104 protein-coding genes are annotated in these 114,211 nt (G+C 69.8%); 62 read left to right on the top strand and 42 right to left on the bottom strand.

The annotated features are described in order from the left end of the window. Positions 1-157: 157 nt before the first annotated feature. The 4 genes from ACGFNP_RS38375 to ACGFNP_RS38390 are packed head-to-tail and all read left to right on the top strand — an operon-like array spanning position 158 to position 3,518. Complete coding sequence (locus ACGFNP_RS38375) at positions 158-1,078, top strand: sugar ABC transporter permease (RefSeq protein WP_358336588.1); 921 nt, start codon at positions 158-160, stop codon at positions 1,076-1,078. Further along, positions 1,075-1,971: a carbohydrate ABC transporter permease gene (locus ACGFNP_RS38380; RefSeq protein ID WP_358336585.1), complete on the top strand. Its 897-nt coding sequence runs from the start codon at positions 1,075-1,077 to the stop codon at positions 1,969-1,971. The genes ACGFNP_RS38375 and ACGFNP_RS38380 overlap by 4 nt, the downstream gene beginning before the upstream one ends. Continuing rightward, a complete protein-coding gene (locus ACGFNP_RS38385; RefSeq protein WP_358336582.1) occupies positions 1,971-2,648 on the top strand; it encodes a hypothetical protein in 678 nt (225 codons plus the stop codon). Before ACGFNP_RS38380 ends, ACGFNP_RS38385 begins: the two co-directional genes overlap by 1 nt. A gap of 54 nt (positions 2,649-2,702) precedes the next feature. Beyond that, positions 2,703-3,518: a trypsin-like serine protease gene (locus ACGFNP_RS38390; RefSeq protein WP_358336628.1), complete on the top strand. Its 816-nt coding sequence runs from the start codon at positions 2,703-2,705 to the stop codon at positions 3,516-3,518. A 12-nt stretch (positions 3,519-3,530) separates the two neighbouring features. Here the strand turns inward: ACGFNP_RS38390 and ACGFNP_RS38395 are convergent, their stop codons facing one another. From ACGFNP_RS38395 to ACGFNP_RS38405, 3 genes are read right to left on the bottom strand one after another with little or no spacing between them, the layout of a single operon-like run. Then, positions 3,531-4,418, bottom strand: coding sequence for a Gfo/Idh/MocA family oxidoreductase (locus ACGFNP_RS38395; protein ID WP_358336579.1), 888 nt, complete (start codon positions 4,416-4,418; stop codon positions 3,531-3,533). Continuing rightward, positions 4,415-5,326 carry an NAD-dependent epimerase/dehydratase family protein gene (locus ACGFNP_RS38400; protein ID WP_393327221.1) on the bottom strand — a complete coding sequence of 304 codons (912 nt, stop codon included), beginning with the start codon at positions 5,324-5,326 and terminating at the stop codon, positions 4,415-4,417. Before ACGFNP_RS38400 ends, ACGFNP_RS38395 begins: the two co-directional genes overlap by 4 nt. A 2-nt stretch (positions 5,327-5,328) precedes the next feature. Beyond that, positions 5,329-5,682 carry a YrdB family protein gene (locus ACGFNP_RS38405; protein ID WP_358336573.1) on the bottom strand — a complete coding sequence of 118 codons (354 nt, stop codon included), beginning with the start codon at positions 5,680-5,682 and terminating at the stop codon, positions 5,329-5,331. Positions 5,683-5,797: 115 nt separating this feature from the next. On the opposite strand from ACGFNP_RS38405, the gene ACGFNP_RS38410 reads away from it, so the two are divergent. The 3 genes from ACGFNP_RS38410 to ACGFNP_RS38420 all read left to right on the top strand — a co-directional run bounded on the left by ACGFNP_RS38410 (position 5,798) and on the right by ACGFNP_RS38420 (position 9,518). Next, positions 5,798-6,499, top strand: a complete 702-nt coding sequence (locus ACGFNP_RS38410; protein WP_358336570.1) for a TetR/AcrR family transcriptional regulator — start codon at positions 5,798-5,800, stop codon at positions 6,497-6,499. An 80-nt stretch (positions 6,500-6,579) separates the two neighbouring features. Next, a complete protein-coding gene (locus tag ACGFNP_RS38415; protein ID WP_393327224.1) occupies positions 6,580-8,070 on the top strand; it encodes a serine/threonine-protein kinase in 1,491 nt (496 codons plus the stop codon). Then, positions 8,070-9,518: a serine/threonine-protein kinase gene (locus tag ACGFNP_RS38420; protein ID WP_358336564.1), complete on the top strand. Its 1,449-nt coding sequence runs from the start codon at positions 8,070-8,072 to the stop codon at positions 9,516-9,518. Before ACGFNP_RS38415 ends, ACGFNP_RS38420 begins: the two co-directional genes overlap by 1 nt. On the opposite strand, the gene ACGFNP_RS38425 is transcribed toward ACGFNP_RS38420, so the two are convergent. After that, positions 9,515-10,393: a LysR family transcriptional regulator gene (locus tag ACGFNP_RS38425; RefSeq protein WP_393327227.1), complete on the bottom strand. Its 879-nt coding sequence runs from the start codon at positions 10,391-10,393 to the stop codon at positions 9,515-9,517. The genes ACGFNP_RS38420 and ACGFNP_RS38425 overlap by 4 nt on opposite strands. 179 nt (positions 10,394-10,572) lie before the next feature. Here ACGFNP_RS38425 and ACGFNP_RS38430 point away from each other — a divergent pair, with 179 nt between their 5' ends. Continuing rightward, positions 10,573-11,433 carry an aminoglycoside phosphotransferase family protein gene (locus tag ACGFNP_RS38430; protein ID WP_393327230.1) on the top strand — a complete coding sequence of 287 codons (861 nt, stop codon included), beginning with the start codon at positions 10,573-10,575 and terminating at the stop codon, positions 11,431-11,433. A 71-nt stretch (positions 11,434-11,504) separates the two neighbouring features. Here the strand turns inward: ACGFNP_RS38430 and ACGFNP_RS38435 are convergent, their stop codons facing one another. The 4 genes from ACGFNP_RS38435 to ACGFNP_RS38450 all read right to left on the bottom strand — a co-directional run bounded on the left by ACGFNP_RS38435 (position 11,505) and on the right by ACGFNP_RS38450 (position 14,486). Next, on the bottom strand, positions 11,505-12,227 hold the full coding sequence (locus tag ACGFNP_RS38435; RefSeq protein WP_393327233.1) for a hypothetical protein: 723 nt from the start codon (positions 12,225-12,227) through the stop codon (positions 11,505-11,507). A gap of 121 nt (positions 12,228-12,348) precedes the next feature. Then, positions 12,349-12,729 (bottom strand): GntR family transcriptional regulator, encoded by a 381-nt coding sequence (locus ACGFNP_RS38440; RefSeq protein WP_358336552.1) that lies wholly within the window; start codon positions 12,727-12,729, stop codon positions 12,349-12,351. Continuing rightward, entirely contained in the window at positions 12,726-13,553 is an 828-nt protein-coding gene (locus ACGFNP_RS38445; RefSeq protein WP_393327236.1) for a hypothetical protein, read from the bottom strand. The genes ACGFNP_RS38440 and ACGFNP_RS38445 overlap by 4 nt, the downstream gene beginning before the upstream one ends. Positions 13,554-13,994: 441 nt before the next feature. After that, entirely contained in the window at positions 13,995-14,486 is a 492-nt protein-coding gene (locus ACGFNP_RS38450) for an ATP-binding protein (protein ID WP_393327238.1), read from the bottom strand. Positions 14,487-14,635: 149 nt separating this feature from the next. Between ACGFNP_RS38450 and ACGFNP_RS38455 the strand changes: the two genes are divergently transcribed. From ACGFNP_RS38455 to ACGFNP_RS38485, 7 genes are all read left to right on the top strand, one after another. After that, positions 14,636-15,463: a Scr1 family TA system antitoxin-like transcriptional regulator gene (locus tag ACGFNP_RS38455; RefSeq protein ID WP_393327241.1), complete on the top strand. Its 828-nt coding sequence runs from the start codon at positions 14,636-14,638 to the stop codon at positions 15,461-15,463. After that, on the top strand, positions 15,451-15,663 hold the full coding sequence (locus ACGFNP_RS38460) for a DUF397 domain-containing protein (RefSeq protein ID WP_393327243.1): 213 nt from the start codon (positions 15,451-15,453) through the stop codon (positions 15,661-15,663). The genes ACGFNP_RS38455 and ACGFNP_RS38460 overlap by 13 nt, the downstream gene beginning before the upstream one ends. A 284-nt stretch (positions 15,664-15,947) precedes the next feature. Continuing rightward, positions 15,948-16,160 (top strand): DUF397 domain-containing protein, encoded by a 213-nt coding sequence (locus ACGFNP_RS38465; RefSeq protein ID WP_393327245.1) that lies wholly within the window; start codon positions 15,948-15,950, stop codon positions 16,158-16,160. A 704-nt stretch (positions 16,161-16,864) separates the two neighbouring features. Beyond that, complete coding sequence (locus ACGFNP_RS38470; protein ID WP_393327248.1) at positions 16,865-17,107, top strand: hypothetical protein; 243 nt, start codon at positions 16,865-16,867, stop codon at positions 17,105-17,107. Continuing rightward, the gene (locus tag ACGFNP_RS38475; RefSeq protein ID WP_393327251.1) at positions 17,104-19,314 is read left to right on the top strand and encodes a hypothetical protein; all 2,211 of its coding nucleotides are present in this window, start codon (positions 17,104-17,106) and stop codon (positions 19,312-19,314) included. Before ACGFNP_RS38470 ends, ACGFNP_RS38475 begins: the two co-directional genes overlap by 4 nt. A gap of 257 nt (positions 19,315-19,571) precedes the next feature. After that, complete coding sequence (locus tag ACGFNP_RS38480) at positions 19,572-19,901, top strand: hypothetical protein (RefSeq protein WP_393327253.1); 330 nt, start codon at positions 19,572-19,574, stop codon at positions 19,899-19,901. A gap of 444 nt (positions 19,902-20,345) precedes the next feature. Next, the gene (locus ACGFNP_RS38485) at positions 20,346-20,552 is read left to right on the top strand and encodes a hypothetical protein (RefSeq protein ID WP_358336521.1); all 207 of its coding nucleotides are present in this window, start codon (positions 20,346-20,348) and stop codon (positions 20,550-20,552) included. Between the two features lie 57 nt (positions 20,553-20,609). On the opposite strand, the gene leuA is transcribed toward ACGFNP_RS38485, so the two are convergent. Then, a complete protein-coding gene (leuA, locus tag ACGFNP_RS38490) occupies positions 20,610-22,316 on the bottom strand; it encodes a 2-isopropylmalate synthase (RefSeq protein WP_358336518.1) in 1,707 nt (568 codons plus the stop codon). A gap of 161 nt (positions 22,317-22,477) precedes the next feature. Next, positions 22,478-23,221 (bottom strand): dimethylargininase, encoded by a 744-nt coding sequence (gene ddaH / locus ACGFNP_RS38495; protein WP_358336516.1) that lies wholly within the window; start codon positions 23,219-23,221, stop codon positions 22,478-22,480. A gap of 38 nt (positions 23,222-23,259) precedes the next feature. Here ddaH and ACGFNP_RS38500 point away from each other — a divergent pair, with 38 nt between their 5' ends. The 4 genes from ACGFNP_RS38500 to ACGFNP_RS38515 all read left to right on the top strand — a co-directional run bounded on the left by ACGFNP_RS38500 (position 23,260) and on the right by ACGFNP_RS38515 (position 26,973). Further along, a complete protein-coding gene (locus tag ACGFNP_RS38500) occupies positions 23,260-23,505 on the top strand; it encodes a DUF2630 family protein (RefSeq protein ID WP_358336514.1) in 246 nt (81 codons plus the stop codon). A gap of 136 nt (positions 23,506-23,641) precedes the next feature. After that, a complete protein-coding gene (locus ACGFNP_RS38505) occupies positions 23,642-24,964 on the top strand; it encodes an MFS transporter (RefSeq protein WP_358336511.1) in 1,323 nt (440 codons plus the stop codon). 9 nt (positions 24,965-24,973) lie between these two features. After that, positions 24,974-25,639 carry a response regulator transcription factor gene (locus ACGFNP_RS38510; RefSeq protein WP_214638399.1) on the top strand — a complete coding sequence of 222 codons (666 nt, stop codon included), beginning with the start codon at positions 24,974-24,976 and terminating at the stop codon, positions 25,637-25,639. Beyond that, complete coding sequence (locus tag ACGFNP_RS38515) at positions 25,636-26,973, top strand: HAMP domain-containing sensor histidine kinase (protein WP_358336508.1); 1,338 nt, start codon at positions 25,636-25,638, stop codon at positions 26,971-26,973. The genes ACGFNP_RS38510 and ACGFNP_RS38515 overlap by 4 nt, the downstream gene beginning before the upstream one ends. Here the strand turns inward: ACGFNP_RS38515 and ACGFNP_RS38520 are convergent. Then, on the bottom strand, positions 26,952-27,851 hold the full coding sequence (locus ACGFNP_RS38520) for a TAXI family TRAP transporter solute-binding subunit (protein WP_358336505.1): 900 nt from the start codon (positions 27,849-27,851) through the stop codon (positions 26,952-26,954). The two genes, ACGFNP_RS38515 and ACGFNP_RS38520, sit on opposite strands and share 22 nt — an antisense overlap. A gap of 32 nt (positions 27,852-27,883) precedes the next feature. Here ACGFNP_RS38520 and ACGFNP_RS38525 point away from each other — a divergent pair, with 32 nt between their 5' ends. Further along, entirely contained in the window at positions 27,884-28,615 is a 732-nt protein-coding gene (locus tag ACGFNP_RS38525) for a Mut7-C RNAse domain-containing protein (RefSeq protein WP_393327259.1), read from the top strand. Between the two features lie 440 nt (positions 28,616-29,055). Here ACGFNP_RS38525 and ACGFNP_RS38530 read toward each other — a convergent pair whose 3' ends face one another. Beyond that, positions 29,056-32,493 (bottom strand): serine/threonine-protein kinase, encoded by a 3,438-nt coding sequence (locus ACGFNP_RS38530; RefSeq protein WP_358336625.1) that lies wholly within the window; start codon positions 32,491-32,493, stop codon positions 29,056-29,058. Between the two features lie 46 nt (positions 32,494-32,539). On the opposite strand from ACGFNP_RS38530, the gene ACGFNP_RS38535 reads away from it, so the two are divergent. The 8 genes from ACGFNP_RS38535 to ACGFNP_RS38570 all read left to right on the top strand — a co-directional run bounded on the left by ACGFNP_RS38535 (position 32,540) and on the right by ACGFNP_RS38570 (position 40,732). Continuing rightward, positions 32,540-35,101, top strand: a complete 2,562-nt coding sequence (locus ACGFNP_RS38535) for a BTAD domain-containing putative transcriptional regulator (protein WP_393327260.1) — start codon at positions 32,540-32,542, stop codon at positions 35,099-35,101. Positions 35,102-35,182: 81 nt separating this feature from the next. Next, positions 35,183-35,485, top strand: coding sequence for an urease subunit gamma (locus ACGFNP_RS38540; protein ID WP_219527543.1), 303 nt, complete (start codon positions 35,183-35,185; stop codon positions 35,483-35,485). A 29-nt stretch (positions 35,486-35,514) separates the two neighbouring features. After that, complete coding sequence (locus tag ACGFNP_RS38545) at positions 35,515-35,826, top strand: urease subunit beta (protein WP_358336622.1); 312 nt, start codon at positions 35,515-35,517, stop codon at positions 35,824-35,826. Then, the gene (locus ACGFNP_RS38550) at positions 35,819-37,525 is read left to right on the top strand and encodes an urease subunit alpha (protein ID WP_358336497.1); all 1,707 of its coding nucleotides are present in this window, start codon (positions 35,819-35,821) and stop codon (positions 37,523-37,525) included. The genes ACGFNP_RS38545 and ACGFNP_RS38550 overlap by 8 nt, the downstream gene beginning before the upstream one ends. A 2-nt stretch (positions 37,526-37,527) precedes the next feature. Further along, the gene (locus ACGFNP_RS38555; RefSeq protein WP_393327264.1) at positions 37,528-38,511 is read left to right on the top strand and encodes an urease accessory protein UreF; all 984 of its coding nucleotides are present in this window, start codon (positions 37,528-37,530) and stop codon (positions 38,509-38,511) included. Between the two features lie 12 nt (positions 38,512-38,523). Beyond that, a complete protein-coding gene (gene ureG / locus ACGFNP_RS38560) occupies positions 38,524-39,195 on the top strand; it encodes an urease accessory protein UreG (RefSeq protein ID WP_393327267.1) in 672 nt (223 codons plus the stop codon). Positions 39,196-39,208: 13 nt separating this feature from the next. Continuing rightward, positions 39,209-40,252 carry an urease accessory protein UreD gene (locus ACGFNP_RS38565; RefSeq protein WP_393327270.1) on the top strand — a complete coding sequence of 348 codons (1,044 nt, stop codon included), beginning with the start codon at positions 39,209-39,211 and terminating at the stop codon, positions 40,250-40,252. A 9-nt stretch (positions 40,253-40,261) separates the two neighbouring features. After that, positions 40,262-40,732 carry a hypothetical protein gene (locus ACGFNP_RS38570; protein ID WP_358336486.1) on the top strand — a complete coding sequence of 157 codons (471 nt, stop codon included), beginning with the start codon at positions 40,262-40,264 and terminating at the stop codon, positions 40,730-40,732. Positions 40,733-40,736: 4 nt separating this feature from the next. Here the strand turns inward: ACGFNP_RS38570 and era are convergent, their stop codons facing one another. The 10 genes from era to ACGFNP_RS38620 all read right to left on the bottom strand — a co-directional run bounded on the left by era (position 40,737) and on the right by ACGFNP_RS38620 (position 50,000). Beyond that, the gene (era, locus tag ACGFNP_RS38575) at positions 40,737-41,645 is read right to left on the bottom strand and encodes a GTPase Era (protein ID WP_358336483.1); all 909 of its coding nucleotides are present in this window, start codon (positions 41,643-41,645) and stop codon (positions 40,737-40,739) included. Between the two features lie 18 nt (positions 41,646-41,663). Further along, positions 41,664-42,140, bottom strand: coding sequence for an NUDIX domain-containing protein (locus tag ACGFNP_RS38580; RefSeq protein ID WP_393327272.1), 477 nt, complete (start codon positions 42,138-42,140; stop codon positions 41,664-41,666). A 1-nt stretch (position 42,141) separates the two neighbouring features. Then, a complete protein-coding gene (locus ACGFNP_RS38585; RefSeq protein WP_393327274.1) occupies positions 42,142-42,462 on the bottom strand; it encodes a cytidine deaminase in 321 nt (106 codons plus the stop codon). Positions 42,463-42,472: 10 nt separating this feature from the next. Continuing rightward, the gene (locus ACGFNP_RS38590) at positions 42,473-43,096 is read right to left on the bottom strand and encodes a hypothetical protein (protein ID WP_358336474.1); all 624 of its coding nucleotides are present in this window, start codon (positions 43,094-43,096) and stop codon (positions 42,473-42,475) included. Positions 43,097-43,415: 319 nt separating this feature from the next. After that, positions 43,416-44,711, bottom strand: coding sequence for a hemolysin family protein (locus ACGFNP_RS38595; RefSeq protein ID WP_393327277.1), 1,296 nt, complete (start codon positions 44,709-44,711; stop codon positions 43,416-43,418). Then, a complete protein-coding gene (ybeY, locus tag ACGFNP_RS38600; RefSeq protein WP_358336468.1) occupies positions 44,708-45,184 on the bottom strand; it encodes an rRNA maturation RNase YbeY in 477 nt (158 codons plus the stop codon). Before ybeY ends, ACGFNP_RS38595 begins: the two co-directional genes overlap by 4 nt. Then, positions 45,181-46,128 (bottom strand): PhoH family protein, encoded by a 948-nt coding sequence (locus ACGFNP_RS38605; protein ID WP_393327280.1) that lies wholly within the window; start codon positions 46,126-46,128, stop codon positions 45,181-45,183. Before ACGFNP_RS38605 ends, ybeY begins: the two co-directional genes overlap by 4 nt. A 185-nt stretch (positions 46,129-46,313) precedes the next feature. Continuing rightward, positions 46,314-46,664, bottom strand: a complete 351-nt coding sequence (locus ACGFNP_RS38610) for a histidine triad nucleotide-binding protein (protein WP_393327523.1) — start codon at positions 46,662-46,664, stop codon at positions 46,314-46,316. Between the two features lie 4 nt (positions 46,665-46,668). Beyond that, positions 46,669-47,967 carry an extracellular solute-binding protein gene (locus tag ACGFNP_RS38615; protein ID WP_393327282.1) on the bottom strand — a complete coding sequence of 433 codons (1,299 nt, stop codon included), beginning with the start codon at positions 47,965-47,967 and terminating at the stop codon, positions 46,669-46,671. Then, complete coding sequence (locus ACGFNP_RS38620; RefSeq protein WP_393327285.1) at positions 47,964-50,000, bottom strand: VWA domain-containing protein; 2,037 nt, start codon at positions 49,998-50,000, stop codon at positions 47,964-47,966. The genes ACGFNP_RS38615 and ACGFNP_RS38620 overlap by 4 nt, the downstream gene beginning before the upstream one ends. Before the next feature lie 294 nt (positions 50,001-50,294). Here ACGFNP_RS38620 and ACGFNP_RS38625 point away from each other — a divergent pair, with 294 nt between their 5' ends. Together ACGFNP_RS38625 and ACGFNP_RS38630 are read left to right on the top strand one after the other, a co-directional pair. Further along, on the top strand, positions 50,295-50,774 hold the full coding sequence (locus ACGFNP_RS38625) for a SigE family RNA polymerase sigma factor (protein WP_214638568.1): 480 nt from the start codon (positions 50,295-50,297) through the stop codon (positions 50,772-50,774). Further along, on the top strand, positions 50,771-51,427 hold the full coding sequence (locus ACGFNP_RS38630) for a hypothetical protein (protein ID WP_358336461.1): 657 nt from the start codon (positions 50,771-50,773) through the stop codon (positions 51,425-51,427). Before ACGFNP_RS38625 ends, ACGFNP_RS38630 begins: the two co-directional genes overlap by 4 nt. A gap of 16 nt (positions 51,428-51,443) precedes the next feature. Here the strand turns inward: ACGFNP_RS38630 and ACGFNP_RS38635 are convergent, their stop codons facing one another. Then, positions 51,444-52,178 (bottom strand): 16S rRNA (uracil(1498)-N(3))-methyltransferase, encoded by a 735-nt coding sequence (locus tag ACGFNP_RS38635; protein WP_393327288.1) that lies wholly within the window; start codon positions 52,176-52,178, stop codon positions 51,444-51,446. A 468-nt stretch (positions 52,179-52,646) separates the two neighbouring features. Between ACGFNP_RS38635 and iscB the strand changes: the two genes are divergently transcribed. Both iscB and ACGFNP_RS38645 read left to right on the top strand, forming a co-directional pair. Next, a complete protein-coding gene (gene iscB / locus ACGFNP_RS38640; protein WP_393327291.1) occupies positions 52,647-53,234 on the top strand; it encodes an RNA-guided endonuclease IscB in 588 nt (195 codons plus the stop codon). A 96-nt stretch (positions 53,235-53,330) separates the two neighbouring features. Beyond that, positions 53,331-53,984, top strand: a complete 654-nt coding sequence (locus ACGFNP_RS38645; protein WP_358336453.1) for an ATP-binding protein — start codon at positions 53,331-53,333, stop codon at positions 53,982-53,984. On the opposite strand, the gene dnaJ is transcribed toward ACGFNP_RS38645, so the two are convergent. Next, positions 53,971-55,110 (bottom strand): molecular chaperone DnaJ, encoded by a 1,140-nt coding sequence (gene dnaJ, locus ACGFNP_RS38650; protein ID WP_358336451.1) that lies wholly within the window; start codon positions 55,108-55,110, stop codon positions 53,971-53,973. The two genes, ACGFNP_RS38645 and dnaJ, sit on opposite strands and share 14 nt — an antisense overlap. 11 nt (positions 55,111-55,121) lie before the next feature. After that, on the bottom strand, positions 55,122-56,135 hold the full coding sequence (gene hrcA, locus ACGFNP_RS38655; protein WP_214638424.1) for a heat-inducible transcriptional repressor HrcA: 1,014 nt from the start codon (positions 56,133-56,135) through the stop codon (positions 55,122-55,124). 366 nt (positions 56,136-56,501) lie between these two features. Here hrcA and ACGFNP_RS38660 point away from each other — a divergent pair, with 366 nt between their 5' ends. The 3 genes from ACGFNP_RS38660 to ACGFNP_RS38670 are packed head-to-tail and all read left to right on the top strand — an operon-like array spanning position 56,502 to position 58,608. After that, positions 56,502-57,086 carry a hypothetical protein gene (locus ACGFNP_RS38660; RefSeq protein WP_393327295.1) on the top strand — a complete coding sequence of 195 codons (585 nt, stop codon included), beginning with the start codon at positions 56,502-56,504 and terminating at the stop codon, positions 57,084-57,086. Between the two features lie 17 nt (positions 57,087-57,103). Next, entirely contained in the window at positions 57,104-57,913 is an 810-nt protein-coding gene (locus ACGFNP_RS38665; RefSeq protein WP_393327298.1) for a DUF3097 domain-containing protein, read from the top strand. Continuing rightward, positions 57,910-58,608, top strand: coding sequence for a DUF4870 domain-containing protein (locus tag ACGFNP_RS38670; RefSeq protein ID WP_358336443.1), 699 nt, complete (start codon positions 57,910-57,912; stop codon positions 58,606-58,608). Before ACGFNP_RS38665 ends, ACGFNP_RS38670 begins: the two co-directional genes overlap by 4 nt. On the opposite strand, the gene hemW is transcribed toward ACGFNP_RS38670, so the two are convergent. After that, entirely contained in the window at positions 58,601-59,821 is a 1,221-nt protein-coding gene (hemW, locus tag ACGFNP_RS38675) for a radical SAM family heme chaperone HemW (protein ID WP_393327300.1), read from the bottom strand. The genes ACGFNP_RS38670 and hemW overlap by 8 nt on opposite strands. Before the next feature lie 93 nt (positions 59,822-59,914). Here hemW and ACGFNP_RS38680 point away from each other — a divergent pair, with 93 nt between their 5' ends. The 4 genes from ACGFNP_RS38680 to ACGFNP_RS38695 all read left to right on the top strand — a co-directional run bounded on the left by ACGFNP_RS38680 (position 59,915) and on the right by ACGFNP_RS38695 (position 64,229). After that, a complete protein-coding gene (locus ACGFNP_RS38680) occupies positions 59,915-61,162 on the top strand; it encodes a glycoside hydrolase family 18 protein (RefSeq protein WP_358336437.1) in 1,248 nt (415 codons plus the stop codon). A 268-nt stretch (positions 61,163-61,430) separates the two neighbouring features. Beyond that, positions 61,431-61,919: a hypothetical protein gene (locus tag ACGFNP_RS38685; RefSeq protein ID WP_358336434.1), complete on the top strand. Its 489-nt coding sequence runs from the start codon at positions 61,431-61,433 to the stop codon at positions 61,917-61,919. Between the two features lie 254 nt (positions 61,920-62,173). Next, positions 62,174-63,274, top strand: coding sequence for a sensor histidine kinase (locus ACGFNP_RS38690; protein ID WP_393327303.1), 1,101 nt, complete (start codon positions 62,174-62,176; stop codon positions 63,272-63,274). A gap of 100 nt (positions 63,275-63,374) precedes the next feature. After that, positions 63,375-64,229 (top strand): response regulator, encoded by an 855-nt coding sequence (locus ACGFNP_RS38695; protein ID WP_393327306.1) that lies wholly within the window; start codon positions 63,375-63,377, stop codon positions 64,227-64,229. Here the strand turns inward: ACGFNP_RS38695 and ACGFNP_RS38700 are convergent. Together ACGFNP_RS38700 and ACGFNP_RS38705 are read right to left on the bottom strand one after the other, a co-directional pair. Beyond that, complete coding sequence (locus ACGFNP_RS38700) at positions 64,186-64,521, bottom strand: hypothetical protein (protein ID WP_358336425.1); 336 nt, start codon at positions 64,519-64,521, stop codon at positions 64,186-64,188. The genes ACGFNP_RS38695 and ACGFNP_RS38700 overlap by 44 nt on opposite strands. Positions 64,522-64,636: 115 nt before the next feature. After that, positions 64,637-65,722 (bottom strand): helix-turn-helix domain-containing protein, encoded by a 1,086-nt coding sequence (locus ACGFNP_RS38705; RefSeq protein WP_358336422.1) that lies wholly within the window; start codon positions 65,720-65,722, stop codon positions 64,637-64,639. Between the two features lie 99 nt (positions 65,723-65,821). Here ACGFNP_RS38705 and ACGFNP_RS38710 point away from each other — a divergent pair, with 99 nt between their 5' ends. Continuing rightward, positions 65,822-67,066, top strand: a complete 1,245-nt coding sequence (locus tag ACGFNP_RS38710; RefSeq protein WP_393327309.1) for an MFS transporter — start codon at positions 65,822-65,824, stop codon at positions 67,064-67,066. Here ACGFNP_RS38710 and ACGFNP_RS38715 read toward each other — a convergent pair. Further along, the gene (locus tag ACGFNP_RS38715; RefSeq protein WP_393327311.1) at positions 67,029-67,208 is read right to left on the bottom strand and encodes a hypothetical protein; all 180 of its coding nucleotides are present in this window, start codon (positions 67,206-67,208) and stop codon (positions 67,029-67,031) included. The genes ACGFNP_RS38710 and ACGFNP_RS38715 overlap by 38 nt on opposite strands. 197 nt (positions 67,209-67,405) lie before the next feature. Here ACGFNP_RS38715 and ACGFNP_RS38720 point away from each other — a divergent pair, with 197 nt between their 5' ends. After that, on the top strand, positions 67,406-67,606 hold the full coding sequence (locus ACGFNP_RS38720) for a hypothetical protein (RefSeq protein WP_393327314.1): 201 nt from the start codon (positions 67,406-67,408) through the stop codon (positions 67,604-67,606). On the opposite strand, the gene ACGFNP_RS38725 is transcribed toward ACGFNP_RS38720, so the two are convergent. Next, positions 67,599-68,129 (bottom strand): hypothetical protein, encoded by a 531-nt coding sequence (locus ACGFNP_RS38725; RefSeq protein WP_393327316.1) that lies wholly within the window; start codon positions 68,127-68,129, stop codon positions 67,599-67,601. The genes ACGFNP_RS38720 and ACGFNP_RS38725 overlap by 8 nt on opposite strands. Before the next feature lie 137 nt (positions 68,130-68,266). Here ACGFNP_RS38725 and ACGFNP_RS38730 point away from each other — a divergent pair, with 137 nt between their 5' ends. Beyond that, on the top strand, positions 68,267-68,560 hold the full coding sequence (locus tag ACGFNP_RS38730; protein WP_358336408.1) for a hypothetical protein: 294 nt from the start codon (positions 68,267-68,269) through the stop codon (positions 68,558-68,560). After that, positions 68,557-68,973 carry an acyl-CoA thioesterase gene (locus ACGFNP_RS38735; protein ID WP_358336406.1) on the top strand — a complete coding sequence of 139 codons (417 nt, stop codon included), beginning with the start codon at positions 68,557-68,559 and terminating at the stop codon, positions 68,971-68,973. Before ACGFNP_RS38730 ends, ACGFNP_RS38735 begins: the two co-directional genes overlap by 4 nt. A 217-nt stretch (positions 68,974-69,190) precedes the next feature. On the opposite strand, the gene ACGFNP_RS38740 is transcribed toward ACGFNP_RS38735, so the two are convergent. Then, entirely contained in the window at positions 69,191-69,421 is a 231-nt protein-coding gene (locus ACGFNP_RS38740; protein ID WP_393327526.1) for a DUF397 domain-containing protein, read from the bottom strand. Positions 69,422-69,447: 26 nt separating this feature from the next. On the opposite strand from ACGFNP_RS38740, the gene ACGFNP_RS38745 reads away from it, so the two are divergent. From ACGFNP_RS38745 to ACGFNP_RS38760, 4 genes are all read left to right on the top strand, one after another. Next, positions 69,448-70,080, top strand: a complete 633-nt coding sequence (locus ACGFNP_RS38745; RefSeq protein ID WP_393327319.1) for a hypothetical protein — start codon at positions 69,448-69,450, stop codon at positions 70,078-70,080. A 104-nt stretch (positions 70,081-70,184) separates the two neighbouring features. Next, positions 70,185-70,745 (top strand): hypothetical protein, encoded by a 561-nt coding sequence (locus tag ACGFNP_RS38750; RefSeq protein WP_393327322.1) that lies wholly within the window; start codon positions 70,185-70,187, stop codon positions 70,743-70,745. 29 nt (positions 70,746-70,774) lie between these two features. After that, positions 70,775-71,188 (top strand): DUF4259 domain-containing protein, encoded by a 414-nt coding sequence (locus ACGFNP_RS38755; RefSeq protein WP_358336401.1) that lies wholly within the window; start codon positions 70,775-70,777, stop codon positions 71,186-71,188. Between the two features lie 655 nt (positions 71,189-71,843). After that, positions 71,844-73,616 (top strand): hypothetical protein, encoded by a 1,773-nt coding sequence (locus ACGFNP_RS38760; RefSeq protein ID WP_393327325.1) that lies wholly within the window; start codon positions 71,844-71,846, stop codon positions 73,614-73,616. A gap of 364 nt (positions 73,617-73,980) precedes the next feature. Here ACGFNP_RS38760 and ACGFNP_RS38765 read toward each other — a convergent pair whose 3' ends face one another. Together ACGFNP_RS38765 and lepA are read right to left on the bottom strand one after the other, a co-directional pair. Beyond that, a complete protein-coding gene (locus tag ACGFNP_RS38765) occupies positions 73,981-74,496 on the bottom strand; it encodes a DUF3841 domain-containing protein (RefSeq protein WP_393327328.1) in 516 nt (171 codons plus the stop codon). Positions 74,497-74,946: 450 nt separating this feature from the next. Then, positions 74,947-76,776 (bottom strand): translation elongation factor 4, encoded by a 1,830-nt coding sequence (lepA, locus tag ACGFNP_RS38770; RefSeq protein WP_358336393.1) that lies wholly within the window; start codon positions 76,774-76,776, stop codon positions 74,947-74,949. 55 nt (positions 76,777-76,831) lie between these two features. Here lepA and ACGFNP_RS38775 point away from each other — a divergent pair, with 55 nt between their 5' ends. The 6 genes from ACGFNP_RS38775 (at position 76,832) to ACGFNP_RS38800 (ending at position 85,676) form a co-directional block, all read left to right on the top strand. Beyond that, positions 76,832-77,821 (top strand): hypothetical protein, encoded by a 990-nt coding sequence (locus ACGFNP_RS38775; protein ID WP_393327331.1) that lies wholly within the window; start codon positions 76,832-76,834, stop codon positions 77,819-77,821. Positions 77,822-77,970: 149 nt separating this feature from the next. Next, complete coding sequence (gene rpsT, locus ACGFNP_RS38780) at positions 77,971-78,240, top strand: 30S ribosomal protein S20 (protein ID WP_358034663.1); 270 nt, start codon at positions 77,971-77,973, stop codon at positions 78,238-78,240. Between the two features lie 171 nt (positions 78,241-78,411). Continuing rightward, positions 78,412-81,456, top strand: coding sequence for an ABC transporter permease (locus ACGFNP_RS38785; protein WP_393327334.1), 3,045 nt, complete (start codon positions 78,412-78,414; stop codon positions 81,454-81,456). Beyond that, positions 81,453-84,053 (top strand): FtsX-like permease family protein, encoded by a 2,601-nt coding sequence (locus ACGFNP_RS38790; protein WP_393327337.1) that lies wholly within the window; start codon positions 81,453-81,455, stop codon positions 84,051-84,053. Before ACGFNP_RS38785 ends, ACGFNP_RS38790 begins: the two co-directional genes overlap by 4 nt. Continuing rightward, positions 84,050-84,958 carry an ABC transporter ATP-binding protein gene (locus tag ACGFNP_RS38795; protein ID WP_358336382.1) on the top strand — a complete coding sequence of 303 codons (909 nt, stop codon included), beginning with the start codon at positions 84,050-84,052 and terminating at the stop codon, positions 84,956-84,958. The genes ACGFNP_RS38790 and ACGFNP_RS38795 overlap by 4 nt, the downstream gene beginning before the upstream one ends. Then, positions 84,948-85,676: an ABC transporter ATP-binding protein gene (locus ACGFNP_RS38800; protein ID WP_358336379.1), complete on the top strand. Its 729-nt coding sequence runs from the start codon at positions 84,948-84,950 to the stop codon at positions 85,674-85,676. The genes ACGFNP_RS38795 and ACGFNP_RS38800 overlap by 11 nt, the downstream gene beginning before the upstream one ends. Here ACGFNP_RS38800 and ACGFNP_RS38805 read toward each other — a convergent pair. Continuing rightward, complete coding sequence (locus ACGFNP_RS38805) at positions 85,603-86,802, bottom strand: MFS transporter (RefSeq protein WP_358336376.1); 1,200 nt, start codon at positions 86,800-86,802, stop codon at positions 85,603-85,605. The two genes, ACGFNP_RS38800 and ACGFNP_RS38805, sit on opposite strands and share 74 nt — an antisense overlap. A 76-nt stretch (positions 86,803-86,878) precedes the next feature. On the opposite strand from ACGFNP_RS38805, the gene ACGFNP_RS38810 reads away from it, so the two are divergent. Next, positions 86,879-87,379 carry a MarR family winged helix-turn-helix transcriptional regulator gene (locus ACGFNP_RS38810; RefSeq protein WP_393327529.1) on the top strand — a complete coding sequence of 167 codons (501 nt, stop codon included), beginning with the start codon at positions 86,879-86,881 and terminating at the stop codon, positions 87,377-87,379. Here the strand turns inward: ACGFNP_RS38810 and ACGFNP_RS38815 are convergent. Both ACGFNP_RS38815 and ACGFNP_RS38820 read right to left on the bottom strand, forming a co-directional pair. Continuing rightward, positions 87,342-90,179, bottom strand: coding sequence for a BTAD domain-containing putative transcriptional regulator (locus tag ACGFNP_RS38815; protein WP_393327341.1), 2,838 nt, complete (start codon positions 90,177-90,179; stop codon positions 87,342-87,344). The genes ACGFNP_RS38810 and ACGFNP_RS38815 overlap by 38 nt on opposite strands. 61 nt (positions 90,180-90,240) lie before the next feature. Beyond that, positions 90,241-91,026 (bottom strand): acetoacetate decarboxylase family protein, encoded by a 786-nt coding sequence (locus ACGFNP_RS38820; RefSeq protein ID WP_358336370.1) that lies wholly within the window; start codon positions 91,024-91,026, stop codon positions 90,241-90,243. 90 nt (positions 91,027-91,116) lie between these two features. Here ACGFNP_RS38820 and ACGFNP_RS38825 point away from each other — a divergent pair, with 90 nt between their 5' ends. Then, on the top strand, positions 91,117-91,704 hold the full coding sequence (locus ACGFNP_RS38825; RefSeq protein WP_393327344.1) for a TetR/AcrR family transcriptional regulator: 588 nt from the start codon (positions 91,117-91,119) through the stop codon (positions 91,702-91,704). Between the two features lie 163 nt (positions 91,705-91,867). Here the strand turns inward: ACGFNP_RS38825 and ACGFNP_RS38830 are convergent, their stop codons facing one another. From ACGFNP_RS38830 to ACGFNP_RS38850, 5 genes are all read right to left on the bottom strand, one after another. Next, positions 91,868-93,007 (bottom strand): epoxide hydrolase family protein, encoded by a 1,140-nt coding sequence (locus ACGFNP_RS38830; protein ID WP_393327347.1) that lies wholly within the window; start codon positions 93,005-93,007, stop codon positions 91,868-91,870. A 28-nt stretch (positions 93,008-93,035) separates the two neighbouring features. Beyond that, on the bottom strand, positions 93,036-94,019 hold the full coding sequence (holA, locus tag ACGFNP_RS38835) for a DNA polymerase III subunit delta (RefSeq protein WP_393327532.1): 984 nt from the start codon (positions 94,017-94,019) through the stop codon (positions 93,036-93,038). 79 nt (positions 94,020-94,098) lie between these two features. Further along, positions 94,099-94,878 (bottom strand): class I SAM-dependent methyltransferase, encoded by a 780-nt coding sequence (locus tag ACGFNP_RS38840; RefSeq protein WP_358336362.1) that lies wholly within the window; start codon positions 94,876-94,878, stop codon positions 94,099-94,101. Positions 94,879-95,068: 190 nt separating this feature from the next. Next, entirely contained in the window at positions 95,069-96,265 is a 1,197-nt protein-coding gene (locus ACGFNP_RS38845; RefSeq protein WP_393327350.1) for a cytochrome P450, read from the bottom strand. 1,074 nt (positions 96,266-97,339) lie between these two features. After that, complete coding sequence (locus tag ACGFNP_RS38850; protein ID WP_393327353.1) at positions 97,340-97,468, bottom strand: hypothetical protein; 129 nt, start codon at positions 97,466-97,468, stop codon at positions 97,340-97,342. Positions 97,469-97,507: 39 nt separating this feature from the next. Here ACGFNP_RS38850 and ACGFNP_RS38855 point away from each other — a divergent pair, with 39 nt between their 5' ends. The 6 genes from ACGFNP_RS38855 (at position 97,508) to ACGFNP_RS38880 (ending at position 111,055) form a co-directional block, all read left to right on the top strand. Then, on the top strand, positions 97,508-97,636 hold the full coding sequence (locus tag ACGFNP_RS38855; RefSeq protein ID WP_358336353.1) for a hypothetical protein: 129 nt from the start codon (positions 97,508-97,510) through the stop codon (positions 97,634-97,636). Between the two features lie 302 nt (positions 97,637-97,938). Then, the gene (locus tag ACGFNP_RS38860; protein ID WP_393327356.1) at positions 97,939-102,822 is read left to right on the top strand and encodes an amino acid adenylation domain-containing protein; all 4,884 of its coding nucleotides are present in this window, start codon (positions 97,939-97,941) and stop codon (positions 102,820-102,822) included. Beyond that, complete coding sequence (locus tag ACGFNP_RS38865; RefSeq protein WP_393327359.1) at positions 102,819-108,179, top strand: amino acid adenylation domain-containing protein; 5,361 nt, start codon at positions 102,819-102,821, stop codon at positions 108,177-108,179. Before ACGFNP_RS38860 ends, ACGFNP_RS38865 begins: the two co-directional genes overlap by 4 nt. Positions 108,180-108,471: 292 nt before the next feature. After that, complete coding sequence (locus ACGFNP_RS38870; protein WP_358336344.1) at positions 108,472-109,332, top strand: helix-turn-helix transcriptional regulator; 861 nt, start codon at positions 108,472-108,474, stop codon at positions 109,330-109,332. Between the two features lie 368 nt (positions 109,333-109,700). After that, positions 109,701-110,162 (top strand): glycine-rich domain-containing protein, encoded by a 462-nt coding sequence (locus ACGFNP_RS38875; protein ID WP_393327362.1) that lies wholly within the window; start codon positions 109,701-109,703, stop codon positions 110,160-110,162. Between the two features lie 2 nt (positions 110,163-110,164). After that, complete coding sequence (locus ACGFNP_RS38880) at positions 110,165-111,055, top strand: phosphotransferase (protein WP_358336338.1); 891 nt, start codon at positions 110,165-110,167, stop codon at positions 111,053-111,055. 469 nt (positions 111,056-111,524) lie between these two features. Here ACGFNP_RS38880 and ACGFNP_RS38885 read toward each other — a convergent pair whose 3' ends face one another. Next, positions 111,525-113,621: a ComEC/Rec2 family competence protein gene (locus tag ACGFNP_RS38885; protein WP_393327365.1), complete on the bottom strand. Its 2,097-nt coding sequence runs from the start codon at positions 113,619-113,621 to the stop codon at positions 111,525-111,527. Between ACGFNP_RS38885 and ACGFNP_RS38890 the strand changes: the two genes are divergently transcribed. Then, a complete protein-coding gene (locus ACGFNP_RS38890; RefSeq protein ID WP_393327540.1) occupies positions 113,574-113,699 on the top strand; it encodes a hypothetical protein in 126 nt (41 codons plus the stop codon). The two genes, ACGFNP_RS38885 and ACGFNP_RS38890, sit on opposite strands and share 48 nt — an antisense overlap. Positions 113,700-114,211 lie beyond the last annotated feature (512 nt).

Raw genomic sequence — 114,211 nt, forward strand, 5'->3', positions numbered from 1 at the left:
ACGTGGCGCCCTGGCCCGCGCGCCGGCGGGGGGCCACGCCTTTTACCCGGGTCCCGCCCCCCCCCCCCCCCCCCCCCGGCCCCCCCCCCCCCCCCCCCCGGGGGGCCCCCCCCCCCCCCCCCCCCACGGCGTACCGCGCAGGATCCGAAGGACGGCCATGGCTCACGTTGCAACACGACCGGCGCCCACCGCCCCGCCGCACCGGCGACGGGCCTGGCGCGACATTCTCATCGGGTGGAGCTTCATCCTCCCGAACTTCGTCGGCTTCGCCCTGTTCACGCTCATTCCGATGGTCGCGGCGTTCGCCCTGGCGTTCCTGGACTGGGACTCCTACAGCACGCCGGAATGGGTGGGGCTGAAGAACTTCCAGCGGCTGTTCTCCGACGAGAACTTCCACGTCGCCCTGCGTAACACCCTCTACTACGCGCTCGGCCACATCCCGCTGACGCTGGTCGCCGCGCTCGGCCTGGCCATCGCGCTCAACCGGAAGCTGCGCGGGGTGGCGTTCTTCCGCACCGCGGCGTTCTTCCCCTACATCACCTCGCTGGTCGCCGTGGCCATCGTGTGGAACATGCTCTTCAACCCGACGGCTGGACCGATCAACCAGCTCCTCGAAGCGCTCGGCGTGGCGCACCCGCCCAGGTGGGTGGCCAGCACGGACTGGGCGATGCCGGCCGTGATCGTCACCAGCGTGTGGCGGGACATGGGCTACTACATGGTGCTCTACCTCGCCGGGCTGCAGACGATCCCCAAGGAGTACTACGAGGCCGCGCGGGTGGACGGCGCCAACGCCTGGCAGCGGTTCTGGGGCATCACTCTGCCGTGCCTGCGGCCCACGACGTTCTTCGTCCTCGTCATGCTGACGATCCAGAGCTTCAAGGTCCTCGACCTCATCGTGGTCATGACCGACGGCGGCCCGGGCCGCAGCACGCTGGTGCTGAGCCAGCTCATCTACCGGGAAGGCATCACCGAGGGCAAGTTCGGCTACTCGTCGGCGATCGCCCTGGTGCTGTTCGTCATCGTGCTGACCGTCACCGTCGTCCAGTTCCGTATCAACGAGCGGAGGAGCGCCCGATGACCGCACTGCACGATGCTCCCCCGGCCGCCGCCCAGCGGCGCCCGCCGGCGGCCGCCGAGGACGGGGACCGTTCGGGAGGGAGCCCGCTCCGCCGGGCGCTGACCTATCTCACGCTCACCGTGCTCGCCGTGCTGGTGCTCGTGCCGTTCGCCTGGATGGTGTCGTCCGCGCTGAAGCGCGACAACGAGGTCTTCACGGTGCCCATCCAGTGGATCCCCCGGGAACTGCGCTGGTCGAACTTCGTGGAGATCTGGGAACGCATCCCGCTGCTCACCTACCTGGGCAACTCGGCGTTCCTGTCCGTGACGATCACGCTGCTGCAACTGCTCACCGGGAGCTTCGCGGCCTACGGGTTCGCCAAGGTGCGCTTTCCTGGCCGGGACGCGTTGTTCCTCGCCTACATCGCCACCATCGCCGTGCCCTGGCAGGCGTACATGGTGCCGCAGTACATCATGATGCAGAAAGCCGACCTGACGAACACCTATTGGGCGATCATCCTGCTGCAGGCGTTCGGCGCGTTCGGCGTCTTCCTCATGCGCCAGTACTACATGTCCATCCCGGACGACCTGTGCGAGGCGGCCCGGATCGACGGGCTGAGTGAGTACGGCATCTACTGGCGGATCATCCTGCCGCTGTCCAAACCGGCGCTGGCCAGCCTGGCCCTGCTCACCTTCGTCAACACGTGGAACGACTACATGGGGCCGTTCATCTACCTGACGAGCAACGAGCTGTGGACCGTGCAGCTCGGCCTGCGCTCGTTCGTCGGGCAGTACGACGCCGAGTACGCGATGATGATGACCGGCGCGGTGCTGTCGGTGCTGCCGATCCTGGTCATCTTCCTGCTGGGGCAGCGCTACTTCATCCGGGGCATCGCGACGAGCGGGCTGAAGTGATGCGGAACCTGTTCCGCCCGGCCGAGCAGGCGACATACGAGAAGGTCTTCGGCACCGTGTACGTCGGCCTCATGACGAACGTCCTGCTCGCCGTCGCCTGCGTGCCGCTCCTGGTCGCGCTCGCGGTCGTCCGGGACCCGCTGGCGTCGTGGCCGTTCTTCGTCGCGCTGTCGTCGCTGTGCGCGCCCGCTCTGACCGGGGTGTTCGGCTGCTTCGCCGCGCTGGGCGATGGCTCGACCGCCGTCTTCCGTACGTTCTGGGCCGGCTACCGCCGCGGCGGCGCCCGCGCGCTCGCCCTCTGGGCGGCCGGTGCCGTGGCCGTGAGCGTGCTGGCCCTGGACGCCGTCGTGGTCGCGCGCACCGCCTGGGGACCGGCGTTCGTGCCGTTCTTCGCCACGGCGGCGGCGCTGGTGGTGGCCGTGGTCGTGGCCTCGCTCGTGCTGCTGGCCGAGCCGCGGCCCGAGCCGCCGCGGCTGCGAGACCTCGTGCGGCCCAGCCTCTACCTGGTGGCGCGGCGGTGGTACCTGGCCGCCACCAGCCTCGCCGTGCTCGTCCTGGCCGTGGCAGTCATCCTGGTCAAGCCGGTGATCGGTGTCCTGATGCTGTGCTCACCCCTGTTGTACGTCGTGTGGTCCACGATCAGGTTCATCGTCGCCCCGGCCTTCGGTAAACCTTGATGTCGCAGGTCAGGGCAGTGATCACCGGCGGCTTAGAGTGTACGGGTGCTCAGGATGGTGCTGTCGTTGACCCTGCTCGACCCGACCGGCCTCGCGGAGGTCCCCCAGCGATCGGTGGCCCCGCGCAGGGTGCTGACACCGGACGGCGACCGCCTGGGGTACGCGCCGGTCGCCCGTCCCTACACCGGCGCGCAGCGGCTCACCGGGGTGCTGCTCGGGCATGATCCGGTCAGCAGGACGACCGTGCTGTGCGGGGGCGCGGTGATCAGGTCGCGCAGCCGCAGTCTGGTGCTGACGGCCGCGCACTGCCTCTACCACGACGGGCGGCCGCTGCCGCAGGTGGCCTTCCTGCCGGGGTTCGACCAGGGCCGGCCGCCGCTCGGAGTCTGGCCCGCCCGGCGGACCTGGGTGCCCGAACAGTGGCAGGGGCGGCCGTACTCGGCGGACATGCTGCCGTACGACGTCGGGCTGGTCGGGGTGCGGCGGCGTGGGGCCACGCTGGAGGCCACGACCGGGCGCGGGCTGCGTCCGCTGGCCACCCGCAGGGGTACGCCGCTGCGCGGGCTCGACCTGCTCGGCTACCCTGCTGGGCGGCGCTATCCCGGCACGCGGATGTACCACTGTGTGGGGGACGCCGAAGAGGCCACCGCCCAGGGGCCGGGGGTGCTGGTGACGCGGAACTGCCACGCGCCGGCCGGCGGCAGCGGCGGACCGGCCGTGTACGGGAACGAGGTGGCCGGCGTGGTGTCGTCCTCCAGCCCGATGAGTGACACGGGCGGGTTCACGGTGCTGGCCCGGCTCGGCCGGCGGTCGTTCGGCCGCCTGCTGACCACCGCCGACTCCTGGATGCGCCGCCGGCAACGCTCGTGAGCCGTCCCGTGGTCAGGAGGCGTTCGCGACGATGTCCTCGCAGATGGCGTGGCTGATCAGGGCGTCGTCCGCGCTGATCGTCCGGCCGTCGCGGACCGCGGCGAGGAACTCCAGGCAGATCCGCTCGATGCCGCGCTGCCGCCCGACCGGCACCCAGTCGGGCCGCCGGGTGAGCGTCTCGCCGCCCACGTAGTCGACCACGTCGCCCAGGTTGACCACCCGGCGCTTGACGCCGTCGCCCATGACCTCGCAGGTCTCCTCGGTGGCGCCGCTGACCCGGTTCATGAGTCCGATGGCGGTGAAGCCGTCACCGGACAGCTCCAGCACGATGTGCTCGATCAGACCGTCCCGGACGCGGGTCCTGATCCGGGTCCCGGTCACCTCACCGGGGGCGAGGAACCGCAGCGTGTCGACCACATGAATGAAGTCATCAAATATCGCCCGGCGCGGGACGTCAGGGTAATTTTCGCGGTTCTTCGCCATCAGCACGAGATGCCGGGGAAGGTCGAGCAGCCCGGCGTATCCGGGGGCGTAGCGGCGGTTGAAGCCGACCATCAGTGACCGCCGCTCCGCCTTGGCCAGTCGTACGAGAGCCTCGCAGTCGGCCAGGTTGTCGGCGATCGGCTTGTCCACGTAGACGTGCACCCCGGCGTCGAGCAGCGGCTCGACGAGCTCGCGGTGGGCCCCGGTGGCGGCGTGCACGAACGCGGCCTCGACCCCGCTCTTGATCACGTCATCCACGGAGGTGGACCGGTCGGCGATCCGGTAGGTGTCGCCGAGCCGGTCCAGGGTCTTGCTGTTGCGGGTACAGAGGTGCAGGTCGAGGCCCGGCTGGGCGGCGAGCACCGGCAGGTAGGCCTTCTCCGCGATGTCGCCCAGGCCGATCATGGCTATCTTCACGCCTTGAGCGTAGCCGCGAGCGCCTCGTCGATCGGGGTGGGCGCGACACCGAACGTCCGCTGGAAGGCCGACGAGTCCATCTCGTACGGTGCGACGAACTGGTAGCGGATGTGCTTCAGCTCCCTGAGCATCGGCGAGAACAGGCCCGCCGCCTGGATCGCCGGCCACGGCAGCGTGGCCAGCTTGGGCACCGGGCGCCCCGCGATGGCCGCCATCCGCTCGCCGATCTGGCGGAAGGTCAGCGGGTCGGTGGTGGGCACGTGCCACGGCCGCCCCCAGGCCCGCTCGTCGGTGCCCGCGACGATCAGTGCGTCGGCCACGTCGGGCAGGTACGTCCAGCTGTGCGGAATGTCGGCGGGCCAGGGGATCTGGATGGTCTTGCCGGCCCGGAACGGCACCAGGAACCGGTCACCCAGGTAGGACTGGTCGGTGGCGCCGGGGCCGAAGTAGTCGGAGCCGCGCACCTCGGTCGCCCTGATCCGGCCCGCCTTGTGCGCGGCCAGCGCGTCGTTCCAGATCTTCGCCCGCACCTGAGCCTTCGGGCTGGTCGAGGCGAGCGGCAGGTCCTCGGTCATCGGGCCCGTGACCGGGCCGTAGGGGTAGAGGTTGCCCAGGATGACCAGCGGCGCACCCGTGGCCTCGGCGGCGGCGAGGAACGACGCGGCCATCGGCGGCCAGTCGGTCAGCCAGCGGTGATACTTCGGGTTGACGCAGTTGTAGAGAGCGTCGGCGCCCTTGGCGACCTCGGTCAGCCGCGCCTTGTCGGCGACGTCGGCCGCCACCTTCTCGGCCCCGGCGGGGCCGCTGCCCGAGCGGGTCACCACGATGACCTGGTGCCCCTGTGCCAGCAGCTTGGTGGCCAGATGCGTGCCAACCTGACCGGAACCCACGACGACGTGCTTACCCATGATCAGACCTGCTTCCAGATGATGCGGAGAACCGCGTTGATGATGAAGAGCGCCGCGAAGACGGCAGCCGGTGTGACCAGGCCCGCGGCGTAGAGCGCCAGGGCGCCGCCACCGAACCAGAGGATCTCCAGGGCGGCCCTGGCCAGGCCGGTCAACGGGAAGGTGGCGTTGGCGCCGCCACCCGCACCGAACAGGGCCCACGCGGCGATGAACAAGGCGGGCCCGCCGAGCCCGGCGAGCAGCTTGATCGCCCAGTTCGGGCTCACCGTGAAGCCCCAATAGCCTACGGAGGCGAGGACCCCGAGCTCCAGGAAGAACATCAGGGCCGCGTTGGCGCCTTTGGCGATGGCCAGCATGTCGAACCTCCGTGTGACTGCCGTTCTCTTACAAGAGCAATGCTCTCTCAAAGAGTCCGCATTCGTCAAGAGCGGTGCTCTCGTTTCTTCGCAGTGCTCTGATATGGTCGGTGACATGACAGCTAGCCGTACCGCGAGAGAACGCGTCAGGGCCGAGCTCACCCGGGAGATCACCGACATCGCCCGCCGTCAGCTGGCCATCGAGGGCGCGGGCGGTCTCTCCCTGCGCGCCGTGGCCCGCGAGATGGGCATGGTGTCATCGGCCATCTACCGCTATTTCCCCAGCCGGGATGACCTGCTGACCGCGCTGATCATCGACGGCTACAACGCGCTCGGCGCGGCGGTGGAGGCCGCCGACGCGGCCGGCGCGCCCGCCGGCTTCGCGGGGCGCTGGCTGGCCGTCTGCCATGCCGTACGCGACTGGGCGCTGGCCCATCCGCACGAGTACACACTGCTGTACGGCTCGCCGGTGCCCGGCTACCAGGCGCCGGAGGAGACGATCGAGGCTCGACTGCGCGATGTGACGGTGTTCGGCCGGATCGTCTCGCAGGCGTACGAGGCGGGCGCGCTGACCCCGCCCGACCTCGCCCCGCCCGTTCCCGCCGCGCTGTCGGGCGACGCCGACAACCTGCGCCAGATCATGCCCGGGGTGCCCGATGACCTGATCTTCCGCGGCCTCACCGCGTGGACCGGCCTGTACGGCTGGGTCAACTTCGAGGTGTTCGGCCAGTTCGAGAACACGATCGAGGACAGACGCGGCGGCTTCGAGCAGTCGATGGGCACCCTGGGCGCGCTCCTGGGCCTCCGCCCCGCGTGAACACTTACCCGACTGGCTCACAAAATCTGACATTTCCCGCTATGGTGCCGAAGATCCCCTAGCTTTGGCACAGGAGCCCCATGTCGCACGTCGAACCCCTCCGGGAAGGCGATCCCACTGCCGTGGGGCCCTACCGGCTGTTCGGGCGGCTGGGCGCGGGCGGCCAAGGGGTGGTCTACCTGGGCCAGGGGCCCGACGGCAGGCAGGTCGCGGTCAAAGTGCTGCGCGAAGGGCTCGCCGACGAGCGCTTCGCCAAGGAGATCGACGCGGCGCGCCGGGTGGAGCCGTTCTGCATCGCCCAGGTGCTCGACGCCTCACTGGGCGCCCGGCCGTACATCGTGACCGAGTACGTCGAAGGCCCCTCGCTCCAGCAGGCCGGCCGCCACGTCGGCGCCGACCTGCAGCGGCTCGCGGTGGCGACCGCGACCGCGCTGGCGGCCATTCATCAGGCGGGCATCGTTCATCGCGACTTCAAGCCCGCCAACGTGCTGCTCGGACAGGGCGGACCCCGGGTGATCGACTTCGGGATCGCCCGGTCCGTCGAATCGGGGATGACGGCTACCAGCGGCATCGTGGGGACGCCCGCGTACATGGCGCCGGAGCAGCTCGCGGGCGCCTCACTCGGTCCCGCGGTGGACGTCTTCGCGTGGGCGTCGGTGATCGTGTTCGCCGCCACCGGGGTGCCCCCGTTCGGCGAGGACTCACTGCCCGCGGTGATCAATCGGATCCTGCACAACGAGCCGCAACTCGGCGACCTGCCGCAACCGTTACGCGCGATCGTGCTGGGGTGCCTGGCCAAGGATCCGGCGCGCCGGCCGGCCATGCGGGACGTGTTGCTGCAGCTCCTGGGCGGACAGTCTCCCATGCTTCCGGACGGTGGCCACGCTCCGTCCACGGTTCCCGGGCGGCGGCGGGGGAACCGGACGGCGGTCATCGCGAGTGCCTCCGGCGTGGGGGCGCTGGCGGTCGCGGGCGCCGTCGCCTGGGGCGCCACGAGCGCCTGGAGTGTCTGGGGACCGCAGCCGAGTACACAGCCACTGGCGATCGCCACTACCGGGACGCCCACCCCGACGAAGACGAAAACGGCTCAGCGCCCGAAGACCAAGAACCCGGCGACCACGAAGAAGCCGACCGTGAAGCCGACCGTGAAGCCAACTGTGAAACCGACCGTGAAACCGACCGTGAAGTCGACGCCGACCGTGAAACCGACGCGGACAACTCCCAAACCCACGACCGCGTCGTCGAAACCCGCATCGGGCAGCGGTACCTTCCGGATCGTGTGGGTGCGCGTCATCGGCCCCCGGCACGCCGACTCCCCGGACTGCGTGTTCAACCACGGCAACATCTCCGGCCTGGTCGAGGGGACCAAGCTGGCCACCGACTTCCGCTACGAATGGATCCTGGACGGGAAGGTGGTGTCGCGCTCTCAGAGCGTCATCGCCGAGAGCCACACCCAGACGGTCTTCGGCCCGCTCGTACAGACGGACGGCCCTCACCGGGTCACCCTCCGCCTCACCTCCCCCCAGTCGGTGTCGAAGCCCTTCTCGTTCACCATCTGCCCGAGCGATTGATGAACCCTCTCCTGCCAGAAGATCCCCCGGGTGTGGGCCCTTACCGGCTGCTCGGGCGGCTGGGCGCGGGCGGCCAAGGGGTGGTCTACCTGGGCCAGGGGCCCGACGGACGGCCGGTGGCGGTCAAGCTGCTGGCGGACGGGCTGGCCGACGATCACCGCTTCGCCAAGGAGATCGACGCGGCGCGCCGGGTGGAGCCGTTCTGCATCGCTCAGGTGCTCGACGCCTCGCTGGGCGGCCGGCCGTACATCGTGACCGAATACGTCGAGGGACCCACCCTCCACCAGGCCGGCCGCCACTTCGGCGCCGACCTGCAGCGGCTCGCGGTGGCGACCGCGACCGCGCTGGCGGCGATCCACCGGGCCGGGGTGGTGCATCGCGACTTCAAACCCGCCAACGTGCTGCTGGGGAGGGATGGGCCGCGGGTCATCGACTTCGGCATCGCCCGCGCGTCCGGCCATTCGCTGACAGTGACGAGCAGCATCGTCGGCACACCCGCCTACATGGCGCCGGAGCAGATCGCGGGCGCCCCGCTCGGTCCCGCGGTGGACGTCTTCGCGTGGGCGTCGGTGATCGTGTTCGCCGCGACGGGAAGTCCGCCGTTCGGCAACGACTCGCTGCCCGCGGTGATCCGCCGCATCCTCCACGACGAGCCGTACCTGGGCGACCTGCCCGGCCCGCTGCACCCGATCGTGCTGTCCTGCCTGGCCAAGGACCCGGCCGCCCGGCCCGCCATGCAGGACGTCCTGCTCCGGCTCATCGGCGCCCCGCCCACCGGTATGCCAGGCGACCTGACGGGCCCTCGAGGCGGTATGGCGACTCATGCCGTGAGCCGCCCGCGCTGGAAGGCGCTGCTGGCGGGCGCCGGGGCGCTGGCGGTGTCCGCCGCCCTGGTCACCGGGGCGATCATCTTGCTGCCCGACCCGGCGCCGACGGCCGCGCCTACTGCGCCGGCCACCGAACAAGGCCCCACCAGGACACCCGCCGCACCGGCCAAGAAGCAGGACACCGGCAAGACACCCAGCACGCGGCCCACGAAGACCCGCGCCACCAGGACCAGCGGCCCGAAGCCCACGTTCTCCCGCAGGCAGTCCACGCCCGAACCCACGACCGCCCCGTCAAAAGCCCGGACCACGACCGCGTCCGCGGGGACCGTGCGCCTGGCGTCGTTGACCCTGGAGGGGCAGCAGACCGGGAACAACTGCTATTCGCCCAGCCTCTTCCCCGTCGCCCTGCTCACGGGCCCATCGGGCAAGCAGGTGGAGTACGGCTACCGCTGGGTCGTGGACGGCCAGGACGAGGGATGGAAGACGGACTGGGTGACCGGCACGACCAAGAACCGGCGCAACCCCTTCGGCGCCTTCGATCCGGGCCGGCACACGATCGTCTTCCACCTGCTGACACCCTCGAAGGCCAGCAAAGGAGTGTCGTTCACGGTGTGCTCCTAGGTACGTTCGTTGTCCCCGGTCAACACCACCGGCCCGTGATCCGCGACGGTCTGGGCGAAGGCGCGGATGAGCGGAGTCTCCGCGGCGGCCCGCCAGGCGAGGACCCACTCCGAGGGCGGGGCATCACGGATGGGCACGAAAGCCAGGCTGGGCCAGGGGTAGAAGCGGGCCATCTCGGCGACGACCCCGGCGACGGCTTGGCCGGAAGATACGGCGCTGAGCACCTCCTGCCAGGTGGAGACCTTGGCCCCACGAGGGATGGGGCGGCCCGCCGGGGTGCGGTGCGGGACGATGGCCGCCTCCATGGACGCCGGAATCGACCGGGGCGACACCTGGGCGCAGTGGTCGCCGAGATCTTCCAGACAGATCGAGTCGCGCGTGGCGTAGGGATGGGTGGCGGCGACCATCAGCAGCACCGGTGAGGTGTGCGTCACCGGGCCGACGATCAGGTCAGGCTCACGGACCGGCATCCACAGCACCGCCACGTCGACCTCCGCTGATCGCAGCAGGTCCAGCGGAGCGGGCGGCTGGATCTCGCGATGCTGGAGGCGGGCGCCCGGATAACGGGTCTGGAACAGCTCGAGGGCGCCGCTGATGATCTGGGTGTGCGGGCCCATCGTGCCCAGCGTCAGCGTCCCCGACGGGCCGTGGACGGCCTCGGCCGCGGCCTCGATCCCGGCGGTGATCTGCCGGTATCCGGCACTGAGATCACGCTGCAGCTGTTCGCCCAACGGGGTGAGCCGCACTGTCCTGGACGTGCGGTCGAACAGCGGCGCGCCGATGCGGCGTTCCTGCTTCTTGATCGCCTGGCTGACCCGGGAAGGGGTGATGCGAAGCCGCTCGGCGGTCCGGCCGAAGTGCAGTAATTCGGCCAAGGTCAGAAAATCTCGATGTCCCGTAGTTCCATCACCCCTCCTGACCGTGAATCTACCGGTCAACGGTGTCGCCGTTGTTCAGTTGTTCAGGGGAACGGGTTCGGCCGACGGAACCGGCTTCGCCATCGCCGATCCGGTCGGTGCCAGCGGCGCTGAACAGGCAGCACTACCGTTGCGGCATGACCACCCCCGCGGCGGAAGCCGACATCGACGACGACCTCGTCGACCGCCTGATCCGCACGCAGCACCCGGACCTGGCGGGCCCGCTGACCCTCGTCGCCAACGGCTGGGACAACGTCATCTATCGCCTGGGCACGGACCTGTCCGTACGCCTGCCGCGCCGCCAGGTCGCCGTCGACCTCATCGTCAACGAGCAACGCTGGCTGCCGGTCTTGGCCGAGCACGTCGAGGTCGCGCTGCCCGTACCCGTCAGGGTCGGCGTGCCCGGCGAGGGCTACCCGTGGCCGTGGACGATCGCGCCCTGGTTCGACGGCCGTACGGTCACCGACGTGCCGCCGTCCGAGCGCTCCGGCATCGCCGTCCCACTGGCCGACTTCATGACCGCCCTCCACCGCCCCGCACCACCTGACGCGCCGCACAACCCTGTCCGCGGCGTCCCGCTCGCCGCCCGCGACGAAGCGGTACGGCACCGCCTGCGATCCATCCCCCGATCAGCCAATCTCCTCCCCCTCTGGGAGAAGCTGGCCGCCCTCCCGTCCTGGCACGGCCCCGCGCTCTGGCTCCACGGCGACCCGCACCCAGGGAACCTGCTGCTCAACGGGGAAGGCTTGGCGGCCGTCCTGGACTTCGGCGACCTCACCAGCGGTGATCCCGCCACCGACCTGGCCGCCGCGTGGCTGGTGTTCGACGAGAACGCCCGCGAGGTCTTCCGATCACGCGCGGACGTCGACGAGGTGACCTGGGAGCGAGCGCGGGGCTGGGCCCTCGTCATAGGCACTGCCCTGGCCGCTCACTCGGCCGACAACCCCAGCATGGCGGCCATCGGCGAGCACGTCCTCGACCAGGTGCGTCTCACCTAGAGGCAGGCGTGTGCAGCCCTCGTACGGCGTGTCTGCCGATGAGAGGGCTGCCCGGGGCGACCTTCGCCTGGTCATCTCGCCCATCGTGGGCAGAACTCCACATGGAACTGGTCCCAGTCGTGCTCCTCCAGATCCGGCAAGTCGTATAGGCAGCGGCAGACGTGGTAATTGCAGGCGCCGGGAACGTAATACTCCGTCGCGGCGTGGGGTGGCCCGTCCTTGGAAATGGCGAAGATCTCCTGTGCCGCCTCCCGGAACGCCGTCGTGCCACCCGTCAGGAACAGGGTCTCGGCGTAGAAGGCCTGGTGAAGCAGGTTGCCGCGCTTCGGATCGCGTCGCGCTGAGGTCTTGAGACCGAGGTCGGCCGACAGGTCTCTTGCCGGGACACGCGCGGTGTGCAGCTCTCGGAGAGAGTTCCCCCAATTGAGGCGCTCCCGCAGTTGCTTCCACCTGGAGGGCCGGAACTGCACCGCGCGATGGACCAGCACGAGGTCGATCCGCTTCTCCTCGCCCCAGCCGACCCCGTCTCCGGGAGCGGTCGGGGTGGTGCGCATCGGCAGATAGATCAGGGATCGCGGGGATCGCGCCGCGAGCAGCATCAGAGTGCCAATGCGTCGGCCGTCTGTCCGGTCCGCATACATCTCATAGCAATCCTGGGCCTTGTAGAGCGCCCCGTTCTTCAACGGGCCAGCCGGTCGGATCACCCGGAAATCCATGCCGCCGACCCGCCCACGCTGGACGGCGACTTTAAGCTTCAGGTCGTCGCGTGTGAGGGTGGCTCGTGAAGCAGCCATCCAGATGTCTCCTCTTCAGCGTTTTCACCGTTTTCATCGTTGAACTCTCATCGGGATTGTCCCGATCATGGACGCACTTGATCAAGTGGGCAACCGCAGGTCGCGAAACTAGACAGCCGCGTCAGAGTGAGGCGGGGGCCGCCGCGTCGCCGGATCTCAGGGCCGCCTCGACGATGGTGAGTGCCTCGCTCTCATCGATGCCGACGCTCGCCACGACGGCCGCATAGTCGGCGGCGGCCTGGCGGGCTCGTTCGCGGGCCTGCTCGCCGGCCGCTGACACGAACGACCCGGCCCGCCCCCGAGTCTCGATCAGCCCGGCCTCCTCAAGCTCCCGGTAAGCCCGGCCGACCGTGTTGACGGCCAGACCGAGGTCGGCCGCGAGCCGGCGGATGGTCGGCAGCCTGGAGCCCACGGCCAGCGTACGGTCGTGGATCTGCCGGGCGAGCTGGGCCCGCAACTGCTCGAACGGCGGCACCGGCGAGCCCGCGTCGATGACGATCATCCGACGCCGACCACGTGCCGCGCCGTGGCCGCGCACGACGGCGTCCTGGCCTGGACGGCGATGACGGCGGCCAGACCGAGCACCATGAAGGTGAGGGCGGCGGCGTTCCACCAGCCGGGCGCGGAGCCGAGCAGCAACACCACCGGCAGCCCCAGGAACACGGACGGCGCGTTGCTGTCGCGCGCGTCCTCGATGCGCATGATGACGTCGGCCGTCAGCGACACCTCGTCCTCGGCCACGACCGGCCGGGCCAGCAGCTCGCGCAGCTGCAGGGCCGCGCCCAGGCCGACCCCGGCCACGGCGACCAGCAGCACGACGGCCGCGTACCGCACGGTGCCCTCATCGAGGGTCAGTGCGCTCACCCCCAGTGCGAAGGCACCGGCGAAGGTGCCGATCAACAGGACGGCGTACCTCCATCCGAGGAGGGTCCGCCAGCCGAGCTGCACCGGATGGGCCACCCGCCGCGCCAGCGCCGCCCCGGCCTGCCGATCGACACGCCGCACCCAAGCGTCAAGCAGCGTCCGGGCCAGCACCAGCCCGATGATCAACGTGCTCAGGACCAGCACCAGCGTCGGCCGGTATGGCCAAAGTTCGCCGAATGCGGCGGTGGCCAGCCGATCAGTGGCCTGTGCCAGCGCGGCCGCGATATACAGCGCGGCCAGCAGGACACTGCCGAGGAGCCGCGCCCGCCGCCGCACTGCCAGTCGCGCGGTCAGTAACGGCGTCGGTGGACCGTCGCCGAGACCGTGTCGCAGCAGCCAGGCGCCCGCGCTTCGAACGTCCGCCTGCCGCGGCCCGGCGCCCGGCGTAGAGCTGTTCGTCATACCCTCCTCCTTTTGTCGCAACCTTTGTATCAATATGTTGCGTCATAGCTTGCGACAAAGTCAACAGAGCCGGCGGGGCGGGTGTGCCTGCGGCCACCGCATCCGCCCGTATCTTCAGTGGATCGACACTGACCAAGTCGCAGAACCACAGATGATCTCGAGCGCCAGATCGCACCTTGATCGCGTTCGGCGCGCGCCCGATCTTGGCCGTGAACTGCAGCCACCGCCGCGTGCACCCCTGCCGCCGACCAGGAGGCACTTGTCCCAGACGTTCTCCAGCGTGGGCGACAACATTGGTCGCCCAGCCGCATAGGGCCCCCGATGAGCGCGCTCATCGGGGGCCGGGTCCGGCTTGGAGCTACGGGGGGAGAGATCCTCGCCGGACGTTTCGTCGGCGACTCCGCCACTCCCCTTCGGCGAGAAAACGGAGCCGCCTAGCCCTCATTGGTTGCGCGTTCCGCCGGGGCCGCGTCCGCCTGCCGTTCCGGAGACCGGTTCGGGAGCGGACGAGTCAGGGGAAGATGGGACCGCCCGGATGGCGCACCAGACGGTACGGCCAAGCCCACGGCCGTGCTCCCGTATCCCCCAGTCCTGGGAGATCTCACGGACGATCAGCAGCCCACGACCGTCCTCCGCCTCCGGCTCCTGCCGGATGTGCGGGCTGGAAAAGGCGGAGCCGGGATCACGCACCTCCACATAGACCATCTCCTCCGTCGCGGTGACGGTGAGGCTGATGAAGTCGTACGGCCTGGCGTCGGAGTGCCGGAGCGCGTTGGTCACGAACTCGGACGCCGCCAGCACTGCGTCGTCGACAGAAGAGTGATCGTCTCCGAGCCATCTGCGCACTTCGGAGCGGGCGTGCGAGACGGACTCGCGAATACCCACGAGATGGATCGAACCGATGACCTTCGGCTCCGCGCTCGCAGCTTTCATGGCTTCACCCACTTGAAGAAGTCGGCCTGGATCGGCCTTCCAACCATCCCAAGCTTTGGCTACAGTAAGTAGTCAGTTGACTTCGATACGCCATCAACCGTTTCGATGAAAGCCTTGTTGAAACGGCGGCGATCCCCCCAGGAGGTCAGGTGCCGAAGGAAAGCGAGCTATGCCCCTCTGACTCACCAACCGCACTCTTCGGCTTCGAGTTGCGACGGCATCGCAAGGTCCGAGGCTGGTCCCAGATCCGTCTGTCGAAAGCGGTGTCCTACTCCGTCGGCACAATCAGCATGATCGAGACAGCCAGGCGGTCGCCGACGGAGGAGTTCGCCCGCCACTGCGACGAGGCGCTTGAGGCGGAAGGGGCGCTGATGCGGCTTTGGCCAATGGTCAGCCACGCATCGGCTCCCCCATGGTTCCGACCCTGGCTCGACGTGGAGGCAACAGCGGAGTCCATCCGAACCTGGGAACCGCTGGTCGTGCCCGGCCTACTCCAGACCGAGGACTATGCCCGAGCCGTCCTGAGCGGCGATGTCGGCGTGTCATCTGAACAGGTCGAGGAACACGTGATCGCTCGAGTGGAGCGCCAAAGCATCCTTAGGCGTCCCAAACCGCCTTTGTTGTGGATCGTGATCGACGAGGCAGTCCTACACCGCCCGATCGGTAGTCCTGCCGTGATGTCGGCCCAGCTCACTCGCCTTCTCGAAGATAGCCAGCTTCCCCGGATAACCATCCAGGTGCTTCCGCTCAAGGCTTACTCCACGACCGGTCTTGCCGGTGGATTCGCCATCGCGCAGGCACATGGCGTCTTCGACACAGCGTATGTCGAATCCGCTGGGGTCATGAGTCGAGTAACAGAGCGACCAGAGGACGTCAGCGTCCTAACATACAGATATGAGGGGATTCGCTCCGAAGCACTGTCCCAACGCGAATCCCTAGACCTGATCAAGGAGACGCTAGAGCGATGGACGAGCTAATCCGAGAACTCGACACAGCTACATGGCGCAAGTCCACCCGATCGGGACCCGACGGCGGCAACTGCGTTGAGGTTGCTGAACTCTCCCGTGGACACCGAGGCGTCCGTGACAGCAAAAACCCCACCAGCCCGCCCCTCATCTTCACCCCCGGCGAATGGAACGCCTTCATCGGCGGTGTGAAGGACGGCGAGTTCGACTAATCAATGTATTCCCAGAAAGGGAAGGCTCCCAACTCATACGGGGAGTCTTCCCTTGATCCGCAAGACGACCGAAATCCGCCGTGCGGCCTGCTCAGCGGCGTTGACGGACATACGCTTGACCTCCACCGCCGCGATGGGCAAAGCCATGTCGAAGCCGCTTCCAACGCCCAGGTAACCGACTGGACAGAGAGTGTCAAAGCCCTAGCCTTAAGGCATGAGGGCGCTTACACCGGAGCACTCTCTCAGCGCGAATCCATGAATTTGATCGAGGAGACGATGCAACGATGGACGAGCTGAGCCAACAGCTACGGGCAGCCACGTGGATCAAGTCTTCCTACTCGGGCAGCAACGGGGGCAACTGCGTTGAGGTTGCGAGACTCTCCGGGAAGCGCCGAGGCGTCCGCGACAGTAAGAACCCAGCGGGGCCAGCGCTGGTCTTCACCCCTAGCGAATGGGACGCCTTCATCGGCGGCGTAAAGAACGGCGAGTTCGGCTAATCAATCAGCCCCCAGCAAGAGAAGGCTCCCAGAGCACAAGAGAGACCCTCCCTTGATCTCCAAGACGACCGGAATCCGCCGCGAGAAATTTAGAGCTTCCGCTGAATGCAGCGTTTAGCAGCAACCCTCGCGAGGTTCCACCACGCTCGACAATCTGGTAGACCACCAGGGAATTTCCCGTACCAGTGGCGAGGACGAGCAGGATCCGATCCCCTCCTCGCCCCATGACCTCGCCCGCTTTGTCGACCGCGAGCCGCCGGACTGCTCGATGCCATCGTCGGCGTTGATGGACGTCCTCTTGACTCCACCACTGCAATGGGCAAGGCCGGACGGTATTCGAGCTCGTCATTCCCGCCCGACTGCACTCCCCGCTCCGACCTGCCTCGGGTGACCATGATCTTCTCATCGGCAATGGTGTGCGCGCCGACCACTTGGTCTTGCTCCGACCCCAACTATTTCAGTTGATGTTCAACGAGCATTCGCCGGGCTTAATTCTCGCGAAGAAAGAGGTCCATAGACCACGGTCGCCCGATGCCATACCCGAGTCAGGCGAAACACCCCATATTCGAACAAAGCTCGAACGCGCCATGCCTTTCACTGCGTTTAAGCTTGTTTGTTGATGTGATGTTGATTACCGTGTGACCACGTGAGGGACGCCGCCTCCTGATCTGTTCTGGTGCAGCGAGCCGTACAAGGGGATCATCTTGGCCAACCTCGATCGCGAGGCGGTGCGGGCCGTAGCGGAGCGGATCCAGCGGCTTTCGGACGAGCACTGGTGGGCGCTCGATCCCTCCTGTCGTCTGATGGAGAAGGACGCGTGGGTGGGTCCGACGGGTGCCCGGTTCGACGCCCAGGTCCACGCCGATCAGCGCGAGCTGCGGGACATGCTCACGGAGGCCGTACACAGCGCAAACCAGAAGCTGACCTCGCTTCAGGACAAGCCATGACGGAGTTCACCGGCGTCAAGCAGCCTGACTTCGACACGATGGCGAGCAAACACACTGAGGCTGCCAGGCGGCTGGAGGAGTTGGCGCAGGCTCTGCACAGTGAGTTGCAGAGCGCCGGGCTGGACACGTCTCCGGCGACGCGGCTGCGGCAGTTGGCCGGACGGGTGACGACGCAGGCTGAGGATCTGCGGCGGCGGCAGAAGCTGGTCCACGAGCTGCAGCGGCAGAAGGTCACCTTCGGGAAGAGTACGCCTGCCGGGAGTTTCCTGGAGATGCCTGACAGGTTGGAGGCCGCGAAAGGACTGCTGGACGGGACGCTGGCGGGTCGCGCTGCGCTGAACGCTGGGGACGGGGATGCCAAGGCGCTGGCCGAGCTGGAGAAATACGCGTCGCGGACTGGGAACGCGGAGTTCGTCAAGGCGTTCCTGGGCACGCTGGGTGCCCGAGGCATGACGCAGTTGCCCGGCTCGCTCGCCGCGCAGTTGCGCGATGCCCGGGCTCACGAGGACTCCGATCGTGTGGCCCAGCTGTCCAGCCAAGGCAAGAAGGCCCTGCGCATGCTGAGCACGGCTCTAGCCAAGGCGACCGATCCGAAGAATCCCGCGTACATGGGCGCCGGCTTCACCAAGGACCTGGCCAAGGAGGGTCGGGCTGAGCACAAGGCCGGTGACACGAAGTACTCCGGATACCAGGCTCAGGCGCTTATCTGGCGTGCTCACGACGGGAAGCCGCCGTTCTCGAAGGAGTTCATGGAGATCGTCGGGCGTGACGTGATCGTCTATGAGCATGAGCAGCGCAAGGACCAGTGGGCGGCGAGCCAGGACCTGCTGGGCCGCACTTTCGCGGGAAGCCAGATCCCCATATTCGATCTGGCCGGCTCGTTTGGCCTTGGCACCCTGTTGAGACCGGAAGCGTATGTGCGTAGTCCAGGTATGAAGGCCGAATCATCGGTGGTGGACGATCTGTTTCACGCGGTTAAGTCGAGCCGAGAGGCGTCCCAGTCGCTACTGGACCACACCCCGGCCGGGTGGAAGGAGTCTGTGCTCGACTATCTGCTGACGACTCGGTGGGACGCTTCCCGGTATCTGGGCGACTACAAGCAGATCAGAGACATGCTGGTGACCGCGACGACTGGCCAGGATGCGGCCTCCAGGAAGCTGGCTGCGGAGATGATCAAAGTCGTCGCCGATGATGTACGTGGCGCCTTCGGCAAAGGCGAGAGCGGCAATCTGGAGATCAAGAACAGAGACACATTCGATCGTCTCGCTCCCCTGCGTTATCCCCTGGGCCGCGCGATCGCCGCCAATATCGACGAGCTCTCGCGGCTGGTCCTGAACCATGCGACCTTCGGCAAGGTCGCGGCGCAGGACATGGACTACGCGCTGGCGCTGGCGACCGCTGACGACGACGCGTTTGAGGTGCTGGTGAGGGCGCAGACCGAACACATGCGGGCGGCGCTTGACACTGTGCCTCCGGTGGGTCTTGACGCCTCTAACGCCGAGCGGCTGGGTTTCACGAAGTCCGACGTCAAGGAGTACGACTTCGACGGGGATGGGCGGGTGGACAAGGCCGACATTATTCAGTTCTTGACGGACCGGACCGTGGCGGAGGCACGTCCCTTCACCCACATCGTGGAGATCCGCCGCCAGGTGCTGATCGCCCAGGGGCTGGACGAGGAGAAGGCGGACGAGGCGCTGAAGACCATGGTGGTCGACGCGCTGGGGCTGCTCCCGGTGCCGGGAGCCAGGCAGGTGGGTCAGCTGGCCACGGGAGCTTTCGGCGAGCTGATCGGCAAAGAGTACGACAAGCTTGCCGGGGCCGGGTATTACGAGATCGCCAATCAGGTCGCCCAGCAGATGTCCGAACACGGGCGGGGCTTGGACGAGACGCACCGGACTCTGGCGGACAATCGGTTGGCGGTGGAGAGACTGGCGGAGCAGATGCTCGCCACGGCCATGCTGAACAAAGGTTTGTTTGACGAGTTCCCTATAAAGGGTCAGATATTTACTACCAGCACACCGCCGGTCATCAAACCCTTCGCGAAAATGAGTGCGCAGGAATACAGCGAGTTCCTTCGTTGGGTTCGGGACAAAGGTGGAAGCAGTAGTTTGCTCGATCGTTTCGGCGGCACTTTCCGCAGGACCAGTGAGGTAGACGACTATCTCGGCCTGCAGATCCCTTCCTCCTCCGCTGGAGGCGGAAGATGAGGGATTCTCCCCTGCCTGTCACTCTGAGCGCTCTCGTGTTGCTCGTGGCAGCATGTACCCCAGGGAACGACATCGTCTCCACACCGGCTCCAGCCCCACAGCCGATCGTGGATGTCCCTCCATACCTATGCAAGCTCGTCCCTGAGCAGGGGTTTCGTTTGGTGAGCGGAATAACCGGGTCTCTCGTGGGGCAAACGGCCGGCAGCGAGGAGAGCGGTGAGTGCTGGGCTCCTGACACGACCCCTTGGCCTCTTCAAGTGAACTGGCTGCAAGCGGACAGCAAGACAAGTCGGGAGCATTTGGACCTCCTAATGGACGACAGGCGTAACGTTTACACGCGGCACGACGGAGTGAAGCTCCCTACCGACCTCGGTGACGGCATGACCGCCTACCTAACGAATAGCCCGTTGGCTGACCAGCCGTACCGGACGAGCGCGAAGTTCCTCTGCGGCGGCAAAGCACGAATGATCGACATCTTCCTAGCCAAGGTCGCCAAAGGCAGGGACGCGATCCAGGACATGACCGACCTCATGCGCATCGCCCAAAATCGCTACGGCCACCTCTACAACTGCACTCCCGGCACGTAGCAACCCGACCACCGCCCCGCCACCAACACCAAGCCAGATGCTCCGAAATGTCCCGTCAAGGCACACTCGCCCGCCCCCACCATCCAACCCCGGTCGATCTTTGCCACACCGAGACGAACAAAACCACACCCGCCTCTCGGCCCCCCACCGCCAAAACCATTGACCGCTTGCGACCATGTGCTCACACAAAGTGGGACCGGCCCTCAGGGCCGAGATCCGTTCCAGCTAACGCAAAGGTCGGGGTACATGAACGAAGAGGCGGAGACGAGCGACGTAAAACTCCGCGTGGAAGCCCTCAAAGCGACAAGGCGTCCCGCCAATGCAGTCTCCAGCGGCCCCCGGGGCAGGCGCCGACATGCGAGCCTCCCAACACACAGCTGCGACTGCTCATGCATGGAAGGCATCCACGCCGCCATCCTCTCAACGGCAATCGCCGTCGCCCAGGTGAGAGTCGAAATCGCCGGCATCCAGGCCGGGATCTCCCAGGACCTCGCAGCCTTCGGCGACGAGGTCGCAGGTCTTCGCCGGCACGCGAACGAGCACCTCACGTCCGCTCAGTCCCTGATGGTGCGCAGATTCGACTCCCTGCAGTGCTCAGTGATCGACCTGGGACTCAGGCTCGATCGGCTGCTGGAGAAGAACGGCGCCTAGGACCGGCGTGAGTCCCCGATCTGTACGGGGACTCACGTGAAAAGCCCCAACGACGGGTCAGCGGGACGCGCGGTTGACCGCCGAGATGATCGCCTTGAGCGAGGCCGTCGTGGTGTTGGCGTCGACGCCCACCCCCCACAGCACCCGCCCGTCAACGTCGCACTCCAGGTACGAGGCCGCCTTGGCGTCGGAGCCGGCGCTCATCGCGTGCTCCACGTAGTCGAGCACCCGCACCCGGATGCCCACCTTGGCGATCGCGTCGATGAAGGCCGAGATCGGGCCGTTTCCGACGCCTTCGATCTCCCGGATCTCACCGTCGAGCCGTACGTCGGCGCCGATGCGGTCCTTGTCGTCGCCCGCCGACTCGTGGCGGTGCGCCATGAGGCTGAGACGGCCCCAGCGGTTGCCCGGGTTGGGCAGGTATTCGTCGGAGAAGATGGCGTACATCGCAGCCGGGCTGATCTCGCCGCCTTCGGCGTCGGTGCGCGCCTGGACGACCTTGGAGAACTCGATCTGCAGCCGGCGCGGCAGCTCGAGCTGGTGGTCGGCCTTCATGATGTAGGCGACGCCGCCCTTGCCCGACTGGCTGTTGACCCGGATGACCGCCTCGTAGCTGCGGCCGATGTCCTTGGGGTCGATGGGCAGGTAGGGGACGGCCCACGTGAAGGAGTCGACCGGCACGCCGGCCGCGGCGGCGTCGGCCTCCAGGTGGTCGAAGCCCTTCTTGATGGCGTCCTGGTGGGATCCGGAGAAGGCGGTGTAGACCAGCTCGCCGCCCCACGGGTGGCGCGGGTGGACGGGCAGCTGGTTGCAGTATTCGACGATGCGGCGGACCTCGTCGATGTCGCCGAAGTCGATCTGCGGGTCGATGCCCTGGGAGAACAGGTTCATGCCCAGGGTGACCAGGCAGACGTTGCCGGTGCGCTCGCCGTTGCCGAACAGGCAGCCCTCGATGCGGTCGGCGCCGGCCATGTAGCCCAGCTCGGCGGCGGCGACGGCGCTGCCGCGGTCGTTGTGCGGGTGCAGCGACAGGACGATCGAGTCGCGGTACTTCAGGTGGCGGTGCATCCACTCGATCTGGTCGGCGTAGATGTTGGGCGTGGCCATCTCGACCGTGGCCGGCAGGTTGACGATGACCTTGCGGTCAGGCGTGGGCTGCCACACGTCGTTGACCGCGTCGCAGACCTCGACGGCGTAGTCGAGCTCGGTGCCGGTGAAGGACTCGGGAGAGTACTGGAAACGTACGTCCACGTCGGTCGCGTCGGCGAGCTTCTTGACCAGCTTGGCGCCCTCGACGGCGATGGCGGTGATGCCCTCGCGGTCCTGCCCGAACACCACCCGGCGCTGCAGCGTGGAGGTGGAGTTGTACAGGTGCACGATGGCCTGCTTGGCGCCCTCGATCGACTCGAAGGTGCGCTCGATCAGCTCGGGCCTGGCCTGGGTCAGGACCTGGATCACCACGTCGCCGGGGATCCGGTCCTCTTCGATGATCTGCCGGATGAAGTCGAAGTCGGTCTGGCTGGCGGCCGGGAAGCCTACCTCGATCTCCTTGTAACCCATCTTCACCAGCAGCTCGAACATCTTCAGCTTGCGGTGGGCGTCCATCGGGTCGATCAGTGCCTGGTTGCCGTCGCGCAGGTCCACGGCGCACCATCGCGGCGCTTCGGTGATGACCTGATCAGGCCAGGTGCGATCGGTCAGACGGATCGGCTCGAACGCCTGATAGCGCTGGAAAGGCATGGGGCTGGGCTGCTGAGCGGTCATGTCGGGAGCTCCTCGTCGGTCGAAAGAAAGCGGCCGACGCGCATGGCTCGCTCCGCGGCGAGGGAGCCGGCCTTAGTGGCCCCCGCCGCGGCAGCTAAGAAGGAGGCCACGCAGCATGTCTTGCACGTTACCAGAGGTCTCGCCGTTACCTGTCCCTGATCTCAGATGATGAGAACCGACAGGCAGGTGACGCAGCCCTCCAGCTTCTCGAATTCCGAGATGTCCACCAGCGTCACGTCCAGTCCGCGTTCCTGGAGCATCGCGCAGGTTCGGGGCGCGGAGGCGGCCATCAGCACGCGGTCGCCGCCCAGCAGCACCACGTGCGCCCCCGACTCCTCGGCGGGCACCAGCAGGCCCGGCAGGTCCACGCGGGCGGGGTCGCCGATGAGCGTGCCGTCGGGCAGCGCCGTGACGGCCGACTTCAGGTGCAGCACGCCGTTCAGGTTGACGGGCACTACTTGCCGCTCCGGCAGCAACGCGCTGAGCTGGGTGATCCCCTCGTCGTTGGTCCTGCCCGACCTGCCGACGTACACGGTCCTGCCGACCTGGAGGACGTCGCCGCCGTCGAGCGTGCCCGGCTGCGCGATCCTGACGGACTTGATTCCGAGCTCCCGTACGAGGGCCGCCACGGAGACCACCTCGGGCCGCCGCTCCTTGGCCCCCGGCCTGGTCAGTACGGCCAGCCGGTCGGAGACCACGACCATGTCCTCGACGAAGGGCCCGTCGGGCAGGTCGTCGGCCGGCTCCACGTGACGCGCCTCCCAGCCGGCCCCCTCCAGCGCGGCGACGTAGCGTTCGTGCTGCTCCAGGGCCCGTTGGTGATCGACCGGCTCGCGCTCCAGGTGCGTGACGATGCCCTCGGAGATCCGGGGCCCGGGCTTTCTTACCAGCGCGATACCAGGCATAGGGCGTGTTCTATCACGTAGTCACTAAAGTCTTGGACATGCGGGATAACGAGATTCTCACCAGGATCAGTGATCTGGTCACCGAAGAGCACGAGCTGCGGAGCAAGCTGTCGGCGGGCGAGGTCAGCTCGGACGAGGAGCACGCGCGGGTCAGGGAGCTGGAGGTGGCTCTCGACCAATGCTGGGACCTGCTCAGGCAGCGCAGGGCGAGGAGGGACGCGGGCGAGAACCCGGACGGAGCCCAGGCCCGCCCGGCCGGCGAGGTGGAGAACTACCGGCAGTGACCGGGAAAGGGCCGTATCTCACGCTCGAGTTTCCCTGATGTTAAGCGAACGTTAGATCTAGCCCGTCTCCTCTTGTCGGAACAACCTTCTGCGGAGAGGCTCTGGCCTGCACCTACTCCCCCCAGGAGGTAAAACCGTGAGCCAACCCCGCGTGCCGTGGAAAGCAGTCATCGGCGGTTCTGTCGGCAATCTGGTCGAGTGGTACGACTGGTTCGTCTACAGCAGTTTCGCCGTGTACTTCGCCGCCTCCTTCTTCCCTGAAGGCAACAGCACGGCCCAGTTGCTCAACACCGCGGGCATCTTCGCCGTGGGCTTCTTCATGCGCCCGATCGGCGGCTGGCTGCTCGGCAAGTACGCCGACACCAAGGGCCGCAAGGCCGCGCTGACCATGACGGTCACGCTGATGTCGCTGAGCGCCCTGCTGATCGCCATCGCCCCGACGTACGCGTCGGTCGGCTACTTCGGCGCCGTGGTGCTGCTGATCGCCCGCCTCCTGCAGGGCATCTCCGTTGGTGGTGAGTACGCGGCCAGCGCCACGTACCTGACGGAGGCCACTCCGGCGGGCAAGCGCGGCTTCGCCTCCAGCTTCCAGTACGTCTCGATGACCGCGGGCCAGCTCGTCGGCCTGGGCCTGCAGATCATCCTGCAGAACACGATGACCAAGGAGGCGCTCAACTCCTACGGCTGGCGCATCCCGTTCGTCGTCGGCGCCCTGGGCGCGGCGGTCGTGTTCTACCTGCGGCGCAACCTCCTGGAGACCGAGGCGTACGACGAGGAGGAGCAGGGCAAGGAGGTCGACAAGAGCGAGCGCGGCACCATCAAGGCTCTGCTGGCGCACAAGAAGGAAGCGATGCTGGTCATCGCCCTGACCATGGGCGGCACGGTCGCGTACTACACCTACACGACCTACCTCACCAAGTACCTGGTCAACACGGCGCACCTGCCGAAGGAGACCGCGTCGCTGGTCAGCTTCTCCGCGCTGTTCATCTTCATGTGCATCCAGCCGCTCGCCGGCGGGCTCTCCGACCGGATCGGCCGCAGGCCGCTGCTGATCACGTTCGGCATCGGGTCGATGCTCGGCACCGTGCCGCTGATGACCGGGCTGTCCAGCGTCTCCGGCTTCACCGGCGCGTTCGTCCTGTCGCTCATCGGCCTGATCATCATCACCGGCTACACCTCGATCAACGCGGTGGTCAAGGCGGAGCTGTTCCCGACGCACATCCGGGCGCTCGGCGTGGCGCTGCCGTACGCGATCGCGAACGCCCTGTTCGGCGGCACGGCGGAGTACGTCGCGCTGTGGTTCAAGTCGGCCGGCATCGAGTCGGGCTTCTACTGGTACGTCTCCGGTTGCGCGGCCGTGTCGCTTGTGGTCTACCTGACCATGCGTGAGACCCGCGACGCGGCGCTCACCCGCTCGGAGCGGGAGGGAGCGGCGGAGTCGGTCCCCGTCCGGGCCTAATCTGGCCTGATGCGAGTTCTTCTGGTCGAAGACGACGATCGGCTCGCCTCCGCGCTCACCACGGCCCTCGCGCGCCACGGCCACCAGGTCGTGCGCGCGGGGCTGGCAGTCGACGCCCTCCGCCTGGCGGGGGGCGTCGACTTCGTCCTGCTGGATCTGGGCCTGCCCGACATGGACGGGCTTGAGGTGCTGCGCCGCCTGCGCCGGGTGTCGGCCGTACCGGTCATCGTGGTGACCGCCCGCACGGAGGAGCGCGAGGTGCTCCGCGGCCTGCGGTCCGGGGCCGACGACTACCTGGTCAAGCCGTTCCGCACGGTCGAGCTGATGGCGCGCATGGAGGCCGTGATGCGCAGGGGCACCCGGCCGATGCCGACCCGCGACAACGTGGTGAGCGTCGGCGACGTGCGCATCGACCTGGAGTCCAGGCAGGTCACCGTGTCGGGTGAGCACGTGACGCTGACCAGGCGCGAGTTCGACGTGCTCGCTCTGCTGGCCCGCGAGCCGGGCGTGGTGCGCAGCCGCGAGGAGATCCTGGACGAGGTCTGGGGCGACCCGCTGCTGTCGGCCTCCCGCTCCCTCGACGTGCACGTGGCCGGGCTGCGGTCGAAGACCGGCCGCCCGCACCTGGTCGAGACGCTGCGCGGCACGGGCTACCGCCTGGGGTCCACGGCGTGAACTCCCGCCTGGTGGTCACGTTCACCACGCTGATCGTGTTCCTCATCGCGGCGCTGGCGGTGCCGCTCGGCTTCGCCTACGCCTCGCACCGCACGAACCGTCTGCTGCTCGACCGCCGCGCCGACGCCACCCGTTTCGCGGAACTGGCCGACCAGGCCGCGCGCGACGGCGACCGTACGGCGCTGACGGCCGAGGTCGTCCGCTACGCCGACCTGTACGGCGCGGCCATCCGCGTACGCGACAGGGACGGCACGATCCTCGTCACGGCCGGCCACTTCGACGGCGACGACCAGGAGGCGACCCGGCTGGCCCTGAGCGGCCGGACGACCGAGGACCTGCCCACGATCAGCCCGTTCGGCCCCTCGACGGTGCTGCTGGCCGAGCCGGCGGGCCGGGACGCGCAGCTGTCCGGCGTGGTGCTGCTCCAGGCCGGCACCGACCAGTCGCGGCTGGACGTCTCGCTCGTCTGGGGCGCGCTGGCGCTGGGCGCGCTGATCGCCCTGGGCTACTCCGTGCTGGCGGCCAGGCAGCTGGCCCGCTGGATCCTGCGCCCGGTGACCGAGCTCGACCGCACCACCCGGGCCATCGCGGAAGGCCACCTCGACGCGCGGGCCCATCCGGGCGCGGGGCCCTCGGAGCTGCAGCGGCTGGAGGAGCGCTTCAACGCGATGGCCGACGCCGTGTCGGGCGCGATGGAGCGGCAGCGGGCGTTCGTGGCCGACGCCTCGCACGAGCTGCGTACGCCGCTGACCGTGCTCGGGCTGCGGCTGGAGAACCTGGAGCCGCACCTGCGCGCGGACGGCACCACCGAGTTCGAGGAGGCCATGGCCGAGCTCGACCGGCTGGCGCTGCTGGTGGAGGACCTGCTGGCGCTGGCCAGGGTGGAGGCGGGTGTGGGCAGCGAGACGAAGGAGATCGAGCTGCGGCCCCGGCTGGCGGTGTGGCGGGAGGTCTATCCGGCCAAGGATCTCACCCTGCGGGTGGAGGTGCCGGAGATGTCACTCGTGCCGGAGGCGGCGGCCAGGGTGGCGGACATCGCGCTGGACAACGCGCAGAAGTTCGTGCCCGCGGGCGGCACGGTGACGGTCACGCTCTCCGACGGCGTGCTGCGGGTCGCCGACGACGGGCCGGGGCTGGGCGAGGAGGAGCGGGGCGACGCGCTGGGCCGGTTCTGGCGGTCGGGCGCGCACGCCAACGTGCCGGGAAGTGGGCTGGGACTGGCCATCGCCACCGAGCTGGCCAAGTCGTGCGGGGCCACGTTGAGCCTGCTGGCCGCCGTACCTCATGGGCTGGTCGTGGAGTTGCGGCTGGCTCAGCCGTACACCGATCTGTAGTAGCGGGCGGCGCCGGGGTGCAGGGGGACGACGCCGGTGCCGATGGCGTAGCGCTTGTCGAGGCGGCCTCCGGGCGCGGAGGGGGCCTGGAGGCGGTCGCGGGCGTCGAAGAGCGTCTCGGTGACCGCGAAGGCGACCTCGTCCGGCAGGGTCCTGCGGCAGACCAGGTAGCTGGGCGTGCCGACGGTGGGGATCGGTTTCGCGCCGCCGTACGCGCCCGCGGGGACGGCCGCGTTCTCGTACACCGGCCCGTAGACGCGGCGCAGCACGGGCACCAGCGGTTCGAGCGGGACCAGCTTGATGTCGTCGAGCGAGGCGAGCGCCGGGGTCGGCACGCCGCCCGACCAGAAGAACGCGTCGATCGCGCGGTCGGCGAGCGCCTTGATCGACATGTCCAGGCCCAGCCTGACGACGGTGTGACCACGCACGCCCGCGGCCTCGAGCACCCGTACGGCGGTCACGGCCGTGCCGGACCCGTCCGCTCCGATGGACACCTTCCGCCCGGCCAGGTCCTTGGCCGCCGAGATGACGGAACCCGCGCGCACGACCAGGTGCACGTAGTTCATGTACATCCTGGCCAGCGCGGCGACGGGCTGGTGGCGCATGCTCACGGCGTCGTCGGCGCTGTCGGCGAGCGAGAACCCGAGGTCGGCCCGGCCGTCGGTGAGCATGGTGAGGTTCTGGACACTGGCCGCGGTCTGGAGCACCTCCACGGTGAACCCGTCGCGCCGCAGCTCGGCCGCGAACCGGTCGCCGAGCGCCCCGTACGGCCCGCCGGCCAGCCCGGTCGCCAGCCGCAGCGACGGCTGCCCCGAAACGGTGTCCGAGCAGCCCGCAGCACCCGTCGCGACGAGCGCGATAAAGACACGGCGGGACATTGGCACAGGTTCACGTTATCGAATCAAGCAGAATGGACAATGTGACCGAACGGGACGCGCACCTTCGAATCTCCGCAGAGTTGATGATGTTCCTGCCCGTGAGCCGGCGCCGCGAGCGCCAGCGGATCGCCATCGGCGGCAGCTCGACCCTGGGACACCACGTGGAGTCGGCCGGCATCCCGCTGACCGAGGTCGGGCCGATGACCGTCGCCGGGCGCGGAGTCGGACCCTCCTACCAGCCCGCCGCGGGCGACGTCATCGAGGTGCGGCCGGTGCCCAGGCCGCAGCCGCTGCCGCGCGAGCCGCGCTTCCTGCTGGACGTGCACCTGGGCACGCTGTCGCGGCGGCTGCGGCTGCTCGGCCTCGACGCGGCCTACCACAACGACATGGACGATCCGGCCCTGGTGGTGCAGGCGAACGAGGAGCACCGGGTGCTGCTGACCCAGGACCGCGGCCTGCTGCGCCGCCGCGCGCTGTGGCTGGGCGCCTACGTCCGCGGCTCACGCCCCCAGGACCAGCTACGCGACCTGCTCGAACGATTCACCCCGCCGCTGCGCCCGTGGACCAGGTGTACGGCCTGCAACGGCGAACTGACCCCGGTGCCGAAGGGCGAGGTGCTGCCGCTGCTGGAGGCGGGCACCCGGCACGGCTACGACGCCTACGGGCAGTGCGGGGACTGCGGTCACGTCTACTGGCACGGCGCCCACAGCGGCCACCTGGAGGAGATCGTCCGATCGGCGCGGGAGTGGGCGGCTACGGGCTGATGCAGGGGTCGAGTCCTTACCTACAGAAGGGCGAAGGTAATGCGAAAGCGGTTCACGGCTATCGGAATTTTCCTCTCAGCGCTCCTGCTCGTACTGCCGACGACTTCATACGCAGCCTCTCCCACTCCAGCCGCTGAGAGCCAGCGGATAGCAAGGAGCCTGATGCCCAGCTATGGCTGGAGCCCTTCGTCGCAATTCGGTTGCCTGGTCTCGCTGTGGAATCGCGTCAGCCGCTGGAGCACCACAGCGGGAACGCCGTCAGGGCCATACGGAATACCTGGAGCGAATCCCGGGAGGCTCATGGCGTCCGCCGGCTCAAACTGGAAGACCAACGCCAGGACCCAGATTAAATGGGGATTTCGCTACATCAAGAAGCACTACAGCACGCCCTGCGCCGCATGGAGCCACTACCAAAGCTCCGGCCGATACTGATCAGGTGTTTACGGGGTGACGCAGGGGTCGAACTGCTCGATCTCGGGCAGGTACCGCCGCCAGTCGGCCACGCTCAGTGTGCCGCCCGCCCTGCGGCAGACCTCAGCCAGCGCCCGGTCGCCGTCGAGCGCGAACCGCTTGATCACCCCTTCCGGAGTGGCGGTGTAGAGCGTCCGCCCGTCCCGGCTGAAGGCGATCGACGCGTTCGCCGACTCTCCCTGCCAGTCCAGGCCGTCGTACACGACTCCCAGGTACCCGCGGCCGGCGACGTCCCAGAGCCGGATCCGCTCGTCGCCGCCGTAGGTGGCGATCGTGCTCCCGTCGGGCGACCAGATGGGGATCCCGGCGCCGCCCTGGATCGCGGGGAAAGACGCGATGGCCCTGGTGAAGGCGGAGTCCCACAGCGTCATTCGCTCGGGCCCGCTGATGACCGCATACCTGCCGTCGGGGCTGAAGGCGGTGATCCCGCCGGGCACCCCGCCCGGCCCTGCGGGAGCGCCGCCGACCGGATCGACGATCGTGAGGTAGGGATCGAACGCTGTGATCAGCGCCTTCCCGTCGGGTCTGAAGGCCATCCAGGCCGAGCCCGGCGCTGTGGTCCGGCTGACGGATCCGGTGCGGAGGTTCCACAGCTCCACCGGGGCCGCCTGTTCCGTGCGCTCGGGGGCCACGGCCAGTGTCCCGCCGTCCGGGCTGAACGCCATCCCCTTCACTCCTCCCGCGTTCTTGTCAGCGAGGGTAAAGGCCGTGCGCACGGCCCCTGTGCGCGCATCGAGCACGGTGACCCGCGTCTTGGCCGCTCCCCCCACTGCCAGGAGGGAGCCGTCGGAAGAGAAGGAGAGCACCGCTCCGTCGCCCGTCTGTCCGCCGACATCGATGGGCCGGGCAACCTCCTTGCCGCCCGCCCAGAGCCGGGCCCGGCCGGCGGAGTAGACGGCCAGCCCGCCGCCGCCCGGCGCCAGGCGCGCGAATTCACTGGGGGTTCGCCGGACCAGGGCGGTGTCCGACAGCCAGGAGACGTCGACCGTGTAGACGGTGCCCGGGTCTGTCATGATGCGCAGGGCAGCGCCGTCGAACCGCAGCTGGTCGATCGACGCGTGGAGGTGCCGGTCGGCCATCACCCACCCATCGGAGCGCCGCAGGACGACCAGCCTGGCGGCGGCCCACATCGCGATGAACCTGTCGTTGAAGGCGATGGCGCCCGCCATGGGCCCCGCATGGTCACCTGGCAGCGGCTTGCCCGAGGGCACGCTCCTGAGCAGCAAACTGATCCCCCCGCCGAGCTCGGGATGGAAGACGGCGACGGCGAGCTCTCGGCCGTCAGGATCGAATTCGGCACCCTTGATCCGCGTCTTCACCGGCAGCCATGACGCGGGGAGCTGTCGCCGCCTGCGCAGGTCCCAGAGCTCGGCCCGGCCGCCGCCGGTGGAGTAGCGGACGCCCAGGGAACCGTCCGAGCTCACGGCGTCCATTCCGAGCGATCTCCGGGTCTCCAGGTCCCACCAGGCGCCATCGCGGCCTCTGTCGATGCCTTGGGGGATGAACAGGCGCCGCCCGTCCGGAGAGAAGCGCAGCGAGTCGGTGTGGGTCGGCAGCACGCCCGCCGCGAAAGGCGTGCCCTTCATGGTTCCGCTGGACACGTCCCAGAGGCGTACGTGCCGCTCATCCTGTACGGCCAGCGTCCGGCCGTCGTAGCTGAGCGCTAGCTTCGACACCGGACCGACTCCTGAGAGCACCCTCGTCCGCCGATGCCGCGGAACGTCCCAGAACACCACCTGCTCGCCCGCCGAGGCGAGGAACGTCCGGCCATCGGGGCTCAGGGAGTATTCGGTGTCCGCGCGCGCCGCGGGGTCGGTGAAGGAGTCGAGCGTGGTCTGCGACAACGAGTCATACAGCGCGCCTCTCGACTCGGGCAGAGGGGCCAGCCGCCAGGCGGCGGCGCTCATCATCATGCTCACCCTCGGCCAGGTGTCGCGCAGATCGGCCGCGCGCAACACCAGCGATCTGGCGAGAGCGTCATCGCGCTGCCGCTCGCTCACCTCGCGCCGGTACTCGGCCAGGCCCAGCCCGCCCAGTGTGGTCGCCAGCAGCACGGCGAGCGCGGCGGCGATCATGCCGCGCCGGCGGGACTGCCGCCGGGACTGCCGGGCCGCGGCGTCGAGGAACTCGCGTTCCTTCCTGGCCAGCGTGAGGTCCTTGCGCTCGGTGGCCGCCCAGTGGAGTGTCCGGTCGAGGCTGGAGCCGTGCAGCAGGTCGCCGGGTTTCCGGCCGTGGCCGTCCCAGAGCCGGGCCGCCTCCACCAGCCGCCGGTGTACGGCCAGGCCGTCGCGGTTGTCGGCCACCCAGGTCCGCAGCCTGGGCCACGCCTGGACCAGGGCGGGTTTGGCCAGCTCGTACGTGTCGCCGGTCCGCCGCACCAGGCCCGCCGCGCCGAAGAAGGTGAGCAGCGCGTCGACGGCCTCGGTCTCGGGCAGTTCGTCGCGGGTGACCGGCCGGAGCGAGCCGTCGCCGTCGAGCATGCGCAGGAGGACCTCGGGCGCGGTCGCCCGTTCGGCCTCGGAGAGCTCGGCGTACAGCTCCTCCGCGATGGCGCCCAGGTCGGGCTCGGCGGTGCTCCTGAGCGGGCTGGCCAGCGAGCCGCCGCGGGACAGCGGGTCGCCGCCGGTTTCGCCGCTCTCGCCCAGCAGGCTCAGGAGGACGTCGCGGGCCGAAGGCCGGTCGGCGGCCTCCCGTACGAGCACGGCGGACACCAGCGGCCCGAGCGGATCGGCGAGGCCGACGAGGTCGCCGGGGTGGAAGTCCATCACGTCGGCGACCACCGCGACCGGGTCGCGTACCGCGATCGCGTCCTCACCCCGGGCGGCGAACAGCACCACCAGCCCCCACGCCCACAGATCCGCCGCGGCCGTCGCGCCCCGCCCGGTCAGGACCTCCGGCGCCATGTAGTTGGGCGTGCCCATGACCGGGCCGGTGGTCGTCGGCCCGATCTCGCGCGCCACGCCGAAGTCGATCACCCGGGGACCGTCGGGCCCGAGGATGATGTTGTCCGGCTTGAGGTCGCGGTGCACGACGCCGGCCTGGTGGATGGCCGTCAGCGCGGTCGCCACACCGATCGCCAGGCGCCGCAGCGTGTCACCCTCGTAGGGCCCGTGCTCGGCGATCACCTGCCGCAGGTTGGGGCCGGGCACGAACTCGCTGACGATGTACGGCTCGGCCACCTCGATGACCCTGGCCGTGCAGAACGAGGCCACCCGTTCGGCCGCCGCCGCCTCCTTGGCCAGCCTGGCCCGCGACTCGGGATCGTCGACCCTGGGCACCTTGACGGCGACGCGCTCCCCCGCCTCGCCGTACGCCTCGTAGACGACGCCCTGGCCACCGGCGCCCAGCCGCCCGGCGAGCCAGTACGTGCCCAACCGGTGGGGGTCTGAAGGAGTCAAAGGGATCATCAAGTGTGTAATTCTTGTCGATACTCCCCTCGTTGAGGAAGGCCGCGTGGAATTTCGCATCATGGGTCCGCTCGAGGTGCGTGACGGCGACGGCGACCGCACCCCGACCGCGCCCAAGCACCGTGACCTGCTGGCGATGTTCGTGCTCAACGCGCGCCGCCCGCTCACCGTCGGAAGGCTGCGCCACCTGCTGTGGCCGCGTGAGGGCGGCGACCGGTCCGACTCGCTGGTCCGCGGGTACGTCGGGCAGCTGCGCCAGCTCATCGGCAAGGATGTGATCACCACGGTGTCCGGCACGTACACGCTGGCCATCGGCGAGGAGCAGCTCGACGTCGACCGCTTCAGATCGCTGGTGGAGCGGGGCGCGTACGAGGAGGCCCTGGCGCTGTGGCGCGGCCCGGCGCTCGAAGACCTCGACCCCGACGGCGAACGCTGGGTGGAGACGCGGCGGCTGCGCGAGGAGCTGGAGGAGCTGCGGCTGCTCGCCCTGGAGCGCAGGGTGCAGCTCGACCTCGACGCGGGCCGCCACCGGGAGCTGCTGTCCGAGCTGCGGCGGCTGGCCGGGCAGTATCCGCTCTGGCAGCGCTTCCGGGGCCAGTACATGCTCGCGCTCTACCGGAGCGGGCGGCGGGTGGAGGCCCTCGACGCGTACGCGGCGTTACGGGAGGCGCTCGACGACGGCCACGCGATCGAGCCCGATTCCGATCTGCAGCTGCTCTATCACCGCATGCTGCACGACGACGTGTCGCTGCACGTCTCGGCGGGACCGCCGGTGCTGCTGCCACACGACGTGACCGGCTTCACCGGGCGCGCCGACCTGCTCGATCAGGTGGTGGGCGGGCAGGTCGTGGTGCACGGACAGGCGGGCGCGGGAAAGTCGGCGCTGGCCGTACACGCCGCCTGGCGGGAGCGCGAGCGCTTCCCCGACGGGATCCTCTACGCCGACCTGCGCGAGACGACGGCGCCCTCGGCGGTCCTCGAGGACTTCCTGCGCTGGCTGGGCTGCCCGGCCCAGGCCGTCCCCGCCTCGCTCGACGGGCGGGAGCGACTCTTCCGTACGTACGCGGCCAACCGCCGGCTGCTGGTACTGCTCGACAACGCGTCGTCCGAGAGCCAGGTGCGGCCGCTGCTGACCTCCTGCCCCACGGTCGTCACCAGCCGCTCCTCGCTCGGCGGGCTGGCCGACGCGACCCGCGTGTCCGTGGGCGTGCTCGGCGAGGGCGACGCGCTCGACCTGCTCGTCCACACCTCCGGCCGGGCGGCGGACGAGGCGCTGCGCAGGCTGGCCAGGTTCTGCGGCGGGCTGCCGATCGCGCTGCGCATCGCCGGGTCCCGGCTGGCCGCCCGGCCGGGCTGGACCGTCGACTACCTGGTCGGCCTGCTCGAAGACGAGCACGAGCGGCTCGACGGGCTGCGCTCCGGCGACCAGGCCGTGCGCAGCGTGCTCGCCATCGGCTACGACGGCCTGCCCGAACCCGCCAAGGCCACGCTGCGCGGGCTCGGCGCGCTGTCGGCGCCCGACTTCGCGGACTGGGTGGCCGAGTTGTTCGGCGGGCAGGCCGAGGCGCTGGTCGACGCCGGGCTGCTGGAGACGCACGTGGTCGACGTGGCGGGTCAGGTGCGCTACCGGCTGCACGACCTGACCCGGCTGTTCGCCCGCGAGCAGCCCGCGCCCGGCGGGCTCGAACGGCTGCTGGACGTGGTCCTGGCCCGGGTACGGTCCTCGCGCTTCTCGCTGGTCTCCGGCGATCCGGGCACATTCGTGGCGACCAGGGACATCAGGGAGTCGGTCGAGTGGCTCGCCGCCGAGCGGGCCTTCCTGGTCAGCCTGGTCTCCGACCTGCGTCAGGCCGGTCTCGACGACGGCTGCCGCCGGCTCGCCCACCTGCTCGGGCCGTACCTCGAACGCCACCGCTTCCTCGACGACTGGCGGCACGTCATCGAAGCGGCGCTGGCATCGGCGCGACGCGCGGGCGACGCGATGGGCGAGGCGCTGATCCTGCGCGACCAGGGCGACCTGCACCTGGCCGAGCGGGAGTGGGACCTGGCGCACGACCGGCTCAGGCTGGCGCTAGGCATGTTCCTGGGCGCCGGCCGTACCCGCGGCGTCAACCAGACCAGGCGGCGCCTCGGCCGCGTCCACCTCGAACGCGGCCGGCTGCCCGAGGCCGAGCGCGCTCTGCTCAGCTGCCTCAAGGCGGCCGAGAACGATCGCGACGCCGCTGACGTGCTCCGCGTGCTGGGCGCGGTCCTGCACCGCGCGGGCCGCCTCGACGAGGCCGCGGACCGCCTCCAGACCGCCGCCGGCCACCTCGCCGCGCTCGGCGACCGCTACCGGCAGGCCGACACGCTCCTGGACCTCTCCTCGGTACGGCTGGCGCAGCGCGCGGTCCCCGACGCCAGGACGGCCGCCGAGACGGCCAGAGGCATCGCCATACGGCTCGGCGACCGGCTCCTCGACGCGTACGCCCTGCTGGCCCTCGCCCGGGTGAACCACGCGGAGGGCGCGGCGGAGCGGGCCGGAGAGCTGGCGGGGGCGGCGCTGACGGTCTTCGAGGCGCTGGGGGACGATCTCGGCCGGTCGCAGGCGCTTCCCCTGGTGGGATAGCGCGGCCTGCAGGTATCACCAGAAACCAATTCGACATTCTCCCGCAACATCATGGAAACGGCCGGTTCCTAGGGTCCGGCCATGCGGCTAACCCCACACGAGCAGGAGCGCCTGCTCATCCACGTCGCTGCCGGGGTGGCGCGGCAGCGTCAGGCCAGGGGCCTGCGGCTCAACCATCCCGAGGCCACCGCGATCATCGCGTCGTTCCTGATGGAGGGCGCCAGGGACGGGCGGACCGTGGCCGATCTGATGGAGGCGGGACGCTCGGTGCTCGGCCGGGACGACGTCATGGAGGGGGTGCCCGAGATGCTCGACTCCGTACAGATCGAGGCGACCTTCCCCGACGGCACCAAGCTGGTCACCGTACACAGGCCGATCCCGTGACCGCGGACGCGGCCGGTGGCCGCAGGCCGCTGATCCCGGGCGAATATCTGCATCCCGCCGACGACATCCCGTTGAATCCGGGGCGGCCGCGGGTGACGGTCCGGGTGGTCAACACCGCGGACCGGCCGATACAGGTCGGGTCGCACTACCACTTCGCCGCCGCCAACCCCGGGCTGGACTTCGATCGCGACGCCGCCTGGGGGATGCGGCTCGACGTGCCCGCGGGCACCGCGATCAGGTTCGAGCCAGGGGTCGAGCGCGACGTGACCCTGGTGCCGATCGCCGGGCGCCGCGTGGTGCCCGGCCTGCGACCGGAATGGGCGGGCCCCCTCGATGGCTGACATCTCCCGTACGCGCTACGCCGCCCTGTACGGCCCCACCACGGGCGACCGCATCAGGCTGGCCGACACCGACCTGTTCATCGAGGTCACCGAGGACCTGTCCGTGGGCCCGGCTGGGGCCGGGGACGAGGCGGTGTTCGGCGGCGGCAAGGTGATCCGCGAGTCGATGGGACAGGCCAGGACGACCCGGGCCGAGGGCGCGCCGGACCTGGTCATCACGGGCGCGGTGATCCTCGACCACTGGGGAGTGGTCAAGGCCGACATCGGCGTCACCGACGGCCGGATCTCCGCCATCGGCAAGGCCGGCAACCCCGACACCATGGACGGCGTCGACATCGTCATCGGCCCGTCCACCGAGATCCTGAGCGGCAACGGCAAGATCCTCACCGCGGGCGCCGTCGACTCCCACGTACACCTCATCTGCCCGCAGATCCTCGACGAGGCGATCGGCGCGGGCGTCACCACGATCGTCGGCGGCGGCACCGGACCGGTCGAGGGCACCAAGGCCACCACGGTCACCGGCACCTGGTACCTGTCCCGGATGCTCGAGTCGCTCGACTCCTACCCGCTCAACTTCGCCCTGCTCGGCAAGGGCAACACGGTGAGCGCCGAGGGCCTGCTCGAACAGCTTGCGGCGGGCGCCTCGGGGTTCAAGCTGCACGAGGACTGGGGCACCACGCCGTCGGCGATCGACGCCTGCCTGACCGTGGCCGACGCGAACGGCGTACAGGTGACGATCCACACCGACACCCTCAACGAGGCCGGGTTCGTGGAGTCGACGCTGGCCGCCATCGGCGATCGGACGATCCACGCCTACCACACGGAAGGGGCGGGAGGCGGGCACGCGCCCGACATCATCAGGATGGCGTCGTTCGCCAACGTCCTGCCCTCCTCCACGAACCCCACCAGGCCCCACACCGTCAACACGCTCGACGAGCACCTCGACATGCTGATGGTCTGCCACCACCTGAACCCGTCGATCCCCGAGGACCTGGCCTTCGCCGAGTCCCGCATCCGGCCCACCACGATGGCGGCCGAAGACGTCCTGCACGACCTGGGGGCGATCTCGATGATCGGCTCGGACTCGCAGGCGATGGGCCGGGTCGGCGAGACGATCATCCGCACCTGGCAGACGGCGCACGTCATGAAGCGCCGCCGCGGCGCGCTGACCGGCCCCGCGGACAACCTCCGCGCCCGCCGCTACGTCGCGAAATATACGATCTGCCCGGCCGTCGCCCACGGCCTCGACGCCGAACTCGGCTCCGTCGAACCCGGCAAGCTCGCCGACCTCGTCCTCTGGGACCCGGCGTTCTTCGGCGTCAAGCCCACCCTCGTGCTCAAGGGCGGCGTGGTGGCCTGGGCCCAGATGGGCGACGCGAACGCCTCCATCCCCACGCCGCAGCCGGTGCTGCCGCGCCCGATGTTCGGCGCCGCCCCCGTCACGGCCGCCGCCACCTCGCTGCACTTCGTCTCTCCGCTCGCCCTCGACGCCGGCCTCGCCGACCGCCTCGCGGTCCGCCGCCGCCTCGTCCCCGTGGCGGACGTACGGGGGCGCGGCAAGGACACGATGCCGCTCAATGACGCGCTCCCCCGCATCGAGGTGGCCTCGGACACGTTCGAGGTCCGCGTGGACGGCGACCTGATCGAGCCCGCACCCGTCGAGACGCTCCCGATGACCCAGCGCTACTTCCTCTTCTGACGATGAACCCCGCGCTCCTGCTTCTCACCGACTCCCGGCTCCCGGCCGGCGGCCACGCCCACTCGGGCGGCACCGAACAGGCGATCGCCACCGGGGCGGTCCACGACCTGACGTCCCTTGCCGCCTTCCTGCGGGGCCGTCTGCACACGTCCGGGCACGTCGCCGCCGCCCTCGCCGCCGCAGCCTGCGCCTTGAGCGCCACCCACTCACCCGACACCGCCCCCGACCCCGTCGCCGCCCCCGACCCCACCTCCGGCCCCGTCTCCACCTGCGGCCCCGGCCCCGTCTCCACTTCCGCCCTCGTCTCCGGCATCGGCATGGCAGATGCCCGGCGAGCTCGGGAGGCGGCCGGACGGGCTCGGACGGAGGCGGCCGGGGCGTCGTGGGACTTGCTGGATGCGGAGGCCGACGCCAGGACCGCCTCCCCCGCCCAACGGGACGCCTCCAGGATCCAGGGCAGGCTGCTCCTGCGGGTGGCTCGACGCCTGTGGCCGTCGTCCGTGCTCGACGGGCTGGCGCAGGCCGTACCGAATCCCCATCACCCCATCGCGCTCGGCGCGGCGGCACAGGCGGCGGGAGCGTCGCCCGGGGACGCCGCCCTGGCGGCGGCCTACCACGCGATCACCGGTCCGGCCACGGCGGCGGTACGCCTGCTCGGCCTGGATCCGGTAGCGGTCCACGGCCTGCTGGCCGACCTGACCCCGGACCTCGCCACCACAGCCGCCACAGTCACCGCAGCCGCCACCACATTGGCCACAGCGGCCACGACCGCCACAGCAGCCACGACCGCCACGCTGGTCGCAGCGGCCACGACGGCCACAGCCGACATGGCCGACATGGCAGCCCGGGCCGCCGAGTCCCCTGGGACCCCGGGCACCTCCCTGGCCGACCGGCTATGGGCCGAGCTGCCCGCGAGGTCCGCCCCGGCCCTGGACCTGCTCGCCGAGCGGCATGCGGGCGCCAAGGTCAGATTGTTCGTCTCCTAGGAAGGATCCGCCATGGGCGCCAATCACGACGACCATCACCACGCCCCGGACCACCACGACAGGGCGCTCCGCCTCGGGGTGGGCGGGCCGGTGGGCAGCGGCAAAACGGCCCTGGTCGCCGCCCTGTGCCGGACGCTCGGCGGCTCCCTGCGGCTGGGTGTGGTGACCAACGACATCTACACCACCGAGGACGCCGACTTCCTGCGCCGGGCCGGAGTGCTCGACCAGGAACGCATCCTGGCCGTCGAGACCGGCTGCTGCCCCCACACCGCCATCCGCGACGACATCGCCGCGAACCTCGACGCCGTGGAGACCCTGGAGGACAGGTTCGGACCGCTCGACCTGGTGATCGTGGAGAGTGGCGGGGACAATCTGACGGCGACGTTCAGCCGTGGCCTGGCCGACAGGCAGATCTTCGTTCTGGACGTGTCCGGTGGCGACAAGGTGCCCCGCAAGGGCGGCCCGGGGGTGACCTCGGCCGACCTGCTGGTGATCAACAAAACGGACCTGGCGCCGCTGGTGGACGCCGACCTGGACGTGATGGCCCGGGACGCGACGGCGGTCCGCGGGGACAAGCCGGTCCTGTTCACATCGATCAGACAGGACCCCTCGGCGGCGGCTGTGGCGGCCTGGGTCTCGGAACAGGCCCGTTCCTGGCCCCACGAGCCCGTACCAGCGGCATGACCCACCCCACCCCATGACCAGCAGCGCACCCCTGCCGAACACCGCGGCAGAGACCACGTCAGCCGCCCAGACAGCCACGTCGGCAGCCCCCGGCGCGGCCGGCGCCGCAGCGGCGGGTGTTCGCGCGGCCGGTACCGGCCCGGCCGATGCCGACGTGGCGAATGCCGACGGGGCCGGTGCCGAGGGGGCCGTCCTACCCAATGGCGGCGCGGCCCGTGCCGTCGGCGTTGTCGGGCGGCGGGCGATGGTGGCTCGGGCGGCTGTCGGGACCTCGCTGGCCGGGGGTCGGACGGTGGTCAGCCGGCTCGGTTCGGCGCCGCCACTGACGTTGCGGCAGACCGGTCCGCGGACCGTGCACCTGGTCTCCACGGCGGCCGGCCCGCTCGGCGGCGACCGGCTCGAACTCGACCTCGACATAGCCCCCGGCACCAGTCTCGAGGTCGGCTCGGTGGCGAGCACGCTGGTGCTGCCCGGCGACGGCGAGTCCGTCATGGTGATCACCGCCCGCGTCGGCGCGGGGGCCACGCTCCGCTTCGCACCCCAGCCAACGGTGCTCGCCGCCGGGTGCTTCCACCGCCTGGTGGTACGGCTGACGTTGGCGGCGGGCGCGCACGTGTTCTGGCGCGAGGAGATCGTCTTCGGCCGGTACGGCGAGGCACCGGGCCGCTGCCACGCCCGCTTCGACGCCACCTACGACGGCCGCCCCCTGCTCAGACAGGAGTACACGGTCGGCGACCCGGCCTTGGACGCCTCCCCAGCCGTCTACGGCGACGCCCGCTGCATCGGCACCACCCTCATCACCCCGAAACCCACCCCCACCGCACCAGAACCGGCCACACAGGGACTCGCTTCAAGGGCCGTTGCCGCAGGCGGTGCCGCCGCATCGCGGACCGCCGCAGGGGCCGTGGTCGCGGACGGTGTCGCCGTGTTGCCGCTGGCCGGGCCCGGGGTGCTGGTGTCCGCGCTGGGCGCCGACGCCGTCGAGTTGCGGCGGCGTCTGGAGTGGGGTGAGGGTGTGGCCTTCGGTGACCTGGCAGGAGCCACGTGCCCGTCCTAAGGTGATCGTGTGGCCGACCATCTCCCGCAGAGCCCCGCGAAGCCCAAGGCGCGGCGCGGCTACGCGTTCGTCATCGCGGTCGCCGGAGCGCTGCTGGTGTTCTGCGCGTTCCTGCCGTGGACGGGGGTCGAGGCCAAGATCGGTGCCCTCGGCGGGGTGTCCGACGACATGCGGGGCATCGACGACAGCCTCGGCGTCTACACGCTCGTCGCCGGGCTCGTCACGCTGGTGTTCGGGGCCGCGGGGCTGTTCGCCCGGCCGCGGGTGGCCGCGCTGGCCGTCATTCCGGGGGTGCTGGCGACGGTCTGGCTGTTGATGTTCGTCGTCGATCCGCCCGGGGTCGGCAACGGGGTCTCCGTCGATCTCGGGTTCCTGTCGATTGAGCCGGGGATCCGCTACGGCTGGTTCGCCGCCCTGGCCTGTGCGCTGGCCGTGGTCGCCCTCGCCGTCCTGTCGCTCGTACGCGGCCGTCGAACGTAGAAACTCAGTCGTAGAAGCCCAGGCGCCGCAGCTGCTTGGGGTCGCGCTGCCAATCCTTGGCCACGCTGATCCGCAGATCGAGATAGACCCGAGTGCCCAGCAGCGCCTCGATCTGCTTGCGCGCCCGCGTCCCGACGTCCCGCAGCCGTTCGCCCTTGTGCCCGATCACGATCGCCTTCTGCGACGGCCGTTCGACGAACATGTGGGCGTAGATGTCGAGCAGATCGTCCCGTCCTTCGCGCGGCATCATCTCGTCGACCACCACCGCGATCGAGTGCGGCAGCTCGTCGCGTACCCCCTCCAGCGCCGCCTCCCGGATCAGCTCCCCGACCAGCACCTGCTCGGGTTCGTCGGTGAGCTGCCCGCCCGGGTACAGCGGCGGCGACTCCGGCAGGTATTCGGTCAGCACCTCGGCCAGCACGTCGAGCTGGTCGCCCGACTGCGCCGACACCGGGACGATCGCCGCGAACTCCGCCACCTGCGACAGCGCCAGCAACTGCTGCGCGATCTGTTCCTTGGAGGCCAGGTCACACTTGGTGAGCACGGCGACGACCGGCGTCTTCTTCACCGCCGCGAGCTTGTCGGCGATGAAGCGGTCGCCCTTGCCGATGGGCTCGTTCGCGGGAACGCAGAAGCCGATCACGTCGACCTCGGTCAGCGTGGACAGCACGAGGCTGTCGAGCCGCTCGCCGAGCAGCGTGCGCGGGCGGTGCAGGCCCGGCGTGTCGACGATGACGATCTGGGCCTCGGGGCGGTGCACGATGCCCCGGATGACGCGCCGGGTCGTCTGCGGTTTGGAGGAGGTGATCGCCACTTTGGTGCCGACCAGGGCGTTCATGAGCGTGGACTTGCCGACGTTCGGCCTCCCCACGAAGCAGGCGAATCCGGCGCGATGGTTGTCTGGCGAAGTCACATAGTGCATTGTGGCCTATCAAACTCCCTGGTGACGCCACCAGGCAAACGCCTCGGGCACCACCAGCGGTGTCCAGGCGGTCGTGGTCAGGCCGGCGATCTCCGGCTCGGTCACCCATCGGGCGTCGGTGATCTCGTCGCCGTCGGGGGTGGGCGTGCCCGACTCGATCACGCAGCCGTACACGGCGATGACGTATGCGCACTGGTGCCCGTTGGGGTAGACGGTCCGGAATTCGGGCCCGCCGTACACGCCGATCAGGCCACGTACGGCGACGTCGATGGTGAGTTCCTCCTGGAGCTCCCTGACCAGGGCCTCCTCGGGGCGCTCGTCGGGGTCGACGCCGCCACCGGGCGAGGCCCACAGGCCCACGTCGCCATGCCGCGCCATGAGCGCCCTGCCCTCGGAGTCGAACACGAAGCCACTGACCGACGGAAGCATCAGCAGATCGGACCCGACCTTCGCGCGTACCCCGGCCAGATGGGGCGAGATCGGCATGTCAGCCCCGCACCGTGCCGTCGGGGCCGGCCACCAGCAGCGCCTTGACGCCCAGCTCGGCGGCCACCGCCTCGTCCGCGGCGCTCGGCCCGTCGCCCGCCGTGACCAGCGCGACGGCCTCCAGCGACTGCGCGCCGCTCGAGACGGCCGTGGCGACCGCCACCTGCACCGCGGAGAGCGTGAGCGAGGAGAGCGCGACGTTCGTGGCCGAGTAGGTGCGCCCGGTCTCGTCGCGTACGGCGGCGCCCTCCACGGAGCCGTTGCGCGCCCTGGCCGCCCGCGCGAGCGTAATGATCTTGCTGTCTTCTGGATCGAGAGTCACGTGCTCTAGGTTAGGCGCTGGCCATCCCGACGACGGCGCTGAGCACCTGCCGCGTACGCTCCGTGTCCACCTTGGCGATGCCCGTGTGCACGACGGACACCAGCGTGTCGCCCGAGCGGGCGAGCATCACGTCCAGCGCGTACGGGTAACCGTTCAACCGCCCGCGCAGCTCCGCGCCCACGGCCTCGTCGCCCACGTCCTCGACCGGCAGCATCGTCAGCCGCAGCCGAGTGCCGCCGCCCGACCGCACGGTGCGGCACGCCTCCAGCGCGTCGGCCAGGTCGTCGATGTGCCCCGCGGCCTCCGAGCCCGCGTAGCGCGCCAGGCCCACCCCGGCCACCTCGCCCAGTTCGTCCCCCTCGAAGCTGGCCGCCGCCTGCGCCGTCAGCGCCCGCCCGGGTGCCCGGCCCGCCGCCGGATCGAGTACGGCCCGGCAGTTGCGGTCCGCCGGTGTGAACGGCACCCGCCACGGCTCCTCCGACCGGGCCGAGAAGCCGTCGGGCAGCCGCGGGTTCTTGTTGAGCACCTCACGCAGCCGGGCCGTGGCCTGGGCATCGACGTAACTCTCGACCGGTCCGCCGCATCCGGCAAGGAGCCCGCACACGATGGCCAGGACAACGATCACGCGTTCCATGATTCCCCCTGGACCGCGATGTCCCCGGGCGACGAATACGGCAATCCACCAGAGTCATCAACAAAGCCCCAAACGCAAAAGGGGGTCCTCGCCTGAACGAGAACCCCCTTTACGCCGAGCAACGTCACGATCGGCTAGCTGACCGAGACGTTGTCGTCCCCCCCAGGGGGCATCCTCACGCCGCGAACCCCACCCGGCGTTCGGATGCTTCCCCAGTGACACCCACCGCACCGGGTGTCGAGATCAAGACTGGCGCAGGCCGCTTGCAACAGACTTGTAGAACACTTGCCACATCTCTCTCAAAACGGTCAGCGCCCCGTCAGTCCTGCTCGGCGGCGGCGGGCACCACGTCACCCGCCTGTGGGACGACCCGGCGGACGACCACGGTGCTGATCCGGTTGCGCCGCCCCGCGAGGCTCTCGGCGGTCAGCCGGAGCCCGGCCACCTCCGCCTCGGAGCCCGCGATCGGCACCCGCCCGAGCGCGTGCGCGAGCAGGCCCCCGACGGTCTCGACGTCGTCCACCTCGATCTCGGTGTGGAACAGCTCGGCGAGCTCGTCGACCGGCATCCGGGCCGTGACCCTGACCCCGCCGTCGGACATCTCCTCGACGCGGGGCGCCTCGCGGTCGTACTCGTCGGCGATCTCGCCCACGATCTCCTCGAGGACGTCCTCGATCGTGACCAGGCCGGCCGTCCCGCCGTACTCGTCGATGACGATGGCCAGGTGGCTCTGCCTGGCCTGCATCTCGCGCAGGAGCTGGTCGATCGGCTTGCTCTCGGGGACGTAGGTGCCCGGGCGCATGATCGACTCGACCTTCTCCTCGCCGCCGTCCTCGCCCGACTCGTGCACCCTGCGGGTGATGTCCTTGAGATAGGCGATGCCGATGACGTCGTCCTCGTTCTCGCCCACGACGGGGATGCGGGAGAAGCCACTGCGCAGCGCCAGCGACAGCGCCTGGCTGAGCGTCTTGCCCCGCTCGATGAAGACCATGTCGGTGCGGGGCACCATGACCTCGCGTACGAGCGTGTCACCCAGCTCGAAGACCGAGTGGATCATCTCGCGCTCGTCGGGCTCGATCATCCGCCGTTCCTCGGCCAGGTCGACCAGGTCGCGCAGCTCCGCCTCGGAGGTGAACGGGCCGTCGCGGAACCCCTTGCCGGGGGTCAGCGCGTTGCCGAGCAGGATGAGCAGCTTGGGCAGCGGGCCGAAGATCCTGGTCAGGCCGTAGACGATGGGAGCTCCGGCCAGCGCGATCGGCTCGGCGTGCTGGCGGCCCAGGGTACGCGGCGAGACGCCGACGATCACGTAGCTGACCACGATCATGACGGCGGCCGCGCACACGTACGCCCAGCCCTGGTCGTGCATGAGATCGATGAACAGCAGCGTCGCGATCACCGTGGCGATCAGCTCGCAGCTCAGCCGGAGCAGGAGCAGCAGGTTGAGATAGCGCGGCGGGTCGTTGACGATGGCCCGCAGCCGCAGGGCGCCGCGGCGCCCCTCGCGTACGAACTCCTCCGCACGCACCCTGGAGATGCGCGTCAGTGCCGTTTCCGCACTGGCGATCAGGCCACCGATCACCACGAGGGCGATGGCCAGAGGCAACCAGGCGTTCACCGCGGGCTGCGCACCTCCCGCCACGACTCGAGGAGCCGGGCCTGCAGGCCGAACATCTCCTTGTGCTCCTCAGGCTCGGCATGGTCGTAGCCGAGCAGGTGGAGGATGCCGTGCGTGCACAGCAGCTCCAGCTCGTCCTGAGCGCTGTGGCCGGCCTCCTCCGCCTGCCGGACGGCCACCGGCGGGCAGAGCACCACGTCGCCGAGCAGCGCCGGATCCGTGGCGGTGTCGGCGTCGCCGCGGGCCCCGCCGCCCGGTCGCAGCTCGTCCATGGGGAAGGCGAGCACGTCGGTCGGGCCCGGCTCGCCCATCCACTTCTCGTGCAGCTCCGCCATGGTGCGCTCGTCGACCACCACGATCGACAGCTCGGCGAGCGGGTTGATGCCCATCTCGCCGAGCACGTGGGTGGCCAGCTCGACGAGATTCTGCTCGCCGACGTCCGCGCCCGACTCGTTGTTGATCTCGATGCTCATCGCCGCTTCCCCCGGTGCTGGATCTGGTTCGGCTCCTGAAGCGCGTCGTAGCGGCCGTAGGCGTCGACGATCTCGCTCACCAGCTTGTGGCGTACCACGTCGGCGCTGGTCAGCCGGGAGAAGTGGATGTCGTTGATGCCGTCGAGGATCTCCTGCACCACCCGCAGGCCGCTGACCGTGCCCGAGGGCAGGTCGACCTGCGTGACGTCACCGGTCACCACGATCTTGGAATTGAAGCCGAGCCTGGTCAGGAACATCTTCATCTGCTCGGCCGAGGAGTTCTGCGCCTCGTCGAGGATGATGAAGGCGTCGTTGAGGGTGCGACCACGCATGTACGCCAGTGGTGCCACCTCGATCGTGCCCGCCGCCATCAGCTTCGGGATCGAGTCGGGGTCGACCATGTCGTGCAGCGCGTCGTACAGGGGGCGCAGGTAGGGGTCGATCTTCTCGTAGAGCGTGCCCGGCAGGAAGCCGAGCCGCTCCCCCGCCTCGACGGCGGGCCGCGTCAGGATGATGCGGTTGACCCGCTTCTCCTGCAGCGCCCGCACGGCCTTGGCCATCGCGAGGTAGGTCTTGCCGGTGCCCGCGGGGCCGATGCCGAACACGACCGTGTGCCGGTCGATGGCGTCGACGTAACGCTTCTGGTTGACGGTCTTGGGGCGGATCGTCCGGCCGCGTGAGGACAGGATGTCGAGCGACAACACCTCGGCCGGGCGGTCCGACGTCATGCGCAGCATGGCGATGCTCCGCTCGACGGCGTCGGGGGTCAGCTCGCCGCCGTTGCGCAGCACCTCCACCAGCTCCTCGAAGAGGCGCACCACGGTGCCGCTCTCGTCGGGGCTGCCGGTGACGGTGATCTCGTTGCCACGCACGTGGATGTCAGCCCTGAACGCACCCTCGATGACGCGCAGCAACTCGTCGCGGGAGCCCAGGAGGCTGACCATTGGGTATTCGTCCGGTATCAGCACCTTGGCTTGAGTGCGCGAGGGAGGTGCCGTTCTTCGGGATTCATGTAGTTCGGACATGGGCAGGCCAGCGGCCTGATGCCTCCCGGTCTGTTCGGGTGTACTTCTCCGCCCATCGTAGCCGGGACCAGGCCGATTGCTCGCGTCAATATCACCGGGGCGGATCAGCCGGGCGGCCACGTCAGAGCGCGCCCGCCGAGCACGTGGGCGTGCACGTGGAAGACCGTCTGCCCGGCCCCCGGCCCGGTGTTGAAGACCACCCGGTAGCCGCCCTCGGCCACGCCCTCCTGCACGGCCACGGCGTGCGCGGCCTTGAGCACGTCGTCGGCCAGGCCGTCGTCCGCCGCGGCCAGCGCGGCCGCGTCGGCGTGATGCTCCTTCGGGACGACCAGCACGTGCGTGGGGGCCTGCGGGTTGATGTCGCGGAACGCCAGCGCCCTGTCGTTCTCAAGGATGATCTCGGCCGGAATCTCCTTGGCCACGATCTTGCAGAAGAGGCAGTCGGTCACAGGCAGCACCTTACCCACAGGGCTCGCCCTTCTCCGTCCTGCCCAGCTTGGCCGCCTCCAGCCGGTCAGCGATCATCTGGATGTCGTCGAGGGTCGGATCCTCCGCGGAGTGGACATACTTCGTCACGCATTGCCGGAACACCTCGCTGAACTGGGTGTAGTGCTCCAGTTTGGGCCGCGCGGCCGTCGGCAGCGAGTCCTTGATCGCGGTCGCCAGTTCTCGCAGGTCCTTCTCCGACGGTACGACCGCCGTCCCGTCCTCGGCTTCCCTGGGACAGACCCGCACGTCCTCGTAGGCGGCCTCGACGACCGGGGCGTAGCCACCACACGCGAACAGCCACCGCTGGTTCTCCGGCCGAAGCAGGTATTTCACGAACTTGAGTACGCGGTCGTACTTGTTGGATCTGGCGGTTATGGCGAGGTTCGAGCCGCCGAGCGTCGCCGGGCCCGGCAGCTTCGACACGTGGAAGGGCACCCTGCCGCCAGAGATCAACTGCAGATCCGCGTACGGCCAGTGCCGGAGGTACCCGGCGCCCCCCTCGGCGAAGGCGGCCAGGCTCTCCGCCTCCTTGTCCGACCAGGAGTCCCCCAGCGTCTGGTCGCGCTGCCCCTGCCGCATCCGTAGCAACGCGTTGAGCGCCCGCTGGTTGTTGGGCGGCCGGCCGAGCACGATCTCACCGTCGTCGTCCACCACGGCGGCGCCGTCGGCCCTCAGCAGTTCGAGCAACCCCACAGTCTGACCCTCGTAGTCGGCGAGCTGCGCCAGGTACCCGCCGTGCGGGAAATCGACCCTGGCGACGCGCGCCGCCTGCCAGAGTTCGTCCCAGCTCTCCGGCACCCGCTCGTCCCTGCGGTACAGCAGCCCCACGTCCAACGCGAACGGCAACGCGTACTGCTTGCCGTCCCACTGACCGCTCTCACTCGCCTGCCGCACCAGACCGGACGGTACGTCCTCGGGTCTGATCTCGCTGAGCAGGCCGGCGGCGGCGAACTCGGGCGTCGAGGCGCTGTCGATGATCAGCAGGTCATAGGTCTGACAGGGGTCGGACTGGGCCGCGGCCATCATCTCGTCGTGCTTGAAATCGGCCACCCTGGAGATCTCGATCAGCAGGACGGGCGTGTCCCGCCAGCCACTGATCAGCGCCCTGCGCGCGCCGCCGACGCTCACGTCGTCGCCGGTGGCGACCCTGATCACGCCATCGTCCACGCACTCCTCCGCGGGCGTCGCCCGGTCCGCGACGACCACCGCCCCCAACGTGAACAGTGCCCCCGCCATCGCGCCCGCGGCGGCCACCCGCCTCGCCGTCACGGACTCTCCCGCCACAGCTTCGTCAGCTCCTTGTCTACCTCGCTGACCTGATCCTGGTACGGCGTCGCGGGGTCGGACCCGATGCGGGCGCATCGGATGAGCTCGCCGACCGCCGCGAGCAGCCGCTTGATGTGCGGCGCGCCGCACTCCTGCTCGCCGGTGAGCAGCAGCCGGATCCTGAGCCCCTGCACCTTCTCCAGTGCGGCCACTGTCTTGCCGAGGTCGCCCGCCTGGCTGCCGCCGTCGGTCAGCATGACGATGACCGGGTTCGGGGCGTCCTCGAGTTGGGGCGCCGCCAGCGCCAGCACATCCCCGAGCGGAGCGTCACTCCCGTGTACGGCCAGCGTCCCCAGCCGCCTGTTCACCTGGTCCATGCCCGTGACCACGGTCTGGCCGGCCCCGCCAGGAGAGGAGAAAGTGGCCAGCTTGACCGTGTCGGGGCTGTCACGCAGCCGTCTGAGCAGGGTCTTGGCCCCGGAACTTGCCGTCTGCAGCGCGGTGCCGCCCGTGATCGGGTTGTCCATCGAGCCCGACTCGTCGACCAGCAGGAGCAGCGAAGTCTCCGGATGCGCCTTGCCGAGGCGGTCGATCAGGCCGGCGATCGGGTCGCCAGGCCCGTCCTTGGCCGATGCGCCGCTGTCCGCCTTCCGCGACGGCAGCGCCTTGCCGAGCGGCATGGGCTCGTTGCGGTGGAACACACCCGCCGGGTCGCGGTAGCCGTACTCGGAGAGCTTGTCCTGGGCGAGCCAGTCATGGAAGTCGATCGCCGCCTGCTCACGCCGTTCGTTCCACTGGTTGGCCCACTTCAGGCGGACGAACGGGTAGCTGAGGGCGGGCAGTTCGGTGAGCGGGGACCAGGACAGGTTCGGGCCCTGGTGACCCGGGCCGCAGGCGCCCAGGACCTGACGCTTGTTGACCGCGTAGACGAGGTGCTCGGGCACGATCATGGCGAGCGACTCCTTCTCGGTGTCGAAGCGGTCGCGAACGTCACAGAGGAGGCCGGCGGCGTCGGAGAGCGGCAGATCGGGCGGGGTATAGGCGATCTCGTCGGCGATGTCCTGCGAGGTGTCGGAACCGTAGAGCCCGCTGCTCGCGATGAGCCCGATCTCCGACAGGTCGGCGCGCGGCCTGGCCAGGGGCGCCTTGACGCTCTTCAGCCATTTGCGCAGGCCGGGCAGGCTCGTGGGCAGGGACTGCGTGCCCCGCCGCCGCTCCAGCGTGGGCGTGAACGCGACCACCAGGGCGGAGGTGGCCACCGGGGACATCCTGTCGAACCTCACCTGCCCGAGATTGGCGAAGGCCCGCTCGAGGTAGTCCGCGGTGGCCGCGCTGGAGGCGAGCCAGATGTCGGGGTGCAGCGCGATCAGCGCGCGGTAGTCCTTGCCGTTCCAGGAGACGGGGTCGTTCCAGTCCCTGTTGGCCGCCCGGGCCATGGTGGCGAGCGGCGGCTGGGGTGTCACGGACAACCGCACGCGCGGGCAGCCGCGCAGGTCGGCGCTCTCTCGGGCGTAGCGGCGGCCCGCCTCCCGCAGCCCCACCACGTTCTCGGCCGAGGTGAGCGCGCGCAGCTCCAACGGCTGGCCACAAGGGCTGGAGGTCACCCAGCCCAGCCCGAGCCGCACCGCCGACGTACCGGCCAGCACGAGCACGACCGCGAGCACCCCGGCGACGAATCCGGCCGCGCCCGCGGTCAGAGGGTCCGCCCGCTTCCTGACCCCCTTCGCGATCCACTTGACGGGGGACACGATCAGGCTCCACACCCCGCGGAAAAACGCCCTGAGCTTGGTGCCGAGCCAGACTACGGCCCTCCCGATACGGCCGAGCCGGACACCGCGCTGGACCACCACCACGAGAACGGTCAGGATCACGATCGCCACGACGGCCGCGATGAACGCCCCAAGCCCGATCTCCAGCAGCGGCGTCGCGACAGCCCCCAGGAAGGCCCAGAGCGGCGTCACTATGGCGGCAACGTCCTTGAGCCACCCCCACGGGTCTTCAGGGGCGGTCTTGTCGTGCGATGAAGAGCGCGACATTCTGCCTTGATCCTAGATCGGACGGAACCCCCTGTCTCCGTTGCGAATCGGTAATCCGCCGTGCCGTGCTTCTGAAGATCCACGCGGTTAGGGTTAGTGTGCAAGACTGCCGAAAAATAAGACGATTCAGGGTCGGGCGAGGCCACCTGGCGAGGACACGACTGGGTAATGCCCCCTAAGGAACCGCAAGAGCGTAAACCCTCTGGGAAGGCCGCGCGTCCCAATGATGTGACCACCGAAACCCTCTTGGCCGACAGGTCGCTGGGGGCGGTGCCGGTCGGGTGGGACGCCGACATGGCCGTGACCGCGCTGTACAGCGCGCATTTTCGGTCATTAGTGCGTCTCGCGGTGCTGCTTGTGCGAGACATGGCAACCGCGGAAGAAGTCGTGCAGGACACGTTCGTCGCCATCCATGGCGCATGGCGTAGACTGCGCGATCCCGACAAAGCACTTGCCTACCTGCGGCAATCCGTCGTCAACCGGTCCCGTTCCGTGCTGCGTCACCGCGCGGTCGTCGAGAAGTACGCCCCCAAAGGCCTGCCCGATGCTCCGAGCGCCGAGAACGGCGCGATCGGCGAGCTCGAACGCACCGCCGTCATCGAAGCGCTAAGGTCCCTGCCAACACGTCAGAGAGAGGCACTCGTCCTTCGCTACTACGGTGATCTGTCCGAGGCTGAGATCGCCCACGCCATGGGCATCAGCAAGGGTGCGGTCAAGAGCCACACAGCTCGTGGCATGGCCGCCTTGCGATCCGTCCTGGAGAAAATGTCATGACCCAGTCCCCCGACGAGTACGGCGACGTCCTGCGCCGTGTGCTCCGCGCGGAGGCGGATACGGTCGTGCCCTCGCCGGAAGGACTGGAGATCATCCGCGCCCGCATCGAGCGGCGCGGCGTGCGCAACCTGTTCTGGTGGCGAGCGGGCGCCGCCGCCGCCAGCGCGGTGCTGGTGGCGGGCACGATCGTGATGGTCATTCCCGACCTGCGGCACAAGGTCATGCAGCAGGACACCATCGAGCCGGTGAAGGACTTCACGTCCAAGCCGCCGGCCAACTCCTCGACCAGCCGGCCGGCCTCACCCAAGCCGACCCGGCCGCCGGACGACCCCCCGGCCGTGGTGCCCGACCCCGTCACCTCCGCGCCTTTGCCCGCCTCGGAGACCGCCAAGTCCACCAGCAAGCCGACACCCAAGGCGACCCCGACGCCTACGCCGACGCCGACCAAGTGCCCGACCCCGGTCGAGGAGCAGCCGCCGGAGGACTGCCCCACGGACGAGGCGACACCGACCCCGACGCCCAAGCCGTCCTCACCGGAGACGAGCACGCCCGCCGCGACCTGCCCGGCCGAGGAGTGCCCGCCGGATGACGTCGACACGACGCCGAACACCTTCGCCAGCCCGCTCGGCGACACCGTGATCTCCACCCCGTAAGGGGCGGTGGACGGCCTTACCAGCGACCGGTCCGGGCCAGGAGCACGGCCGCCGCCGCCACCCCCGCCGTCGAGGTACGCAGCACCGTCGGGCCGAGCAGCACCGGCACCGCCTTCGCCGCCCTGAACCCGGCCAGCTCCGCGTCCGAGACACCCCCCTCGGGCCCCACCACGACGACGATGTCGCCCCCGGCGGGCAACGCCACGCCCGACAGCGGCTCGGCGGCCTCCTCGTGCAGCACGAGCCCGAGCGCCGCCCCGCCGAGCAGCGCCTCGACCCCGGCCGTGGACACCGGCTCGGCCACCTCCGGCAGGTGGAACCTGCGCGCCTGCTTGCCCGCCTCCCGGGCCGTCGCACGCCACTTGGCCAGCGACTTGGCCGCCCTGTCGCCCTTCCACTGGGTGACGCTGCGAGCCGCCGCCCAGGGCACGATCACGTCGACGCCCGCCTCGGTCATCATCTCGACGGCCAGCTCGCCCCTGTCGCCCTTGGGCAGCCCCTGGACGACGACCAGCCGGGGCTCGGGCGGCGGCACCGCGTAGCGGCCCAGCACGTCCAGCCTGAGCGCGTCCTTCAGCGCCTCACGCACCACGCACTCGGCGACCGTACCGGCGCCGTCCGTCAGGTCGAGCCGCTCGCCCGCGCGCAGGCGCCGGACGGAGGCCGCGTGACGCCCTTCGGGGCCGTCGAGGACCAGCTCCGGCCCGCCGAGGTCGGCGAGGTCGGGGGCCAGGAAAACCGGCACGGTCACCGGCGATCACCCCAAAGTTTTTCACGTCTAGTAGTCAAGCGATCACGAAACGATTAAGGTTGGCCGAGATCGCACCTTCCTGACGTCACTCTACGAGGGGTCAGAGCGGTCAACGACCCCCTCCTGAAGGAGAAGGCTTGAGGTGCCGCCAGGTGCTTTGAAGCCCCGCGTTGACCAGCCCTAGTCATCACCGTTGGAGGTGTAATCCGGATGGCTACCTTTCACGCAGGACCGCAGACCCACCAGCGAATGCTTCCTCAGTTCGCTGCTCTGGAATCCGTGGGAGCGGACACGCCCGAGGGTGGGTACGAAACGGCTCACGGATGCGCGGCAGGCCGCGCACCCGGTGTGGAAGTTGGGCGAGGGGAGATCCGCCGTAGCGCACCGGACGGTGGGCGTCACCCCGACCCGGAGCAGTCCGGGAAGGGCGGACCCCACATTTTCGTGCTCTATCGCGACGGGAGACCGTTGCAGCCCTGCCGGCCCGGCCGGGCCCGGCAGTTCCTCACAGTGGGCCAGTACAGCGTCCGGCTCGATCACCGGGGAGCGGCGATCCGCGACAAGCTCGCCGCCCGCTCGCAGTACCGGCGCGGCAGGAGGTCGCGCAAGCTGCGCTACCGCGCTCCTCGATTCCTCAACCGCACCAGACCCAAAGGCTGGCTCGCGCCGTCCCTCCAACACCGGGTGGACACCACCCTGTCGTGGCTGGCCCGGTTGAGGCGGTGGGCACCCGTGCGCGCCGTCCACGTCGAGCGCGTCTCCTTCGACACACACGCCATGTCGGCGGGCAAGCCGCTGGAAGGCATCGAATACCAGCAGGGGACGCTGGCCGGATACGCGATCCGCCAGTACCTGCTGAAGAAATGGGGCCGGACCTGCGCGTACTGCGGCGCGGCGGGTACGCCGTTGCAGGTCGAGCACACCGGACGTCGCCGTCCGCACCAAAGGATCCTTCGACATCACCACCGCAACCGGCACCCGCCAAACATCCGCCTGCTCCAGAGAGCCGACGGCTACGGCTACACCACAAGGCAGGAGAACACCACTGAACGGTGAACCTCAGGGCACGCTCAAGCCCTCAAGGACCTTCCCGCTCCCGTTCTCTCCCCGGCGTGAACGCCCGGGTATCCACGGGTGGTTCTGATGACGTTCATGTCCAGGAACACCCGCCGCACGCGGCGCTGGCCGTGCGCGCTGAAGACCCGGCTGACCGTCCTGCTCACCGTCCCTGCCACGATCGCCCGCTCGGCGCCGCGCCGGCTCGCCGGCAAGGCCCCGGACAGGACGGATCCCGGATCCGATGAGCCTCACCGTCCCGCCACCGGCCGTCCCCGCCGCCCGCCTGATCCCGTCGCCGTACGCGACGTGCTCCGCTCGGCGGTGACCGCGGCCGGGTCGGGCCGCGCGGTGCTGGGCGAAGTCGACGACGCCATGCTAAGAGGCACGGTCGTCGCGGAGATCGCGCACCTGGTGACCGAGCTGGTCGACAACGCGCTGACCTGCTCGGCCCCCGACACAGAGGTGGAGATCCGGGCCAGCACCCGGGAGGGCGAGTGTCACATCGCGATCGTCGACCAGGGCGTGGGCATGACCGAGGGCGAGCGCGCCGCCGCCAACGCCCGGCTACGCGGCGAGCGGCGCTTCTTCGCCGCCCCCACCCGCTATCTCGGCCACTACGTGGTCGGCAGGCTGGCCGAGCGGCTCGGCGCGCGGGTGTGGCTCGACGCATCGCCGCCACACGGCATCACCGCCCGGGTGGCCCTCCCGCGCAAGCTTCTGGTGCCACGACGGGTCAGCGGCCGTTGAAGGCGTCCCTCAGCCGCGAGAAGAACCCCTGTGTCCCCGGGGCGAACTTACCGGGCGGCCGCTCCTCGCCACGCTGCTTGGCCAGCTCGCGCAGCAGCTCCTCCTGCGCCTCGTCGAGCCGCAGCGGAGTCTCCACGTTGACGTGGATGAGCAGGTCGCCGCGGCCCGTCTCGTTGAGCCGCTGCACGCCCCTGCCGTACATCGTGATGACCTGGCCCGACTGCGTGCCCGGCCGCACGTCGACCTCCTCGGAACCGTCGAGCGTCTCCACGGCGAGGTTGGTGCCGAGCGCGGCGGCCGTCATCGGGATCTGGACCGTGCAGTGCAGGTCGTCGCCACGCCGCTCGAAGATCTCGTGCGGGCGCTCGACGATCTCCAGGAAGAGGTCTCCGGGCGGGCCGCCGCCGGGGCCGACCTCGCCCTCGCCGGCGAGCTGGATGTGCGTGCCGTCCTCGACGCCCGCGGGGATGCGGACCTTGATCGTACGGCGGGTGCGCACACGGCCGTCGCCCGAGCACTCCTGGCACGGGTGCCGGATGATCGTCCCGAAGCCGCCACACTGGGGGCACGGCCTGGAGGTCATGACCTGGCCCAGGAACGACCGGGTGACCTGGGAGATCTCGCCACGCCCGTTGCACATGTCACAGGTGTCGGGGTGGGTGCCCGACGCGGCGCCCGCGCCCTGGCAGACCTCGCAGAGCACGGCCGTGTCGACGACCAGCTCGCGGGTGGTGCCGAACGCGGTCTCGCGCAGGTCGAGCTCGACGCGGATGGTCGCGTTGCGCCCTCTCCTGGCCCGCGAGCGGGGGCCTCGGGCGCCGCCGGCCGTACCGAAGAAGGCGTCCATGATGTCGCTGAACGGGAAGCCCGCGCCGAAGCCGGCCGCGCCCTGGCCCGCGGCCGCGCCGCCGAAGGGGTCGGCGCCCAGGTCGTACATCTGGCGCTTGTTCGCGTCGGACAGGACCTCGTAGGCCTGCGTGATCTCCTTGAACCGCTCCTGGGTCGCGGGGTCCGGATTGACGTCAGGGTGGAGTTCGCGGGCCAGCCTGCGGTAGGCCTTCTTGATCTCTTCCGGACTGGCGTCACGGCGCACCCCGAGGGTGGCGTAGTAGTCGCTGTTTGCCACTTATCGACCTCTTATGATGCAGCCAGGATCTGGCTGACGTAGCGTGCCACCGCGCGCACGGCGCCCATCGTCACGGGGTAGTCCATCCTCGTGGGACCCAGCACGCCGAGCCGGGCCAGTTCGTTGTCACCAGAACCGTATCCGGTTGCGACGATCGACGTGCCACGGAGGAACGGGTTCTCGGAACCGATGCGCACGGTGAGCGTGGACGGGGTGTCTGTGGAAGTCTCGCCGAGCAGCCGCATGAGCACGACCTGCTCCTCCAGTGCTTCGAGCACGTCGCGCAGCCCGGTCGAGAAGTCGGCTCCGGCGAGGTTGGCCGCACCGGCGAACACGATCTTCTCGTCGTGGCGCTCGACGAGTGTCTCGAGCAGCACCGACAGAATCGTGGCCACCACCGGACGGTCCTCGACGGGCAGCCGCTCCGGCAGGTCGGCGACCAACTCGGGCACGTTGACCAGGCCGCAGCCGTCGAGGCAGGCGTTGAGCACCGCACGCAGGTGCGCGATGCGGGTGTCCTCCACCACCTCGGGCAGCTCGACCACGCGCTGCTCGACGCGGCCCGTATTGGTGATCAGCACGAGCATGATCCGCCGGTCGTGCAGCGGCACGAGCTCGACGTGCCGGACCGTCGAACGGGTCAGCGTCGGGTATTGCACGACCGCGACCTGCCTGGTGAGCTGCGCGAGCAGCCGCACCGTGCGGGTGACCACGTCGTCGAGGTCGACCGCGCCCGCGAGGAACGTCTCGATCGCCCGGCGCTCCGCCCCGGAGAGCGGCTTGACCTGCGAGAGCCGGTCGACGAACAGGCGATAGCCCTTGTCCGTCGGCACGCGGCCCGCGCTGGTGTGCGGCTGGGTGATGTAGCCCTCCTCCTCCAGCGCGGCCATGTCGTTCCTGACCGTTGCCGGGGAGACCTTCAGGTTGTGGCGTTCGGCGAGGGCCCTGGAGCCCACCGGCTCGTTGGTGGACACGTAGTCTTCGACAATGGCGCGGAGCACCGCCAGCTTTCTATCGTCGAGCACGCGCTCACCTCCTACCTGTGCCTTTCAAGAAACGACAGGTCTAGCACTCTGTGTTCCCGAGTGCCAAGTGTACGGCTCTCGCCCACAAGGTGCGATAACGCCGGTGCTAGCGAGTGGCCGCCCATAGGGCTCACACTGGCCGATATGACCGACGATTCCCAGCCCCCTTCCTACGGTCCGCCGCCGGGCCAGGGTCCTTACCAGGGTCAGCCTCCCCAGTACGGCCCTCCGCCGCCGCCCCCATACGGTCAGCCGCAATACGGTCAACCTCAGTACGGTCAACCTCAGTACGGCCAGCCCCAGTATGGCCAGCAGCCCTACCAGACCGGCCCCTACGGGCAGCCGTACCAGCCGGGACCTTACGGGATGCCGCAGCGGTCCGGCCCGCAGGTTGACCCGAAGCAGATCAGGCCGCGGATGCGGTGGATCGCGGTCGCGTGGGGGCTGGCCCTGCTCAGCGTGGTGGCCGGGGTGGGATTGTTCGTGGGCGGCGTGTTCAACACGGTGACCGCGGCGGCTCCGTCCAAGACGTTCGCGGCGGGCGAGAGCGTCACCGTGCCGTTGGATCCGGCGGACAAGCCGGCGGTGTACCTGTCCAGCACGAGCCAGGTCCATTACACGTGCCGCATCGACGGCGGCTCCGGCCAGGCCAAGCTCGCCAAGGTCTCCGGCACCGAGACCGTCTCCGAGGGCGCCACCAAGTGGCAGCTCATCCTCGTGGTCAACGCGCCGGCCAAGGGCGACTACCAGCTCACCTGCGCGACCCAGGAGCCGGCGAGCGCGCGCTTCGGCGTCGGCCACGACCTCGTGGCCTCCGCGGGCGGCCTGGTGGGCGGCGTGGCGGCGCTGGTGGTGATCCCGGGGCTGGGCGTGCTGGCCGCCATCATCACGACGATCATGGTCGTGACCCGCCGCAGCTCTCACCGCAAGCGCCTTGCGTCGGGCGGGTGATTTGCTACGGTCCCCGTGTGTACGAGGGTGATGTTCTCGCGGGGAATTGGCGGCGGCCGGGCAAAGGCAAGATCCCCCAGGTGCCCGCCGAACTCGATCTGGTCGTGGAGGACGCCGAGAGCGGCTTCTGCGGCGCCGTGGTGGCCTGCGACAAGGAGGCCGTCACGCTGGAGGACCGCTTCGGCAAACGCCGCCTGTTCCCGCTCGCGCCGGCCGCGTTCCTGCTGGACGGCAAGGTCGTGACGCTCGTACGCCCGGCCGCCACGCCCGCCGCCGGGCCCAGGCGTACCGCGTCCGGCTCGATAGCCGTGGAGGGGCTGCGGGCCAGGGTCGCCAAGGAGAGCCGCATCTACGTGGAAGGGGTGCACGACGCCGCCCTCGTGGAGAAGATCTGGGGCCACGACCTCCGGGTGGAGGGCGTCGTGGTCGAGTACCTGGAGGGTGTCGACGACCTGCCCGCGATCGTGGCCGAGTTCGGCCCTTCGCCGGGACGTAGGCTGGGTGTGCTGGTCGACCATCTCGTCCCGGGTTCCAAGGAGAGCCGGATCGCCGCTCAGGTGACCTCGCCCCACGTGCTCGTCGTGGGGCATCCGTACGTGGACATCTGGCAGGCGGTCAAGCCCTCCGTGGTGCGGATCCCGACCTGGCCGGACGTACCGCGCGGGGTGCCATGGAAGGAAGGCGTCATCGCCGCCCTGGGCTGGCGGGTGGAACCGGCCGACGCGTGGCGGCGGATCCTCGGCGCCGTGTCGGCTTACACAGACTTGGAGCCCGAGCTGCTCGGCCGGGTCGAGGAACTGATCGACTTCGTTACGGAGGCGTCATGAGCCAGGATCCCCCGCAGCCACCGCCGGACGACGATGCCACGCGGCGCATCTCGCAGTCGGACATCAACCCCGAACCCCCACAACCGGAGTATGGCGCCCAGCCCGGCTCGCAGCCGGGGTACGGGGCTCAGCCCGGTTACGGTCCCGGGCCCGGATCTGGTCCCGCACCCGGTTACGGTCCCGGGCCTGGGTCAGGTCCCGCACCCGGTTACGGTCCTGGGCCTGGGTCAGGTCCCGGTTATGGCTCCGGGCCACAGGGCGGTTACGCCTACGGGCAGCCGCCCACGCCGCCGCCCGGTTACCAGCAGCCCGGGTACGGCTACGCGGGCCCGCAGCAGCGGCCGCCGCACGTCCCCGGCGTCTACGGCCCGCGTCCGGGCAGCGACGACACCACGATGGCCATGCTGGCCCATCTGCTCGGCCTGCTCGTCTCGTGGATCGGTCCGCTGATCATCTACCTGATGAAGCGGGACGAGTCCCCCTATGTCCGCGACCAGTCGGCCGAGGCACTGAACTTCCAGATCACGATGTTCATCGGCTACATCGTCGCGGGCGCGCTGAGCATCATCATCATCGGGATCTTCCTGTTCCCGATCATCTGGATCGTGTCGCTGATCTTCCACATCCAGGCCGCCCTCGCCGCCAACAGGGGCGAGAACTACCGCTACCCGATCTCCATCCGCATGGTCAGCTGAGCAGGTCGCGTACGAGCGCGTCGGCCAGAAGCCGCCCGCGCAGGGTGAGGACCAGCCGGCCCGCCTTGAACGGCTCCGGCTCCAGCAGTCCGCCGCCCAGCGCCGCCGCGACGGCCGTACGCGCGCCCGGAGCGACGTCGGCGACCGGATAGCCGGACGACAGCCGGAGCTCCAGCATCAGGCGCTCGGCGTCGCGGTCGTCGTCGGCGAGCACTTCGCGCGCGTGCGCGGGCGAGGTGCCCGCGGCCAGGCGCTGCGCGTAGGCGGCCGGGTGCTTGACGTTCCACCAACGGGTGCCGCCCACGTGGCTGTGCGCGCCGGGGCCGGCGGCCCACCAGTCGCCGCCGGTCCAGTAGAGCAGGTTGTGGCGGCACCGCGCGTCGTCGCCGGTGGCCCAGTTGGACACCTCGTACCAGCGGAACCCGGCCTGCGCCAGCAGCGAGTCGGCGATCTGGTAGCGGTCGGCGGCAACGTCGTCATCGGGCATCGGCAGCTCACCGCGCCTGATCCTGGCGGCCAGCCGCGTGCCGTCCTCCACGATCAGTGAGTAGGCGGAGACATGGTCGGGCTCGGCGGCGATCGCCGCCTCCAGCGACGCCCGCCAGTCGTCGTCGGACTCCCCGGGCGTGCTGTAGATCAGATCCAGGTTGACGTGCTCGAAGCCCGCCTTCTTGGCTTCCTGTACGGCCTGCGCCGCCCGGCCCGGCGTGTGCTGCCGGTCGAGCACCTTGAGCACGTGCTCCCTGGCGCTCTGCATGCCGAAGCTGACCCGGTTGAAGCCGCCGTCCAGCAGCCTGCCGAGGTAGGCAGGGTCGACCGACTCGGGGTTGGCCTCCGTGGTCACCTCGGCGCCCGCCTTGAGCCCGAACTCCGCGTCGATCGCGCCGAGGATCCGGCCGAGGTCCTCCGCGGGCAGCAGGGTGGGCGTGCCGCCACCGAAGAACACCGTCTCGACCGGGAGCTCCACGTCACCGAGGACGCGCCGTGCCAGCCGTACCTCCTCGATGGCCGTGTCGGCGTAGTCACGATGCGACGCACCGGGGCCAAGCTCGGCGGCGGTGTAGGTGTTGAAGTCGCAGTAGCCGCAGCGCGTCACGCAGAACGGGACGTGCACGTAGAAGCCGAACGGACGCTCACCGAGGCCGCGTAGCGCGCTCTCGGCTAGGTCGCCGGACGGGGGCGCGGCGTCGCCGTCGGGCAGGGTGGATGGCACGCCTCCAGTCTGCCCGTTGCCATTGACTGCCTGATCCAGCGGCTCTACGATCCGGAGAAATTATTAGGAAAGTTTCCTATCTGGAGACACCTTGTGAAAAAGAAGATCCTGATCGCACTCTCACTCCTCCTGGGCCTGTCAGCGGTAGCCGTGCCCGCTGAAGCCCATACCGGCTTCAAACGCGTCGCCTACTTCATCCAGTGGGGCATCTACGGCCGCAACTACCACGTCAAGGACGTCGAGGCCAGCGGCGCCGCCGCCAAGCTGACGCACCTCAACTACGCCTTCGGCTTCGTCAACGCCGAGGGAACCTGCTACTCGGCCGACCCCTGGGCGGACTGGCAGCGCCCGGTGCCCGCCGAGCAGAGCGTGGACGGCGTGGCCGACGCGCCCGGGCAGGCCCTGAACGGCAACCTCAACCAGCTGCGCAAGCTCAAGGCCAAGCACCCAGGGCTAAAGGTGCTGATCTCTCTGGGCGGCTGGACCGGATCCGGCCACTTCTCCGACGCCGTCCTCACTCCCGAGTCACGCGCGAAACTGGCGCAATCGTGCGTCGACCTGTGGCTGCGTGGCAACCTGCCGGGGCTGGAGCCGGGTGCCGGGGCCGGGGTGTTCGACGGCATCGACCTCGACTGGGAATGGCCCGGTTCGTCCGGCGCCGACGGGAACGTCATCAGGCCCGAGGACAAGCGGAACTACACCCTCTTCGCGACGGAACTACGGTCGCGGCTGCGGGCGTTCTCCGCGTCGTCGCAGCTGACGGCCTTCCTGCCGGCCGCGACTGCCAAGATCGACGCCGGGTTCGAGGTGCAGCAGGTGTTCAGGCAGCTCGACTTCGCCACCGTCCAGGGGTACGACCTGCGAGGCAGCTGGGAACTCCAGACCGGCCACAACGGCAACCTGCTGACGGACCGGCGCGACCCGAACCCGACCCGGTACAGCGTCGACCAGACCGTAAGCGACTACCTGTCACGCGGCGCGCCCGCGAACAAGATCGTGGTCGGCGTCCCCGCGTACGGCCAGGGCTGGACCGGGGTCACGGCCGGCGGCGACGGCCTCTACAAGCCCGCAACCGGACCGGCGCCGGGCAAGTGGGGTGCGGGGACGGAGGACTACAAGGACCTGGTGACCAAGCCCGGCAAGCGGTACCGGGACCTGCGCACGGGGACGTTGTGGCTGTACGACGGGAACGAGTTCTGGTCGTACGACGATCCGAAGGTGATGCTGCAGAAGGCGGCCTACATCCGGCTCAAGGGGCTGGGCGGGTCGATGATGTGGTCAATCGACGAGGACGACTCCCGGGCCTCACTCACGTCGGCGCTGTACTCGATACTGCGATGATCACGACGCTGCTCGCGGGCCCAGCTGACCACCGGATGCGGATCACCGGATCTCCGGACCATGGAGCCGCGTGATCGTGGTGACTCCGCTCGATTCGGACCCCGTGATCGCGGCGCTGCGGTGATCGTGGTGTGCGGGCGCGTTTCCTGCCGCGCCCGCACGCCGCCCATTCGTCGGAAGTGCCAGTGCCTCCACCCCAGGGTGGAGATCCACGGCTCAACCCCCAGTCCGATCTGCAGCCACATCCTTCCTCCCTACCGTCAAGCCCATGGAGCCCACACAGAGCGCCCTGCTCATCCTCGCCGCCGCCGTCTTCATCGTTTATCGGCAGATGATGACCCGCCCAACGGCCAGAAACGGCATCGTCTACGTTTCCGTTGCCATGATCGTCCTGGGCGTGTTCACCGGCGGCCTCATCGATGGCGACCACCTGGCCCTCAGCTTGGCCCTGGGGGTCGTGGAGGCCGTCGCCGCCGTGGTCTTCGGCGCCATCCGCGCCGCGACCGTGCGCGTCTGGATGGACGAGGCCGGAGTGACCTGGTCGAAAGCCACCCCCTTGACCCTTCTGGCCTGGCTGGCCTCGCTCGCGAGCCGCGTGGGCCTCTACTTCGCCGGCGCCGCCCTCGGTCTGCCCGTCTCGACCTCCGGCCTCCTGTTCTTCATCGGCCTGACCATCGGCACCCAGGCTCTCCTCGTCGCCCGTCGCGGCCGCGCCCTTTCCGCTACGACCGTGCGGGCGGATAACTTCGTGGAGTGATGCCCGACCCGTCAAAGATCGTCCCCTTCATCTTGCGGTGGGGGGCGATCGTGGTGTTCGTATGGGCACAGATACGGGCCAAGCCCACGCTTGGTTTGACCGGCACCAGCCTGACGGCCACCACACTGACCTCGGCCATAGTGATCATGCTCCTCGTCGTCCAACTCCCTCTGGTCCGCAAGACGCCCACACTCCGACAGGACCACAAGGCCACGCCAGGCCGAGCGCCATCCCGACAGCCTCAGGACCAAGTGATGCCCCAACCACCGCTGGACCACGTGGCGTCGCGCCCGTCCGAGCCCGTCGGTGTGTCGCGAGCCGCCTTCGGCGTACTGGCCAGAGCGATCACCTCCCGCCAGGTCAGAGCGATCACCTCCCGCGTGTCCCGCATGACGACCGCGTCCCGCCGGCCCGTCAGATGGATCGCGTCCCGAGCGCCTGTCGCGGCGGTCACGTCCCGGGCGCCGGTCATGGCGATCGCGCTCGGCTTGTCGGTCGTTTTCGCGATCATCCTCGACGCGGTGGTCGACGGCGGTCCGGCGCTCGCCGTACTGCTCTACTGCCTCGGCATTGCGGCGGTCCGGCTGCCACTGCGCCACTCGGTGCCGATCGGGGTCCTGGCCATCGGCGGGCTGCTCGTGGAGGGGGCGATCTACGGGCGGCTGGGTCGCGATCTCAGCCTCATCCTCAGCGCCTGCCTGGTATTCCTGGTGGCGTACTCGGTCAAGGAACGCCGGGCGGCCCGAGCCGCCGAAGCCCGCGAGGCCGTACTCGCCGAACGAGCGCGGATCGCCAGAGAGATCCACGACATCCTCGCCCACTCGCTGTCGGCACAACTCGTACACCTGGAGGGCGCCAAGCTGCTGCTCCGCGCAAACAAAACCGACGAAGCGCTCGACCGTGTGGTCCACGCCCGCGACCTGGCCAAATCCGGGCTGGAGGAGGCCCGGCGGGCGGTGTCGGCCCTGCGCGAAGACTCACCGGCCCTTCCACAGGCGCTGCGGACGCTGGTGGAGGACTTCCAGGCGGCCACCGACCGTCCGTGCACCCTGCACATCTCGGGCGCGGAACACCGACTGCCCCCGGAGGCAGAGCTCGCCCTGCTGCGCACGGCCCAGGAGGCTCTGACGAACGTACGGCGGCACGCGCCCGGCTCTCCGGCCACGGTCAGGCTGATGTACGAGCCCGGCTCATGCGGCCTGCGCATCACCAACCCCGCCAGCGCCGAGCCAGGCACACCTGGGGGAGGATATGGCCTCGTGGGTATGCGCGAACGAGCCGAGCTTCTCGGCGGCACCCTGTCAGCGGGCGAGACGCACGACGGCTTCCAGGTCCACTTGTGGGTCCCGGCATGAGCCGGTGTGTGGACGAGACGAACGGCGGCTTCCGCGTCCACCTGCGGAGCGCCCGCATGGCTTCCCTCATGTCCGACAGCCCCGCCACGGTGACCGGATCATGAGCGTCACGGTGATCGTCGTCGATGACCAGGCGGTCGTCCGTGAGGGGCTGGTACTGCTGCTCGGGCTCCTGCCGGGCATCGAGGTGGTCGGTTCGGCTGGAGACGGCGAGGCGGCGCTCCGCCTGGTCGCGGAGCGGCAGCCCGATGTGGCGCTGATGGACCTCCGGATGCCGCGCATGGACGGCGTCGAGGCCACCCGCCGCATCCGCGCCGAACACCCTGACACCCAGGTGGTGGTGCTCACGACGTATTCGGATGACGAGTCGGTGTTCGCCGCGCTCAGGGCGGGGGCACGCGGCTTCCTCACCAAGAGCGCGGACTCGGACGAGATCGCCAAGGCCATCACCACCGTCGTGCACGGCAACGCCCAGCTCGACCCCACCGTCCAACGCCGCCTCCTCGACGCCATGACAGCTCCCGACGACGGCCGACCCTGGGGCGAACGCCCGCACCGGACCGCGCCCGACGGCGGCCGACCGGCGGGTGAGCGACCTGATCTCGACCCGCACGAACAGCCTGATCTCGCCGATGGCCCCGCTGCTCCCCGGCAGCCTCCCGCACCTGCCCTTGGCAGGCCGGACGCGACAATCGACCGGCGCACTCCCGGCAGCGCGGACACCGCAAGGAACACCGGCGACGAAGCGCGCGACGGCCTGACGCCACGCGAGGTCGAGGTGCTGCGGCTCATCGCCGACGGCCTGTCGAACACCGAGATCGCCACCCGGCTCTTCATCAGCGAGGCCACCGTCAAGACCCACATCAACAACCTCTTCGCCAAGGCCCGCCTGAGAGACCGAGCACAGGCCGTCACATACGCGTACCGCCACGGTCTCGTCCGCCCGAACCCCTGACCTCGGCGCGGTTGAGCTGGGAGTCGTCGTCGAAGCCCGCAAGCTGTAAGACCGTCTCCAGGGCGGCCTGCCGGGTCTCCTCGACCGAGCCGCCGCGTTCGCCGAAACAGTCGGCGGCCACATCGAGCACGGCCACCACCACGGCCGCATCGGGATAGGGCACGTCGACCAGGACGGTGCCGTCACCCGCCTCCTCGGCCGGAACCGCGTGCAGTCTCAGCAACCGCCGCATCTCTTCCGCCACGGCGACCCCCAGCACAGCAGCACGCTCGAATTGCTCAGCGGCAAGCATGTCACCCTCCTATCGCACAGGTGTTCGGACAGAAAGGTAGCGGGCGGCACCGACAGAATCCCCGGCGTACACGGGGATTCTGCTTGTCGCCCGCCTTCTGGCAGACCGAAGCTGCTCAGCGCAGTACGGCCGCCAGCAGGTCGGCGCCCAGCGCCGTCAGATCGGGGAGATTGAGGGTGTGACGGACGTAACGACCGTGCCGCCGGGCCGTGAGCAGGCCCGCGCGGCGCAGGACAGCGAGGTGGCGGGAAACCTCCGGGGGTGAAAGTTCCCAAGCGTGGGCCAGCTCACCGGTGGTGTGCGGGCCGCGGGCGAGGGTGCGCAGCAGCCGCAGCCGTACCGGATGCGCGAGTGCCTCCAGCCGTAGCGTGACCGTTTCCAGCGATACCGGCTCCGATGGACTCGCCTCGGCCACGGGGTACTGCACCACCGGCTGCCACCCGGGCGCGTGGACCACCACCAGGTGCGGGCGGCCGAAGACGCTGGGGAGGAAGGTGACCCCGCTACCGTGGGCGGCGGTCGCGTTGTCCTGCAGCTTGTCCACGATGATGCGGTTGCCGTCCGGCGCCAGGGTGACGGCGCTGGAGACCGACGCGAGTGCCGCCCCGATGCCCTGGCGCTTCAGCAGGTCGTTCTTCAGGCGCAGGTCGGTGGCGAGCTGCACGGCGACGCCCGTCCAGGCGGCGTCGAAGAAGGCCTCGGCGCACTGTTCGAGGGTGTGACGCACCCGCGCCCGCACGCCGGCCGGGTCCGCGAGCAGCCGTTCCGCGAAGGCCTCCTGAAGCGCGCCGCGGGCCTGGGCCAGGTCCAGGGCCCGCTCGCGCGCCGTCGCGTCGGCGAGCGGCGACGGCGCGGCGAAGTGGACCCGGTTGCTGCCGCACGTGGTGACGAGCGCGGCGGTCACATAGGTTTCATCGTCGATCAGGTCCACATCGTCCAGCTCCTCGGCGAGGGTCGGCCGAGGACGAGCGGGGACCAGAAAGTCGGCTCGTGAGGAACGCCAGAGGAACTCCGCCTCCCGCAACCGCTCGGCCAGCTCCGGCCGCAGCCCAGTCCAGACGTCCCCGGCCCAGCCGGCGAGCTGCGGGTGATGCCCGGGTTCGGCCAGCACGTGCAGCATCGCGGTCAGCTCGGCCAGCGGGGAGGCAGCGAACCGCAGTCGCCCGGACGGCAGGCCGCTGATGTCGATCCTCAACGTCATCCCCTCATCATCGCTGGTCGGATGGCTGGCGACGGCGTCGATTGACGGTGTCCGTCAACCGACACAGTCGGCCCGGCGGCCGAACGCATCGTTGACGCCATGGCAACCACCACCACCAAGATCCAGCCGCGCGCCCTCGTCCGTGCCTCCGGAGGCCCCCGCTATGCCGTCGCCCTGGCCGTGGACGCGCTCGGCACCGGCCTGCTGCGGCCCTTTCTGTTGCTTTACGGGGTGATGGTGCTGAGGCTGTCCACGTCGGCCACCGGCATCGCCATGACGGTCGGCGTCGTCATGGGTCTGGTGTGCATGCCCGCGGTGGGCCGATGGCTGGACCGGGGCGCACGCAGCACGGTGGTGGCAGCGTCGATGCTGGTGCGGGTGCTGGGCGTGGCGCTGCTGCTGGCCGCCCCGGTGGGGCACGTCTGGCTGTTCGCGACGGCGGCACTCTTCCTCGGCATCGGCAACCAGGCATGGCCGGCCGCCCATGCGGCCCTCGTGGCCACGGTCGCCCACGGCCGCGAACGTGACGTCGCTCTCGCGGGAGGCCGCGCCCTGCGCAACGCCGGCCTGGGCGTGGGCGCCCTCCTTGCCACCGCATGCCTGGCGGGCGGCACCACCGCATTGCAGGCGCTGGCAGCCGTCACCGGGCTCGCCTATCTCGCTGCGGCGGCCTTGGCATGGTCGGTCCACCTGCGCACACATCCGGCCGCTACTCCGGCCACGGACAGGGCCGGCGGGCCCGCACCTCGAATGGGCGCGCTGCTGGCCGCCAACGTGATCTACGTCTTCTGCCTCAACGTCCCCGAAATCGCGCTCCCCTTGATCCTGGTGACACAGGTGCACGCATCCCCGGTGTGGCCGGCAGCCATCTTCGTGGCGAACACGGTGCTGGTGGTCACCCTGCAGGTTCCGGTCACCGTCCTGATGTCCCGCTTCTCCCGGCGGACCGTGCTGGCTCTCGCCGGCGTGGTACTCGCCGCGTCCTACCTCGGCTTCCTCGCGGCCACCTCACTGGGACACGGCTGGAGTGCCCCGGCCGTCGCCGCGGTGTCCGTGGTCTGCACGATCGGCGAGATCATCTATGCCGGCAGCGCCACCGCGCTCGTCACCGCCCTCACCCCGGCCCATGTCCTGGGACGCGCCCTCGCCCGCTTCCAGCTCTCCACGGGCTTCGGCCTCGCCGTCTCCCCTGCGGTCATCACCGCTCTCGCCGCCCACGGCTCGGCCGCCCTCTGGGGCAGCCTCTCCGCTGCGACACTCCTCTCCGCCTCCGCCGTTGCCACCGAGAAGGATCGAGGAACGCGGCTCAGCGGTTGCCGCCGCCGGGCGCGAGCAGGCTCGTGAGCTCGGCGATCGCCTCGGGGGACGGCTTGAAGCAGCGGCGGACGTTCTCCGGCTTCTTGTGCCGGGACTTCGCCATCAGCATCAACAGCGAGGTGCCCTGTAGCCACCAGGACAGGGCCTGCTCGGTCAGGTCGAAGGCCACACCGCCCGGACCCGATGGTCGACGACCTGCTGGCGCCCAGGGCGCGGGCCGGAAGGCCGGCCATAGCCGCGTGGAACGCCAAGGAGGACCTGCCGGCGCTGGCCACGAGCTGCTGACTGCTGCTTGAGGGTGACAGCGGACGGGGTGAACGTGCTGGTAGCGGCGACAAGCGTGTCACCATGTGCGACGCTGAACGCATGCACCTTCCTGGCCGCAAGCGGGCCCCGCAGCACGGTCACGTGTTCGTGCGGCCCGCCTACAGCACTGAGGACATCCCCCAGGCCAAACCTGAGGTTGCGGCTCATTGGGCGTTTGAGGTGGTGCCGCCGCTCGGCCGTACGGTGATCGAATGCCCGCCGTGGGGAGTGGTGAGCGGGAGCCGGCAGGCCCTCAGGTGATCGGTTCGGGGTGGTCGCAGTCTACGTGGCTGCTGGAACTCTCGTCCTGCACCTTGTAGGGCTCGCCGTTGGTGAACGTGCCGACGATGGAGGCACGCGCCCGGTAGCTGCCATCCCGGCAGGGGGCCACCAGAGTGTAAGACTTCGCCAGGCCAGGCAGCTGTTCGTAGTAGTCGTGGTCCACCTCGTACCAGTCGGCGAACAGGCCGTCTTTGTGGTCGATGGCGATCCGGGCGTGGAACGTGGTGAGGACTTCCTGGTCGCATGTGACGCGCAGGCTCGCTCTGACTCGGGGCGCGACTGATGCGAACTGGACGGCGGTGAGTGGTCCCCAGGAGTTTTCGCAGCCATGGCGGCCTTCAGGCTGGGTGGTGCTGCGGTTGCCGCAGTCTGCTGGGGTGGTGGCCAGAGTGAGAGCTGTAGCGATGACGGCGGGGTGTTTGGTCCACGCAGCGAGGGCTCCATGGGTGCGGGTGATCCATCGTCTGGAACGGTAGTCGCGCCAGACACATTGTGTACTCAATCGCTCACTTTCCGAAGGCGGGTTCGCGTTCGGAGGCGGGCGCCAACGACCCGGCGTAGGGCCGTTGTGGAGACACTCGGCGGAGCTGACGAGGTAGGATCGGTTAGCAATCGGGGTCGATTGGTAGGCGATGAGAGATGGACGTAGCACGCACGCAGGCCGCACTCCGGCTGATCGCCCGTGGGTTCGAGGAGCTCGCCGCCGCCCTGGGCGAGGAGGAGGCCGGGGAGGACGAGCGGACCGCCCGGGTCATCGAGGAGTGGGGGCGGCGGGGGCTGACGCAGAAGGAGGCGTCGGTGCTGTTCCAGCGGCACGGGTTCGCCCCGCAGACGACCGGCGGGTGGGCCAGGGGCGACTGGATCGAGATCGGCGACGACGGCCTGCGCTACCTCACCGCGAAATCGCACACCTGGCTGGAGGAGCGGACATGACCTTTTCCGTACGCATCGCCGTACGCGGCTATGAGCTCGACACGCAGGGCCACGTCAACAGCGCCGTCTACCACCAGTACGGCGACCACGCCCGCTGGGAGTGCCTACGTGCGGCGGGCATCTCGGTCGACGACATGCGAAGCTCGGGCGTCGGCCCGGTCACCCTGGAGAACACCATCCGCTACCTCGGCGAGTTGCGCGGCGGCGACGAGGTGGAGGTGACGTGCGCGTTCGTGTGGGGCAAGGGAAAGACGTTCACCATCGCACAGGAGTTCAGGCACGCCGACGGGCGGGTAGCGGCCGAGATGACCAGCGTGGGCGGGCTGCTCGATCTGGAAGCCCGCCGCCTGGTGGACGACCCGGCGGCCCGCTGGCGCTCCCTGGCCGCCACACCGGACGTCCTCGGCCTCTGAAACCACCGACACACCGGACATACTCGGCCGCCAAGAAAGGAATGATCAGACCCCACGGCACCAGTTGCGGCGCGGCCTGGGTCGTGAGGCCATCAATCCGGAGCGGCGCCCCGCCGGAGCATGATCAAATCCCTGTGGGGCCACCACCGCATGCACATGACGAACGCCCGATCACCACACAGGCGACCGGGCGTTCTTCTTCGTCCGACGCCTTTGTTCAGGCGGACGGCAAGTCGAATTCACCCGCCTTGGCTCCATCGATGAACGCAACCCACTCGGACGCGCTGAACCGGAGCTGTAGCCCTTGAGGGTCCTTGCTGTCACGCACAGCAGCTCCGCCTCTGGGCAAAGTGGTGACCTCTACGCAATCGCCGCTGGCATTGCTAAACCCCGACTTGCGCCAGACGAGGGCTATGTCGTCATTGTCGATGCTGGGGGCATTGCTCACTCTCTCCGGAAGGATCTCCAACGGCAATGCTGGCGATGCTGGTCATAATGGACGCGGTGGGGCTCGTCAGCACCGTGTGGATCGCGGCGACCGCCCGTGAACTGCCCGCTGAGGACCGCCTGGCGGACCCTCCGCCCGCGCGGCGGCGCGTGATCCGCATCGCGGTGGCGGCCGTAACCGTACTGCCGATGGTCGTCGTGTTCCCGGGTGCGTCGAAGAAGGGGCTCAAGCTGAAGATGGACGAGATCGGACCCCTTTTGGCGCTTGCGCGGGAGACACTCCGTGCGCACGTCAAGAGACGCGACCAAGAGCGTCGAACCAGGCTCATCCAGGAGTGGAAGATCGAGGGGGTCTATCCCTACTCTGAGGAGCCTGCCGAGCCCGCGCAGGCTGTCGAACGTGAGATGTTCGACGAGGTGGCCACGCGGATCTCCCGGCGACTGCCAGGCGTGACGCAGAGCAAGAAGACCACCTTGCGGCTGCTCAGAGAGATCATTTCCCGTGATCCAAGTGGGCTCTACCCGGTACTTGACGAACTGTTCCGGCTGCCTCAGTCCGAACAGGAAGAACTCAAGCGGATCCTTCAGCGGACGAGCCTGTCTGAAGTGATCAAGGCAACAGGACAGGTCAGTGACCGCTCGATTTCCTGGCCGCGCTGAAAAGGCTGGTCTTCGAGCCGGAGATCAGCCGGACGGTCAAGGAACGGAGCGAGCTGCACAAGATCCTTGAGCGCGAGACCTGGATCTTCGGCGACGCCTACGCGTTGATGGTCAGCGACCAGAGCCTGGATGCGATCCTCGTTCGCCATCTCCAAGAGCTTGGCCGGGAGTCAGAAGACGGCAAGCTCAATCCGGTCCGCCGTGAGGACGGTCGGACGGGCATCGTCGATCTCCTGCTGGGGCGTGCTCACCAGGGAAGCTCCGGGCGAGAGCACCTCATAGTCGAACTCAAGGCTCCCAGGGTCAAGATCGGCCAGGCGGAGGTCGCCCAGATCAAGAGCTATGCGGAGGCGGTCGTCAGCGATCCACAGTTCCGCGATGCCCGCGTTTCCTGGGACTTCTGGGTCGTATCCACCGAGATGGCGGAGATCGTCAGACGTGATGCCAACGCGCCGAACCGTCCGCCAGGCTGCATCGCCGAGTGGGAGGGAGGAGTTCGCATCTGGGCCCGTACGTGGAGCGAGATCATCGATGATTGCGAGGAACGGCTCCATTTCTACCGGGAACGGCTGAACCATGACCCGGCCACAGAACACGCTGTGGAATACCTTCGGCGAGTGCATGGGGAGGTCGCACCCGAAGCGGTCGTGGTGGTGGGGGGCTAAATGTCGGCGAGGTCCGATATGAATCGGCCATGGGCACATGGGATGTGGGACCGTTCGACAACGACTCGGCCGCCGACTGGTGCGGTGATCTGCACAACGCAGCCCCTAAGCGGCGTCCGGCTCTGATCCGCAAGGCGCTCAAAGGCGCTGCGGGTCGTGCGAAATATCTGGACAGCGATGAGGCAGTGGAGGCGATCGCGGCAGCGGCCATTGTCGCCTCTCAACGCAGCGGCGTGCCGATCACCTCGCCTTATGCGCCGGATTTCCTGCTGGAAGGCGGCAGGGTGGAGGTCGATGACGAACTCGTGGCGTTGGCCGCGCGGGCGCTGGACCGGGTGATGGGCGAAGGCTCGGAGTGGCTGGAACTCTGGGAGGAGAGCGGCTCCTCTTCGGAGGCCGTGGCCGTCATAGAAGGCATTCGCGGTGCCCTGAGGAGCATGTGAGCGACCTCTGAATGCCTTCCGCATGCGACGGTCGCCTGTCGCTCTGCGGTGACGGTTCCCCACAGCGGCTTTGTCGGCGGGGTGTTCCGATGAGATCGAGGCTCGCCGGCCGGAGAGCGTCGATCCCATCTCGGAAGGCGAGAGGTTCCTCGTTCCGGGTGTGAGCGTGACGTGACCGCCGATCACCCACGTGGAAGCGATCATTGCCGCGTTGCGCCGCCGCCTGGATGGCCCGGTTGGACGCACTGCTGATGTCACGCTGGCCCGACCAACCGCGGGCGCGTGGTTCCACGAACTGCGGACTGCCGCTTGAGGGTGACAGCGGACGGGTGAACGTGCTGGTAGCGGCGACCCGCCGCAGACTTGCCTCGTTGAGGACGAAGGAAAGCTTGCGGGCGTCGTCTTGGAGCATCCGCTCCTGTCCGGAAGGCGATTTTTCGATCAATCTCGTCACTGCCGAAATCGGTTGGCTGGGTCGCGAGGTATGCGCAGTAGTAATCGGCCGTCTGAAGTAGGCCAGGAATTAGCAGCTCTTCGAAGTTAAACGGGCGCCCACGGCCCTCGCGAGTGGCGGCGTAGCGGGTACATAACCTTCTGGGATCACTAGTTCTGCTGTGTCCGCCCATACGGCGGTGCCGCGCTAAGATCGCGTCCCGTGCTTTCGGATAGTTTCTGGCGGATTATAAGGATTGTATTAGTAGGTCTGGCTCTTGCGGCGGCGGGCGCAGGCCTGATGCTCGGCGACACCTGGCTTTGGGTGGCCGTCGATTGGTCGCCGCCGGCCTATGCGGAGTTCTATACGCGCGCCGGGTTTGACACCCCGACGACTGTGGCACTACTCGTGGCCGCCCTGGTGAAGGCCGCACTCCTGTGGCTGATCCTGCGTGCCCCCGCGCCGGGACCGCTGGACCGCCGGGCGAAGGCGCTGCGCCGACTGCTGTATCTGGCGGTGGCCTACACCCTCGTACTGTGGTACACGATCGAACTGCTCCCCGACGGGGTCAACGCGGCATTCCAGCTCGCGCTGTGGACCGCGATTGACGTGCTCTTCCTGCTCGTTATCCGCTGGCGGTCCCGCATGCTGCGCGCGGCGGCCGGAGCGATGTTCGCGGTCGAGCTGGCCGGGATGGCCAACGAACTGCTGGACGAACTCGACCTCCCAGACCTTGGCTCGGGCGACATCGTCGAACTGGGCTTGATGCTGAGCGGATTGGCGGCGACCATCATCACGGTCGTCGGGCAGCGGCGCGACGGCCGGTGGAGCCGCGGCACGCAGGCCGCCGGGTGGTTGTCGGTGGGCGTCTACGCGTTGGTGATCCCGCTCTACCTTCTCATTGGAAGGATCTCCAGCGGCAATCCGGCGATGACGGTCATGTTGGACGCGGTAGGGCTCGTCAGCGCCGTGTGGATAGCGGCGACCGCCCGTGAACTGCCCACTGAGGAGCACCTGGCGGACCCTCCGCCCGCGCGGCGGCGCGTGATCCGCGTCGCGGTGGCGGCCGTAACCGTACTGCCGATCATCGCACTGATCCACCCGGAGCAGACTGCGCACCTCACCTACACCAGCTGGTCGATGGGCTGCTATGACCGCCCCAGTTTCGGCGACCTGAAACCTGAGGAACGCGACGCCGCGTTCCTGTGCCGAGCGCGGAGCAGAGAGGGCGGAGTCCCGCCCATGTTCCCGGACAGCCTGTCGGACCAGGCGGTCCTCGCGTACGGGCGGGCGCTGTGCCGTACAGAGGACCGCGACGAGCAGAAGGCGATTCTGACGCAGGCCGGGAGCGCGCGGCCCGCCTGGCGCGTGGACCCGTGGGATCTCGTCTACGTGTGCCCGGAGACCGTCGGCGCAACCCATCCCGAGCTGCTGCGGTCGACCACGGAGACGGAGGCGGCGAACGCGGCCTACATCGCCGAGAAGAACGCGAAGTGCCGCGACCCGTGGCCCCGGACGAAGGGTGTCGCCCAGGCCACGGCCAAATACTTCCTGTTCGTCGACGGCGATCCCGGCTATCTGGTCCACGACCCCGAAGACGAAGCGACCGACGAGGCGGCGGAGCAGGCGATGGACAAGGTCTTCGACGACAACACCCAAATCGGGGTGGCCGGCAGCGCCGTGCTCATCGGGCACGTCGAAGACGTCAGTGATCTGTGCCTTACGGTGAAGGCCTTCCGCACCGCGCCGCCACCGCGGACGGCCGGGTGGGAGCAGGTCAACGAGGTGCCGATCGTCAGCCGCAGCGGCCGGCTCACCGTGCCGGAGATGGGCGGCGGAGAAGTGGGCGCCGGTGCCCCGATGCCGAACCTGGCGATCGCGGGGAAGGGCCGCTACCGGCTCCGTGTCTACGTGCGGGTCGGCGATGCAGGGGAGGAGCACCTGGTCGTCGTGTTCCCGGGTGCGTCGAGGAAGAGGCTCAAGCTGAAATCGTGAACGGGTCCGGGGCGCACACTCTCCTCCGTCGCCCTTCTACGGGCGGCCGGAGATAGCCACCAGGACAGGGTCTGCTCGGTCAGGTCGAAGGCCATACCGCCCGGACAGTGGGTGGTCGACTGGCTGGACGCGCGGTGCGGTGTGGAAGGAGGCGGGAACTACGCAACCGGCTGACGCGCTCGGCCCGCCCCGGATGCACGGCGATCACCCGGAGCCGATGGTCGACGACCTGCTGGTACCCAAGCTGCCGCCATCCCGGCATGGGGACACGAGGGTGTAAGACTTGGCCAGGCCAGGTAGCTGTTCGTAGTAGTCGTGGTCCACCTCGTACCAGGTCGGCGAATAGGCCGTCCGCGGCGCACGGTCAGGAGCTGATTCCGCCTTCCTCGTCCTCCTCTTCCGGCCTGAACGGCTCCAACGGACGGACGCCGAGAACCCATCCGGCTGCGACACGCGTAAGGCACGCCTGCACCCCGTTGGGCTCCTCTTGGCCGATCGCCCAATCCATGTCCGGCGATCCCTCGCCCATCATGATCGCGTTCATGAAGTCGTTCCAGCGCCCGTACGAGCTGAGCAGGACGACCTCGTCCGGCACGTCCAGGTCGAGCACCACATAGCGGGCGTACTCCTCCGGAGTCTGCGGGCAGAGGAGCATTTCCGCCGCCAGCGCCACGCTGTTGTCGCGAGTGTCCGGCCCGGCCCACGCCCACACCGGCGGCCGGCCTCCACCGTCGAGGCCACGCCGTGCCATCTCCGCCACCATCTCCTCGTAGCAGGCCCGGTAGCTTCGGACCATGATCCGGTCCCAGTCACCGACCAGGCCGCTGGCATCCTCCAGCGACCTGAGAACCGCTCGATGCTGGACCGTCCACAAACGCATCGGGCAATTGTGCCAGCGTGGGGACAGAACGATCTACGCGATTATTCGGGAGCAGCGGCGACGGTCCACCGGGGCCGGACACGGAGTTGGGGTTGGGAGCGTCGGGGGCTGGCGGCATGACCGTAGGCCACCCGAAGGGCGAACGAAGCGAGTGCGGCCCGCGCTGGCGCGAGGTGGCAGGAGTCGGTGCCGGTCTCGATGATGTTGCCGCCAAGGCCAGTCCACTCCACTCCCATCAGCCAACCCGGCGAGGCGTGCTTGGGAGGGCGGTCCGAGCGTAGCGAGGTCCTTCAGGGGGCGGGCGTCAGCCCGCCTGGAAGGACGTCCGGAGCGAAGCGGAGGGCCTTTGTGGGCGGGCGGGCATCAGACGGCCAACCACCGAATCGGGTAAGGGGTGGGCTGAAAAGGTCGTCCGGAGCGTAGCGAAGGTCCTTTGCGGCGAGCAGTCGGCTACTTCTTGGTCTTGTCGGCGCTCGAATCGGTCGACAGCGCCGCGACGAACGCCTCCTGAGGCACCTCGACCCGGCCGACCATCTTCATCCGCTTCTTGCCTTCCTTCTGCTTCTCCAGCAGCTTGCGCTTACGCGTGATGTCGCCGCCGTAGCACTTGGCCAGAACGTCCTTTCGGATCGCGCGGATGTTCTCCCGGGCGATCACACGGGCCCCGATGGCCGCCTGGATCGGCACCTCGAACTGCTGCCTCGGGATGAGCTCACGCAGCTTCTTGGCCATGTCCACGCCGTACGCATAAGCCTTGTCCTTGTGGACGATGGCGCTGAAGGCGTCGACCGGCTCGCCCTGGAGCAGGATGTCGACCTTGACCAGCTCGGACTCCAGCTCCCCGTCGGGCTCGTAGTCGAGCGAGGCGTAGCCGCGGGTGCGCGACTTGAGCTGGTCGAAGAAGTCGAAGATGATCTCGCCGAGCGGCAGTGTGTAGCGGATCTCGACCCGGTCTTCCGACAGGTAGTCCATGCCGCGGAGCTGACCGCGCCGCCCCTGGCAGATCTCCATGATCACGCCGATGAACTCGGCCGGGGCCAGGATGGTCGACTTGGTCACCGGCTCGAAGACCTGCGCGATCTTGCCACCGGTGGGGAACTCCGACGGGTTGGTGACGGTCAGTTCGCTGCCGTCCTCCATGACCACGCGGTAGACGACGTTGGGCGCGGTGGAGATCAGCGACAGGCCGAACTCGCGCTCCAGGCGTTCGCGGACGATCTCCATGTGCAGCAGGCCGAGGAAGCCGACGCGGAAGCCGAAGCCGAGCGCGGCCGAGGTCTCCGGCTCGTAGATCAGCGCGGCGTCGTTGAGCTGCAGCTTGTCGAGGGCTTCGCGCAGCTCGGGGTATTGGTCGCCGTCGATCGGATAGAGGCCGGAGAACACCATCGGCTTGGGGTGGTCGTAGCCCGCCAGCATCTCGGTGGCGCCCTTGGCGACCGAGGTGACGGTGTCACCGACGCGCGACTGGCGCACGTCCTTGACGCCGGTGATCAGGTAGCCCACCTCGCCAACGCCCAGCCCCAGCTCCGACACCTTGGGCTCGGGCGAGATGACGCCGATCTCCAGCGTCTCGTGGGCGGCCTGGGTCGACATCATCAGGATGCGCTCGCGCTTGCCCAGGTGGCCGTCGAAGACCCGGACGTACGTGACGACGCCCCGGTAGGTGTCGTAGACCGAGTCGAAGATCAGCGCGCGGGCGGGCTCGTCGGCGGCGCCCACCGGTGCGGGGACGGTCTGCACCACGTGGTCGAGCAGCTCGCGCACACCGTCGCCGGTCTTGCCGGAGACCCTGAGCACCTCGGACGGGTCGCAGCCGATCAGCCCCGCGAGCTCCTCGGCGAACTTCTCCGGCTGCGCGGCGGGCAGGTCGATCTTGTTGAGCACCGGGATGATGTGCAGGTCGTTGTTCATGGCCAGGTAGAGGTTGGCCAGCGTCTGCGCCTCGATGCCCTGGGCGGCGTCGACCAGCAGGATCGCGCCCTCGCAGGCCTGCAGCGACCGGGACACCTCGTAGGTGAAGTCGACGTGGCCCGGCGTGTCGATCATGTTGAGCACGTGGCCGTCCCACGGCAACCGGACGGCCTGCGACTTGATCGTGATGCCGCGCTCTCGCTCGATGTCCATCCGGTCGAGGTATTGGGCACGCATGGACCGGTCGTCGACCACGCCGGTGATCTGCAGCATCCGATCGGCAAGGGTCGACTTGCCGTGGTCGATATGCGCGATGATGCAGAAGTTGCGGATCAACGCGGGGTCGGTCTGGCCAGGCTGAGTGCGCACCGAAGTCCGTTTCGACAGGGTTGAGGTCAAGCGTCTTTCATGGTGACATGCCCGGGTGATTGCCCGAACCGCCATTCGCCGTGGCCTGCGCCTTGTCGCGCTGGCCCTGGCCATCGTCGTCGCGCTGATCGGCCTCCTGGCCGGCGCGCTCCGTCTTCAGTTTACCGGTGCCCCGGCGGCCTGGGCGAAGAGCACAGGTAACGACGCCCTCTGGCTCGGCCACGCGTGGGTCGACGGCCGCCGTACGGAGGCGGACGTGGAGCGGCTCGCGGTACGCCTGCGCGCCACGGGCATCAAGGATCTGTACGTCCATTCGGGACCGTTCGAGAAGGACGGCCGCCTAGATCCCGCAAAATACCCCAGCGCCCGAAATTTCGTCCAATGGGTTCGCGAGCGCCTCCCCGGCGTCCGCGTCTCCGCCTGGCTCGGCCAGAAGGTCGACGGCCTCCTCGACCTCGACGACGCCACATCCCGCGAGAACGTCCTGGCCGGAGCCGCCGCCATCATGCAGACCGGCTTCGACGGCATCCACTACGACTTCGAGCCGATCGGCGACGGCGACCGCAACTTCCTCGACCTCCTCGAGAAGACCCGCCTGCACACCAGGCTCCTGTCCATCTCGACGCCCCAGATCGAGCCGTACCCCCTGATGCGCCTGCCCGCCCGGGCCATCATCGGCCACGACAAGTACTGGTCGAGCGGCTACTTCCAGCAGGCCGCCGACCGCGTCGACCAGATCGCCATCATGACGTACGACTCCTTCACCCCCGCACAGTCCCTTTACGGGGGATATGTCGCACGGCAGGCCACGCTCGCTCTCGACCTGGTCCCCGAGACGAAGCTGGTCCTCGTGGGCGCCCCCGCCTACCACGACCATGGCGTCGGCTGGAGCGACTCCGCCGAGAGCGTCGCCATGGCCGCCCAGGGCGCCAAGCTGGCCCTGACGGACCATGGCAGGCGGGAGCGGTTCGGCCTGGCGCTGTACGTCGATTTCACGGCAACTGAGGAGGATTGGCGCGAATACACCACCGAGTGGTTCTCCTGAGCGCGTACACTAGGCCGAGACTCCAATTACCCAGGGTGTTGATTTGAGCTGCCGCCTGGGTTATTGGTAACCTGTTCAACTGCGTGTGGCGCGCCCTCTCTCGAGCCCGCGCGCCCCATCCATCACCAGACTTTCACCGAGGCTTCTTCGTGGCGAACATCAAGTCCCAGATCAAGCGCAACAAGCAGAACGAGAAGGCTCGCCTGCGCAACAAGGCCGTCAAGTCTTCGCTGAAGACGGCTGTGCGCAAGTTCCGCGAGGCTGCCGAGCAGGGCGACGCCCAGCAGGCCGCCGAGCTGCAGCGGGCTGCCGCCCGTCAGCTCGACAAGGCCGTCAGCAAGGGTGTCATCCACAAGAACCAGGCCGCCAACCGCAAGTCGGCGATCGCCAAGCAGGCCGCCGGCCTGGCTGCCAAGTAGGACGTCAGAGGCAAGGCACCACAGCGCCGCACCGCCGTCAAGGGGTGCGGCGTTTTTTGTGTCACGGTTTCGATATCACACCGGCGTTTCGGGTCCGTCACCGTTCTGAAGATCACCTTGCCTCCCCCCGCCTGAATGCCCAAAGGTTCACTAAACGGGCAAGGGGGGCGTATGCGGGGGCCGTTGGTCGTCAAACGGGCGTTCAGCGAGCCGCTGCTGTTACTGGCCGCGTTCGGGTCGATCCTGCTGGCCACCACGACGCTGGTAGCACTGACGATGTACGCCTCCACCATCGCCGAGGTAGGCGTGCGCCGCACGATGGAGACCGCGTCGCTGGGCCAGGTGGCCGCCACCATCGCCACGCCCGTCAACACCGAGACGTTCCCGGCGCTCGATCGGGCGATCCGCGCCGAGCTCGCCAGGGCCTACGCGGGCGCGCCCGCCGCCATCACGACCGCCTTCCGCTCCGACTCCTACGTCCTGCCGGGCCAGGAGCGCCGCAAGACCCCCGAACTGCTCAGGTTCGGTAGCTATGACGGCCTCGACACCCACGCCAAGCTGATCTCCGGCACCTGGCCGGGAGCCGGAAGCGACGTCGTCGAGGCCGCGATCTCGCTGTCGGCGGCCTCGGCGAGCGGCCTCAAGTCCGGTCAGGAGATCACCACCGAGGGCCGCCTCGACCACAAGGCGGTCAAGGTCCGCATCACCGGCGTCTTCCAGCTCAACGACCCGTTCGGCGACCGCTGGACCGGTGAGCAACTGCTCACCAGGGGCGTCGAGACGGGCGAGTACACCACCTACGGCCCGCTGATGGTCCCCCGCCAGACGTTCCTGAGCCGCTTCGCCACGAACGTCAACGCCACCTGGACCGCGGTCCCCGACCTGCGCACGCTGTCGCCGGAGCAGCTACGGCCGTTCGCCGGCCGGGTGAGCGAGCTCCGCGACCGGCTGCGGGCGAACGGCTGCGCGAGCTGCACCGCCACCAGCCGCCTGCCGGAGATCCTCACCCAGCTCGGCACCGCCGCCCTGGTGGCCCGCTCCACCATGCTCATCCCGGTGCTCCAGCTTCTGCTGCTGGCCGCGTACGCGCTCATGCTCACCGCCCGCCTGCTCGCCGACCACCGCCGCATGGAGGTGGCGCTGCTGCGCTCGCGCGGCGCGGGCACGCTGCGGCTGGCCGCGCTGGCGGGTGGCGAGGCGCTGCTGGTGGCCGTCCCGTGCGCGATCGTCGCGCCGTTCCTCGGCCCGCCGCTGCTGGCCCTGGTCAACGCGCTGCCCTGGATCAAGGCCTCCGGTGTACGGCTGGCGCCCTCGGCCGATCTCGGCACGTTCGCGGTCTCGATCGGCGTGGCCCTGGCCTCGGCCGTACTCCTCATGCTGCCGGCCCTCGCGGGCGCCCGACGTAGTTACGTGGAGGAGCAGTCGACGCGCGGCCGGAGCGGCGGGCGCGGGCTGATCGAGCGGGCCGGGGCGGACCTGGCGCTGCTGCTGGTCGCGGCGCTGGCCATCTGGCAGCTGCGGCGCTATGGGGCGCCCGTCACCGCGACCGCCGCCGGCGACCTCGGCATCGACCCGCTCATCGTCTCGGGCCCGGCGCTGGCGCTGCTCACCGGCGGCATGCTGGGCCTGCGCCTGGTGCCCCGCGTCTCGAAGCTGGCCGAGCGGCTCACCGCCCGGCGGCCCACGCTGGCTCCGGCGCTCGGCGTCTGGCAGGTCAGCAGGCGGCCGCTCAGGTACGCGGGGCCCGCGCTGCTGCTGACCATGGCCATCGCGATCGGCATCGTGTCCATGGCCACGGCCGCCACCTGGCGCGGCTCCCAGGAGGACCAGGCCCGTCACCAGACCGGGACCGACCTGCGCATCTCCGGGCCACCGGACGGTCCCGAACTGGGCACGCTCGGGCGGGGCACCGCGTTCGCGGCGCTGCCGGGCGTCACAACGGTCTCCCCCGCCTTCCGCGGCCAGGTGGACCTCAGCGGCGAGGACGCGGTCCTGCTCGGTCTCGACGCCGGCAAGCTCGACCGGCTCCTCCAGTTGCGGCCCGACCTGTCGGCGCGGTCGGTCGGGGAGCTGGCGCGGGAACTGCGCTCGGGCCGGGCACGAGGTGGCCCGCTGGAGCTGCCGGGCAGGCCCACCACGCTCATGGTACGGGCCCACGCCGACGCCGAGGTGCCGCTGCGGATCATGATCTCGGACGCGCTCGGCGTCTGGCGCGAGCTGTCCCTGGGCCGGCTCCATCGGGGCGACAACCAGATCGACCTGGATCTCGGGGCGTCGGCCGGGCGGACCGGGAAGATCGCCTATCCGCTGTCCGTCCGCGGCCTGGTCGCCAATCCCCCCGAGAGCGGCGACGCGCAGGTCACGGTGACCGGTCTGAGCCCTGGCGACGCGATTTCGCTGAAGGTGACCGGATCGCGGCCGGCCGTGGTCGCCTTCGGCGAGCCGACCGGTCCGCTGCCGGTGGTGCTCACCACCGACCTGGCCGCCTCGCTCAAGCTCTCGCCGGGCCAGGTGAGCCGGGTCAGCCTGGATCGGCAGGTCGTCGAGGTCAAGGTCGCCGGCCTGGTCGATCGCATGCCGACGACCGCCGCGGACCAGCCGGCCGTACTGGCCGACTGGGGCACCCTCCAGGCATACGGCCTGGCGGCGGGACAGATACCCAAACCGGCCACCGAATGGTGGCTCGCCACCGACGGCGGCGACACCGAGCCCGCGCTCGCGGCGCTGAAGAAGCGGCCGGAGTGGAACGTCACGGCCGTCGACCAGCGCGAACTCGCCGGGCGGCTGCGGGACGACCCGCTGGCCAGCGGGCTGCAGGGGGCGCTGATCCTGGGCTTCGTGGCCGCGCTGGCGTTCGCGGTGCTGGGCTTCCTGGTGAACGCCAGCGTCGCGGCCCGGGAGCGGATGGCCGAGTTCACGATCCTGCGGGCGCTCGGGGTGAGCTCACGGCAGGTGTTCGGGATGCTGGCGATCGAGCAGGCGTTCGTCATCGGGCTGTCGCTGGTGGCGGGCACGGCACTGGCGGTCGTCGTGGGCGTTCTGGTCGTGCCGCACATCGTGCTCACCGGGCAGGCCGCGGCGGTCACGCCCGACGTGCTGCTCGACATCCCATGGGCGGCGACCGCGGCCATGCTGGCGCTGGTGGCCGCGCTGCTGCTCGGCATCGTCGCGGTGCTGGCCCGCAACCTGCGCGGGCAGGGTGGGGAGGACTTGTGAGGATCCTGGTGCTCGCCCGGGTGCGGCTCGGCGTGGTCGCCGTGCTGTCCCTGCTGACGTTGAGCGCCTGCCTGCTCGTGGCGGGGCTGCCGCGGGTGCTGCAGGGCTCGTACGACGACGCGCTTCACGGGGCCCTCCAGAAAGCGTCCGCGTCGCAGGCCGACCTGACCGTACAGACCCAGACGCGCGGGCAGCAGGCGGATCTGCGCGACCCCGGCCAGTTCTCCACCAAGGACGCCAGGCTCCGCTCGCTCCTGCCGCCGCGGCTGCGGCCGCTGGTCTCGGCCACCGGCCCGATGAGCGCGAAGACGTACGACACGCCGGTCTACCAGTCGAACGGGCTCACCTACATCAACCTCGCCTGGCTGTCCGACGGCGACCGGCGGGTCGAGTGGATCGACGGCCGGGCGCCGGGCAAACCGGGTGTCCTTCGCTGGAACGGGTCGGAGATTCCGCTGTTCGAGGTGGGCATCGTCGACGAGGCCCGCACCACGATGCCGCTGGAGGTCGGCGACGTGCGGATCCTCGGCGAGAGCAACCAGATCGCCGCCAAGGTCGTCGGGGTGTTCAGGGCGAAGGATTCCGCCGCCCGTTACTGGAGCCACGACGTCGACGTCCTGCACGTCACGCAGGTCCAGCCGCCCGGCAAGCAGGAGATGGAGCGGCGCACGACCGCGCTGATCCCGGCTAGCGGCCTGGCCGTTCTGAGCGGCGCCACCCGCAACCTGGTCTACAGCTGGATCCTCCCGGTCGATCCCACCGCGCCCGCCTCTCTCGACGTGCCCGAACTGAGCGCCGCCGTCGAGGACTACGGGCGGTTGATCCCGCTGCAGCTGGCGGGCAACGGGAGCCCGTACGAGCTGGCGACGGATCTGCCGGGGGTGCTGGCCGGGTTCGGGACCGCGCTGGGCGCCGCGCAGACCGTGATGTTCCTGGTGCTCGGCGGCCTGCTGGTCGTGGCGCTCGGGGTGCTCGTGCTGGCCGTACAACTGCTGATCGAGCGGATCGACCACCCGCTGGCGCTGGCACGGGCGCGCGGCGGGTCGCTGCGGCAGGTGGCGGGGACCGGCGCGGCGCTCGTCGCGATCGCGGTGGCGCCCGCGGCGCTGGCCGGATGGGCGCTGGCCTTCCTGGTGCCGGGGCCGGTGCCGTGGATCGCCCATGCCGGGCCCGCTCTCGTGCCGCTCACGGCGGTCGGTTACGCGGCCGCGCGGCTGGCCGTGACGCACCGGACGCCGCTGCACGAGCGGCGCGACGACGTGGCCGCCGCCCGCCCATCGGCTCGGCGGATCACGCTGGAGGTGCTGGTCGTCGGCCTCGCGCTGGCCGGCGCGTACCTGCTGCGCACCCGTGGCCTGACGACCGGCGGGCAGGACCCGTTCCTAGTCCTCGTACCGGTCGCGCTGACCGTCGCCGCCGCGCTGATCACCATCCGCTGCTATCCCCTCCCCCTCAAGCTCCTCGTACGCCTGGCCGCCCGCGGCCGGCTCGCCGTGCCCTTCCTGGGCCTGACCAGGGCGGCCCGGGCGCGATCCGCCAGCGCGCTGCCGGTGCTGATCCTGCTGCCCGCGCTGGCCGTGTCGGTGTTCGGGGCGGTGATCTCCGGCGGGCTGTCGGCCACGCAGCGCCTGGCGTCCTGGCAGAGCGTCGGCGCGCCGATCAAGCTGACCTCACCCGTGGAGCTGCCTCCGGACGCCATCGAGCGGGTGCGTAAGGTACCCGGCGTGCGGCTGCTCGTGCCCGCGCAGACCGCCAGCGCGCAGCTCGGCTACAGCGGCGAGCGGGCCCAGGTCATCGCCGTCGACCTGGCCCAATGGCGGCGACTGCTGGACGGCGCGCCGATCAGCGTGCCCGCCCTCGCCTCCGGAACCTCCGGGATCCCGGTGTTGGTCTCCCACGAGCTGCGCGGGCGCGGCACGTTCGAGATCGGCTGGTACGAGCGGATGAAGGTCACCACGGCCGGCGAGATCGGCGCGCTGCCCGGCTTCTACCCGAGCGGCAAGTTCATCGTGCTGCCGTTCGAGACCAACAAGCGGCCCGGCGTCAACACCCTGCTGATCAAGGGCGACGCAGATCCGGCGGCCCTGCTGGCGGCCACCGGCCAGCCGGCGGCCGAGCTGACCTCGCAGGAGCGGGCCCTGGCCGCGATCGAGGACGACCCGCTGACCGGTACCGTCCAGGACGTCCTGCTCATCACCACCGTCGCGCTGGCGGTCTACGCGCTCATCGCCGTGGTCGTGACGCTGGTGATCGGCGCGGCCGACCGGGCCAGGGCGCTGTCGTTCCTGCGTACGCTGGGGCTGTCGGACCGGCAGGCGCGGGGCCTGACCGTGCTGGAGATCCTGCCGCTGATCCTCATCACCTCGCTCGCCGGGCTCGCGCTCGGCCTCGGCCTGCCCCCGGCGCTCGGGCCCGCGATCGACCTGTCCGCCTACACCGGTGACCTGACCGTCGGCGGCTACTCCGCCGATCCGGTCATGCCGGCCGTCCTGGCGGCCGGGCTGGCCGCCGTCGCCGTGCTCGGCGTCTACGCGCACACCGCCATCAGCCGCCGCCGCAACCTCGGCGCCGTACTCCGAGTGGGTGACCTCACATGAGTCCTACGTTGTCCGAACTGGAGGCCAGGGCCGCCGAGCAGAAGGCCGCCTTCGGCGCCGACGCGCACATCGTGTGCGACAACCTGGTCCGCATCTACAAGACCGAGGGCGTCGAGGTGGTCGCCCTGCAGGGCCTCGACCTGCTCATCCAGAAGGGCGAACTGGTCGCCGTCGTCGGGGCCTCCGGGTCGGGCAAGTCGACGCTGCTGAACGTCCTGTCCGGCCTGGACGTGCCGACGGCGGGGGTGGCCCGGGTGGCGGGCACGGACCTGCTGTCGATGACCGCGAAGGACCGGCTGCGTTACCGGCGCGACATCGTCGGGTTCGTCTGGCAGCAGACCGCGCGCAACCTGCTCCCCTACCTGACCGCGCGCGAGAACGTCGAGCTGCCGATGAAGCTGGCCGGTAAGGCCCGCCGGGGCCGCGCGGCCGAGCTGCTCGACCTGATGGGCGTCGGCTCCTGCGCCGGCCGGAAGGTGCCCGAGATGTCCGGCGGCGAGCAGCAGCGGGTGGCCATCGCCGTCGCCCTGGCCAACTCCCCGCAGCTCGTCCTGGCCGACGAACCCACCGGCGAACTGGACAGCGAGACATCGGAGGAGGTGTTCGGTTCGCTGCGCAAGGCCAACGGTGAGCTGGGCGTGACCGTGGTGATCGTGACCCACGACCCGCTGGTGTCCGAGCGCGTCGACCGGACGATCGGCATCCGCGACGGGCGTACCAGCAGCGAGACCCTCCGCCGCGAGGGCGTCGCCGAGGAGTACGCCGTGCTCGACCGTGTCGGGCGGCTGCAACTGCCCCGCGACTTCATGAACGCCCTGGACATGGAGCGCCGGGTGCGCCTCGAACTCGAATCCGACCACATCGGCGTGTGGCCGGCCCGGGAGGAGCCCTCCGATGAGCAGTGAGCCCTTGGTCGTCGTCGAAGGGGTGCGCCGGGTCTACCGGAGCGGGCCGAAGGAGGTCGTGGCGCTGCGGGAGGTGTCGTTCTCGGCGTACCCCGGCGAGTTGATCGCCGTCCGCGGTCGGTCGGGGTCCGGCAAGACGACCCTGCTGAACCAGATCGGCGGGCTCGACCGGCCCGACGCCGGGCGGGTCGTGGTGGCCGGGGCCGAGGTCACCTCGATGTCCGAGGACGACCTGCTGGCGCTCCGCCGCGACGTGGTCGGGTTCGTGTTCCAGTCGTTCGGGCTGATCCCGGTGCTGTCGGCGGCCGAGAACGTCGGCGTGCCGATGCGGCTGGCCCGCACGCCGGTCGCGGAGCGAGATGCGCGGGTGCGCCTGCTGCTCTCCCTGGTGGGGCTGGAACAGCACGCCAACCAGCGGCCGTACGAGCTGTCGGGCGGGCAACGGCAGCGCGTGGCGATCGCCAGGTCGCTGGCCAACCGGCCCCGGCTGCTGGTCGCCGACGAGCCCACCGGGCAGCTCGACTCGCAGACGGGGCGGCAGATCATGGAGCTGCTGCGGGCCCTGGTACGCAGCGAGGGCGTCACCGCGCTCGTCGCCACCCACGACCCGAGCCTCATCACGCTGGCCGACCGGGTGCTGGAGATCAGCGACGGAGTTCTCCGGGAGACTCCGCCGCTGGATGGGGCTCTTCCGGCTTCGAAGCCGGCAGGCCGGTGATCGCGGCCAGGTTCGCCCCGGCCACGGCGACCGCTCCCGCCACCAGCAGCCCGGTCATGCCCACGAGCCCCGCGAGCGGCGCCGCGACGGCCAGCCCGAACGGCCGCGACGCGAACGAGATGAGCTGATCGAAGGCCCGCACCCGCCCGATCGCGCCCTCGGGGATCTCCTCGGCGACGACCGTCTCCCACAGCGGGCTGAGCACCCCGAGCCCGAACATCGCCACGAAGTAGGCCACCGCGATCACCACCGCGTTCGCCGCCACCGCCAGCGCCACCAGCGGCAGCAGGTACAGCGCGGCGGCCACCTGGACGGCGACCAGCGGCCTGCGGATGGGCAGCCGCGGCACCACGAACACCCCCGCCACCAGGCCGACCGTGCCGCACTGCACGATCAGCACCCAACTGGCCTCACCACCGAGCTGCTTGACCGCGGTCAGCGGGCCGAGCGTGAGGAACAATCCGGCCATGAAGTGCCATACGCCGTGACCGAGCACCGACTTCAGGAACCACGGCCGCGTCCTGACTTCGCGCCAGCCCTCGGCCAGGTCCTTCGCGAACGTGGCCCGAGGTTTCGTGGGCTGCTCGGCCGTACGGACTCCGCCCAGGGTGAGTGCCGAGCAGGCGAACAACACGGCGGTGAGCAGCGCCGCCCACCCCGGGCCCGCCACCAGCACCACACCGCCCGACAAGGCCGGGGCGAGCACGCTGGACGCGCTCGTGGCCACACCGAGGCGCGCGTTCACCCGCAGCCGCTCCGGGCCCGGCACCACGGCCACGACCAGCCTCGGCACGGCCGGCATGCCGAACGCGATCGCCACCCCGGCGACGGCGGACAGCACGGCCAGGTCGAGCACACGACCCGCGCCCATCAGCAGCTCGATCCCCATCGCGGCCTGGGACAGGCCCCGGACCAGGTCGGCCACCAAGGCCACCCGCTCGGGCCGGAACCTGTCGGCCAGCACCCCGCCGACCGGGAGGAGCAGGAGGAGGGGGATCATCTCGCAGGCCAGTACGGTGCCGAGGGCCTCGGCCGAGCCGGTGGAGCGAAGGACGGCGAGCGTGAGGGTGGTAGGGATCAAGGCGGTGGCCAGAGCGGAGATGGCTCGGCCGATCAGCAGTCTCATGGAGGGTGAGATTAATTCGCTGGCTAATGTTTCGTCAACAAAATACTTGCTGGCGTACGATTGGTCCGTGGACTCGATGAACGCGGCCGGCGCTGAAGACTCTGTTGATCGGCACCTGGCTCGGTGGCGGGGCAAGGCGCCGTACGACGAGCGGGTGGAGGGGGTCGTGACGCGCATGCAGTTCCTCGTCAAGCACCTGCGTCAGACGAAGGAGACGGCGCTGGCGCAGGTGGGGATGCAGGACTTCGAGTTCGAGACGCTGCATCGGCTGGTGGCCGGATCCGGCTCGGCGACGCCTTCGGAGCTGGCCGCGGAGCTGATGCTGTCGCCCGCGGGGATGACCGGCCGCCTCGACACGCTGGAGAAGTCGGGCCTGATCCGACGTCTGCGCAGCACGGACGACCGGCGCCGGGTCGACGTGGAGCTGACGGACAAGGGGCACGAGCTGTGGCTGGAGGCCATGCGGATCCGGGCGGAGGTGGAGGCCGGGATGGTGTGCGCACTGGATCCGGCGGAACAGGCGGTCCTGGACGGCCTGCTCAAACGGCTCCTTGTGAATGTGGAAGCCAACCGTTGACCTGAGGAAAGGCCCGGGACGCGGAGGCGGCGAGCCTCGTGTTCACGTTCTTGATCTTCGCGGTGTGGTGCTGGGCCCGGTAGATGGCGAGTGCCTGGTTCCAGGCTCGGGCGGCTTCGGCGTGCCGGCCGAGGGCGTGATAGGTGTCACCGAGGTGGGAGAGCGTCTCGGCCTCTTGGCTGGTGTTGCCGTTCTCCCGCCGCAATCTCAGGGCTTGGTGGTAGTAGTCGAGGGATCGGGCGTGCTGACCGGTGTGACGGGCGATATAGCCGAGGCTGTCGAGGACCGCCGCCTCGCCGACCCGATCACCATGACGGCGGAGCAGGGCCAGGGCCTGCTCGCAATGAGCCCGGGCATTGCCGAAGTCGGCGAGCAGCGCTTGGTTCCAGCCCAGGGAATTGAGCGCGTTGGCCTCCGCCACGTCGTCGTCGAGGTCCTCGTACAGTCGCAGCGCCTGCTCCAGCTGGAACAACGCCCGCTCATGCTCGTGCTGGTCTCCCCAGGCGATCCCGAGCGAATGGCGAACATACGCCTGGCCGGCGATGTCTCCGGATCGCTCGTACAGATCGAGGGCTTCGGCGAAATGGGACTGGGACTCCTCATGCAGCCCCGCTCCGGCGCAGGCTCGGCCGAGCATCTGGTGGACCAGGGCATGGACGGCCGGACCCGGCAGGTGCTCAGCGGCGCTTGACGCGATCCGCCAGGTCGAGACGGAGTTCTGGAGCAGGTTGTGGCGTTGGTGGAAGGTGTTGAGCGTCCAGGCCAGTTGCCACACGGCGACGTGCAGATCATGCTTGACGGCCAGTTCCTGAACGGCGAGCAGGCCGGCGTGCTCGGCTCTGAACCAGGCCTGCGCCGCCGCCGCGTCGGCCAAGGCGTGCGGGAGACGAGCAGGAGCCGGCGGATCGAGTGCCCTGGCGCCCAGACGGTAGGGGGAGATCAGCCGGTCGGCCGCGTACGACGTGTGCAGGAAGAAGGCCACCAGACGACGCACCGCGGCGGCACGGTCATCCACGCTCAGATCGAGGATCGCGCGTTCGATGGCGTAGAGGCGGACGAGGTCGTGCATCCGATAGCGGCCGGGCACGTGCTGATGCAGCAGATGGGCGGTTTCCAGCGTGCGCAGGAGCGTGCGCGTACGAGAAACGGGTTGGCCGATGAGGTTGGCGGCGGCGAGCAGGCTGATGTCGGGGCCCGGCACCAGGCCCAGATAGGCGAAGGTCTCGGCTGTCTCAGGGGCCAGCACGCGATAGGAGGAGCCGAACACTTCCCGTAGGTCGGTTCTGACCTCTTCGGTGCGCAGAGCGTCCAATCGGGTGGTCTCCGCTTGGAGTTCTTCAGCCAGCGCGGCGAGGGAGAGGCCTTCGTCGACGATGGCCCGTGCGGCGACGATGCCCAGGGCCAGCGGCAGTCCGGCGCACGCTCTGATGATGTCGTCCGCCGCCTCGCGTTCGTCCGCTATCCGGTCTTTCCCGAGGCGGTGTTTGAGCAGCTCGCCGGCCTGAGCGGCGGAGAGCGGCGCCAGTCGCAGCAGTTGGGCGCCCTCGGCCGCGATCAGGCCGGTGAGCACGGTCCTGCTGGTCACCAGAGTGAGGCTTTCCGGCGATGGAGGGAGCAGCGGGCGTACCTGATCGGGCTCTCGGGCGTTGTCCAGGAGGATGAGGACCCGCTTGCCGGTCAGTAAGTTGCGATAGAGCATGATCTGCTCGTCGAAGGCGGACGGTATCCGGCTGTGGGGCGGCTGGAGGAACCCCAGCAGGATCCGTACGGCCTCCGTCTGGGAGAGGGGCGTCGCGGCGGAGCTGAAGCCCTGGAGGTCCACATAGAGCTGACCATCGGGAAAGCGTTCACGTACGCTGTGGGCCCAGCGCACGGCGAGTGAGGTCTTCCCGACCCCGCCGGCGCCGCTGATCACGCAGGTCGCGGCGGCGCGCGGCGGCTCCTCCTCGGCGCGGGGAAGGAGCTCGTCCAGAGTGGCCAGTTCGGCCTGCCTGCCACTGAAATGCCTGACGTCTGACGGGAGCCGACAGATCGGCGTCCCCGGTGCGGTCCCGTTCAGCGGAACGGTGCCGGCCAGGATCGCGGCCTGGAGCTGTTGGAGTTCCGTGCCGGGTTCGAGGCCCAACTCGTCGATGAGCACCGACCGGGCGTGCCGGAAGGCTTCGAGGGCCTTGTCACGTTGTCCCGCTCGTGAATGCGCGAGCATGAGTAATCGCCAGGCGCTCTCGCGTAGTGGCTGCTCGGCGAGGAAGAGGCGGAGGTCTTCGATCACCTCCATGGGCATGCCGAGGGCGAGCTTCGCTTCGGCCCAGTCCAGTCTCGCCGCGGCCAGCCGTTCCTCCAGTTCGGCCACGCGGGCGAGGACGGGACCGGCGAGCTTGGTGCCTTCGGCGGGTCTCCCCCGCCACATCGACAGAGCTCTTTCGAACTCGCGGACGGCCGCGCGGACGTCGCCCTGCTCGGTCCTGTCTCGGGCCAGCCGTACCGCCTGCTCGAACTCCAGGAGATCGAGCTCTTCGGTGGCCGCCGCGAGGATGTAGCCCGCTTCCTCCGTCAGAAGCCGCGCGCCGGTGGGCAGTGCCCTGCGCAGCTGCGCGACATGGGTGTGCAGGTTGGAGATGGCCGAGGCGGGAGGGTCCTCCCACAGTGCCGCCATCAGCCGCTCTTGGGACACCAGCGTGTTGACGTTGAGGAGCAGGCTGGCGAGTACGGCGCGTTGCTTGCCGCTCAGCTGAACCTGCCGCCCATCGGGCCAGCACACCCGCACTGGCCCCAAGACTTTGAAAATCGCATCAGCCATGTCCTGCTCCTCTCCGTTGGTGCCCGGTTCTTCGCCTCGGAAGGGCGGTCGGGCTGCGGGATCAGCTGCCGAGGATGTGCAGATCGTTGACGGTGTAGGACAGCGAGGCGCGGAAGCCCATGCCGGTGCGCGTGGGCGCCAGCGCGTCGAGCTCCTCGCCGCGGGCGGGCAGGAAGGACAACTCGCCGGTCCCCACCCAGGCGTTGTCGATGCGCGGGTTGTCGAAGACGGCCATGACCAGCTCGTGTACGGCGGGCTCCTCGTGCTGGCCGGAGGTCAAGCGCGGGAAGTGGCGCAGGTTGACCGTGGGCCTGGTCAACAGCGCCGTCGCGTCGGGCACCGGCTGGCCGAGGGTGACCAGGGCCTCGGCGATGCGTTGCCCGGCGGTCGAGGCGGTGGCGGCGAACCGGCCGCCCGGACCGGCCTGTGGTGTGGCCGGGCCCTGCGCGGCGAAGGTCCTGGTCTGGTGGACGGCCCCGAGCTTCTTGGGGAAGCCCTGGATCCATCCGCGGGCCAGGGCGGCATCGTTGTCGACGTAGATGTAGGGGCACCAGGCGACGGGCTTGTCCTGCCAGAACGCGTCGATGAGCACCATGAACTCGCGGTACTGGCTGCGTACGGGGTCGAGGTAGTCCTGGTCGGCTGCGGAGAACTGCCAGTCGATGAACATCGCGACCCCGCGGCCTGACGGGTCCGGGTCCAGCCCCTGCGGCAGGGACGCGGCCGCGGCCTCAGGAGCGGCCCAGAACTCCACGCCGAGCACGTCGCCGGCGTAGTGCCAGGGCGGCGCCGGGGCCAGGCCGGCCTCGCCGCGCGGGGACAGGGGAAGGGTGTAGCCGTGCAGCATGAGATCTCCCAAATGGGACGATACGTTTCGTTTCATTTCGAGCGTAGCGCGATTTGCCGAAGAATGAAACGGGTCGTATCGTTTCGTTTCATGGAAAATGTGACCACTGCCGAGCCATCGGGGCCGCGTGCGGCCTCCCGGATCCGTCAGTCCGCACGCGCGGTCCTGGCCGAACGCGGCTATGCGGACCTCACCGTCGAGGCGGTCGCGGCTAAGGCGGGCGTGGGCAAGTCGACCATCTACCGGTGGTGGCCGAACCGGGAGGCTCTGCTGGCCGACGCGCTGGCCGAGGTCTTCAAAGGTGACGAGATCCCGGATCTCGGTGACACCCGGGCCGAGTTGCGCCTCGCCGTGGACATGACCATCGACAACTACGCGGACGCCGACCTGGCGATCGCCGTGCCCGCACTGGCCGCCGACCTGGCACGCAGCCCTGAGTTGCTGGCGCGCTTCCGTGAGACGTTCCTGTTGCGCAAGCGCGACAACATCGCCGTCGCCCTGCGCCGCGGCATCGACCGTGGCGACCTGCCCGCCACCCTCGACACCGGCTTGGTTCAGGACCTGTGGGCGGGCACCATCCTCTACCGCAGGCTGCTGAGCGGCTCCCCCTTGGATGACGAGCTCGCCGAACGCCTGGTCCAACTGGTCTTCGACGCCTCAGCGACGCTGAGTTCCTGACCATGGGGCGGGTCCATGCGCTCACGCCGGGCGGCCCCCGCCCGCCCGTGAAATCCGGCCGCTCCAGGCGTCCATGAGATTCACCGCATCAGGCATATGTGAGAGCCGCCACGTCGGGCGCCCGTGAGAGCCGCCACGTCGGGCGCAGGAGAAGACCTCTGCGTCAGGCGTGCCGGAGTTTCCGGAAGAAGGTCGTCAGCTCGTCCTGGAGGAGTGCGGGCTCTTCGATGGGCAGGAAGTGGCCGCCTGTTCCGGGTTCGCTCCAGTGCCGGATGTCCGGGCAGGCGCGCTCGGCGAGCGTCCGCGGAAACCCCGCCAGCACCGGCTCGTGGCTCAGCGTGATCGCCGTCGGCACGGTGATGGCCGGCCGCGCGGAGTTGTGTTCGAAGTCGAAGTATTGCCGGAACGAGGTGCCGATCGAGCCCGTCGCCCAGTAGAGGGTGAGGACCGTCAGCAGGGTGTCGCGGTCGAACCGCGTCTCCACGTCGCCCTGACAGTCGCTCCAGTCCCGGTACTTGTCGACGATCCACGCGGCCAGCCCGACCGGCGAGTCGAGCAGAGCGGCGGCGATGGTGTCGGGCCGCGTGCCCATGATGGCGCTGTAGCCGCCGTCACCCTCGTCATAGACGGTTTCCGCGTCGATGAACGCCTGCTCCGCCGCCGACAGCGGCGGGTCCTCCATCGAGGCCGGGAACGGCGGATGGATCAGATGAATCCCGATCACCTGCTCCGGATAAAGCGCCCCAAGCCACCCGGTCGCCGCCCCGCCGATGTCACCGCCGAACGCGCCGTAACGCTCGTACCCCAGGACCTCGGTCATCAAGGCGTGCAGTGTCCGCGCCATCGATGCCCTGGTCAGCGGCTCGGCAGGCAGGTCAGAATAGAGGAAGCCGGGCATGGACGGGATCACCACGTCGAACGCGTCGACCGGATCTCCCCCGTATCGCCCTGGATCGGCGAGCCGTGCCGCCAGCGGCAGCATCTCCACGAAGCTGCTCGGCCAACCATGGCTCAGCAGCAACGGCATGGGCGCGGGCCCGTTGCCGGGGATCTTCAGGAAGTGCGTACGCGTGCCGTCGATGTGGGCCATGCCGTGCGGCAGGGCGTTCAGCTCCGCCTCACGTGCCCGATAGTCGAATCCATCGGCCCAATAGCCGATCAGGTCCCGCAGATAGCCGAGATCCACGCCGCCCTGCCACGCCGGCCCACCCGCCGGGTCGCCGAACCGAGTGTTACGGAGCCGACGGCGCAGATCATCGAGCACGTCGTCCGGCACGTCGATCCGAAACGGCGACCAGGTCACGCTTCCTCCACTGCTCAGGTTGTCATGGCTAGCGGCCGGTGCGGCTGGCGACGATCACCTGCACCGTGTGTTCAAGAGCGTACGCCGGGTCGGCTCCGCCGCCCTTGACCTGCTCATCGGCGTCGGCCACCGCCTGGATGGCCCGTGACAGGCCTTCCGGGCCCCAGCCGTTCAGCTGCCGCTTGACGCGGTCGATCTTCCACGGCGGCATGCCGAGATGGCTCGCCAGCTGCCCGCCCCTGAGGTTGCGCGGCGCTCCGCCGACCTTGGCCAGGCCCCGCAGCCCTCCCGCCAGCGCGCTCACCAGGAGCACGGGGGCCACTCCGGTGCCGAGCGCCCAGCGGAGCTGCTCCAGCGCCTCGGCCAGCCGCCCCTCAACCGCCGAATCGGCCACGTTGAACCCGGTGACCTCCGCCCGGCCCTTGTGATAGCGGGCCACGGCCGCCGCGTTGATCGTCTTGTCTTCCGTGTCGAACACCAGCTGATTGCACGCCGCGGCCAGCTCCCGCAGATCGTTGCCCACCGCCTCGAGCAGCGCCTGCGCGGCATCGGGTGAAATGCCGCGCCCCGCCCGCTTGATCTCGTTCTTGAGGAAGTCGAGCCGTTCGCCGGCCTTGGTGACCTTGCTGACGGTGACGACGCTCGCCCCCGCCTTCTTGACCCCGTCGACCAGCGCCTTGCCCTTCACCCCACCCGGGTGGACCAGGACGAGCACGGTGTCGTCGGAGGGGTGCGCGGCATACTTCACGACCTCCGCGATGACGTCCTTGACGAGATCCTGCGCGGACCGGATCACCACCACCGAACGATCACCGAACAGAGACGGCGAGGTCAGCTGGGTCAACTCCCCCGGCGTCACCTTCCCGCCGATGAGATCGTGCACGTCCGCGCCGCCGTCGGCCGCCCGCGCCGCCGCGATCACACCGCTGACCGCCCGCTCGGCCAGCAGCTCTTCGTCACCGACGACCAAGGTCACGAGTGCTGGATGGGTTCCCGCCATGTCGAGCAGCATGCCATGCGCCACCGACAAGCCGGTACTCGACGATCCACACGCCCGCACGTTCGAGTCTGAGTGCGATAGACGGCCGGCTTCAGCCGACCCGGCGGGCGACGTACAGAATCCGGTCGTGGTCGTCCTCGTCGGCCGGCTCCCGCGCCGACGTCCCCACCAGCCCGTAAGCAGCCACGACGCACAGCCCGGCCCGCTCGGCCACGCGGCGCACCGTCCGGTCGGAGTGGTGCCGCTGCACGTGCTGCATCGACACCCGCTCCCAGCCCGCGCCGGCCCGTTCGAACAGGTCGAACTGAGTGACCACGACCGCGTCGGCCTCGATCCGCGGGGACACCGCGAACCAGGCCACGTACCGGTCTCCCTGGTCGACGACTGCGGGGACGCTGAACGTACGCCGGTAGTAGCCGATGGTGTTCAGGTCGAAGACCAGCACCCCGTCCTCAGCGAGCTGATCGCGCGCGGCCGCCAGCGACCGCCGCAGCTGGTCTGTAGTGGTCAGGTACGTCACTGGCACATCCACGCAAGCGACCACGTCGAAGCCCGTCAGCCCGGGCGGGGGCTGCTGCAGCCGTCCCACCAGGAACCGGATCCCCTCGGCGCCAGGCCGGCGCCGGGCCATCGCCACCATCGCCGGGGACAGGTCGTAGCCGGTCACCTCGAAGTCCCGCTCGCGAAAGGCCACGCTGCTGCGGCCGGTACCGCACCCGGCGTCCAGCAGCCGCCGCCCGCCCGGCCCGTACCGATCCACCGCCTCCACGAAGCGGTCTACCAGTCCGGCGGTGTCCATCCGCGCGTTCAGCTCGTCGTACCGGACCGCGATGCTCTCGTACGCCGCCAGCGTCTCATCCACATGCGCCATGCGCGCCTCCTGAGCTCACGTATCCCGTCGGCCGCGCCACGTCGGGAGCCGCGCCGGGCTGTTGGCCCGGCACGGCCGACGGGATACGGCTTACCAGATGAACCATGCCTGCCGGTTGATCCGGCGGCTGGTAACGCGGCGCAGCAGCTTCCTCACGTGGCTCACCTCCTCTCTTGGTGACCGATGGTGGTCAAACCTGGCGTGGGATCCGGCGCAACTGGAACGGCGGAGGGGTGATGATGCCCGCCACGTGGGGGTATCCGTGGCCGCCCCGCACCTCCAGACGGGCGCCGTCGGTCACGGCGGCGAGCAGCTCGGTGGCCAGGGTGTGGGCGACGGCGGCGCCGGCGCAGGTGAACGGGCCGCCACCGAACGGAAGGTAGGGCCCGCGAGGACCGGGGCCGTCCCACCGGTCGGGCCGAAACCGGGTGGCCTGCGGCCATTGCCGCTCGTCGCGATGTAACAGGTAGGTGCAGACCGACACGCTTTCCCCGGGCTCCAGCCGCACGCCGCCGACCTGATGGGCGCGATGTACCGGGCGGCCCAGCAGCCACGCCACCGGCCACAGCCGCAGCGACTCTCGTACGGCTGACTCTGCGGGCACGGCCGCCAGGTCGACGCCGTGGGTCGCGGCCGCCAGCAGCGCCCAGGCGACCACGTGGCCTACCGGCGCCACCGAGGTTCGGAACAGCAGCAGGTATACCTGGGCGACCTGCGCGGCAGGCGTATCGGGCGGAGTTACCCTGAGCATGGCGTCCAGCAGGTCGCCGGGCCCGCCTGGTTGTGGCCCGGCCCGCCGGATGAGCACCTCGCCGGTGACCGCCCGCACCACGCGCGCCCCCAGCGCCCACCGCGCCGCGCGCGCCAGCCGGCCGCTGGGACGGATCAGGACATCGTGCCGCATCACTTGCGTCATCAGCTCCCGCAGGGCTGGCGAGCTGTCCGGGCGCAGCAGCGCCTCTGCCAGAAACCGGTGCACGGCGGCGCGTCCGGCCGAGGGCCACTCGCTGACCTCCCCCAGCTCCGCCACGACGGCGGGCAGCCGCTCGCGGTGCGCGGCCAGGTGGGCGCGCAACGTCGCGCGGGCCGCCCGCCCGATCGCGACCTGCGGCGCCCGCGGTCCCAGCCGGCCGCCGCGGACGTGGAAGAAGTCGGACACCTGGTCGTAGTTGCCCTCCTCGTCGTGCAGCACCCGCAAGGCCTCCACCGGATCGGCCACGCACAGCGATCCATCGTCGGGCAGCCGGAACACTGTGCCCCGCTCACGGGCCGCCTGTTCGACGAACCCCAGCGGGTCCCGGCGGTACCACCGCGCCGCCCCGCCGCCGCCCGCCCACGGCAGGCTCCCGCCGGGAGCGGCCCGATCCGGTTCTCCGACCGTCGTCATCCCCACCTGCCCAATGCCATCCGTGATCGCGGGTGTACGCGCAGGTGGTGCCGTTCGCGTGTCCCGGCAGGAGAGCGGCGTCACCCGCCGCCTCTCCAGGCCTGCCTGTGCGCGGTAGCGGCGGCAAGAATGGCGATAGTTTATCGCCATCGACTGCCATTGTTGATTATCAAGTGGACAAAGGGGAGTGTCAATACTGTTCTGACAGGATTTGCGGAATGCCATGGCGAGAGCATTTCGAGAATTATGTGAGTGCCGAAATTGCCTCTCTGTTCTACCCGGGGCTCTCTGAACTTCGAAGCGTGATTGTGAGCACACGCTTAATGAAGCCGAGCAGTCGCTTCACCAGCGGAGCGTCTGTGTGAGTGACGCCCGATTGCGGGTTCGAAACCTGCAGGGCGCGCTTCCATAACCAGAAGAAATTCCGCCTCGGCCTGCGGCAATGCCTGCTCCGCGGTATTCGGCCGGCGTCGGCGGCAGGCCCAGGAGTGCCACCGCCGACGGAATACACGGGGAACGATCCCGCCTCCGAGACCGCCTCTCGCCTGGGCGGGGCCATGTGCCGGCGGCCGAACTCTCGGCGAGTCCCGTCGCCCGAAACACCCTTCGGCGGCGGCGCGCATCCCTGCCGCCTCCGCTTCCGGCTGCGTTCTGCAGGGCAGACGAAAGCACAGATCAGGCGCGATCAGACGGCGCATCTCACGCTTCTTGACGGTGCCCCTAATTCGTGGACCGACATGGCGAACGGGAAACCGGAGAACGTGATCGTTCCGAAGATACGGGAACTCCCGCCAACAGAACCAAGAAATCCTGGCGACCCCGCATATTGACCTCTCCCTCGTCGCCATCTACCGCCGGTGGTCGCACACTGAGAGACCTTTAGTGCGACTTTGTGTCGCCATCGCGAGTCTCGCCGGCTGCTCCGGCGCTCTCTGTGAGACGAAGGAGGCATGACTGATTTGGTCATCCACCCCTCGCAGCAGGGGAGGAAGACCTCTTCGAATCCTTGCCCGATCCCGGGCTGGTCGGCTTTCCTGGCCGGCTCGAATTCCGCCCCGAGTCCGACGGATCACGCTAGGGACCCTGGCCCTGCTGCGGCACCCCGAGCAGCTGGTCCTCCTCCGTGACGGCGACGATCCGTGCGACCCGTCCGTCTTCCCCGACCCGGACCGGCTCGACCTCCAGCGCAACGCCCAGCTCCACGTGAGTTTCGGGTACGGGGCGCACCAGCCCCTGGCGCGGATGGAACTGCAAGTCGCCTACCCCGCCCTCCTGCGGCGGATCCCCACCCTGGCGCTCGCCGCCGCGGTGGAGCAGATCCCCTTCACGCACGACGGGTTCGTCTACGGAGCCTACGAGCTGCGCGGGTAGCCACCGCGCAACTCGTCCAACGAGAGGCGCAACTGCCCGGTCCAGGCTTCGCCGCATGATTGAGTTACGGCGTTGACGCCGCTATGCGGGCCCCCTTACCGATGCGGGAGGTGGGCGCTCTGCTGGACGCCCGCGCAGGAGTGTCGTCAACCATCTGCCGAGCCGGGCACTACCATCCGGGCATATAGGCTCACCCAATGCCATGATCATTGTTACGGTAACGGAACCTGACAAAAACCCTCCCCACCTCACGATCTGTCAGTCTTGCCGCGATCAGTTCGCCCCTGACTGGGAGAAGCGTGGTGGGTACCATCCTCAAGACCGATCGGGTTCATGAGGCCCTTGCAGAGCAGGTGCGGCGCACCCCTGACCGCATCGCTGTGGTGGCGGGCACGACCCGCGTGACGTATGCCGATCTCGACTCACGCGCTGAGCGGATCGCCGGCGAATTACGTGCCCGGGGCGCAGGCCCCGGTGACTCGGTGGGCGTTTGCCTGGACAGAGACGATTCGCTGATCGCGGCGCTGCTGGGAGTGTGGAAGGCGGGCGCCGCCTACGTGCCGCTCGACCCGGCCTATCCCGCCGACCGGCTGGAGTTCATCGCCGCCGACGCCGGGATGGCCCACCTCATCACCTCGGAGCCGGTGGCCCGGAGGCAGGAGGCGGTGCTGCGGGCCTCTGGCGCCGAAGCCCTGCTGATCGAGTCCGTGGGCGACGGCGCCGGAGCCACGGGCCGGACCGCGCCTTCGGTCCCCGGCAAGCCGACGGACGCCGCCTACGTGATCTACACCTCCGGCTCGACCGGTCGCCCCAAGGGCGTGGTCATCGAGCATCGCAACGCCATGGCGCTGCTGCGTTACGAGGCAGGGCGGTACCCCGACGAGCTGGGCGGCATGCTGTTCGCCACGTCGGTGTGTTTCGACCCCTCGGTGACGCAGATGTTCCTGCCGCTGCTCTGCGGCGGGACCGTGATCGTGGCCGACAACCTGCTGGCGCTGTCCGCGCTCCCTGCCCGCGACGAGGTGACGGCCGTGTACGGCGCGCCCTCCGCACTGGTAGCGCTGCTGAGCGAGCCGCTCCCCGCCAGTGTGCGCATGGTGATCGCCGGAGGTGAGCCGTTCACCAGGGCTCTGGCCGATCGCATCTACGCCAACCCTGGCGTGCACCGCGTGGTAAACGTATACGGGCCGACCGAATGCACGGTGACCTGCACTTCCTCCGAGGTGCTCCGCGACGGACAGGGCGAGCCGCCGATCGGCTCCGCCTATGCCGGTTCCGTGCTCAGCGCACGCGACACCGCTGGGCGGCCGCTGCCCGAGGGCGAGATCGGGGAGCTGTGGGTGGCAGGGCCATTGGTCGGCAGAGGCTATCTGAACCGGCCCGAGCTGACCGCCGAGCGGTTCGTGACCGACGACGATGGCGTGCGGCACTACCGCACCGGCGACCTCGTCCGCCGCGAGAACGGGATCTACCACTACGCGGGCCGCAACGACGACCAGGTCAAGGTGGCCGGGTTCCGGGTGGAGCTGGGCGAGGTGCAGGGCACCCTGACCCGGCATCCAGGCGTGAACCACGCCGTCGTGCTGACCCAGGTTGACGCACGCGACGTACGGCGCCTGGTCTCCTACGTGCAGCCGGTCGCACGGGATGAGGCCGGGCCCACCGGGGCGGAACTGAGTGAGGCGGGGCTACGCGAATGGATGCGCGAGCGGCTGCCCGACTACATGGTGCCGTCCAGAATCGCGATCTTGGACCGTATCCCGCTCGGGCCAACAGGGAAGATCGACCGCGCCGCTCTGCCCGTACTGGAGTTCGCCCCCGAGCTGGGCGCCTACGTCGCGCCGCGGAACGACATCGAGCGGCGGCTCGCTGAGATCATCGGTGCGGTGCTCGGCGTCGAGCGGGTGGGCATCCACCATCACTTCATCGACCTGGGCGGTCACTCCCTGGCCGCGGCCCGGATCTGCGCGGTCATCGAGCGGGAACTGGGCGCGCGGGTGGCGCTCACCACGTTCCTCGGCCGGCCCACGATCGCCGAGCTGTCCCCGCTCGTGGAGGCCGCCGAGGCCACGCCATCCGGATCCGGCGCACCCCGGCTGGCCCGCCACCCGGGCAGGGACCGCTACCCGCTCACCTCCGCGCAGTACGGCATGTGGCTGCTGCGTGAGGTCAGCCGCACCAGGAACGCCACAACGCTCGCCTTCCGCCTGCGCCTGACAGGACTCGGCTCGGCCGAGCCCGTCAGGGCCGCACTGGACGCGCTGGTCCGTGAACACGAGGTGCTGCGCACCGTCACGGTGGTCGGCGAGGACGGCGAGCCGGTGGCCGAGGTACGGTCACCCGCGCCGGTCCCGCTGGAGGAGCACCGCTACTCCCCCGGCCTGGCCGAGCAGCTCTCCGTCCACGGCTTCGACCTGTCCGCGGACGTCCCGCTACTGCGCGCGGCCCTGCTCTGGCACGACGAGCGGACCGCCGAGCTGATCATCGTCACCGACCACACCGCCTACGACGGCTGGTCCAACGCCACGCTCATGGCGGCGCTGACCGGCACCGTCGCCGAGCAGCCCGTCCAGGTCGGAGACGTGGCGCTGCTGGAGCAGGAGCTGACCGCCGACCCGGCCAGGATGGAGCGCCTGCGCGCGTTCTGGGCCGAGGAGCTGGCCGGGGCGGCGCCTCCGTACGACCTGTCGGCCCGCGCGCAGAGCGGCCCCAGCCGCTTCCGCGGCACCCGGCTGGTGCGCGGAGTGCCGCCGCGGATGGCGGCCAGGGTGGGTGAGCTGGCCGCGGCGACCGGCACTACCCCGTTCGCGATCTACTTCACCGTGCTCGGCCTGCTGGTGGCCGCGCAGACCGACCGGCCTGACGTGCTGCTCGGCGCGGCCGTCGCCGACCGCGCCCATCCCGAACTGGAAGGGCTCGTCGGCCCACTGGTCGACGTGCTTCCCGTACGCCTTCGCATCGACGGCGACTTGTCCGTACGGCAAGCCGTCACCCAGGCGGCGGTCGCCACGGCCCGCTCGCTCGATCACGTCGGCCTGCCCCCCGAGGAACGTCTGGCCGTCTCCGGCATCGAGCGTCCTCGCGGCACGATGCTCACCCCGGTTGTGCTCTCCTACCAGCCGCCTGCCGTACCGGTGCGGCTGGAGCGCGACGGGCTCGGCGTGGAGCTGCTCGGCGAGCTGAGCGGCGGCGGGGCTCAGGCGCCGCTCACACTGTTCGTCAACACCACGGTCGAGGGCGTCGAGGTCCAGGTCGAGTACGACATCGACCACTTCAGCCGGGAGGAGGCCGAGTCCTTCGCCGACCGGTTCATGCGACTACTGGAGGCCGCGGCAACCGGTCCTGAACTGCCGCTGTCGGCGTTCGAGCTGGTCACCGCCGAAGAGCGGGCCACGCTGCTGGCCTGGGGCACCGGCGCGCCTCTGGCTGAGGCCGGCTCGGCCACCGTCGTGCACGAGGTGTTGGAGCAGGCTGCCCGCCACCCCCGGCGGGTCGCGGTGGCGGACGCCGCGGGCGAGCTGACGTACGCCGAGCTGGCGGAGGCGTCGGCCCGCGTCGCCGCCGCCCTGCGCGAACCACTCGCCGTTGATCCCGTCCCCGAAGGCGGCCACGTCGTGGCCGTGTGCCTGCCGCGTGATCGGCATCTGCCCGCCGCGCTGGTCGGCGTGGGCAGAGCGGGCGCGGCCTACGTGCCGCTCGAACCGGGCCATCCGGCCGAGCGGCTGCGACACCAGCTCGCCGACTCGGGCGCCGGCGTCGTGCTCGCGGCCGGGGACACCGTCCCGGTCGCGCGCGGGCTGGCGGAGTCCACAGGGGCGACCCTGCTGGACCTGACCGACCTCGCTACCCTGCCGGACGGCGACGCGGCCCCCGCCACCACGTCTGATGGGCTGGCCTACGTGCTCTACACGTCCGGCTCGACCGGCCGGCCCAAGGGCGTCGAGGTCACCCATGCCAACCTGACGGCGTTCGTGGCGGCCATGCGGGTCACGCCCGGCATCCGCGACGACGACATCATGCTCGGCCTCACCCCGTTCTCCTTCGACGTCTTCGGCTTCGACCTGTGGGTCAGCCTGTGCAACGGGCTCCGCCTGGAACTGCTCGACCGCGATTCAGCCGTCGACGGCCGCGCCGTGGCCCGGCGCATCGACGGCTCCGGCGTCACGCTGCTCACCGCCACTCCCACCACGCTGCGCATGCTGGTCGCCGCCGGCTGGTCGGGCGGCGCCGACGTCCGCGTGGTCAGCATCGGCGAGGTCCTCGACCCTGCGCTGGCCGGCGCCCTGCTGGCCCGCGTGGGTGAGTTGTGGAACTCCTACGGCCCGACCGAGACGACCATCTACTCCACCATGACCAGGATCACCGCTCCCGTCGGCGACAGCGTGCCCATCGGCGGGCCGCTGCCCGGCGAGCGGGCCTGCGTGCTCGACCAGGTGGGTCGGCTCGTCCCGCCGGGCGTGCCCGGTGAGCTGTGGATCGGCGGCGCGGGCGTGGCAAGGGGCTACCGCGGCGCCCCGGCGACCGCGTTCGCCGACGATCCGCTCGCGCCAGGCGAGCGCCGCTACCGCACCGGTGACCTGGCGTGCTGGCGCCCTGACGGCACGCTCCACTTCCTCGGCCGCCGCGACCATCAGGTGAAGGTCCGCGGTCACCGGATCGAGCTGGGCGAGATAGAGGCCGCGCTGCGCGAGAGCGCACCCGACGCGGTGGTCACCGTGCACGAGGAGCACCTCGTCGGCTACCTGGTCGGCGTGACAGGCGACAGGGTGGCCGACACCGGGGCGCTGGAGGCCGCGCTGGGCGAGCGGCTGCCCGACTACATGATCCCGCGCCGGTGGATGGCGCTCGACACGCTGCCCACCACCTCGTCGGGCAAGGTCGACAGGAGCGCGCTGCCCAAGCCGGACCACGCCACCACCCGGACCCTGATCCCGCCGAGCAGCGACGCCGAACTGCTGGTCGCCGAGATCTGGCAGGCGGTCCTCCAACTGGAGACGGTCGGCGTCGACGACGACTTCTTCCGGCTCGGCGGCCATTCGCTGGCAGCCCTGCTGGTCACCGGACGTCTCACGGAGGCGCTGGCCATAGAGGTGCCGGTGCGGCTGCTGTTCGAGCGGCCGGTGCTCGCCGCGCTCGCCTCGGCCGTCGAGACGCTGCTGATGGCGGAGCTGGAGGCGGACAGATGACCGAGGCGCGGCAGAGCCTGCAAGACCGGCTGGCGGTACGGCTGGCCGCCGCCCGCCGTGCCGCGGCCCGTACCGTGCCCGGCATCCCCGCCAGAACCGGGGAATCGCCCGCCCCGCCGTCACCCGCGCAGGCCCGGCTGTGGTTCCTGGATCAGCTCGCCGAGCCGGGCAACGCGGGCGCCTACAACGTCCCGACGGCCGTCCGGCTGCGCGGCCCGCTGGACACCGCAGCGATGCTGACCGCCGTGCGCGAGCTGGCCGAGCGTCACGAGGTGCTGCGCACGCTGGTCGACCAGGACCACACCACCGTGGTCGGCGCCGACCTGGTGCCGATCACGGTCGAGGACGTGGCCGACCGGGAACTGCTGGCGGGACGGCTGGAGCGGGAGGCGTACCGGCCGTTCGCGCTGGGTGCCGAGCCGCCGACCAGAGCGGTGCTGTACCGCATGGACGGCGACGAGCACGTGCTCCTGCTGACCGTGCACCACATCGCCTTCGACGCCTGGTCGAGGGACGTGGCGATGGCCGAGCTGGCGGCGCTCTACACCGCCGGGCTCGGCCTGGGCGAGCGCCCGGCGCAGCCGCGGGTGCAATACGGCGACTACGCGCAGTGGCTCGCCGGGCAGCCGGAGAGCGACGTGAGCTGGTGGACCGACCGGCTCGTGGGCCTCGAACCAGTGCTCGACCTGCCCACTGACCGCCCGCGCCCGTCCATCGCGGACTGGGCGGGCGACGAGGTGCCCGTCCGGCTCGGCCCGGAGCTGGCCGCAAGGGTGCGGGCGGCGGCCGCCGAGATCGGGGGTACGCCGTTCATGGTGCTGCTGGCGGCCTGGCAGGAACTGCTCGGCCGGGTGTCGGCCACCGACGACGTGCCGGTGGGCGTCCTGGAAGCGGGCCGCCTGCACCCCGACACCGAGAGGATACTGGGCTGCTTCGTCAATACGCTGGTCATGCGGGGTGACCGGTCAGGCGAGCCGACTGGCCGCGAGCTGCTCGCTCGGGTCCGCGACACGGCACTGGACGCGTTCGGGCACCGGGAGACGCAGTTCGAGCGTGTGGTGGAGGTGCTGCACCCGGATCGGAACCTGGCCACCACGCCGATCTTCCAGGCGGTGCTGAACGTCGTGGACACCTCGCCGGAGCCGCCGCGCTTCGCCGGGCTGGAGGTCGAGGTCTTCGAGCCGCCGCTGCGGATCGCCAAGTACGACCTCAACCTGGCGCTGGCCAAAGCCGGCGACGGCTACGAGGGCTCGCTGGCCTACCGCGCCGACCTCTTCGACGCGGGCACGGCACAACGGGTCGCCGGCTGGTATGTGACGCTGCTGAAAGGGATGCTCGATGATCTCGACTCCCCTGCCGCCGCGGTGCCCCTGGAGCCGGTGACCGGGCCGCTGATCGCGGGACCGCGCCGGGACTACGACCTGTCCAGGCCGCTGCACGCGTGGTTCGAGGACTGGGCGGCGCGTACGCCTGAGGCCGTCGCCGTCACCGACCCGGCGGGCACGCTGACCTATGCCGAGGTCGACTGGCAGGCCAACCGGATCGCGCACCGGCTGCTCGCGGCCGGCGTCGGGGCCGACGACGTGGTCGGCGTCCTCGCCGAGAGGCACGGACCGCTCGTCCCGGCGATTCTGGGCGTGCTCAAGGCGGGCGCCGCCTACATGCCGCTCGAACCGGCCTACCCGGACGACCGGTTGGCGTACATGGTGTCCTGCGGAGCCCGGCTGGTGCTGGCCGAGCGGGCGCTGGCCGCGCGGTTGCCCGGCGCTCTGGTCCTGGAGGACGTGCTGGCCGAGGACCTGCCGGAGACCTCTCCTGACGTGCCGGTCCTGCCGGAGCACCTGGCCCACGTACTGTTCACGTCGGGCTCGACCGGGCGGCCAAAGGGTGCGGCGGTGGAGCACCGGGCGGTCCTGCACTACCTGAGGGCGGTGGCCGAGCGGATCGACGGCGAGTACGCCTCTTGGGGTGTGGTCTCCACGATGGCCTCGGACCTGGTGATGACCTGCCTGTTCGGGGCGCTCATCAGCGGCGCCACCGTGCACCTGGTGGACCAGGACACCGGCACCGACCCCGACGCCTACACGCGCTACCTCGCCGCCCATCCGGTCGAGGTGATCAAGATGGTGCCCAGCCATCTGGAGTTGCTGGGGGCGCACGGCGACCTGGCCGCCATGCTGCCGTCGGAGTTACTCATCCTGGCGGGCGAGGCCACCTCATGGGAGCTGGCCGAGCGCATCAGGGCGGCCAGACCGGACCTGGAGCTGCAGATCCACTGCGGTCCCACGGAGACCACGGTGTCCGTCCTGAGCTGCACCGCGCCGGAGGCGCCCACGGGCACAGCGGCCGTCCCGCTGGGCCGGCCGCTGGCGAACGTCGACTGCTACGTGGTGGACCCGGCCGGCAGACCGCTGCCCGCGGGCGTGCCGGGAGACCTGTGGATCGGGGGTCCCAGTCTGGCGCGCGGCTATCTCGGCCGTCCCGATCTGACGGACGAGCGTTTCGTGCCCGACCCGGTCACCGGCATCACCCGGTGCTATCGGACCGGTGACCGGGTACGGCTCAACGCGGAGGGCCTGGTCGAGTTCCTCGGGCGGGTCGACGACCAGGTCAAGATCCGCGGCTTCAGGGTGGAGCTGGGCGAGGTCAAGGCGGCGCTGCACGACCAGCCGGGCGTGCTGGAGGCGGCGGTCCTGCCGATCGGCGAGGCGCACAACCGCCGCTTGGCCGCGTGGATCGCACCCGCCACCGTCGACCTCGCGGCGGTCCGGGCTGGTCTGCGGGAGCGGCTGCCCGAATACATGGTGCCGCCGGCGATCGTCGTCCTCGACACGCTCCCGCTCACCCCGCTCGGCAAGGTCAACCGGGCCGCGCTGCCGATGCCCGAGGTGGCCACGGCGGGCGAACGGGTGGCCCCGAGCACGCCGACGGAGCTGCGCGTCGCCGCGGTCTGGGCGGGCGTGCTGGGCACGGAGGACTTCGGCATCGAGGACGACTTCTTCGCCCTCGGCGGCGACTCCTTCATGGCCGTGCGCGCGGTGAGGGAGATCGATCCGGCGCTGCGCGTGATCGACCTGTTCACCCGGCCGACGATCCGCGAGCTGGCCACCCATCTCGACTCGGACGACGGGGCCGAGCCCGGGCTGCTGCACCGGCTGGCGGGGCCCGCCGTGGCGAGCCGTACCGTACTGTGCGTGCCGTACGGCGGTGGCTCGGCCGCCGCCTATGGGCCGCTGGCGACCGAGCTGGCGACCCGGCATCCCGGCACCGCGGTGCTGGCCGTAGAGCTGCCCGGCCACGACCCGGCCCGGCCCGAGGAGCCGATGCTCTCCCTGCCCGAGCTGGTCGATCGGGTGATGGCGGAGCTCGCCCCGCTGACCACCGGGCCGATCGCGCTCTACGGACACTGCGTCGGCTCGGCTTCGGCCACCGAACTGGCGCTGCGCCTGGAGGAGTCGGGCGTGCCGGTGGCCGGGCTGTTCATCGGCGGCAGTTTCCCCGACGCCCGGTTACCCGGCCGGATCTCCGCCTGGTGGAACCGGAAGTTCCCGGCGAACAGGTGGTCATCCGACCGGTCGCAGCGCGACTTCCTGCGCACGCTTGGCGCGCTCGACGAGGACACCGGCGACACCGCGATCATGCTACGCGGCCTGCGGCACGACGTGGAGGAGGCACAGGCCTGGTTCAGCGGGGAGCTGGCCGCTGCGGGCACGCGCCGAAGCGACGAGAACGGCGTGATCGACGGCGCGCGCAAGCTGGCCGCGCCGGTGCTGTGCGTGATCGGCGAGCGCGACCGCTCCACCGAGCTCTATCAGGAGCGCTACCGGGAGTGGGGCGCCTTCGCCGAACGTGTGGAGCTCGCCACCATCCCCCGCGCGGGCCACTACTTCCTCAAGCACCAGGCACCACTCCTGGCCGAGCTGATCGACGGTCACCTCGACGGCTGGGCGGCGGGTCGGATGCCGCCACCGATCGGCGAGGTCGAGGTGGTCGGCGAGCGTGCCCGCAGGGACCTGCGCCGCTTCTACACCATGGCGGTCGGGCAGACCGCTTCGCTGCTGGGCAGCGCGCTCACCGCGTTCGCCCTGGGCGTGTGGGCCTATCAGGAGAGCGGGCGGGTGTCGGACTACGCGCTGGTCTCGATGCTGGCAACGCTGCCGTCGCTGCTGGCCTCCCCGCTGGGCGGGGCCGTGGCGGACCGGGTGGACCGCCGGCTGGTGATGCTGGCCTGCGACACCATGTCCGCCGTCGCGACGGCCGTGCTGGTGGCGCTGCTGGTCATCGGGCGGCTGGAGGTGTGGCAGGTCGGTGTGATCTCCGGCGTGCTGTCGCTGGTCACGGCCTTCCATCGGCCCGCCTACCTGGCGGCCGTGGCGCAGCTCGTGCCCAAGCCGTACCTCATGCAGGCCAACGCGGTCGCCAACCTCGGTACCGGGCTCGGCATGCTGCTCGCCCCGCTGGCCGGGGCGGCCCTGATCACGCTGATCGGCGTGCACGGCGTGGTGGCCGTGAACATCGCCACCTTCGTCATCGGCCTGTCCACACTGCTACTGGTGCGCTTCCCCGACCGGATGTTCCACCGGCTGGAGGAGACGTTCACGCAGGCCATGGTGGGCGGCTGGCGCTTCCTCGTACGGCGCCGCCCGCTGATGATCATGATCGGGTTCTTCGTCGTGGAGAACTACCTCGGGATGCTCGCCCTGGCGGTGACCGTACCCACCGTGCTGTCGTTCGGCGACGTGGCGGCCGTCGGCACGGTGACCGCGGCGCAGGGTATGGGCGCGGTGCTCGGGGCGCTGGTCATGGTGTTCTGGGGCGGCACGGAGCGGCGGGCGATCGGCATGGTCGGCTTCGTCAGCGGCTTCGGCCTGGGCGTCCTGCTGATCGGACTACGCCCGTCGGTCGCCCTGGCGGCGGCCGGCGGCTTGCTGTCGTGGCTGTTCCTCAGCATCCTCAACGCGCACTGGCTGTCGATCATCCAGCTCAAGGTAGGACTGGAGCTGCAGGGGCGGGTCCTGGCCACCAACCAGATGCTGGCGGTGTCCATGACGCCGCTGGCCTTCCTCACCGCACCGGCCCTGTCCGACCTCTTCGGCCCGCTGCTGGAGCCTGGCGGGGCGCTGGACGGCACGATCGTCGCTCAGCTCGTCGGCGTCGGCCCGGGCCGGGGCGTGGGGCTGCTCCTGGCGGTGACGGGCGCGCTGCTGGTGGTGTGGGGCGCCCTGGGCCTGTGGTATCGGCCACTGCGGCTGATGGAGGACCACCTGCCGGACGCGGTGGCGGGTGCCGAGATCGCGGACGATCTTGACGGTGTGCAGGAGGAGGCGGACAGGGAGCTGGCGCGCGGCCACGCGTGACCACCTTTCCCGCCGTACCGAACAGCTCGCCACAGCCGGTCCCGGCGGGGGCGAATCCACGTATTTGCCCCCACCGCGCTCACTCGATCATCGACGGCGTCGGCGATTGAGCTATGGGCCTGAAATGTGAACGACTGATGGGCCGGCCGCGTGGCACATCCGACGCAGCGGCCACATCCGACGAAATCCTACTCAGTAGGGTTTCGTCATGATTTTCAAGAAACCCTACTGACGCGATGCCGAACCCGGGCGTAGCTTCGAAGCAACTCCATCGCCCGAGCCGAGGTGACCCATGACAAGTCACAGCACGATCATGGAAGCGCGGATGTCGCTCGCCACCCGGCTCAAGGACCTCCGCACCGCCCATACGGGGGACGGCCGGCGGATGACCGGCGAACGCCTGGCCGAGGCCATGGGGTGGCACGGACGTAAGGCCCGCATCTCCAAGATCGAGAACGGGCAGCAGGTCCCGAGCGAGGACGACATCCGCGCCTGGGCCACCGCCTGCGGCGCCGAACACGAGATCCCCGACCTGCTCGCCGCCGCCCGTCATATCGACACGCTGTACACCGAATGGCGCCGCCTGGAGCGGAACGGACTCGGTCAGGTCCAGGAAACGTTCATCCCCCTGTACGAGCGGACGACCCGGTTACGCGTGTGGCAGCACTCCACGGTGCCCGGCCTGCTGCAGACCGAGGCGTACGCCCGCGCCCACCTGTCCACGATCATCTCCTTCCGCGGCATACCCGACGACCTGGACCGGGCCGTGGCCGCGCGCATGGCGCAGCAGCAGTCGCTCGGCGGCGTGCGGCGCTTCGTGTTCGTGCTCGGCGAGCAGACGCTGCGCACGCCCATGGTGAACCCCGCAGGGATGAACGCCCAGCTCGACAGACTGGCCACCTACACCCGGGACAATCCATACGTCAGCCTCGGCATCCTCCCGTACACCCGCAAACCCCCCGTCATGCCGCCGGAGAACTTCTGGCTGTACGACGCCAGCGAGGTCCGGGTGGATGGGGTGGCGGCGCAGTTCCGGATCAAGAAACCGGATGACGTCGCCGTCTACGAGAAGGCGTTCACGGCACTGGCCGAGGTAGCGGTGTACGGGCAGCCCGCGCTGGCTTGTATCGACGCGGCTCGCCGAGATCTTTAAGAAACTTTTCGAAACTTACTTGAGCTGCGGCGACGCTGGTTCGTACCTTCAAGTCGGACCACTTCGCGGCGGTCGGAAGGCTCCCGGACTTCCAAAACCCCGGCCGCCGCAAGCAAAGAACCACCTCTGTGAGGAACCCGCTGTGTCACCCACCGCCTTATCTGCGGTCGTCTCCACATGCCGGCCCGCGACTTCACCGCCGTCCGCGCTCCGCGACCGCACTTTCGGCGTATCACCCCCCGCACCGCGTCCTCACAGCTCTCACCCGCTGTCCGCCGGCTCCCCGAACCACCGCCAGGCGTCCCGCGGGTCATTTTGGCAGCGCCCATCCCTTCGTGTAGCCCCCACCTCACGATTGGAGCACGGCAATGATCCCCCTGCTGGATCGGTCGACCCTGACCGATCCGTGCGACCTCGTCGACGTGGGCCTGCTCGATCGGCTGATCGAGCGAGTCGCACGCGACTACTGCACCACCACCGCCTACGCCGAGCGAATCATGCGGCAGACACTCGGTTTTCTTGCCACATGTGCCCTCAATCCGGACGCCGGTCTGTCACCCTCGGAAGAGGTGGACAAGGGCTGGCACGCCTTCCTGCTTCACACCCGCGAGTACGCGGCGTTCTGCGAGCAGGTGGCCGGACGGTTCATCCATCACAGGCCCGACGACCCGGCAGGGGAAGCGCTCCGCCCCGCGGCTGAGCGAGTCGGCGCCACCGTACAAGCCATGCGTGCCGCCGGTCTCCCGGTGGACGTCGAGTTGTGGATCCCCGACGGCAGATGCGGTCAGTGCTACTCCGGCTGCGCCGACGACTCCGGAAGTGGAGGATGACGATGACCCGCCAGCAATGGGAAGACCTGCCGGTCAGCGTACGCGAAAGGGTAGAGCTCGAATGCGGCGGCCCGGTGATCAAGGCGGAGCCCGCCGGCGAAGGCATCATGCCCGGCATCGCGGCCCGGCTCCAGACCGAGAACCACAGTGTGTTCATCAAGGCCGTCGAGGCAGCCGGTATCGCTGCCAAGGCACACCGTACGGAGTCCTGGGCGGCGAGCGTCCTGCCCGACGAGGCTCCCGCACCGCACCTGCTGTGGCGAGGGCAGCAGGACGGCTGGCTGGTGACGGTGTTCGAGTACATCAACGACAACAGCCGCCACGTCGACCTGACACCCGGCTCCCCCGACCTGCCCGTCGTCCTGGACACGGTCTCCCTGCTCGGCGCCCTTCTCACGCCCTGCCCCCGGGGAGGGGCGCCGGTCATCGACAACATCCTGCCGCTCCTGGCCAAGGACTCCCACCTACGCGACAAAGGCATCCCGGCCGACCGCGACCTGTACGACACCGCGATCGAACGCTTCGAGCCAAGCGACCTCCGCGGCAACACCCTGCTGCACTACGACCTCGGTTCGAGCAACATGCTCATCTCACAGGGGAGCGTGTACGTGATCGACTGGTCGTACGCCGCTCGGGGCGCGGCCTGGATCGACGCGGCCATGCTCGCCCCACGCCTCGTCGAAGCCGGACACACCCCACCAGAAGTGGACGAGCTACTGTCCCGCGTACCGTCGTGGACGTCCGCCCCGCCCGACGCGGTGATCGGGCTGGCGGCACTGTGGACGCGGTTCCGCATCTACAAGGCCCGGTACGGGCCGGAGGAGATGCGCGAGTTCCGGGCCAGGGCGGCGGTCGCGGGGAAGACGTGGCTCGCGTACCGACAATCCTTGTGACGTGCTGAGCCACTGAGGTGCTCGGTCGCTGAGGTGCTCGGCCACCGCTGACCTCCGACCACTCAGGTGCTCGGCCGCCACTGACGCGCCGAGCACCGCTCACCCGCTAAACCGCCACTGACCTGCTGAGCACCGCTGACGTGCTGAGTCACCACTATGCGCTTAGCACCGCCTGCTGCTGAGCCACCGCTTACGCGCTGAGCCACAGACGTGAGCCGCAGCCGGGATCTCGGGCGGGGATCCCAGACGGGGCCACAGATGTGGTGCGCCACCAGCCCCCTGGGCCCGCGTCGAAGGCGCCCGCTCAGACAAGGGGCGCTCGCCGGGAGGGGGGCGAGCGCCCCTTGCCTGGGCGGGCGACTTCGCCTGAGCGGGGCGCCTTCACCTCGCAGTCCTGCCGCCGCCCACTCGTCGACCACTGCCTGCCCTGGAACGCTGGTGAAGGACGCCACCGACAGCAGACCGTTGGCTACGGGCCACGGGCGACCACCGCCAGCCGTCCGTCCTGGTCGATCACCGCGAGGTCGCCTGACTGGTCGGTGCGGTAGACGCGGGCACCGAGGCGTTGCAGGAGCGCGATCGTGGACGGCGCTGGATGGCCGTAGTCGTTGTCGGCGCCCACGCTGATCAGTGCCGCCCGAGCGCCGACGGATGCGAAAAAGGCCGGGTCCAGCCGGCGCGAGCCGTGGTGCGGGACCTTGAGTACGTCTGCTCGCGGGGCGAGGCGGCGCAGCAGTTCGTCTTGGGCCTCGGTCTCGATGTCGCCGCTCAGGAGGGCCGAGCCCGCTCGCCAGCGTACGCGGGCCACGACGCTGGCATTATTGATCAAGCTGCCTTCCCCCTGGCCACCGGCCTTACCCTGCGACGGATCGGGGGCGAGGATGGTCACCTCGGAGGGGCCCAGCTGCCAGCGGCTGCCCGCGGGCGGTGTCCACTCCGGGATCCGGTGGCGGGCGAGGATGGTCGCGATGCGGTTGCTCTCCTGCTGGGCGACGCGTTGCGGGCTGACGACGACCGCGCCGACGTGCCTGTTCTTGAGTACGCCGGGGAGTCCGTCCACGTGGTCGGCGTGCGGGTGCGTGAGGAGCAGCAGGGGTACGTCGCGTACGTCCAGTCTGCGAAGGCAGCGGTCCATGACGACGGGGTCCGGGCCGGTGTCGACGACGATCCCCCGACCGGGACCGGCCGCCAGCACAATGCCGTCACCCTGCCCGACGTCGCAGACCACCATCAGCCAGTTCGGAGGCGGCCATGGCTTGGCCACGGGACGAACGACGAGCACGACCACGAGTGCCACGCCGGCCATCGTGAGAGCCACCGTCCGCCAGGCACGGCGTCGAAGTACGGGAATCGCCACAGCCACGGCGATCACCAGGAGGCCGAGCCCAGGAAGCCCGCCCGGCCACGGAAGTGTGGCGAGCGGCACGCCCACGGCCCACTGGGCGACCATGATGATCCAGCCGACCGCGTACCCGGCCGGGATGACCAGCCATTGAGCCGCCTGAGGCCAAAGGGGAGCCACCAGCGCGGCAACGAACCCGAGGATGGTCGCGGGCGCCACTGCCGGGCCCGCGAGCAGGTTGGCGGGGATCGCCACCAGGGTGAGCTGGCCGGACATCAGCACGAGAACCGGTGTCACAGCGACCTGCGCCGCTGCAGACACGGCCACCGCCTCCGCCGCCCATCGAGGAAGCCGTAGACGACCCTTCGGCGGAGAACGGATCGGTGCAGAGGGCGACGCCGCCGACGCCAGGACATCATCGGATGTGGCTGCACCGTCGAACGCCGTATCGAGCGTGGCGGCACCACGAAGTACCGAGCCGGAGGCGACAGCTCCACAGACCGCCGAGCCGAATGTGGCAGAACCACAGGTCGCCGAATTGGACGCGGCACCCCACCGCACCGGATCCGACGTCACAGCACCACGAAGCGCCGCAGCGCACGCGACACCACCACCGAATGCCGAAACGGACGCACCAGCACCACCAAGCACCGCAGCGGACGTGACACCACCGCCACATGCCGGATCAGAGGCGACGGCGCCACGGGGTGCCGAGTCGCTGTGACGCCCGGGGGCGCCAGCCCGGGTGGAGACGGGCCGCTCGGGGTCCGGGGCGTCGTGGATGGCGGCACTGGTCGGGGTCTCCGCCGGGTCAGGGCCGGTGAGGCGGGTTCGCCAGCGGGGAGCGAGCAGGAGGATGCCGGCGGTGGCGGATGCCGACAGGGCGAAGCCGTACGAGTGGGCCAGTTCGGGGTCGAACAGGATGAGCAGCAGGATCGACGCCGACAGGGCCGCCACGCCATCCTTTGTCCGGCCGGTGCCGAGGGCTACGGCGGCGGTCAGGCCCATGAGCAGAGCTCGGAGGACACTCGGCGAGGGCCGTGCGACCACGGCGAACGCGATCATGGCGACGGCCGCGAGGACGGCTCTCAGGGCGAGCGGGAGTCCTGCCAGGCGGGAGACGGCCAGGACGGCGCTTGCGACGATCGCCAGGTTCGCCCCACTCACCGCGTTCAAGTGGCTCAAGCCTGCTTCGGTGAGATCGGCGGTGAGCTGTCGGTCCATGCGGGAGACGTCGCCTACGACCAAGCCCGGAAGGAGGCCGCGCTGGTCTGCCGGGAGTACGTCCGCAGCCGTCCGTAGACCCGCTCGGAGGGTGCCTGCCGCGGCTTGGATCCATGACGGGGATGTGAGGACATGTGGTGGACCTCGGACGAGGAGAACGGCGCTTGTCAGGTCGCCCGGGGTCGCCTGGGCGAGGCGGGCGGTCACTTCCAGGCGCTGGCTTGGGAGGAGGCGGGTCCATTCGGCGCCTTGGGCGAAGACGATCACGGGGGTGTTCACGGCGAGTCGGGTTGCCGGGGTTTGGAGCAGGGTCAGGGTGGCGGGAACGATTATTCGGTCTTGGGTGAAGCGTCCGCCTCGGTGGCGTCTGACCTTCGGGTCGTCGGTGAGGGTGATCTGTGCGGTGACCTGTGCTCCGCGGGCCGCCAGGGCGACCACCGGGCCTGTGCTCACGGCGTGGACGCGCAGGGCTACCGAAGCCGAGGTCGCGGCGACGCAGGTGAGGGTCGCGATCGCCACGTTGCGCCAGAGCCGTCGAACGGCGCCGGGAACCGGTCCCGAGGACGGACGAGCGCACACGATCCGCCTGA

This window comes from Nonomuraea sp. NPDC049269, from assembly GCF_043197155.1.
Taxonomy (GTDB): Bacteria; Actinomycetota; Actinomycetes; order Streptosporangiales; family Streptosporangiaceae; genus Nonomuraea.

Excerpts from the sequence above, each read along its gene's own strand:
- ACGFNP_RS38690 (WP_393327303.1), top strand. The coding sequence starts at position 62,174 with ATGCCCCAACCACCGCTGGACCACGTGGCGTCGCGCCCGTCCGAGCCC.
- ACGFNP_RS38815 (WP_393327341.1), bottom strand. The coding sequence starts at position 90,179 with ATGGCTGATGCGATTTTCAAAGTCTTGGGGCCAGTGCGGGTGTGCTGG.
- ACGFNP_RS38465 (WP_393327245.1), top strand. The coding sequence starts at position 15,948 with ATGGACGAGCTGAGCCAACAGCTACGGGCAGCCACGTGGATCAAGTCT.
- ACGFNP_RS38525 (WP_393327259.1), top strand. The coding sequence starts at position 27,884 with ATGGACAATGTGACCGAACGGGACGCGCACCTTCGAATCTCCGCAGAG.
- ACGFNP_RS38440 (WP_358336552.1), bottom strand. The coding sequence starts at position 12,729 with ATGATCGTCATCGACGCGGGCTCGCCGGTGCCGCCGTTCGAGCAGTTG.
- ybeY (WP_358336468.1), bottom strand. The coding sequence starts at position 45,184 with ATGAGCATCGAGATCAACAACGAGTCGGGCGCGGACGTCGGCGAGCAG.
- ACGFNP_RS38380 (WP_358336585.1), top strand. The coding sequence starts at position 1,075 with ATGACCGCACTGCACGATGCTCCCCCGGCCGCCGCCCAGCGGCGCCCG.
- ACGFNP_RS38720 (WP_393327314.1), top strand. The coding sequence starts at position 67,406 with ATGCACCTTCCTGGCCGCAAGCGGGCCCCGCAGCACGGTCACGTGTTC.
- ACGFNP_RS38820 (WP_358336370.1), bottom strand. The coding sequence starts at position 91,026 with ATGCTGCACGGCTACACCCTTCCCCTGTCCCCGCGCGGCGAGGCCGGC.
- ACGFNP_RS38825 (WP_393327344.1), top strand. The coding sequence starts at position 91,117 with ATGGAAAATGTGACCACTGCCGAGCCATCGGGGCCGCGTGCGGCCTCC.
- ACGFNP_RS38855 (WP_358336353.1), top strand. The coding sequence starts at position 97,508 with ATGGAACTGCAAGTCGCCTACCCCGCCCTCCTGCGGCGGATCCCCACC.
- ACGFNP_RS38845 (WP_393327350.1), bottom strand. The coding sequence starts at position 96,265 with ATGACGACGGTCGGAGAACCGGATCGGGCCGCTCCCGGCGGGAGCCTG.
- ACGFNP_RS38865 (WP_393327359.1), top strand. The coding sequence starts at position 102,819 with ATGACCGAGGCGCGGCAGAGCCTGCAAGACCGGCTGGCGGTACGGCTG.
- holA (WP_393327532.1), bottom strand. The coding sequence starts at position 94,019 with ATGCTGCTCGACATGGCGGGAACCCATCCAGCACTCGTGACCTTGGTC.
- ACGFNP_RS38660 (WP_393327295.1), top strand. The coding sequence starts at position 56,502 with ATGCCGCAGCGGTCCGGCCCGCAGGTTGACCCGAAGCAGATCAGGCCG.
- ACGFNP_RS38375 (WP_358336588.1), top strand. The coding sequence starts at position 158 with ATGGCTCACGTTGCAACACGACCGGCGCCCACCGCCCCGCCGCACCGG.
- ACGFNP_RS38475 (WP_393327251.1), top strand. The coding sequence starts at position 17,104 with ATGACGGAGTTCACCGGCGTCAAGCAGCCTGACTTCGACACGATGGCG.
- ACGFNP_RS38420 (WP_358336564.1), top strand. The coding sequence starts at position 8,070 with ATGAACCCTCTCCTGCCAGAAGATCCCCCGGGTGTGGGCCCTTACCGG.
- ACGFNP_RS38765 (WP_393327328.1), bottom strand. The coding sequence starts at position 74,496 with ATGCGTTTGTGGACGGTCCAGCATCGAGCGGTTCTCAGGTCGCTGGAG.
- ACGFNP_RS38885 (WP_393327365.1), bottom strand. The coding sequence starts at position 113,621 with ATGGACCGACAGCTCACCGCCGATCTCACCGAAGCAGGCTTGAGCCAC.
- ACGFNP_RS38800 (WP_358336379.1), top strand. The coding sequence starts at position 84,948 with ATGAGCAGTGAGCCCTTGGTCGTCGTCGAAGGGGTGCGCCGGGTCTAC.
- ACGFNP_RS38840 (WP_358336362.1), bottom strand. The coding sequence starts at position 94,878 with ATGGCGCATGTGGATGAGACGCTGGCGGCGTACGAGAGCATCGCGGTC.
- ACGFNP_RS38580 (WP_393327272.1), bottom strand. The coding sequence starts at position 42,140 with ATGCCGATCTCGCCCCATCTGGCCGGGGTACGCGCGAAGGTCGGGTCC.
- ACGFNP_RS38445 (WP_393327236.1), bottom strand. The coding sequence starts at position 13,553 with ATGACGAACAGCTCTACGCCGGGCGCCGGGCCGCGGCAGGCGGACGTT.
- ACGFNP_RS38550 (WP_358336497.1), top strand. The coding sequence starts at position 35,819 with ATGGCTGACATCTCCCGTACGCGCTACGCCGCCCTGTACGGCCCCACC.
- ACGFNP_RS38565 (WP_393327270.1), top strand. The coding sequence starts at position 39,209 with ATGACCAGCAGCGCACCCCTGCCGAACACCGCGGCAGAGACCACGTCA.
- ACGFNP_RS38795 (WP_358336382.1), top strand. The coding sequence starts at position 84,050 with ATGAGTCCTACGTTGTCCGAACTGGAGGCCAGGGCCGCCGAGCAGAAG.
- ACGFNP_RS38390 (WP_358336628.1), top strand. The coding sequence starts at position 2,703 with ATGGTGCTGTCGTTGACCCTGCTCGACCCGACCGGCCTCGCGGAGGTC.
- ACGFNP_RS38685 (WP_358336434.1), top strand. The coding sequence starts at position 61,431 with ATGGAGCCCACACAGAGCGCCCTGCTCATCCTCGCCGCCGCCGTCTTC.
- ACGFNP_RS38870 (WP_358336344.1), top strand. The coding sequence starts at position 108,472 with ATGACAAGTCACAGCACGATCATGGAAGCGCGGATGTCGCTCGCCACC.
- ACGFNP_RS38730 (WP_358336408.1), top strand. The coding sequence starts at position 68,267 with ATGGACGTAGCACGCACGCAGGCCGCACTCCGGCTGATCGCCCGTGGG.
- ACGFNP_RS38590 (WP_358336474.1), bottom strand. The coding sequence starts at position 43,096 with ATGGAACGCGTGATCGTTGTCCTGGCCATCGTGTGCGGGCTCCTTGCC.
- ACGFNP_RS38460 (WP_393327243.1), top strand. The coding sequence starts at position 15,451 with ATGGACGAGCTAATCCGAGAACTCGACACAGCTACATGGCGCAAGTCC.
- ACGFNP_RS38530 (WP_358336625.1), bottom strand. The coding sequence starts at position 32,493 with ATGATCCCTTTGACTCCTTCAGACCCCCACCGGTTGGGCACGTACTGG.
- leuA (WP_358336518.1), bottom strand. The coding sequence starts at position 22,316 with ATGACCGCTCAGCAGCCCAGCCCCATGCCTTTCCAGCGCTATCAGGCG.
- ACGFNP_RS38620 (WP_393327285.1), bottom strand. The coding sequence starts at position 50,000 with ATGTCGCGCTCTTCATCGCACGACAAGACCGCCCCTGAAGACCCGTGG.
- ACGFNP_RS38520 (WP_358336505.1), bottom strand. The coding sequence starts at position 27,851 with ATGTCCCGCCGTGTCTTTATCGCGCTCGTCGCGACGGGTGCTGCGGGC.
- ACGFNP_RS38435 (WP_393327233.1), bottom strand. The coding sequence starts at position 12,227 with ATGGCTGCTTCACGAGCCACCCTCACACGCGACGACCTGAAGCTTAAA.
- ddaH (WP_358336516.1), bottom strand. The coding sequence starts at position 23,221 with ATGCCTGGTATCGCGCTGGTAAGAAAGCCCGGGCCCCGGATCTCCGAG.
- ACGFNP_RS38430 (WP_393327230.1), top strand. The coding sequence starts at position 10,573 with ATGACCACCCCCGCGGCGGAAGCCGACATCGACGACGACCTCGTCGAC.
- ACGFNP_RS38810 (WP_393327529.1), top strand. The coding sequence starts at position 86,879 with ATGAACGCGGCCGGCGCTGAAGACTCTGTTGATCGGCACCTGGCTCGG.
- ACGFNP_RS38510 (WP_214638399.1), top strand. The coding sequence starts at position 24,974 with ATGCGAGTTCTTCTGGTCGAAGACGACGATCGGCTCGCCTCCGCGCTC.
- ACGFNP_RS38555 (WP_393327264.1), top strand. The coding sequence starts at position 37,528 with ATGAACCCCGCGCTCCTGCTTCTCACCGACTCCCGGCTCCCGGCCGGC.
- ACGFNP_RS38415 (WP_393327224.1), top strand. The coding sequence starts at position 6,580 with ATGTCGCACGTCGAACCCCTCCGGGAAGGCGATCCCACTGCCGTGGGG.
- ureG (WP_393327267.1), top strand. The coding sequence starts at position 38,524 with ATGGGCGCCAATCACGACGACCATCACCACGCCCCGGACCACCACGAC.
- ACGFNP_RS38710 (WP_393327309.1), top strand. The coding sequence starts at position 65,822 with ATGGCAACCACCACCACCAAGATCCAGCCGCGCGCCCTCGTCCGTGCC.
- ACGFNP_RS38745 (WP_393327319.1), top strand. The coding sequence starts at position 69,448 with ATGCTGGCGATGCTGGTCATAATGGACGCGGTGGGGCTCGTCAGCACC.
- ACGFNP_RS38405 (WP_358336573.1), bottom strand. The coding sequence starts at position 5,682 with ATGCTGGCCATCGCCAAAGGCGCCAACGCGGCCCTGATGTTCTTCCTG.
- ACGFNP_RS38630 (WP_358336461.1), top strand. The coding sequence starts at position 50,771 with ATGACCCAGTCCCCCGACGAGTACGGCGACGTCCTGCGCCGTGTGCTC.
- ACGFNP_RS38450 (WP_393327238.1), bottom strand. The coding sequence starts at position 14,486 with ATGAAAGCTGCGAGCGCGGAGCCGAAGGTCATCGGTTCGATCCATCTC.
- ACGFNP_RS38645 (WP_358336453.1), top strand. The coding sequence starts at position 53,331 with ATGTCCAGGAACACCCGCCGCACGCGGCGCTGGCCGTGCGCGCTGAAG.
- ACGFNP_RS38695 (WP_393327306.1), top strand. The coding sequence starts at position 63,375 with ATGAGCGTCACGGTGATCGTCGTCGATGACCAGGCGGTCGTCCGTGAG.
- ACGFNP_RS38385 (WP_358336582.1), top strand. The coding sequence starts at position 1,971 with ATGCGGAACCTGTTCCGCCCGGCCGAGCAGGCGACATACGAGAAGGTC.
- ACGFNP_RS38785 (WP_393327334.1), top strand. The coding sequence starts at position 78,412 with ATGCGGGGGCCGTTGGTCGTCAAACGGGCGTTCAGCGAGCCGCTGCTG.
- ACGFNP_RS38410 (WP_358336570.1), top strand. The coding sequence starts at position 5,798 with ATGACAGCTAGCCGTACCGCGAGAGAACGCGTCAGGGCCGAGCTCACC.
- ACGFNP_RS38500 (WP_358336514.1), top strand. The coding sequence starts at position 23,260 with ATGCGGGATAACGAGATTCTCACCAGGATCAGTGATCTGGTCACCGAA.
- ACGFNP_RS38705 (WP_358336422.1), bottom strand. The coding sequence starts at position 65,722 with ATGACGTTGAGGATCGACATCAGCGGCCTGCCGTCCGGGCGACTGCGG.
- ACGFNP_RS38400 (WP_393327221.1), bottom strand. The coding sequence starts at position 5,326 with ATGGGTAAGCACGTCGTCGTGGGTTCCGGTCAGGTTGGCACGCATCTG.
- ACGFNP_RS38880 (WP_358336338.1), top strand. The coding sequence starts at position 110,165 with ATGACCCGCCAGCAATGGGAAGACCTGCCGGTCAGCGTACGCGAAAGG.
- ACGFNP_RS38700 (WP_358336425.1), bottom strand. The coding sequence starts at position 64,521 with ATGCTTGCCGCTGAGCAATTCGAGCGTGCTGCTGTGCTGGGGGTCGCC.
- ACGFNP_RS38540 (WP_219527543.1), top strand. The coding sequence starts at position 35,183 with ATGCGGCTAACCCCACACGAGCAGGAGCGCCTGCTCATCCACGTCGCT.
- ACGFNP_RS38875 (WP_393327362.1), top strand. The coding sequence starts at position 109,701 with ATGATCCCCCTGCTGGATCGGTCGACCCTGACCGATCCGTGCGACCTC.
- ACGFNP_RS38625 (WP_214638568.1), top strand. The coding sequence starts at position 50,295 with ATGGCCGTGACCGCGCTGTACAGCGCGCATTTTCGGTCATTAGTGCGT.
- ACGFNP_RS38670 (WP_358336443.1), top strand. The coding sequence starts at position 57,910 with ATGAGCCAGGATCCCCCGCAGCCACCGCCGGACGACGATGCCACGCGG.
- ACGFNP_RS38805 (WP_358336376.1), bottom strand. The coding sequence starts at position 86,802 with ATGAGACTGCTGATCGGCCGAGCCATCTCCGCTCTGGCCACCGCCTTG.
- ACGFNP_RS38605 (WP_393327280.1), bottom strand. The coding sequence starts at position 46,128 with ATGGTCAGCCTCCTGGGCTCCCGCGACGAGTTGCTGCGCGTCATCGAG.
- ACGFNP_RS38735 (WP_358336406.1), top strand. The coding sequence starts at position 68,557 with ATGACCTTTTCCGTACGCATCGCCGTACGCGGCTATGAGCTCGACACG.
- ACGFNP_RS38755 (WP_358336401.1), top strand. The coding sequence starts at position 70,775 with ATGGGCACATGGGATGTGGGACCGTTCGACAACGACTCGGCCGCCGAC.